Below are 115343 nucleotides of genomic sequence, written 5' to 3'. Positions count from 1 at the left end.
ATTGCGTGAAGTCGGTATCGATGCACAGATTACCGGCCGAAACGATTTGACTGTCGACGGTAAAAAAGTCAGCGGTAACGCCCAACGTTATGCCGGCGGTTATTTAATGCATCATGGAACTTTGCTTTGGAATTCAAATGTCGAAACAATGGTTCGTTCATTAAATGTTGCCGACGAAAAATTTATTTCCAAGGCAGCGACTTCGGTTCGTTCACGAGTCGGTAATATCAAGGATTATGCTCCGGCCGGATTAAGTCTAGAGAAATTCTGGGAAGCCCTGCAGTACTATTTATCCGACGAAGGCAAGGATCGAGAATACGTTCTCAGCAGCGCGCAAAAACAGTCAATTATTGATTTACGAAATAAGCAGTTTGCTAGCTGGGATTGGAATTATGGCCGAAGCCCGGAGTTTGATTTCAATAATCATCGAAAATTTGATGCCGGCGCGATCGATGTACACGCAAATGTTGATAAAGGTTTGATCAAAGACATTGTTTTTACCGGCGATTTCCTGGGTGTGCGCGATTGGCGGGAGATCAAAGATCGATTTATTAATCAGCCGTTCAATGCAAATGTAATTTACGATATCTTACAAAAAAATGTCGATGGCCAATATTTTGGCGCAATTGATAATCGTGAATTGGCAGATATGTTCAATGCTAAAACTGAACAAAAATTATAGGAGGAACAAGATGTCAAATATCTCAAAAACAAATGATCAGATTTTGGATTTTGATTACCAGCTAAAAGCTCAAGATGATGCTTTTCCAACGTTAAAGGTTTTGGACAACGATGGTAAAATCGTTGACGAAAAAGCTTTGGAACGTGCTGATTTAAGCGATGATGATCTGATTAACATTTTTCATAATATGCTGCTTAACCGGCAACTGGATATTCGTTCAACTAAATTAGCAAGGCAGGGCAGGTTTGGTTTCTTTGCTCCGACCGCTGGACAGGAAGCGTCGCAAATGGCTTCGGCCTATGCTTTTCACGATGAAGACTGGCTCTTTCCGGGATACCGTGATATTCCCGAAATAGTTGCTAAAGGATGGCCGATCTGGAAGGCGATTCTATGGAGCCGCGGTCACGTCGTTGGGAATGAATATACGACCGATGATGGTAAAGAAGTTAATTCTTGGTTTCCACAAATTATTATTGGCGCGCAGTATGTGGAGGCAGCCGGTGTCGCTTTGGGATTAAAGAAGCGAAACAAAAAAGCTGTTTCTTATGCTTATACCGGCGATGGTGGCACTTCGCAAGGCGACTTTTACGAAGGAATGAATTTTGCGGCGGCTTATCATGCAAATGAAGTCTTCTTTGTTCAAAATAACGGTTTTGCTATTTCGACTCCACGCAAACTTCAAACTGCTGCTCCACATTTGGCGGCCAAAGGCTGGGCAGTCGGCGTTCCAAGTCTGGTAGTCGACGGACAGGACGCAATTGCTGTTTATCTTGCAGCCAAAGAAGCACGGGCTTGGGCAGTTTCTGGCAAAGGGCCGGTTTTGATTGAGACTCTGACAGACCGTTTCGAAGCTCATTCTACTGCCGGAGACGACCCCCTTCGTTACCGTACCAAAGAGGATATTGCTGATTGGTGGAAAAAGGATCCTTTGATTCGCATGCGCAAATATATTACGGACAAAGGACTTTGGGATGAAGACAAAGAGAATGATTATATTGCCCAGATTGATGCCCGAATCGATGAAGATATTAAAAAAGCCGATAACATCGACAAGCAAAAAATCAGTGACTACTTGAAGAATACTTTGGAAGTTCCTGGTTATGCAATGAAAGAGCAAATTGAAAAATTCGAAAGTGAGGGCAAGTAAAAATGGCTGTTAAAAGTTACATTGATGCCGTTAAAGAAGCTCAGGATCTCGCCTTGGAACATGATAAAAATGTTTTGATTCTTGGCGAAGATGTCGGCAAAAACGGTGGTGTTTTCCGAGCTACCGACGGCTTGCAAGACAAGTACGGCGAGGACCGTGTTTTTAACACTCCATTGGCTGAATCCGGGATCGGTGGTCTGGCGATTGGTTTGACCACTCAGGGCTATCGTCCAATCATGGAAATTCAATTTTATGGCTTTATATACGAAGTACTTGATTCTTTGGCCGGCCAAATGGCCCGCAATCGTTTCCGCTTTAACGGAACCCGCCAAATGCCGATTGTTGTTCGTGCACCTTATGGTGGCGGAACAAAGACACCGGAAATGCATTCCGATAATTTAGAGGGCCTGGTTGCCCAGACTCCAGGATTGAGAGTTGTAATGCCTTCTAATCCATCAGATGCCAAAGGTTTGCTTTTAAGTGCGATCGAATCAAATGATCCAGTTATTTTCCTTGAAAACCTGCACCTGTATCGTTCGATCAAAGGCGAAGTTGCCGAAGGATATTACACGACCCCATTGGATAAAGCAGCTGTCGTTCGGAAAGGAAAGGATATTTCCATTATTACTTATGGTGGAATGACACCGGTTGCTTTGAATGCCGCCGAAGAGTTGTCCAAACAAGGGATTGATGCCGAGATTATTGATTTGCGAACTGTTTCACCCCTTGATATTGAGACGATCGGCGAATCGGTCAAGAAAACCGGACGCGTGGTTGTTGCCCAAGAAGCACAACGAATGGCCGGAATTGGAGCCAGTGTGATGGCGGAAATTTCCGAAAGATTCATTTTAAGTTTGAAAGCACCGGTTGGTCGGGTTGCCGCTCCTGATTCCATTTATCCTTTTGCCCAGGCAGAAAACGATTGGATGGTTAATGCTGACGATATCATCGACAAAGTTAAGGAGATTGTAAATTATGACTGAAATCTTTAAAATGCCTGATATTGGCGAAGGAATGGCTGAGGGAGAAATTTCCGATTGGCTGGTTAAAGTCGGCGATCAGGTCAAAACCGACGATTCGGTTGCTGAAGTTCAAAACGACAAGCTTCTGCAGGAGATCCTTTCACCCTATTCTGGAAAAGTCACGAAGTTATTTGTTGAACCGGGAACAACAGTGAAAGTTGGCGAACCTCTGATTGAGTTTGATGGCGACGGTAGTGGTTCGGCCGCTGACGATGGCCAAAGGGGAAAAACAGAGGCCAAGGAAATAGAAGAACCCGCGGAAAGCGAAAAAAAGACAGCGGTTTCCAGCCAAGCATCTCCAGCAGCTCCAACTTCTGATTCTTCAAATAGCAGCGGAGCGGCAACAGCTTCCAACGGCAATATTTTGGCAATGCCGTCGGTTCGCCACTATGCTCACGAACATGGAATCGATTTATCCCAGGTTACGGCCAGTGGGCATCACGGCCATATTACGATGTCCGATGTTGAGAACTTTTCTACTTCTTCTGCTGCCCCTGAGAAGGAACCAGAAAATCAGCCAAGCGAGGCAGAAACAACGACAAAACAAACGGCTTCGGAATCTGCCCCGACTAAAAAAGCCGCAGCTCCCGACCCACTTAAAGAAGGCCGGGTTTCGATGACACCGGTTCGTAAGGCGATTGCCAAAGCCATGTCGCTGCAAAATTCTACTATTCCTACAGTTACTAATTTTGATCAGACTGAAGTTTCAAAACTGGTTGCCCATCGCAAGCAATTCAAGCCGATAGCCGCTGATCAAAATATTCATTTGACTTATTTGGCATATGCGGCCAAAGCTTTGGCAGCTACGGCTAAGAAGTTTCCGGAAATCAATGCATCGCTTGATATGGACAAACAAGAAATTGTATACCATGATGATATTAATTTGGGAATTGCCGTGAATGCACCAAGCGGATTGTATGTACCGGTGATTGCCCATGCTGATCAAAAACCGATTATGGCAATTGCTCAAGAAATTGAGGATTTGGCAGCTGCTGTTCGTGATGGTTCTATTAAGCCCGATCAAATGCGTGGCGGAACAATCACGATTTCCAACATCGGTTCTGCACGTGGAACTTGGTTTACACCGATTATCAATGCTAAAGAAGTTGCGATTCTTGGTTTAGGATCGATTGTTAAAGAACCGATTATTTCAGACGACGGTACAATCGTTGCCGGTCAAATGATGAAACTCAGTTTGAGTTATGACCATCGTTTGATCGACGGCATGCTTGGTCAAACTTCAATGAACTATTTGAAGAGCCTGTTAGCTGATCCGGCTTACATGCTGATGGAGGTGTAATTATGGCAACTGGTGGTGTTGTTGGAGCTCAAGCGACTGATATTGATACTGTAGTAATCGGATCAGGCCCCGGTGGCTATGTCGCCGCTATCAGAGCGGCAGAGCTGGGTCAAAAGGTTACGATTATCGAAAGTACTTTTATCGGCGGTGTCTGTTTGAATGTTGGATGTATTCCCTCTAAAGCTTTGATTAATGTCGGCCATCATTATCATGATGCCGTCTCTGAACAACCTTTTGGTTTAAAAAGCAGCGGAACCGAACTTGATTGGAAAACTACTCAGGAATGGAAACAGAAGAAAGTTGTCAACCAATTAACCGGCGGTGTTGAAATGCTCTTAAAGAAGCATCGTGTCGATATTATTCATGGAGTTGCTTCTTTTGTCGATAATAAACAAATTAATGTCGTAAAGGGCGATGATCATGAGCTTTTTCAGTTTAATAATTGTATTCTAGCAACTGGATCGCGACCGATTGAAATTCCCAGTTTTGCTTTTGGCAAACGAATTGTTGATTCGACTGCTGCTTTGTCTCTACCGGAAATTCCTAAACACCTGATCGTGATCGGCGGCGGTGTGATCGGCTTTGAGCTTGGCAGTGTTTACCAAAATCTTGGCAGTAAGGTCACTGTTATCGAAGGACTCGATCATGTTCTGTCGGGTTTTGATAAAGAAATGATTCAACCGGTCTTGGATGATTTCAAGGCCCAGGGAGGCGAAATTTTCACCAGTGCCAAGGCAAAGTCCGCGTCTCAAACTGAAAAAGACGTTACGGTTACATTCGAAGCTGATGGCAAAGAGCAAACGGTAGACGGCGATTATCTTTTGGTTTCCGTAGGCCGTAGGCCGAATACCGATAATATCGGTTTGAACAATACAAATGTTAAATTGACCGATCGTGGATTGGTTGAAATTGACGACACAATGAAAACGAACGTTTCCCATATTTACGCAATTGGCGATATTACTGTTGGGCCGGCTTTGGCTCACAAAGCCAGTTTTCAAGGTAAAATTGCTGCAGCAGCGATTTCCGGCGATCAAAATGCCCATGACCTTCATTACTCGTTGCCGGCCGTTGCTTATACAAATTACGAATTGGCAACAACTGGCGAAACTCCGGAGAGCGTTAAAGAAAAGAAACTCGATGCAAAAGCTTATAAGTTTCCTTTTGCAGCCAATGGCCGAGCTTTATCAATCAACGAGGGGAAAGGCTTCATTCGCTTGATTTCCGACAATCAGACCAAAGCTCTGATCGGATCGCAGATCGTCGGTCCTGGGGCCTCTGATTTGATTTCCGAATTATCTTTGGCAATCGAAAATGGTTTAACAACCGAAGATATTAGTTTGACGATTCATCCTCATCCGACACTCGGCGAAGCGATCATGGATGCATCGGAATTAGCTGATGGTTTGCCGATCCATATTTAAAATGATTTGATAACCAGGTTTTTAACCTGGTTTTTCTTTAGTGAAATTAGTTAAGATTAATTTATGGATAAAAGACGCGTTTTACCAGTTATCGGTGGTTATAATTTCAGAGATATCGGCGGCTATACTTCGGCCGATGGACGAAAAATAAAATGGGGAAAACTTTTTCGAACGGCCAACATGGCTTATCTTTCACAAGCAGACCTGCTTTATTTGCAAGAACGAAATGTTGATACAATTGTCGATTTTCGGACACCTATCGAAGTTGAAAAGGAACCTGATCGGGTTCCAAAAAATGTTGTCGATCTGAATATTCCGGCAATGGATCTGGATAGAACCGATTCGACCGCTGATTATGCTCAATTAAGCAGGGAGTATAAAGAAAAAAATTCCGGTTATTTGAAAATGATTAATAATTATGAGCATTTAGTCGCGGATGAATTTTCCAATGTTGCCTATCGCAAGTTTTTCGATTTATTGTTGAGAAAAAAACAGACACTGGCTTTTCACTGCACGGCTGGCAAGGATCGAACAGGAGTTGCTTCAATGCTTTTCATGGAGGCGCTTGGAATCAGCGAAAACCAAATTAAACATGATTATTTAATTACTGATCGTTTGTCGACTAAAATTGTCGACGGCAAAGTGGACTATATGAAAAAGAAAGGTGCTAGTGCCGAAGAGATTGCCAATATTCGTTCGCTATGGACAGTTAATATCGACTATTTGCAAAGAGCAATCGATACCGTTAAATCCTTATCCGGCGATCCAATTACTTATTTGCATGACTATATACACTTAGAAGATAAAGATATTGACGCTCTTCGTGACAAATACCTTTTTGAAGAGAAAAAATAAGGAAATTATTATTCGAAGATTGTGAAACTAAAAACTTTTTTGAAAAAGATCTGAAAATATATTGACAAACGATTGTTTTTCCGTTAATCTTAGCCTTAATTTCGATGACAGGAATACAGACACAAAGCAATAAAAACTATTACTGGTTTACGCGTATACCCGCGTAACCAGTTTTGGTCGCGGGTTTATCCCGAGACCGCTAGATAGTTTTAAAGGCACTCTTGGGATAAAAGCAAGAGTGCTTTTTTGTTTGGAAAATCTAAGGAGAAGAGGAAAGAAGATGCCAGAAGTTAAAAAGAATTTAGACAAGAAAACCAATTCATTTGTTCAGGGAGCAAAACCGAGTCAAATCCTTTCTTTGAATAAAGAATTCAAAAAAATCGACAATATCGTCCTGCTCACAGTTGGCGAACCGGATTTTAATACGCCCGAACATATTAAAAAAGCGGCCATTGCCGATATTCAAGCAAACGACTCACACTATGGTCCGTCAAGTGGAACACCTGAACTGTTGCAAAGTGTTGCTGATTTTTTAAAGAATCATTATCACTTGAATTATGATCCGGCAACGGAAATTGTGAACACACTTGGAGTTACCGAGGGAATTTGCGATACGATGAAAACAATTCTTAATCCGGGTGACGAATTAATTGTTCCTGAGCCGACTTTTCCGGTCTATGCAGCAGCAGCCTCGGCTTTTGGCGGAAAAATAGTTCCGGTTTCAACCGAAGAGAGTGGTTTTATTTTAACAGCCGAAAAATTAAAACAGGTATTGTTGGCGCATCCCCAAGCTAAAGCAATTGTTTTGACGACTCCAGGCAATCCGACCGGAGTTGCTTATAACGAAAAACAGATTCAGGCACTTGTCAACGTTTTAAAGAATCATGATATTTTTGTTATTTCCGACGAGATATATTCTGAATTGACTTATGATCGTCCTCACAGTTCTTTTGCAGCAGCTTTGCCGGGGCAAACGATTCTCTTTAATGGTGTTTCCAAATCGCATGCAATGACCGGTTATCGTCTTGGAATTATTGCCGGACCGCAAGCGATAATTTCTCAAATTGCTGTTATTCACCAGTTGATAACAACTGCACTCCCTGATGTTGTTATGGCTGCAGCAACAGAAGCTTTTTCTGCCGGTGAAAATGATGCCGCTACCATGCGAGTTGAATATAAGAAACGTCGGGATTATTTAATCGATGCTTTCACAAAACTAGACATTTCTTTTGCCTATCCGGACGGCGCCTTTTATTTCTTTTTTAAGATTCCCGATTATCTTGAACAGGATGGTTTTAAACTGGCAAGACAAATCGCTGAAGAAGCGAAAGTCGGTTTGACACCGGGAGTTGCTTTTGGCCAAGCCGGTTATCTTCGACTTTCCTATGCTGCTTCGCTTGATCAAATTAAAATTGCCGTGAATCGTTTATCAGAATTCTTTTCCAAACAAAAACAGGCACAGGCAAAGATATATGAGAAGTCGACTACAAAATAGTTACATTAAAATTTATGGGGTTCAATGAGGTTTTTAAATGGAAAAAAGGGAAACAAACTTTGTTTTGAAAATATTAAATAGCTTAAGCATCGGTGTAATTATTGCTTTGGTTCCCGGAGCCGTTTTGGGTTCTCTAATGAAGGCTTTTGGAAATAATCCGCTTGCAATGGCCGTTGGCCAGATGACAAGCCCGTCGCAGTGCCTACTTGCTGTGATTGCTGCGATGGCTGCCGGCCGCGCTTTTAAATTTACGATGATTAATAGTGGCTCGATGGCTTTAGCCGCTTTTATGGGTTCCGGAAGCGCGGCGGTCGATTCAAAAGGAGGATTTTTAGTTAACGGGCCAGGCGATATCATCAATATTGGTATCACGCTTGTAATTTCTGTTTTGTTGATCAAAATAATTCAAAATCGGCTTGGGACATTAAAAGTCGTTTTATCGCCAATTCTTGTCCTTGGAATTGCTGGTGGCTTGGGACGCCTGCTTTTCCCTTATGTTCATTCGATTACGACGGCGATTGGCAGTGCGATTAACGATTTAACAGATTTACAGCCTTTAATCATGGGCCCGTTGATGGGGATCATCTTTGCGGTTTTGATTTTATCTCCAATTTCTTCGGTTGGAATTGCCCTTGCAATTGGTTTGAGCGGAATTGGGTCCGGTTCTGCTAATTTAGGAATTACAACTGCCAGCTTCACCCTGGCAGTTATGGGTGCTTCGGTTAATAGTCTCGGTGGAACCTTGAGTCATTTTATCGGGACGCCGAAAATTCAAATGGCCAATATGTTAAAAACTCCCAAGCTGTTTGTTCCAATTGGAATCGTTTCTGCTCTTGCCGGTCTCGAGGGTGCAATTTTGAATGTCGGTGGGACGCCTGCTTCGGCCGGTTTTGGTATTTCCGGTCTGATTGGTCCATTGGCAGCTTTTTCAACCGGCACAAACAATATTTTGTTATTGTTGCTGGAGTTCATTGTTATCCCACTTGCTTTGGCCTATTTAGCTTATTTGCTTTTTGTGAAAAAGCTTCATTTTATTCAACCGCTCGATTTAAAACTCCCCGAGGCTGAATAGAAATTAAAATTTCCTTTTTCATTTGAGTTAAAATTGCACATATGACGTTTTTTCGTTTGTGGAAAAAATTCAAATGGCTGTTCCTTGCTGCAATTATAATTGTTTTAACAGTGGCAGCGCATTTTGATTATTTCATATATAAAACGCCAATTGCCGAGATAACTAATGTAAAACAGGTATCTTCGGAAGCAACGAAAGACTATTACGGGAATGTCGATCACGATATAACGCAAAAACTGACCTTAAAATTTTTAAATACGGAGCGTCGTGGTCAAGAAATAAAAATCAGCAATGAATATTTTAAGTCTCAGGTAATTACGCAAAAATACCGTGTTGGTCAGCAAATTTTGCTGAGTCACAAAAAATGGTGGAGTATTATTGGCCAAAAACGCGATGCAATTTTGGTTTTCACCTTGGCTCTAATGCTTTCGCTCATCATCTTTTTTGCGAATAAATTGAGTTTCCAAATTATTCTTAGCCTGGGACTTAATTTTATTTTCTTCTTATTGGCAATCTTGTTTGATATCAATTTTGTATCAGTCCAGCCGGTAGTGGTTTTTGGTGTATTGACGATTATTTTCGCTTTTATTACTTCCTTTATGGTTCTTGGGAAAACAAAACAGTTCTTGATTGTTCTTTTATCAACGCTTTTGTCAACGGCCGCCGGAGTTGCAATTGGTGCATTGACGATAAATCTAAATGGTTCCAGTGGAATTCATTTTGAATATATGGACTACATTACTCAATTTCCGATTCCGGTTTTTTATTCCGAAGTCCTGATTGGTGTGCTCGGTGCCTCGATGGACGAAGCTTCAGACATCAGTGCGATGCTGCTGGGGATGCAACGCGAACGATCTGAACGAGCTTTTAAAGAATATTTTGTATCCGGTATGAATGTTGGCCGTGATATTGTTGGTTCATTAACCAATGTGCTGTTTATGGTATTTATCGCCAATACTTTGCCGATGGTTTTCCTGTATTTAAGAAACGGAAATACCTGGTCTTATACAATCGATATCGCAATGCTGCTCGGTTTGCTTTCGACGATTATTTCGGCAATTGCAATTGTTTTGACTGTTCCGATCACATCCTGGTTGGCAGCGACAATATTGACGAGAGGAAAGAAGGTTAAGGCATGAGCACTTTTCTTTGGCTGATTTTTATTTTATTTTCTCTACTGATTTTGGTTGCCCGCAAGCAGGGTTTGAAAGCTTTCTTTGGGCTTTTCATCAATTTATGCGCGATTTTTCTGTTGATAGTCCTTATTAATTGGCAATTCAATGTTTACTTGGTCACGATTTTAATCAGTTTCGGAATTTTAGCTGTTTCGATTTATCTTTCAGCTGATAACCAAAAGGTCACGAATTATGCTTTTACTTCGAGCTTAATTGTTTTGGCGATCGTTATCATTTTGATTATCCCGATTAATTACATTGCTAATGTTCAAGGGTTTGCAACCGAGTCTTCGGAAGAATTGGAAGGACTTTTGCTCTCGGTTGGACTTAATTTCAGCAATATTGCCTTTATTGTTACGGTAATTGCAAGTCTCGGCGCCATAGCCGAAGCTAGCATGGCTATTTCAGCTGATTTAAACGAACTGATCGAAAGTACTCCAGAAATTACAACTGCCAGTCTTTACAAGCAGGGAATAATTATTGGCTCGCAGATTATTGGAACTGCTTTAAATACACTCTTCTTTGGTGTTCTTGGTGACAATTTGACGTTGGCTATGTTTTATATGCGCTTGAATTATACTTTTGCCCAATTAATCAACGACAAACTGGTGGTTGCGGCAATTCTCGACCTTTTGATCGCGATGATTGGAGTTTTATTGACGATCCCGGTCACGATTCTGATTGTTTCTCGAGGACACATTAAAAACGGAAGCTTAAATAAAAAAAACTCGAATTAGTTTTCGGGTTTTTATTTATTTAAAAGAAATTTCTCAACTGCATATGCGACGCCGTCTTCATCGTTGCTCTTGGTGACGAACTGGGCGATTGATTTAAGATCATCGATTCCATTTCCCATTGCCACTCCGACACCGACTGCTTCGATCATTGACAAATCATTGCCCTGATCGCCGATTGCCATCACTTGGGAAATATCAATTCCTAATTTTTCTGCCAAGGTCCTGACGGCATTTCCTTTTGAAACTTTTTTATCAATGAATTCGATATAAACCGGTGAGCTGGGCACGACATTAAAGCGATCGTAAACCCATGCGGGAAGTTCTTTTTTTACTCTGCTGATAATCTCCGGCTCATCGATAAACATGATTTTTGCGATTACGTCGGATTTTTTTAAGTCTTGCATTCTGACGTGACGAATTTTCGCGTTGGTCAATTTTTGTTCGTATTTTGTATATTTCGGGGCTGATAAATATGGTGTATAAATGCAGTCGGCCGTCTCGGCTTGAATTTTTACGCCAATTTTATTGGCGAGACTATAAATATCTTTATAATCTTTGATCGTCAGTGTTGCTTCGGAAATCATTCTTCCTGAAGTTGTTCGAATTGTGGCGCCATTGTAATTGATCGCATATTGATCATCTTTTTTGTCTATGCCTAGTTTGGCGTAGTATGGTTCGGTTCCCGGTAAAGGACGTCCGGAGGTAATCACGATCTTTGTGCCCATGGCAATCGCTTCTTTTAATGTGTCGATTGTGTGTTTGGTTAATTCGTTTCTGCTGTTCAATAAAGTTGCGTCAACATCAATTGCTACTAATTTTATACTCATACAACCATTTTAACCAAGAAAAATTTACAATGATGATATGGTGAAAGAAAAAACAATCCAAGAAAAAATAAAAGACTGGGAAGTCGCGGATCTTCCGGAGGATTTGCGACTGGAATTTGCTAATTCCAGTCAATCTCAACTAGAAGATGCTTTTTATCAGGATCTTAATTTTGGTACGGCCGGAATGCGTGGCTTGTTGGGCGTCGGTACCAATCGGATGAATATTTATACAGTTGCCCAAACAACCGAAGCTTTGGCCCGGCATATGGAAAAACAGGGAGAAAGCGCAAAACAGCGTGGCGTGGTGATTTCCGGTGATTCGAGAATCAATTCGGAATTATTTAAAAAAATATCTGCCGAAGTGCTAAGAGCGCACGGGATTACGGTTTATCTATTCAATGGCCCGCATCCGACTCCGGAATTGAGTTTTGCTGTAATGCATCTGCATACCTATGCCGGAATTATGATTACAGCCAGTCACAATAGCAAAGAATATAACGGTTACAAGTTATATGGAGAAGATGGTGGCCAGCTGCCGCCAAAACCTGCCGATGAAATCGTTAGAGAACGTCAGGAAGTTACGGATATTTTTCATATCAAAAAAGTTGCCGGCGGTATTAAAAAGATTGGTTCTGAAATCGATAAAGAATACCTGAATCAGGTTAAAACAATTCCGATTAATCGTGATTTGATTAAAAAATGGGGAGACAAATTAACGATTAGCTTCACGCCGCTGCACGGTGCTGGCGGTGATCTTGGCTCAAAAGCGCTTAAAGAGGCCGGTTTTAACAAAATATTGACTGTTAAAGAACAATTCAAACCGGACGGCACTTTTCCGACGGTTAAGTATCCAAATCCGGAATTCCATGAAGTCTTCAAAATTTCTGAAAGTTATGGAGCAGATGTTGAATTAGCAGTCGATCCCGATTCTGATCGAATGGGAGTCGGTTATCGAACAAAGGACGGTTCCTATAATTACCTGACTGGAAATCAAATTGCTGCTCTGATGGTTAATTATATTTTAACGGCCCAGCAGAAGGCCGGAACTTTGCCAAAAAATGGTGCGATTGTCACTTCGATTGTCTCTTCGAATTTGCCGGAACTAATTGCCAAATCGTTTAAAGTTAAACAATTCACTGTTTTAACCGGTTTTAAATACATTGCCGATAAAATTGTTGAATTTGACAAGAAACAGAATTACAGCTTTGAATTCGGTTTTGAAGAATCCTACGGTTTTTTGATTAAACCCTTTGTTCACGATAAAGATGCCATTCAGGCAATCACGCTGATGTCCGAATTGGCTGCTTATTATAAAGACCGCGGCATGACGATCGGTGATGGTTTGGACGAAATTCATGCTAAGTTTGGTGCCTTTGCCGAGGAAACCAAAGCGACTGAATTTCCTGGCGAGAAGGGCCAAGAAGAAATGACTGCCGTCATGACCAAGTTTAGAAATCGTGGACCAAAAGAAATCGGTAATTTAAAGATTAATCTCGTTGAAGATAACGATCTGCGGATTGCAAAAGATTTGAATACCGGAGCAACCAAAAAAATCTCGCTTCCAAGGGCCAATGTTATCAAATATTGGCTTGAAGACGGTTCATGGGTTGCTCTTCGACCATCCGGTACCGAACCAAAATTAAAAGTGTATATTGGAGCGAAAGGCGAAAATATGAGTTCGGCTAATAAACGTTTGGATTATCTTCAGACCGAACTTGAGAAACTTTTGAAAAAATAAAAATAGATATTAACAGTAAAAAAAGTCTCATATAAACGAGACTTTTTATTTGGAATAAATTATAGGATATTTGCTTTTGAAGTTGTTTTTGCTTGAAGAAATAAATAATAAAGCAGGTCTAAAAATGATTTAATCAAATTTTTAAAGTAAAAAAAGCATTTGCCACAGATTTTATAATGACTATAATCAATGAAAATATTCGGATAGATAGAGGAGAATTAATGGCGAAAAACGAAGCATTATTAATTATTGATTACACAAATGACTTTGTTTCTGATAAAGGAGCACTGACTTGTGGTAGGGCCGGACAGTTCTTAGCCGATCCAATCGTGACTTTGGCTGATAAAATCCATAAAAGCAATGGCTGGGTCATTTTACCAACGGATCTTCACAAAAAGGATGATCCGTATCACCCGGAAACAAAACTATTTCCGGCGCATAATTTAAAAAACAGTTGGGGAAGGCAGCTTTACGGTAAAGTAGCGTCTTGGTATCAAGAAAATAAAGATGATCAGAAAGTTTATATGTACGACAAAACACGCTACAGTGCTTTTGCCGGTACTGATCTCGACATACGTTTACGCGAACGCAATATCGATACTTTGCATTTGGCCGGTGTTTGCACAGATATTTGCGTTTTACATACTGCTGTCGATGCCTATGATTTGAATTATAGGATTGTTATCCACGAACAAACCGTTGCGACTCTCACTCAATCCGGACAAAATTGGGCTTTAAATCATTTTGAAAATGTTCTCGGCGCCAAGGTAATCGACTGATTAATAAAATCAAACTTTTTGCAAAAAATAACTCGAAATTGTTTTTATTTTATTTAAAGTTTGAAAAACAGAATATGTTTGACATACATTCGAAAGAATTCTCTATTTTTGAAAAAGCAAACGAGGCGATTGGGTCAAGACAATAAAATATATTTTTTATTCAAACGATAAAAAGCTTTTTTATTGCCTTTAATGTTATAAAATAAGTAGTCGTGAAAACGTTTGCAAGAAATTGCGACGAAAGGTGAATCGTGAAAGGAGTTTTATGGCAATTGTAGTTTCCGCTCTAAAAGAAGCTGCTGGTGAGAATCGTGTCGCATTGACCCCCGATGTTGTCGCCAAGCTGGTTAAGAGCAATTTTGATGTTGTTATCGAAAAAGGAGCCGGAGAAAAAGCATTTTATTCCGATGATGTTTATAAGAGTGCCGGCGCCAAGTTGTCAACCAGAACAGATGCTTTAAAAGCAGATATCGTGACGGTCGTCAACGAACCGTCGACGGCAACTTTAAACAAATTGACGAAAGGTCAAACAATTATTGGGATGTTGAATCCTTTGGGGGACAAAAAAGCAGTTGAAAGTTTAGCGAAGGCCGGAGTTACTTCTTTAGCTTTCGAACTGCTTCCACGAACGGTTTCCCGCGCCCAAAATTTGGATGCAAATTCATCGCAAAAATCGATTGCAGGATACAAAGCAGCTTTGTTGGCTGCTGATACTTATCCGCAATATTTTCCGATGATGATGACGGCGGCCGGAACGGCTCGTCCGGCTAAAGTACTTGTTATTGGCGCAGCTGTCGCTGGTTTGCAGGCAATCGGAACTGCTCATCGTTTGGGGGCGGTAGTTTCCGGCTACGATATCCGTGAGGATGCTCGCGGCCAGGTTGAATCCTTAGGAGCAACGGCTTTGATTTCCGGCGTTCAGGTGAAAGATGAAAATGGCTATGCTCGTGCTTTGACAACAGATGAGAAGAAAGCGCAGCAGACTGAACTGGAAGGCTTTATTGCTGAAAATAATGTCATTATCACTACAGCTCAAGTACCTGGTGGAAAGCCTCCGGTCGTGGTTTCCAAAAAAGCTGTAGATAATGCTAAAGCCGGAACAGTCTTCATCGATCTTGGTTCGTCAGCTCTCGGCGGTAATGTTGAAGGTTCCAAGCCTGGAGAGACAGTAGTAACTAAAAGCGGTGCTTTGATTGTGGGCGCCGGTGATTTGGCAAGTCGTTTGCCAAAATCTTCCTCTGACATGTATGCGAAAAACGTTCAAAATACAATTAATTACATTATCAAGGATGGAAAAATTTTGCTCGATTTGGACGATGATGTTCTAACTGATCTCGTTGCTACTTACAAAGGAGAGATTTCTTCCAACTTCTTACGGAGTCGATTTGGTTTGGAAAAACGTGTTGCTCAGAAAAAGACGGAAGATAAAAAGGAGGCTGAATAATGAGTGAAGAATTATATGCCAATTTAGCGATCTTTGTTTTGAGTTTGCTGGTTGGTTTTGAAGTTATGTCGAAGATCCCTTCTACCTTGCAAACGCCGATGATGTCGGGAGCAAATGCGATTCATGGAGTTGTTGTTGTGGGTGCTTTTGCGATTGCCGCCGAAGCTAATAATTGGCTTCTCTATATTCTGGTCTTCTTTGCTGCCTTATTTGCCGCAATCAATGTTTCCGGAGGCTATACAGTCACGGATCGTATGTTGGGCATGTTTGATCGCAAACCATCCGACAAAAAGGAGGCAGATAAATGAGTACTTTAGAAACGATCGCCTCTTTGGTTTATCTTGTTTCGGCATTTTGTTATGTGATCGGTGTTCACTTAATGCGTAGTCCAAAGACTGCTAAAAATGGTAACCGTCTATCATTCGTCGGAATGATTTTAGCCGTTATTATGATTCTGTTTCAATTAATCAGTTCCGGAAGGGTTCAAGCGACTGCATGGATTGTGTTGCTGGCTGGCCTGCTGCTTGGAATAATTTATGGTGTTATGCGGGCCAGAAAAGTTCCAATGACTGATGTCCCGCAACTTGTTTCTTTGTTTAATGCCGTTGGTGGCGGTGCTGCTGCTGTTATTGGTGTTTTTGATTATGTAACTGCATCCGGTCATTTAAGCCTTATTTTATCAATTCCGGTTGTTTTGGATGTAATCATTGGTGGAATTACTTTCTCCGGTTCTTTGATTGCAACTGGTAAACTTTCCGGAAAAGTTTCCGGGAAACCAATTAATTTCCCTGGTGCAAAAGTGATCAATATTTTGGTTGTAATTGCAATTGTAATTGCTGCCTTTCTGATGATTTCTGGTACGGAAAATCCTTGGTATCTTTTGTTGGCTTTGTTTGCCAGCTTGATTTTCGGTCTGTTGATGACTCTGCCGATTGGTGGTGCTGACATGCCGGTGGTTGTTTCTTTACTGAATGCTTTTACTGGTTTAGCAGTGGCTTTTGCCGGCTTTGTAATTGATAATCAGGTTTTGATTATTGCTGGTGCTTTAGTTGGTGCCGCCGGTACAATCTTGACCCTCCAAATGGCCGATGCAATGAACCGTTCGGTGGCGAATATTTTGGCTGGTGGTTTTGGAACCGGCGATTCGGAGTCTTCTTCGGCCTCCGATGGAGCCCCGGTTAAAGTTACAGAAACTTCGGCTGATGATATTGGCCTTCAGCTGGCTTATGCTCACAATGTGATGATTGTTCCCGGTTATGGGCTTGCTGCCGCCCAGGCACAACATGAAGTGGCCGAATTGGCAAAACTGTTGACTGATAATGGCATTAATGTTGACTATGCGATTCACCCGGTTGCTGGTCGTATGCCGGGACACATGAATGTTTTACTGGCTGATGTCAATGTTCCTTATGACCAGCTGAAACAGCTTGATGATGCAAATTCAATGTTTACCAATACGGACGTTTCTTTGGTAATTGGTGCAAACGATGTTACCAATCCGTTGGCTCGCGAGTCCGGTAATCCAATTTCTGGAATGCCAATCCTCGATGTTGACAAGTCAAAATCGGTTGTTGTTATTAAGCGTTCAATGAGCACTGGTTACGCCGGCGTTCAAAATCCGTTATTCTCCTTGGATAACACAAAAATGTTCTTCGCCGATGCCAAGAAAGGTCTTCAGGACATTATCGCTTCGACAAAAGAATATATTAATCAATAATTGATTAATATAAATATTATTAAAATCGTCTTTTAGTGAAGACGATTTTTTTATTGTTTCTGTGAGATTATTTTCCTTTAAGCCAAATAATGGAAAATGAGATAATAGGGGTATGAAATTAGAGACGCGTTTGCCTGGAAAATTTAAATTGCACAGTAATTATCAGCCGACTGGTGACCAGCCAACTGCTATTAATCAATTGATTGAAGGAGTTAACAAGGGTACCAAAGAACAAGTTTTGCTTGGAGCGACCGGAACCGGAAAAACTTTTACGATTTCGAATGTTATCGCGTCTGTTAACAAACCAACTTTGATTCTTTCTCATAATAAGACTTTGGCAGGCCAACTTTACGGCGAAATGAAAGAGTTTTTCCCGGAAAATGCTGTTGAGTATTTTGTTTCTTATTATGACTATTATCAACCGGAAGCCTATGTTCCATCATCCGATACTTACATTGAAAAAGATGCCAGTATTAACGATGAAATTGATAAGTTGCGTAATAGTGCCACCAGTAGTTTGCTCTCGCGAAACGACACAATTGTTGTTGCTTCGGTTTCCTCGATTTTTGGTTTGGGCGATCCGCATCAATATAAAGATCACGTGATCAGTTTACGGACCGGAGATGAATATGGCCGTAACAATTTAATGCGCCATTTGATAGATATCCAATATGTACGCAACGATATCGACTTTGCCCGAGGGACCTTTAGAGTTCGCGGGGATGTTGTTGAAATATTCCCTGCTTCCGAAGATGAGAAGGCAATCCGTGTAGAATTTTTCGGCGACGAAATTGATCGCATTCGGGAAATTAATCCTTTGACCGGCGAAATTTTATTGGAAGATGATTTTATTTCAATTTTCCCAGCCAAACATTTTATGACCAATGACAATATTCTTAAAAGCGCGACCGATGGTATTCGCCAGGAAATGGAAGAATGCGTTAAAAAATTCGAGCAGCAAGGAAAATTGTTGGAAGCACAGCGTCTAAAACAGCGAACCGAGTATGATATCGAAATGCTGTTGGAAATGGGTTATACCAATGGGATTGAGAATTATTCCCGCTGGATGGATGGTCGCAAACAAGGCGAACCCCCGTTTACTTTGCTTGATTTCTTTCCGAAGGATTTCCTGCTGGTTGTTGATGAAAGTCATGTGACAATGCCACAGGTCCGGGGGATGTATAACGGCGATCAAGCCCGTAAAAAAACCCTGGTCGACTATGGTTTTCGTTTGCCGTCCGCTTTGGATAACCGACCGTTAAAGTTATCCGAATTCGAACAACATGTAAATCAAGTCATTTATATGTCTGCAACACCGGGCGATTATGAATTATCTAGAGTAACTCCCGATAATATTGCCGAACAGATAATTAGGCCGACTGGACTGCTTGATCCGGAAATAGAAGTTCGTCCGATCCGAGGACAGATCGATGATTTGCTTGGCGAGATTAATGCCCGGGCTGCTAAAAACGAACGTGTTTTTATTACGACTTTGACGAAACGAATGTCTGAGGATTTGACAACTTATCTAAAGGAAAGCGGAGTTAAGGTTCAATATTTGCATAGTGATATTAAAACGCTTGAAAGGACTGAAGTTATTAGAAACTTGCGCCTGGGCAAGTTTGATGCTTTGGTTGGAATTAATCTGCTGCGTGAGGGATTGGATGTTCCTGAAGTCAGTTTGGTTGCCATTTTGGATGCCGATAAAGACGGTTTTCTTCGCAACGAACGATCATTAATCCAGACAATTGGTCGTGCCGCCCGTAATTCCAATGGACACGTTATTATGTATGCCGATGTTGTAACGGAAAATATGCAAAAAGCGATCGATGAAACGGCCCGTCGTCGTCGGATCCAAATTAAATATAATGAAGAGCACAATATAACACCGACGACAATCAAAAAAGAGATTCGCGGTTCGATTGCAATTTCCCACGAAGTTCAATCGGCCGATGAGTCTAAGCTTGATCTGACCAAAGTTGCTTTCGCTGACATGCCGATCAAAGATCAAAAAGAGATGGTTGGGAACCTGACCAAACAGATGAAAAGTGCTGCCAAGCGAATGGATTTCGAAGAAGCAGCTCAATTGCGTGATTCGATTCTGGAATTAAAAACTGAGATGAAGAAAAAATAGTTTTAATCTTAAACGATCGATAAGCTGATAAAATTATATTAGTTAGTTAACTTATTCACAACTAACAGAAAAAGAGGTAAGCCGATGTTTGATCGTTTAAAAGGCAAAGTTGCAATTGTTACAGGCGGAAATAGTGGTATTGGCAAAGCAATAGCGGCTGATTTTATCGCTGAAGGCGCAAAGGTTGTGATTACTGGTCGGAATCAGGAAAAAGGCCGGCAGACAGCCCTTGAAATCGCCGGCGACATCTTGTTTATTCAGCAGGATGTTAGTCAAGAGGCGGATTGGCAAAAGGTGATTAGCAAAACAATTGAAAAATTTGGTAAATTTGATATTTTAGTCAACAATGCCGGAGTTGGTGGGGTTGGAAAGCCCCTGGCAGAGATGTCTTTATCCGAATTTAATTGGACGCAATCGATTAATTTGTCGGGGAACTTTCTTGGAATTCATTTCGCTTTGAATAAAATGACCGAGCCCGGATCGATTATCGATGTATCTTCGGCGGCTGGCTTACGCGGTTTTCCCGGAGCTGCCGACTATTCGGCTTCCAAGGGCGGTACGCGTTTATTAACGAGAGCAGCCGCTCTGGAAGCACTTCAAATGGGCAAAAAGATTCGCGTAAATTCAATTCATCCTGGCTGGATCGATAGGGATATTGTTCCCAAGGACATGCGCGAGCAGGTGATTGCTATGACACCGATGCACCATTTAGGACAACCAAAAGATATTGCTAAATTGGCCACTTATCTTGCTTCTGATGAAAGCGAGTATACTACCGGATCCGAATTAGCTGCCGATGGTGGTTTAATGGCTTGATTTTTTTAATTCTCATAGCGCATATAAAACAAGGTTTTTAAAAAGGGAACTAATGTTCGCCTTTTTTGTATGCAAATGCCTTAAAATGTAATTTATGGCGAATAAATATATTTCCATTCGTGGGGCCCGCTCTCACAATTTAAAAAATATCGATGTTGATATTCCACGAGACAGTTTGACTGTCTTGACAGGCTTATCAGGATCAGGCAAATCGAGTTTGGCTTTCGATACTTTATATGCTGAAGGTCAACGCCGCTACGTCCAGAGCCTTTCGGCATATGCCAGGCAGTTTTTGGGACAGATGGAAAAACCGGATGTCGACTCGATCGAAGGCCTTTCGCCGGCGATTTCAATCGACCAAAAAACGACTAACAATAATCCACGTTCGACAGTTGGTACTGTCACCGAAATTAATGATTATCTGCGTTTACTATTTGCCCGAATCGGTAGACCGGACGCACCAAAAGACGGCACGATTGTTCTTTACACAGTCGATCAAATGGTTGAACGAACTTTGAAACTTGGCCAAGGATCAAGACTGCAAATATTTGCTCCAATTATTGAAAAACTGGCAGGAACTCATGAACAGTCTTTGAAAAATGCAAAAAAACTCGGTTACATTCGAGCAAGAATCGATGGCAAAATTGTTGAACTGGATAATCTTGATGATTTAAAACTCGATCGTGAAACAAAACATACGATCGAAATTATGATCGATCGAATTATTTTAAAAGACGGTATTCGTTCCCGCTTGTTTGATGCAATGGAAGCAGCAACCAGAATTGCCGATGGTCAGGTTGTTGTCGAACAGGTCGATGGTCCGAAAATGAAGTTTTCCGATCATTACTCCGGCGCTTTGAAAGATTTCCGGGTTGGACGATTGGAACCAAGACTTTTTTCTTTCAATGCGCCGACTGGAGCTTGCGAAACTTGTCAAGGTCTTGGTGTTTTACGTGAAGTCGACACCGATCTGGTTATTCCAGATGACAGCCTTACAATTCGTCAAGGAGCAGTTGCTCCTTGGAATCCGATTTCTTCTAATTACTATCCGGAAATGCTTTCTCAATTTGCCGAACAGAACGGGATTGATCAGGATACTCCTTGGCATAAGCTTCCAAAAAGACAGCGTAATTTGATTCTTAATGGTGCCGGAAAAAAGGTCTTTCACTTCCATTATGAAAATGACTTTGGTGGTGTTCGCGATACTGATACTGAATTTGAAGGTGTTTTGAATAATATCAAACGTCGTTTTACCGATTCCAATTCTGAATTTACGCGTGGAGTTATGAGCCAATACATGGATGAGATGAAATGCCCAGATTGTGGCGGTTATCGTCTTAATCCGGCAGCTTTATCAGTTAAAATCGATCACAAAAATATTGGTCAGGTAGCTGAAATGGCTGTGACCGACGAGTTGGCTTTTTTTAAAGCTTTGAAACTTGGTCCAAATGATCAAGAAATTGCGGCTCCGATTGTTAAAGAAATTTCTGATCGTCTAGGTTTTTTGGTATCTGTTGGTCTTGGATATCTTACTTTGAGCCGTTCGGCTGGAACTCTTTCTGGTGGAGAAAGTCAACGAATTCGTTTGGCAACTCAAATTGGATCGAATTTATCCGGAGTTCTCTATGTTCTTGATGAACCGTCGATTGGTCTTCACCAGCGTGATAACGATCGTTTATTGAATTCTTTAAAACAGATGCGCGATTTAGGTAACACTTTAGTTGTTGTCGAACACGATGAGGACACAATGCGGGCAGCTGATTATCTAATCGATATTGGGCCTGGTGCCGGCGATCAAGGCGGAAAAGTAATGGCAGCTGGGACGCCGAAACAGGTCGAACGAACAAAAAAATCAATTACCGGCCAATATTTGTCTGGGAAAAAGTTTATTCCGGTTCCAAAAGAACGGCGCCAAGGCAATGGCAAATTTGTTGAAATTTTTGGAGCTGCCGAAAATAATTTGAAAAAAATCAACGTTAAGTTTCCGCTCGGCAAATTTATTGCTGTAACTGGGGTTTCTGGTTCGGGAAAATCTACCTTGGTTAATTCAATATTAAAACGCGCCCTAAAACAGAAATTAAATGGTAACTCTGAGAAAGCCGGTGCTTATAAATCGATTAGTGGCTACGAAGAAATTGAAAAAGTTATCGATATCGACCAATCGCCGATTGGCCGTACCCCACGGTCGAATCCGGCTACTTATACCGGAGTTTTCGATGATATCCGAGGATTGTTCGCTCAAACAAATGAAGCGAAGATGCGCGGCTATGCGAAGGGTCGTTTTTCATTCAATGTTAAAGGCGGTCGTTGTGAAAATTGTCAGGGTGATGGAATTATCAAGATTGAAATGAATTTTCTTCCGGATGTCTATGTTACCTGTGAAGTTTGTGGTGGCACCCGCTATAATTCCGAAACGCTCGAAGTTACCTATAAAGGGAAAAATATTGCTCAGGTTCTTGATATGACAGTTGATGAGGCTTTGCCTTTCTTTTCAGCAATTCCTAAAATAGCCCGTAAATTAAAAACCATCCAAGATGTTGGTCTTGGCTATATTCAATTGGGCCAATCGGCAACAACTCTTTCCGGCGGAGAAGCCCAAAGAATGAAATTAGCCAGTGAATTGCATCGGATTCAGTCCGGAAAAAATTTTTATATTTTAGATGAACCGACAACCGGACTTCATACCGATGATATCAAGCGTCTTTTGAGTGTACTTCATCGATTGGTTGATGCCGGCAATACTGTGCTTGTAATTGAACATAACCTGGATGTTATCAAAACATCCGATTGGGTTATTGATCTTGGTCCCGAAGGGGGCGAGGCCGGCGGCATGGTTATCGCCACCGGTACGCCGGAACATATTGTCAATGTAAAGAAATCATATACAGGACAGTATCTGGCTCCGATTATGAAACGGGACGAAGCGCGAGAAGCGGCTTTGACAAGCCCTTAACTTTTGAAGCGTAGAATAGTATTTAGAATAGTTTTATTTTATTGCTGTAAATTTTTGGGTGGCGATTAAACTATTCGTTTGGTTTTAATTAATTTGATTTTACATTTTTAATTAACAGGAAAACGAAGGTTTATAAAATGAAGATTGCTATCATTGGTACAACGGGAATGGCCGGTCGTGCAGTTTATAAAGAAGCGCTTATACGCGGACATCAGGTGACGGGGTTCGTTCGTAATCCTGAAAGGGCCGTCAAGCTTTTAGGAAAGGGCAATTTTATCAAGAAGAGTATCTACCAAATTGCATCGGTTAACCTTGCTGATTTTGATGTTGTGATCAATGCTTTTGCTAATCATGAAAACCCAATTGAAAATTTTGATGCTTTGGCCCATTTATTAAGAGTTGCCCGTGGTTTGAAAACCCGTTTTATTTTCTTGCTGGGTGCTGCTTCCTTGGAAAGACAGGATGGCAAGATGCTTCTGGACTCTCTTTCTGAGCTTCCTAACAATGAGGCATGGATTCGTGAGCCGAGATATGGCGTCGATGAACTATATGTTTTGTAACATGATAATGAAGGTGTCAATTGGACAGCGATTTCTCCGCAACAGGATTTTTTAAATGGTCCAAAGTCGGAATATATTACCGGACGTAATAATTTGATTTATGCTGCTGACGGAAAGTCTCATATAAGCACTGGAAATATGGCTACGGCAATTCTTAACGAGATCGAGGAGCCCCGTTTTATTAATCAACGATTTACAGTTGGTGATAAATAACGCTTGACAAGTCATGATTGTCCTGCTTTAATTAATCCCAGTGCGAAATTTTAGAAAACAATCATTCGGATTTTTTTGAACGCAATCATTGCCCATTCGTTGGGTAATGGTTGCGTTTTTTCTTAATTAGCACAATTTTTTGGGAGGAATAATAAATCATGGAAGAGAAACGATCAAATGGAGCGATTTATGATGTTTATGAACGCCCGCCGTTTCCGATGTTATTCGGTTTAAGTTTGCAGCATCTATTCAGTATGTTTGGTGCTACGGTTTTAGTGCCCCTTGTTGTTGGATTAAATCCTGGTGTTGCGATTTTCTCTTCCGGGGTCGGCACGCTTTTACATATGTTGATTACCCGAGGCAAAATACCAGCTTATATGGGTTCTAGTTTTGCTTTTGTTATTCCAATGACAAGCCTAATGAAGTCCTTTGGTTATCCAGCGGTTGCCCAGGGTGTCTTCTCAGTTGGAATTATTTATCTGATTGTTGCTTTGATTGTTGCTAAGGCAGGGTCAGCCTGGATTGATAAGATCTTTCCACCGGCTGTCGTTGGCCCAATCGTTATGGTGATTGGTCTTTCGTTAGCTGGTTCGGCAGCGACTAATGCAACGATTAATTCTGCCACGAATAAATATGAAATTAAAATTTTTATTGTCGCTTTATTAACTTTGGCGGCAACAATTTTCTATAACATGTACTTCAAGGGTTTTCTTGGCATGATCCCGGTTTTGCTTGGCATTATTACCGGATATATTTTTGCGATTATTTTCGGCCTGGTTGATTTTCAATCGGTTGCCCAGGCTCACTGGTTCGCTTTGCCGAACTTTAATTCTTTATTTGCAAGCAAAAAACTTTATCCTTCGGTAATCCTTGATATGGCCCCCTTGGCTTTGGTCACAATTTCCGAACACTTGGGGCATATTATGGTTTTGAATAAAATTACTGGTCGTAATTTTTTCAGGGATCCTGGTCTTAATAAAACTTTAGCCGGAGATGGAACTGCTTCGATTGCCGCATCTTTGGTTGGCGGGCCTTCGGTTACTTCTTATGGCGAAAATATTGGTGTTATGCAGATGAGTAAGGTCTACTCGGTTTGGGTAATTGGTGGTGCGGCCGTACTCGCTGTCCTCTTAAGTTTTGTCGGCAAACTGTCTGCTTTGATTCAAACAATTCCCGGTGCTGTAATCGGTGGAGTTGGCTTCATGCTCTATGGTGTAATCGCAGCAGCTGGTCTACAGATTATTGTTGATAACAAAGTCGATTATTCAAAGAAACGCAACTTGATGATTGCAGCCCCAATTTTGGTTATTGGGATTGGAAATTTTGATCTTCAGTTGGGCAATCTGGAATTCACCGGAGTTGCGATGGCGACAGTGATCGGTATTGTATTGAACCTGGTTCTGCCGAAAGTTGCTGCATCTGAGAAATAAAGACTTGAAAAAAAGAATCCATTTACTTGGGTTCTTTTTTTGATGATGATAAAAACTGTAATTTGGTCTTTTTAGGCAACTGATTATAGACACACTTATATGATCCTTTCAATAATCCCTGTAATTCGATTAAAGAAATTTTTCCTTGAGCTTTGTCCAAGACAATTGAATTCCAATGTTTTTTATTAACATGGAAACCAGGAATTATAAAGGGATAAATTTCACGCAACTCAAGGTTGGTCGAAGGAAGATTTTTAAAAGTCAAATATTTTTGGTTCATTAAAGCGAAAAAGTGGCCAGCCAGGTCAAAATATAAAAGCTGCCAATCGTTACGCCAATAAATCTTTGCATTCGGCAGGCTTTTTCCAAAATCGATTATTTCTTTTTTAAATTCAAAGTCCAAATTTGGTTTTTAAAAAATAGGTTGAAAAGATAAAAAGCTTCAACTTATTTACACTTTCTTTTTTATATTTGATTTGATGATTTTACGCTTGTATATAATTGTTTTAATTGAAGTAACTAGTTAAACTTTTTGTGACATCATTTGCAACTTTTTGTTGATAGGATGATTTTTGAATATAACTAAAGTCATAATCGCTGTCCATAAAGCCCATTTCTACAAGAATAGCCGGTCTTTTGTTATCTCTGAGGACTTCAAAATTTCCAAAGGAAACACCGCGGTTATACAAAGGCAAATTATTGAATTGTTTATCTATCGTTGAAGCAAAACTGTTGGCGTTGTGATGATATTTAAACACTTCATAACCTTCGGCTGCATTTTGTTCGCCGGCTGAATTAAAATGAAAGCTAATATAGATATTGGCTTTAACCCGATTCGATAAAGCTGGTCGAGAAGCTAGAGCAACGGTTTTATTCGTATGCCTTGTCATTATTACGTGAACGTTTTTTGCCTTCAGTAATTTGTAAACCTTTAAAGCAGTTCTTAAAGTATATGTTTTTTCCATCGCTCCATTGCTTGCCTGAGTTCCGGAATCAACTCCTCCATGCCCTGGATCGAGAACAATCGTTGCCTCGGCTAAACGTCCAGCATTTTTGGCGTTATAATTTTTCTTTTGAATCAGCCAGGAGGCAACCCAACCTTTTTGCGAACCGATCTCAACTTGCCACCAATCGGTATTGTTGTTTTTCTTCAATACTTTTATTTTTTGATCTTTTTTTAAACGTTCGATTATTTTTGATTTTGGCGAGGGCGAAGCATCTAGATTTATTGATTTAGCCTTAATTACAGGTTCGGAAAAATATTCATTCAGTTTATAGGCGAAAATGCCAATGATTCCCAACAATAGCAGGCCGATGATTCCAAAAAAAATTTGCTTTTGATTAAATTTAACGGATATTTTTTTCATCTTTTCTTTCCATGATATGAATGAAACAAATCATTGTTTCCAAGTAATTTTTATATCCCCAGAATTAACTCAATTCATTTTGACATCCCAAAACGATACATAAACATATTATTCCAATTGAAACTATTTTTCAGTTTTTTGAAAAAAGTTGTTTCTTTTTGGAAAATATATAGTTCAGTAAAATCTTTTTCCTGTACTTATGAAAATAAAAATGGACTTATTCATAGTGTCTTATTAATCGGAAAAGATTCGATGGTCTCCGCTGCGGAAGTATTTTTTATATTTTTTCCGAAATTTTTCATTATTTACGAGTACTTTCATTAAGTTTATTAAGTTGTCAATCTTTTCCTAGACCAATGTCAGCTTAATTGACATAAAAACTGAAACTCTTAAAAAAGAAGGACTAAAATTCATGCATGTATTAAGGAGAGAATCGGTTGAGTAATTTTATTCAATTGATAAGAAAGGGAGAAGAATGTCAATTGCAGCAGTTAGAATCGATGGCCGTTTATTGCATGGGCAAGTAGCTAATATGTGGACCGGAGTTATCAAACCTAGCAGAATTATGGTTGTCGACAACTCTACGGCGAATTCAGATATTGAAAAGGCCGCTATTAAATTGGCCCGGCCTGCCGGAGTTAATTTAAGTATTTTAAATGAGGATCGGGCAATCGATCATATTATAAATGGACGTTACGATAGTCAAAGAGTATTTGTTTTAGTTCGTAGACCCAAGGTTTTATTGGATATGATTGATGGCGGCGTCCAGATTAAGGAAGTTAATGTCGGTAATATGTCTCAAGCTGATGGGACCAAGCCTTTGACAAAATCAATTAATATTCTTCAGTCTGATGTCGACGCGTTTAATCTTTTACATAAAAAAGGAATCAAAATGACAGTTCAGATGGTACCAAGCGATCCGGCTGTTGATTTGATGCAGTTATTAAAGAAATTTGCTTCGGTTTGATTAAAAAGAGGGGATTAAATTATGAGCGGAAACATCTTGCTTTGGCAGGTTATTGTATTAACTTTTTATTCTATGTATCAGATTATTGATGATCTGACTTTTATTTCTTCATTGGCGCAGCCGGTTTGGGCCGGTTTAATCACGGGTGCCGTAATGGGCGATGTAACCAAGGGACTAATTATCGGAGGAAGTCTTCAACTAACGGTCCTCGGAGTTGGGACCTTTGGTGGAGCTTCTAAAATAGACGCGAATTCAGGGACGATTTTAGCAACGGCTTTTTCGATCAGTTCGGGCATGAATGCTCAAACTGCTGTTGCCGCAATTGGTGTTCCGGTTGCTTCTTTGATGATTGAAACGGATGTCTTGGGCAGATTTACGAACACTTACTTTCAGCATCGTATAGATCGGACAATTGAGGAAGAAAATTATCACGCTTTTGAACGGAACTATTTATATGGTGCAATTCCGTGGGCTCTATCACGTGGTATTCCTGTTTTTATTGCTTTGCAGTTTGGTGGCGGTCTTGTTACGGAAATTGTTAAGGTTCTCGATACGAAAATGGTTTGGTTGAGCAATGGTCTTGCCACAGCCGGAGCTTTGCTTCCGGCGGTCGGATTTGCAATTTTACTGCGCTATTTGCCGGTTAAAAAACATTTTGCATATTTGATTTTAGGCTTTACCTTAACTGCTCTCTTAACTACGGTCTTTACGAATGTTCAGACCTTGGGAACTTCAATGGCAAAAGTTTCGAGCAGTTTTTCGAATAATTTTACTGCACTTCCAATGGTTGCCATTTCTCTGATTGGTTTTTCATTTGCCTTGAATGCTTATAAACGCGATGTCGGTAACTTACCGTCTTCCACAGATTCACAGCAGAATGGACCTTCACAACCAGAGCAGAGTGAGCAAAAAAATACTAAAGATGAGGATGGAGAAATCGATGGCGACGAAGACTAAATACGAATTAACGAAAAAAGATTTTCGACAAATGAATCGCCGCAATATTTTTTTGAATCAGTTGGGCTGGAATTATGAAAAAATGCAGGGTTCTGGATATCTGTTTATTGTCCTTCCCCAGCTCAGAAAAATTTATGGGGATCATACGCCTGAACTCAAACAGGCAATGAGAATGCAAAACCAGTTTTTTAATACGAATCCCTATTTGAACACTACTATTCAAGGTCTCGATGTCGCACTTGAAGAAAAACAGGGCATTTCTTCATTGGAAACAGTCTCGGGTTTGAAAAATGGTTTAATGGGTCCGGTTGCGGCAATTGGAGATACGATTTTTGCTTCTCTGATTCCTGCTATTATTGGTGCAATTGCCGCTAATATGGCTGTCCAGGGAAACCCTGCAGGAGCATTTTTGTGGTTGGCGGTGAATATCGCAATTATGTATTTTCGTTGGATTCAGTTGGAATTCGCTTATAAAGGTGGCGTAACTCTTGTTACCAAGCTTCAGGGCGAGATGAACGCTTTGACTAACGCGGCGACTTTGCTTGGCGTTTATGTTGTAGGTGCTTTGATTGCAAGTCTTGTAAATATTGATGTCCCATTTGTTGCCCATATTGGCAAAATGACGGTTAATCTTCAGAATGAATTCGACACGATTATGCCGAAAATGATTCCTGGATTGGCTGTTGGTCTTATTTATTGGATACTGGGACGCAAACGAATGACTTCAACGAAAGCGATTTTTATCGTGATTATTGTCGCAGTTGTTTTTTCCGCTCTAGGAGTTTTAGGCAAAGGTGCTTGATTTAATAGAATGAATATGGAGCGAAAATGAAGTTAATATTAGTAAGTCATGGACCTTTATCATCGGCAATTTTGGAAAGTGCCGAAATGATTGTCGGCAAGATTAAAGGAGCTGTTGCTTTGAGTTTGACGCCGAATATGAGCCCAAGTGAGCTGCAACAAAAAATCGAAGCGGAAATTAAGAAAATACCGGATAACGAACAGATTGTCGTTGCTCTTGATTTATTGGGAGGAACACCGGCGAACGTTACGACTAGGATATTGGCTGCCTATCCACGAATAAATGTTCTGACGGGGATGAATCTCCCAATGGCAATCGAATTTGCCAATCAACAGCTTTTGGGAGGCAAATTGAATTTCTCCCAATTGCTTTCGATGGGGCAAGGCGGTATTGTCGATATCAAACAGCAACTGCAGAGCTCCGATGAGGATGAGGATGAAGTTTAACAAAAAAAGCCGTTCGTTAAGACCAGCTTTTTTGTTATGTGATTTTATATTGATTCGGGGTGTCCATAGAACAAAGCAATTGCCATCAGTCTGTAACTGAGCCAGCGCCGGTTTTCCCGAGTCGGGTAAACACGATTTGTTAAGCAGACAAAAGCACTTTGATTAACCAAGTTCAAAGCAATCGAGGTTCCGGTAAAGCCCGTATGCCATAAGCTTTGACCGGCTGGAGTCATCCAACAACGCCAGCCAAGTGTTCGACCGCTTGTAACGGAATTTTCTAATATTGGAAAGACGGCTTCTGGGAGAATTTGTTGGTCGTTATAATAACCTTTATGTAAATACATTTGTGCAAAGCGGGTTAGATCGGTTAGAGTCGAAAACAACCCGGCATGTCCGCTGACGCCATCCAATAAGTGGGATTTTTCATCGTGGACCTCGCCCCGAATGATTCCACCTCTTTTGATCTGCTTTTCGGTTGGAACAAAGATTTTACGATCGGCTCTTGGATTATAGGAAGTATTTGTCATTCCGATAGGCTGGAAAATGTGTTCCTCCAAGCTTTTTGATAAATCTCCATCGATTTTCTGAATAACCCAACCCAATAAAATGAAATTCAGGTCTGAATAAATCGTTTTTGTATCGGCCGGGCAAAGTTGAGGCATTTCTTTGACTGCTTTGATTAAGGCCTCTCGACTAAAATCCCAGACATTCTTGATGTCGGCACGCAAACCGCTTCTATGCAACAAAAGCTGTTTGATCGTAATTTTGGGTTTGTCTACGCCATTTATGAATTTTCCGACCGGATCTTCTAAATCCAGTTTTCCTTCTGAAAGTAGTTGCAGAATTCTGGTTGTGGTTCCGACGACTTTTGTCAGCGATGCCAGGTCATACTGCATGTTAGCTTCTAAGGCGATTGCATCCTGATTTTTTCCTTGAAAACCAAGGTAATGATATTCGCTTTGATCAGCTGCTATCAATGAGTATGAGATACCGTAAACGGCTTTATTGTTAATTGCACCGCGCATTAATTCTGATATTGCCTGACTGTTTTCAATCATAATTTTTGCTTCCTTTGTTGATTACAACTGCTGTCCTGTCGAAGTTATTCAAGAGGGGCATTTCTTAAATTCGACTGGTTTCCATTGTTACAATCGATTGCTGCTATTAAGCCAATACAAATCATCATAGGATTTTTTGGTTTGGTTATCAATTCACTTACCCGATTAATCTCTTTTTCGCCTTTTTCGTTTCATAAATAATGGAGATGTTTTGCTGCTAATAAACAGCTTTGATTCAGCAACTTCTTTTTTTGCTATGATTAAAAAATGAGAAACAGCTTGAAACAGCAAATTTTTGATGTTGTTACCGGCAGTCTCATTAGTACTTTGGGTTCTGCTTTATTCGAGTTTGGCGTTGGGCTCTATTTATTAAAAAAGACTGGTTCCTCGGCTCAGTATGCCCTGGTTTTAATGATTGGTCCGATCGTGATGCTTGCATTACTGCCAATTTCCGGTAGTATTATCGATCGTTTCGATCACGCAAAAATAATTCGCTTTAGCCAAATAATCAACGTAATTTCTTTGCTCCTTTTTTCTATTTTCTATTTTCTTGCTGTCAAATTTTTCTTATTGGAAATTTTAATTTTGGTGATCATCTTGCGGGCAACCGGATTATTTATCAGTAATACTCTGAATTCTTCTTTGCGAGATTTAATTCCACTTGAAAGTCTGCATCGAGTTAATTCTTTAAATCAGACCGGAGCATCGATTGCCAACATTCTTAGTCCGGCATTAGGAGCAGTACTATTCAGCTTGCTGCCCTTTGAAATGTTTGCCTTAGTTCAGTTTGTGACCGAATTTTTGGCGATGCTCTTATTTCTTCGTTTAAATTTCAGTTTTGTAGAAAACAAAACAATTATCAAAGTGAAACATGATCAACATATCTGGAAAGATTTCACTGCCGGATTAAAATATGTTCGTCTTGAACACTTACCGCGTTTAGCAACTTTATCAAACGCGGTGACAAACTTTTTCATTGCCAGTATCAATGTCGGTATGGCTTTTACAGAAGTTACTTTTCTCCATATGACCAACGCACAATTTGGTTTCACTGAAATGTCTTTTGGTGTCGGTATGTTGTTGGCTGGACTTTTTTTATCTGCACGCTCGCAGTTCCGTTTTCCGGCTCGCGCTTCGATGTTAGCTGCGGTTATTTTAGGTTTAACTTTAATTCCTTTTGGTATTCCGGAATGGTTTCATACCAGTCGTCTAATTAATGTTGGTTTATTTGCTTTTTATAATTTTATTGCTGGCGTTCTGGTTGTTATCAAACAGACTCCGATTCTGTCATTGCTGCAAACTGAGGTTCCTACTACCATGCAAGGACGTGTATTTACTTTGCAAACAACTTTGGGAGCTCTTTTAAGTCCATTGGGAGCAGCTGCCTATGGAATTTTATTTGGAGTATTTACACCTGCACCAATCTATACAGTTACCGGTTTGTTAATGGCGGGATTATTGGTGTGGTTGATGTTCCGTTATCAGGATGTTATGAATATAACGACAAAATAAAAGCATCCGCATTGTTTTTGGACTATATTTAAAAAAGCAATTTGAGATTGAGGAATATATTTATACATGCAAAAAGTTTTGGAAAAATTATTGCAACAGAAAAAATCAGTTTCAACACTCAACAGATAGATTTTATGCTTCAAAATATTGGTAACACTAATAGCCATTTAAGAGATGATTTAATTTACAATCTATTCGCTCGTGGTTTCGATGAAGATACTTTTACCTTTGTACAAAAACAATTAACAACAAATGAATTAATAGAATCCGGGAACTTATTTAAAGCAATCAAGCTTGGTCAAAACGATTCCGTATTTTTAAGAAGTTTTACAGCGCTTGCTCTAGCTGAAATTATTAGCGCTGATGGCAAAAAAATTTCCTATCTGATAAAGATAGGAACAAGTTGTTTTCCATGTCGATTGTTTATTTATCTTCCGAGAAAGATTTTAGAGGATTTGTTTCAGGAAAAGGTTGGGCACATACCGTTGCTCACGGGAGCGATTTTTTGGCAGCTTCAATAAGAAATCCTCTTTTTCCTCTGGATATGGTTGATAAATCGTTTAAAGTATTTTTTTATATCTTAAATCAATTGGAAACTGCTTTTGTCGATAATGAGGAACAAAGAATTTCTTTTGCTTTGATATCTGCTCTGGAAAGTAATAAAATCATTGAAACAGAATTTGTCGATTATTTATTGAAACTGAATGAAAGCCGCTGGACATCTTTCTCATTCAGTAACCAAAGAAGTTGTTACCAAATGAATGTCTGGATTTGTATTTTACAGAACGTTTATTTCATGCTTAACCAAAAATTCTTTCTTACGAGAAAAACTATTAACAAACTTATTCAAAATTATTATAAGAAGGAAGGTTATGCTTTCTCGGACTAATTTGGATAATCAGGTGTTTCATAAAAGCAGAAAGCATTAAAAAAATGATCGAATAAATAGTGAAATTAAATTAGATCCCTTTGCAATTTCCTATTAGATTTTTGATTTACCAACCAATTTTTCCCGTGTCTTTTGGTACTTCGACTTTATTTTGTTCAACAGCTGTAAATGCATCATCAAGCACCTGCAGCGCCTTATCCAACTGTTTGTGGGATATGACCAAGGGCGGTTGAAACCTTAAAATATTTCCTGCAAGGGTAATAATGACGACACCATGTGCAAAGGCATAGTAGATAACTTTTGTTGCTGCGTCATTCTCTGCTTCTTTAGTTTTAGGATCTTTAACTAATTCAATTCCACCGTTTAGTCCCCACATGCGAACGTCGCCGATTATCGGGTGATGTCTTTGCATCTCAAGAAAACGTTGTTTTGCATATTCTCCGTCTTTAGCTGACTTTTCAACTAGATGATCGTCTCGAATAACATTCAAGGTGGCTAGTGATGCAGCAGCGCATACCGGATTGCCAGAAGTAGTAAAGATATGGGCCGGTGCGTCAAGGCTCTGCATGATATCTTTTTTACCGACAACAGCGCTAAGCGGCATTCCCGAAGCCAGTGATTTTCCGACCGACATTAAGTCCGGTTCAATATCTTTATATTGTTGAATTCCCCACATTTTGCCCGTTCGGCCAAGCCCTTGGTTAACCTCGTCAACAGCAAATAAAATGCCATTATCATGACAGAATTTATAAACCAGTTGCATATATTCTTCCGGAGCCTTAACAATTCCACCATCGCCTTGGATTGGTTCAACTAAGACACAGGCGGTTTCATCGGCAGGCAAAAATGATTCGAATGGTGCCTTGAAAGCATTGAAGTAACGTATAGCAACGTCGTGCTCAGTCTCACCTGCGTAACGACGATAAAGATCCGGATAGGGAACGTGGACAACGCCTGGAAGCATTGGACCGATTTTTCGAGTCATGTTCAAACTGGTTCCTGACAGGCTTTGCGAACCATAGGTTGAACCATGGTAGGATCCCATATAAGAAACAATATATTGGCGGCTGGTGTACGCACGAGAAAATTTTATAATTGCATCGTTGGCATCAGAACCGGAATTACCAAAACTGACCATTTTGGGTGAATTGCCAGGAGCGAGTTCGGCTAAACGTTTTGATAATTCAATTCCTGGTACGTGGTGAAAATAAGCCGGCGTATAATGAATCAACTTTTGTGCCTGCCTGCTTATTGCCTTGACAACCCGTTCGTTTGTATGCCCGACATTAATTGCTGAAGCGCTTGCCAAAAGATCGATATATTCGTTGCCATCGACATCGATCAGCGTTGCCCCATGAGCATGGTCGATCACCAGGTCATAGTAATTGATCCGTGCCGAACGTGCATAATAATTGTTTTCTTCGTCGATTAATCGAGATGCCTTCTCTAAATTATTCATGAAAATTCATTACCTCCTTGTTATATGTATGAAAAAACATTGGTGTTTCAAGCCTTTCTAATGTGATCTGTGAAAAGCTGCGAGGATACCAATGTTTTGCGAATTTATATTCTAAATGAGCGATAAAAAACTGTTTTTAACTTCAGATCATACCTCGTTAAAATTAATTTGATTTTTCTGTTTTTTTGCTACTGCCTGCGGTGGAATGTTTTATCCCGTAGCCGAAATAGACAATCATGCCAAAGATAAACCAACCAAGGGCATAAATCTTCGCTTGGATATCAAGACCCCAAAAAATAGCCAGAGCACCTAAAAATCCAAGTGCGGGTAATACTGGATAAAAAGGCATTTTGAAACTTGGTTCCGGAATATCTTTTCCTTCGCGGGGACGAAGCACATAAATTCCAATTGAAACGAACATAAAAGCGATTAATGTTCCAGCAGAAATTAATTGAGCCAAAAAAGTGAAAGGAAAGAATGCACCCAAGGCAATACCAATAACTGTCAGTATGATTAAAGCGTGGCTGGGCAGATTATTGCTCAATTTGCCCAATGTTTTCGGAAGCAAACCGTCACGACCAAATGAATAAAGAAGTCGAGAACCGGCAAGCATCATTCCGATAAGGGCTGTAAACATACCAATAACTGCGACGGCTTGAACAATGGTTGCGATGATTTCGTGGCCGCTTTGACGAAGAGCCCAGCCTACCGGTTCAGCATTGTTTGCATAATCCGGATAACGGAACATACCGACCAAAACCAGAGCAACGGAAATGAAAAGAAAAACAGCTATAAATAAAGATCCTAGAATTCCACGGGGCATCGTTTTTTGTGGATTCTTAGCTTCTGCGGAATTCGCGGCAATTGAGTCGAAACCAATGTATGCCAGGAAAATTTCTGAGACGCCGGCATAAATTCCTTGCCAACCACCGAATGCCGAGCCGTCTGTATTGGCATGATATTTTGGAATAAACGGTACATAATTCTGACCTTTAATTGCTGTCACACCGACAAAAATAAATACTAAAATAGCAATAACCTTCAAAATAACGAGCGTGTTTTCGACACGGGCGGTTTGCGATGCGCCGCGAGAAAGCAAAGTAGCTACCAATAGAATGATAATAATCGCAAATAAATCCATTAAGCCGCCGTTGGATCCTGTTGAAGCGATTGATAAAGTTGTAGGCAGTTTGAAGCCTAATGGCGAAATCAAGCCCTGAAAGTTTGCAGATAGTCCGGATGCAACGAATGCTACGGCAATGAAGTATTCGGCCAGCAATGCCCAACCGGCAATCCAGCCCCAGAACTCGCCAAAAACTACGTTAATCCATGAATAAGCCGAACCCGCAAAGGGCATTGCGGCGGCCATTTCAGCGTAGGCAAAAGCAACTATGCCGGCGACAATTGCTGCACATAAAAAGGAAAGGGAAACTGCCGGGCCGGCGTGTTGGGCTGCGACGACCCCCGGTAAAGTAAAAATTGATGTGGAGACAATTGTTCCAACGCCCAACGCTAGGAAGTCCTTCGTAGTAAGACTTCTAATTAGATGCGAATCTTTATCCTGATAGACAAGCGGATCCTCTTTACGGAACATTTTCTGAAAAATACTGCTCATTGGTAATCAACTCCTATAATTAGGCTAAACGTTTTTTTCAACGATTAACAATTTTGATTGCCTAAGGATAACAAATTATTTATTGAAAATAAAGGTCAAATTGAATTATTTCTAAAATGTATTATATGGAGCTACATCAGCTTCGTGTAAATCAAATTGAATGGCGCTACTCTTTAAGCAACTGATTAAATTTATAAATTGTAAAAACGAAAAATTTAATGTTTATCAGAGGAATGCAAATGATATTAACTTTCGATTGTTATGGCACATTGCTGGACACATCCAGCATTAATGAATGTATAAGTAATATTTGTTATGAAAATAATGTAAATTCTCAACTTGCTATAAATGCATTTTTTAGTTATGAAGACCGCTTAATGTATTCTGATGAAATTATTCCTTATGAAAAACTAATCAGGAAGAATTTACAATTTATGGATATGGATTTGGATACCGATGATTTATTTTTGAGTAATTATAAGGCAATTCTTCAAGCTTACTATGACTTAAAAACCTTTTCCGGAAGTTACTTCCGTTCTAGAAGACTTGAAAAAAGCTGGGCATTCTTTATATTTAATGTCAAATTCGTCTAGTCAAATTATGCAATACAATCTTCAAACAATGAACAAGGATTTTGATGATGTTTTTACGGCTGATGATACTGGTTGCTATAAACCACAACTTGAATTTTTCAGTTTTGTTCAACGAAAGCTTAATTTGAATAATAACAATCATCTTCACATTGCAAAAGGCTTCTGGTGGGATATTGTTCCCTGCGCAAAAATTGGTTGGAAAAAGATTTGGATAAATAGAAATCGTATTAATGGCTTAAAGGAATATCAACCGTATAAAGAATTTAATGATTTAAGAGCTCTTCCCACATATCTAAAGACAATCCAGTCGATTGAGGACAAAAATATCCAAGATCATCATCAAAAACCGGAGTGAGATGTCTTGTGAATAATTATCGAATTTTTCTGTTCCTTGTCCATTATTAAGTTCCTTAAATTAAATAGAGTTTATATTTCTAATTTTTGTATCGGAACTAATCTAATAGACTACAATTAAAAATCAATAAATAAAATGTCAAAATTAAGTCTATTACAATATCTATTAGCTAACTTGTACGGAATAGTGATTATTGTTTTTTGGTGTTTTATTTACTACTTTTGCTCTTCGATTAAATGACGAGCGACAGCAAAAACACAGATATCTGAAAGTCGCTCTCTGCATGTTTGTTGGCCTATTGTTTACGGTTGTGGGGCTTATATTACTAGTCTCCTTGTTCTTTTTATATTTTCTTCATACCTCTATCGATCCGGTAGATTAAGTAATATGCCAAACCGATTAACAAATAGATCAAAGAATATACAAAGGTGCTCATCCAGTTATCCGAACTGCCACCACTAGTATCGATAAGGATAAAGGGAACTAAATCCAAAGTGGCATGAAGAACTATTGGAAAGTAGATTGAATGAGTGACTAAGTATAAAGTGCCCAGCGTAAAACCGATAAAACTAACTTGAATGACCTGATTAATTGTGTTGAATAAGCTTTGTTCAAATAAATGGACTAAATGCATCGTCCCAAACAGCAGCGACGTAACAATCAAAGGAACAATCGTTGTTTTGCTAATGGATAACAAACGGGCCAAAAATCAAACCACGAAACAAATATTCTGCGGAAATACCGGTTGTTATCGCTGTTAAAAAATAAATAATCAGATTGCTGGGCAGGACATAGTTTTCAAACACAGAGAAAACTCCATATAGAAGATATAAATAAGCTGGCAGTAATAAGAGAAGATTTCGATAAAGATTTTTAGTTGAATGAAAGATTGGCTGTTTAAAAACGAATCTATTGATTGCAATAAAAACAAATAAACAAAAGAGTTCTAATGCGATAGTTGAAAACGAATCGTATTGGTAGGGAACAATTCCTTTGTCCATTACAAAAATATAAACCAACAGAATTGCAAGTTCGATTAGTATTAAAGATAAAATTTGCCAAAAGTTTTGCTTAACCCTAGCCATATTACTCTCCACCAAATCATGATAAGACCATATTCCTAATGAATATTTCAGCTAAATATCTCAACAAAAATATATCTGAAACTTACCACTTATGCCTAGTCCTTATTCAAATTAACAATATATTCTCAAAACTACCTATAAAATTCCTAAAATGAGAAGATATTGTGAATTTATTATTTTTTAAAATGTCTTGTATAGAATTAAAGTATTTTAGATGGAAGGTAAGGAAAAGAACAAATTAATTTAATAGAAGACTTTAAAATATCGTCGAAGAAAACAATAAAGAAGTATCTTTTGAGATATCTGATTCACCTAATCAAGTTGATTGCGAAATTGGTTGGTATTTTATCCAACACCATTATCAAGTCCTGTTTCTTCTACCAGATTTTTTGGGGAACTTTTTAAGAGAATATTGTAAAGAGTATTTCAAGTTCCTTTTTGCGGCTTAGTTTAAGTCGACTAAATTTGTCGTTTATAAAACTTTCAAGATTACATACTATCTTCTAATGTTAATTCCAAAGATAATATTATTTAGAAATTTCAATAAACTTTCCGATTCTTTGAATGCAATAGATAAGTCAAAATCATTTTTGTTAAGTACTATTAAGGAGAAATATATGACGCTTAAGTATGTTGAATCTTGGAAGATATTTTTTTTACATAATGATAATCTTCATAACACTATCGCGGCATTGGAAAACGATATAGAAATTACAAGCGACCGTAGAGAATATGAACTTGCAAGAGAGCTGCTGGACCTTCTATCGGACTTTAATATTCCAAGCGATGAACTACTTTTGAGATTTAAGTTTTCTTTCTTTAAAAATCTCTTTTTTAAAAAACAAGCCGAAGCCGTTAAACTGAATAATCAATTGATTGAGACTTTAAGGTTAATGAATTCTAATCAATTGGCTTCGGCCTATGATGAATACATGTCGACTTTTTATCAGAATAAACTTTCTTAAATTATTTCATTTTAGCGAATTTTTGTTTGTGAATTTGTCATTTCTTACATGCCTTTTAAATCCACAATATCTTTGTGAAAAATGTAGAAAGATTGGAATAGCAACCTTTATCTGTTTAACAAATATACATAAAATGTTACGTTGAAGTTGGATCTTATAGAGGAAAAGAGGTTGTTTTCAATGGATGGAAAAGTTGCTGTATTAACTGGAACTAAGAAAATCGAAGTTAAAAAACTCCCTGTTCCAGAGATAAATGATGATGAAATGCTGGTCAAAGTAGAAGGTTGTGGCGTCTGTGGTACGGATGTTTTTGAGTACAAGAGCGATCCATTTAACTATATTCCGGTTAACCTTGGTCACGAAGGTACCGGCGAAATCGTCAAAATGGGAAAGAACGTCAAAAATGATTGGACTGGTAAGACCCTGAAAATCGGGGACAAGATTGTTTGTGGTCCTGCTGCTAATGGAGATATTTATGGTTTGATGGGTGGCGAAAAACATTATTTCAATGGTTGGCTTGCCAATTACATGGTTATTAATCCAAATAGCGTTGTCTTCAATGTCAGCGATATGCCGTTGGATTTACGGATTTTAATTGAACCGGCGGCCGTTTCTTGTCACGCTGTTGCAAAATCCAAGGAAATCTACACCTTTAAGCACAGTTCCTCGGTAGTTGTTCAAGGTGTTGGCCCAATTGGTTTGATGGTTATCGCACAAATGAAGACTTTGGGTGTTCGCCACATTATTGCTGTTGATGGTAATGCTAGTCGACTAGAATTGGCTAAAAAGATTGGTGCAACTGCGACGGTTAACATCGATGATGGAGATTCAGTTGCTGCTGTTAAGGAGCTAACCGATGGCAAAGGTGCCAATTTTGTTTTCCAATGTACTGGCTCTACGAAAGGTGCCAGCACGGCTTGGAAATTCTTGACCGATCACGGTGGTATTTGTGAAGTTGGCTTCTTTGTCGATAATGGCGAAGCTACTTATAACCCACACTTTGATGTTTGCATGCCAGAAACCAAGATCACTGGTTCATGGGCTTATGTTCCAGAAGACTGGGTGGAAGCAACAGAGTTCTTGCGCGAGACCAAGGATGAAGGTCTTGATATGACTCAATTGATCACGAATGTTTATCCGCTTGACCAAATGAATGAAGCCATGGCTAAGAATATGAGTGGCACCGGCGTTAAGATCGTTTACAAGAATAACCAATAAACAATATATTTAAATTATTTGATATTAATAAAACCGGTTTAGAAGTCATTTATTGACTGACTAAACTGGTTTTTCCATACTTAATAATGATTTCTGCTGGATATTTAAAAAAATAAAACGTCGGTTGCTCTCTTTATCGTCTTTTTATTAATTCTTATTTAGCTAGTGGCCAAAGAGATTAAAAAGCTGTAAGATTAATAGTTTTTGGTCTACTGTTTTAAAAAATGAATACTTATACAATTTTATTCATATATTTTAGTGATAAAAGTTGAGATTAAAAGTTGGGGATCGTCTAATCCTTTTTCCGGTTCAACATGTCCAGAATTAGTCAATTCAATCAGCCCGTGAATAAATGCAAGTACAGTAGCGGAATCAATCGTGTTTGGAATGAACTTGCGGAGTATTTCTAACGGCTGCGTCGCTATAGCATGTAAGTTCTGATATTCGGAAGTTGTCCATTTCTTTTGAAACATCAAATCGTATAAAGAAGGGTGCTTGGTGCCGAAATTATAATAGTAATTCAGTAAATTGATTAATTGTTCTTTTGAATTATCCCGGACTGTCTTAGACATATGCTCGGAGAGTTTAACAAATGATTGAATAGCAATGGTAACCAGTAAGTCGTCTTTGTTTTTGAAATGTCGGTATACTGCTCCTCGGGATAATCCAATTTGTGCCCCAAGGTCGCGCATGTTAACAAAATTGATACCTTTGTTTTCAATAATGCTTATTGTCGTTTCTATGATTTTATCACGGGTATTTTTTGCCATAATCTTCAACTCCAATCAGACCATATGAAAATGTTATCTAAAAAGGTTGACATTGTCAACTTAATAAGATAAGCTTCTCTTTGTTGACGGTGTCAACATTAATAAACTTGAGGAGCAAAAAAATGACGAAAATTGTGTTAATTACTGGAGCAAACAAAGGTATCGGCTTTGAAACCGCAAAACAAATTGGTAAGAACGGTTGGACGCTTTTGATTAGCACTCGAAACGAAGAGCGTGGTAAAAATGCTGTTCATCAATTGCAACAAGACGGAATCACTGCAGAGTGGCTACAAATTGATCTCAATGACATTGCTAGCATCCATAAAGCTGCAAGATATGTAGAGGAACGTTATCCAAAACTTGATGGGCTTATCAATAACGCCGGTATTTCCGGCGATATGCAAAAAAATCCTTTAGAACTTAAATCTTCTGAATTAGAGCAATTAGCGAAGGTTAATTTTCTTGGCAATTTCGAAATGATTAAGTCATTTACACCAATTTTATCCAGAAATCATGGCAGAATATTGAATGTAACAATTCCTGCCACGCCGATTGGCTCTTTTAATCCCTTAGGGTATTTGGCTAGTAAAGCTTCTCTAAACTCGATGATTAAATCATTTGCTATGTATTATAAAAAGCACGAAATTCCTGTTGAAATTTTTGGTGTTTTGCCCGGTGGAATATCTACTGACCTTAACCAACATCAGAGTGGTTTACTAATACGGACAGTTCAAGAGGGCGGAGAGTCAATTGCTAAGGTAATGATGGACAGGCATAATCATCAAGGAAAGCTCCTCATGCGTATGGGGCTTACCCAGTTGGCGCGTAATTTTGTTTTTAGAAGACACGATTAATTGAAAGCAATAAAAAAGACCATTATATAGGTCTCATTTATTTGGTAAATATTATAAATTGGATTTTCTTAATGCTTTAGAGAGTCTTTATCGACTAGTGCTGCTATGTTTTTTCTGTGCAAAATGGCGAATGTCTTTCCGTTTTTAATGATCAAAACCAGGTTGTTGATGAAGTCGCAAGATCTTTAGAAAAGTTTGGACGTTCCATCTCGGTAAACAAATCCAGAGTTTCTTTAGATAATTTTTTCTCCAAAGCCAGCTTTCTTAATTGTTGTTTTAAATCCTTAATAACCACTTGGTCGCGCTCTCCTAACAGCCAAATTCAAAATTTGTTTTTCATCTGCTTTATTTGGACGGATACTTTCTAATTTTCTTTGGAGATTTTGCTTTTTATCTGATGATTTCATTTACAGTAATCTTCTTTCGACTATTTATTTTATTGCTTTAACTATATCCGTTGTTGCATATAATATATCTCACAAAATAGCAATCGACAAATTAACTGTTGAGAATTTTAAATAAATCTTTTTTATAAAAGCAATCTGGTTAAGTTTTGTAAACGATATATTTTATCGTCCATGAAAAAAAGACAGCATTGGGTCATTCTGTTCTTTTAATCTAAAATGTATGCAGGTAATCGTTTTAACAAATGCAAAGATCATAATAAAAACCAGACCAAATGAAGACTTAAAACATAATGTTAAGGGCTGACAAATCAGAGTAAATATTTTTGCGAAGGATCTTATGAATCAAGAAACTGAATTTTTTTACGTAATGTTAATCATCATGAAATTATATGGCAGAAAATTAAACAGGAGCCAAATAGTATACACGTGTACCGCGCTCAAAATGGAAAATTGGAGGCGATTATGGCATATAGCAATAATCCTGTTCATCCACATGCTCAAGGCTTTTCGGCCTATGTTCCAAACTACAGTGTCCACATTTATCAATCTATTTTGAAAGACGTGGTCACAATTGCTCAAAGAAATAATTGCGATCGAATTGCTACCTTGCAGTATCTCCCCTTGACGGCTTTTGAGAGGTGGTTATTAAATAATCAATTTTCTTGTTGGCGAGAGACCGTAATGCCGTCTGTTTTATTAGATAAGATACAACTAGCAGAATTATCAATTAAACAAGGGCAGCATTTACTTACTCTTCGTCAAATAAAACAATCTGATTATTGGTGGAAAACCTTAATTAAAAAAAGTCATGAAGATTATGTTGCTAGTCATTTAGTGAACCCTATGATAAAAATGGCTGATTCTAATTGGGCAGCTAATACTAATGATGCGCTGATGGACATACCTGTTGCTTTAGTTACTGGAGATCAAATTCTTTCTTACACATATTCATTTGAGGATCTTCCCAATGTTTTGACATTTTCTTGGTTTGGTGGAACCTCTACAGCAAATTTATGGATTCTTCAGGCCGAACAAATCCAATGGGCAATAGAACATCATTTTAAAAAACTAAGCGGTGAGTTCGATAATAGCGATCCTTTGGCTTGGTCGACATATCGCCATTGGCCATTTGAACCAGCTCCTGTTTTGACTACACTTGGTCGTAAGTTCACAATTGAAAAGAATTAATTATCTAGTGCTGGAAGCTGATTCCTAAAGTCCGATGACTCGATATATATTTTTTTGTATTTAATTTAATCGATTCACTTTAAAGGCGAGTGACAAGCTCAAAATTTGATCGCCGAGATCTCACGAGTGATCTATCTGAGAGCGGATTTTTTTATTTGATCGATATTTGAACTCGGGCCATTAATGAGGTTATCCAATTCATACTCTAACAATATTTTTTGTGCTTTCTCTGTTTTTTCGATATTTAGGGCCTTGTGATTAATTAATCGTTTGTTTTTGACAACATAAATACGTTTGGAAACTTTATTTGTGAAAACCTGGTCGTGGGATATCAATAAAACCCTATTCGGATAATTAATTAAAAAGTCAGTTAATGCATGTATGGCTTGTAAGTCAAGATAATTAGTAGGCTCGTCCAGCATTAAGAAGTTATAATCGCCAAATAAAATTATTGGCTGGCAGAAATTAATCATGACTGACTATCAATATTGAAGCGCGGCTGTGTGTAATCTGATTTATTAACCAATTTTGATTTTCTTGATCCAAATTAGCCGTTGGTTCATCCAGCAAAAGAATATCAGGATGCTGGTCGAAGGCCTCGTTCAGTTCGCACTTAACTTTCTCGCCACCGCTTTCGCTTGTAAAACCTTCGCCTTGAGCAACATAAGCAATCGTTCTATGGATTTTTATTTGCGATGATTCAGTTTTAGAAATTAAAGCCTTCAAAAATGACGTTTTTCCAGTTTCATTAGGACCGATAATTGCCAGCTTTTCACCTGGTTTTACAACCAGATGGGAAATAACGAAAAGAGGGTCAGCTGCGTTTGGAAGCTTAAACTTTAAATTGTCGACTTGTATCCTAAACATTGCAATAAGCTTAGCAATTAATAATAAACCAACTTTTATGTGGCGAAGGATTGATAATTAAAAAATCGAGAGTTGCTTTATATCGGAAAAAAACGCCAGTGGCAAACATAGTAACCATTAGATCCAAAATTAGAAAAACGATCTGTATTAACGATAAAGACCAGCCGATTATTTTTGAAAGCCCATCTTTATTTTTCATAATTTTCTATATAATATCCTCAGATTTATAAATGTTAATCGTTTGTCATGATTTTATAATCATGCTATCATATTTACATTAAAAAAAGAAAGGGGAAAATTATGATTGATACGTTCGTATCAATTTTGATTGTTTTGAAGTAAATAGTCTTATTAATTCTAATATTGTTCTATAAAAAAATTAGGTAAAAACGTATAAAAGGATGTTGATAATGAAAAAATATTCTAATCGTCTTTTCTTAACTGGGCTGCTTTTGCTGGTGATAGGTGTGATTTTAGATCTAATAATGATTTTCGGAGGTAAAATGATACCTCATTCTCTTACCACCACGCTTGCAATTGGAGCTCAATTAATTAGTTTAATCTCTGTTTATATACTATTTAAGTTTTCATAGATAGTCATTTCTTTGTGATACTTTTTAGACCGACTAAAAAATGAACGGATAGGCCCTGGTATTTGTTGCGGAGGTCTTTTGCGATTACCTTGTTAATAAGGCAGCGCTCACAGAAACATGATTTTAAGTAATTTTAGTGTGCCTGTATTGATAGCGAAATACTGACAATATGACTGACTTATCTTGTGCATCCAACAAATAATGTTAAGTTTATTGCTATGCCAAGGATCAATGACTAGTTCAAGATGTGAAACTTTAGCCAGCAATTCATAGATTTGCTACAATCTGGACAAGAAAATAACTGCTTTAGCTTTGCCGAACTAGTGGTTATTTTTTTGATTATTTTTAACGATCGCAACAATCAACGCAATTAAGTTAATGACCAAAAGATTAACTCCGATCGTTAGTGGTAAAGCGTCTGAAACCGACAGTTAGGCTTCTTTTATAATATTTAAAGAACTTTCGCATCGGCGTTTCGAGAAAATCTATTTTACGGAATTTAAACCCAAGGTTATCGAGATAATCAAAAATTAATTCAGTCAAAAGATGGATCAATCAGCTATGAAGAAGAGGATAGTTAGTTTGTTTAAAAAGGATCATCCAGAATTGTATTGAACGTAATAAAAAAGCGTAAGATAAATCAAAAATAATAGTTCTGCACGTTTTTATTTTGAATTATTACTTTGTCACAAATTTGCCACACATATTAGATTAAAGCTTGATATGAAAGCATTAAAAATGCGCAAGGAGGGAATCGAACCCTCATCTCAGGAACCGGAATCCTACGTGATGATCCATTACACTACTCGCGCGAACATTACTATTATACTAGACTATTTGCTTGTTTGTAATTCTTATTTGTTTGGCTGTAATTAATTTGTTAAATTTTTGTCAAGCTGGAAAAAGCGCGTGAAACTATTCATTGGTCAAGCTTTGTCAGTAGCCCGTGGTATACTGATCTAGGACAATATCCAAATATTCATAAGAGGAGAAAATTTTCCATGACTGTAAAGATTGGTATTAATGGATTCGGACGAATCGGCCGTTTGGCTTTCCGCCGGATCATGGAATTGCAAGATAAAGCTTCAGATATTGAAGTCGTTGCTATCAATGATTTAACTACACCTTCAATGCTTGCTTACTTGCTTAAGTACGATACCACTCATGGCACTTTGAACGCCGATGTTTCAGCAAATGATGATACTTCTACTTTGACGGTTAACGGCAAAGACTATCATATCTATTCTGAAAAAGACGCTCGTAACCTTCCTTGGGTTAAGAACGATGGTGTTGAATATGTACTTGAGTGTACTGGATTCTATACTTCAAAAGAAAAGGCACAGGCTCATATCGATGCTGGTGCAAAGCGGGTATTAATTTCTGCACCTGCCGGCAAGATTCCTACAATTGTTTATGGTGTTAACCAAGATACTTTGACATCATCCGACACAATTGTTTCTGCTGGTTCTTGCACTACTCAATCATTGGCTCCAATGGCTCGTTTGTTACAAGACAAGTTTGGTATTGAAGTTGGAACAATGACTACTATCCACGCTTACACATCGACTCAAATGATTCTTGATGGACCTCGTAGCTCAAAGAAGCGGACTAACCGTACCGCTGCTTCAAACACAATCCCTCACAGCACTGGTGCTGCCAAGGCGATCGGCTTGGTTGTTCCAGAAGTTGATGGCAAGTTGAATGGTCATGCTCAGCGTGTTGCTGTTGTTGATGGTTCCGTAACTGAATTGACAACTATTTTGTCAAAGAAGGTTACTCCTGAAGAGGTTAATGATGCCTTTAAGGAATACACCAAGGGTAATGAAAGCTTTGGTTGGAACGAAGATGAAATTGTTTCATCTGATATTATTAACGATACTCATGGAGCTGTTTACGACCCAACTCAATTGGAAGTTATTACTGCTGGCGACAAACAATTAGTCAAGACTGTTTCTTGGTACGATAACGAATACGGATTCACTTCAAACATGGTTCGTACTTTGCTTCACTTTGCTAAGTTGGAGTAACTGCTTATTATATAAAATAAAGTCCTCTTGCGAGGGCTTTTTTATTTTGTTGGAATACCAGGATTTTTTATAGGCGGGCAATCTGATATACTGACATATGTAATGGAACATATTATTTTAACTGCATTAATCGTTTTGGGGATCATTATTGTAATAAGTATTATGATGCAGCCAAGTAAGCAACAGGATGCCTTAAGTGCTCTTTCGGGAGGCGCTAGCGATCTTTTCCAGGCGCAGAAATCTCGTGGTTTTGAGTCGGTGATGAAGAGAGCGACAGCAGTAATGGGCGTAATTTGGTTGCTATTAGGCCTCTTGCTTATGATTCTTCAAAATAGATGAAAATTAAAAAAGCAAGAAACAAAACCTATAGGACTGAGATGAAAGATTCGCTTCTATAGGTTTTTATTTACAAATTTATCGATCGGATTTTTTAATCTCGGAGGAGCTATGCTTCTCTTTTTTTCTAAAGACGATAAATTTGCTGATTAGGTAATTTAGGGTAATGACAACAATTTGTGCGATCAGCTTTACCGTTAGAGAGTACATCCCCAATAATTGGATTCCGATCCATAAAATCAATTGTTCGGCAATCAAAGTAAAACCACGACCAACGAAAAAACGCGCCATTTCGATTGCTTCGGATAGAAATTTCTCATGATGGCTGTTAAAAACATATGATCGATTTGTGTAATAGCTAAATATTGTCGCCGCTATCCAGGCAACAATATTAGCTGTAGCCCAATCCATTGGCGTTAATTGTTCTAAAAGAGCGAAAACCAAGAAGCTGATGAAGAAAGCCGAAACGCCAAAAATTATATAGTTGACAACGCTTCTTTTTCGTTGATAATATCGTTTTGCCTTTTCGAGCATAAATATAATTATAGCTATCCTTAAGACTTAGCTATAATAAGAAACGTGCAAAAGAAGCGGGGTAGAACAAAAAAGAATTTTCTGGATTATATTTTCTTTATTTTGCTTGCTTTTGGTCTTGTCTGGACTTTTACGCTTTGGACGACTGCTAAAGCTCCAGCCAGAAAATCGGCAGCGGCCTCTTCTGCTAAAAATATTAGTCAAAAAATAACTGATAAGCAGGATAAAGCCAAAAAGAAAAGTTCTGACAAAAAGGCTCATTCAAGTAGCTCTGCTAATTCTGTCAGTTCGATTAGCTCTAGTAATTCTCAAGCGAGCAAGGCCAATTTAAAGAAATACGCTTTAGGGACAACACTCAGTTCCGACCAGCCCTATACGGATTATTCTTATTTAAAGTCTCAAAACATCAGATTTGTTTATTTTCGTTCAACAACCGGTAACAGCAGTTTTGACAATCTTTTTCTGACATCGATCAAGTCGGCAAAGGATGCCGGTCTTTCGGTTGGCTCAATGACTATCTATGATCCCTCGATTACTGCTTACTCGGCTTATCTGTATTTTGTTAGAAAAGTCGGCAAAAAGGTCGGCAACCTTCCAATTGCTGTCTATGTCACCGACGACTCGATTACCGATGATAATTCAATTACGAATCTGCTTGGGTTGCTGCAGGATCTAAAGGAATACTATCCGAATAATTCTGTCATCGTTCGTTGCGATAAGACGGTTTACGATGAAGTTCATGCTAAATTAGCCAGTTTGAATTTAAAATATTGGTTGATTGAAAACAATCTGGATGGGTTGGGTTCAGAGAATCAATTTGTCCAGTATAATGCTAATGGGAAGGTTGGATCAGGAATGCGTTCCTTCCGCCTGCCTTTATCTGTTTTTGATGGTAGCAAAGCTGATTTAAAAAAATTATCTGAAGGAATTGAGAAATGATAAAACTTGGATTGGTTGGTACTCATTGGATTACGGCGCAGTTTGCTCAAGCTGTGCTCGAAACCGGAAAATACGAAATATCAGCTATTTATTCTCGTAACAAGGAAAATGCTAAAAAATTTTCCGTAAAAATTCAACAGAACAAAGCTTCACTCTACGATAATTTCGACGATTTCATTGATTCTGGAATTCAGGTTGTTTACCTGGCTTCTCCTAATTCTTTTCATTTTGAACATGCACAAATTGCAATCAAACACGATGTTGATGTAATTGTTGAAAAACCTTCTTTTTCGAATCCTGATCAATTCAGGACGATTATTGATTTATTGAAACTTCATCCAAAAATCCGCTTGTTTGAAGCAGCCAGAAATTATCATGATCCGAATTTTAAAGTTGTACAATCGACGGTCAAAAATCTTGATTTGTTGCAAGGAGCAAATCTGGTTTACGCTCACTATTCGAGTAGGTATGATGAATATTTAGCGAAACCCGATAATCCACCAAATGTTTTTACAAGGGATTTCTCTGGTGGAGCACTTTATGATTTAGGTGTTTATCCGCTTTATGATGCACTTGGTTGGTTTGGCTATCCTGAAAAAATTGACTACAAAGCACAATTATTAAAGAATGGGATTGATGCTTTTGGTTGGATTAATCTGAAATATAGTGGATTTTCTGTTGGCATTTTTATTTCCAAAGTATTTACTTCAACTGCTCCAACTGAAATATTTGGTCTCAAACATACGATTGAAATTGACAGTCCTTCGGAACTAAATCAAATCGCTGTAATTAATGGTCATGATAAACAGTTTGTTGCTGATGGCAGTGGCCGAAACCCACTTTTTAATGAGGCTGATGATTTTGCTAGAGTTTTAAATGATCGTTTTAGTGAGAAAAATCAGTCCGAATACGAGAAGTGGCTTAAGACTGCTACTCAAATTAATCAATTGCTTTTTGATTTAAGAAAAAGTGCTGGAATTGATTTTCCTGCTGATAATCAATAATTTTTTTGGCCTAATAGTTTAACAGGATAAAACACGGACCTCCTAAGTCTAAGCTCCCGGTTCGAGTCCGGGTTGGGCCATTGTATTAAAACTGTCATTTTTTGAGATGACAGTTTTTTATTTTATTTCGTCTTGTGGCATATTGATTTGGTTGGAAGCTAAAAAAATCAGAAATTTTAATAGAAAACAGACGAAAACCTAGTAGCAAAAATCGGTAATTTTCGTGTGCGAAATTGTGTATAACGTTTAAAATTAAATTAGTTCATGAATATATGGGCTAACTTTTAGAGAGAAAGTTAAATATATAGAGAAGGTAATAAATGAAGAGAAGAATTGTTCATAATTTTGTGATTACATTCGTCACTGTATTTTTATTGTTGGGTTTTGGAGCTTTAAACAATTGTCAGCCCACTAGCGGGACGGTGTTCGCTAAAGAACAAGCAGTCAAAGTGATTAAACTGCATATCACCGGGAAGCATACTAGAAAATTCACTGTGGTTACTAACTCTGCTGGTAAAGCCACTGTTTCTGGTCGAATTCAGGGTGATAAAAGAGTATTTTTCAAACAGTACAAAGGCGGCTATAAAAAGTTTAGCGTTAGGGCCAATAAAAAAGGCCATTTCAAAAAAGTTATCAAGCTACAAAAAGCTGTCAATAAAGTTGCCTACGCTATTGACTCTAATAAAGTTAATAAATTAATTAAAAAGCATCCTAGGAAATATGTAAGTAAAACAATCGTTCACCTTACAATCAAACGTAGTTCGGCTTCTCAAGCATCACAAAAGGCTGCTTCTCAAGCATCTTCATCGGCTAAAGCCGCGTCGATTGCTTCGTCTAAGGCTTCATCAGAGGCGGCTGAGTCTTCTTCTAGAGCGGCGGTTATTTCGTCTTCACAGGCAGCTGCTCGTGCTGCAGCTTCATCCAGTGCTGCCGCTGCGCAAGCAGCAGCTCAGAGGTCCGCTTCTCAGGCCGCTTCTCAGCGTAATGCTCAGGCTAATCAGGCTGCTGCGAATAATACCGGCGAACAAGAATACGTTGATGCCAATGGGAATGGTCTGATTAAAGGATCTGTCGATCATATTTATCATGTTCCAGGCAGCACTTATTATAATCGCACCAAGAATGTTGTCCAATGGTTTAAGACTGTTTCCGATGCTGTGAAAGCCGGTTATAGAGCGCCCCTGAGATAAGGGCCAAGGATCATCCGATTGTTAATTAAAAAATTGAGCAATAGCAATATACAGACAAGATAATTCCGCTTGATCTGATTGCTTTATGTCAAGTTCTATAGTCAGGATCGCTCGATTAAGTAGGCACGGTATAAAAGTTAAAGTAAATTATTTGTTTTCAATTAAAAGTATCATAATTTTTTACAAGGTACTTTTAATAAGTACCGACCGCCAAAATCTTTTAGTTCATATTTAAATAATCATTCACATAGTAGCTTTCAAACTATATAAATAAAAGTCGGCCTTTAATCGGACCGGCTTTTTTTAATTTTTTAAAAGTTTTCTGTTCACTTGGTTAACCAACCTGAATGATTTTGTTTTTGATTTGTTCATCCCAGGCTGCACTCAATGCTTGCCCCAACTTCTTGATACCGACTTCGATATTTGCCAGCGATTCACCTGTGAAATTGATTCTGGCACCATTTTTAATATTTCCGGAAGGATAAAGATTAGTTGACGATGTAATTAGAACGCCAGATTTTGATAGCTGCTGCTGATTGACAAATTTATCCATATTGAAGTTTTTTGGCATTGTCAGCCAGATAAAGAATCCACCTTGAGGATTAGTAAATTGAGCGATACTTGGCATATTTTTCCGCATAGCCGACAGCATGGCATCTTTCTTTTGGCGATAACAGTTGCAGATCAAAGCGATATGATTCTCCAAGCTGTTGTCGTCCAGGTAAGTATTGACAATCGACATTGTTAAATTACTCGATTCAATATCGGCTCCGCTTTTTAGGCCAATCAGGGCTTTAAAGAGTTTATCTTCGGCCGTCAACCATCCTAGACGCAATCCAGGAGCGAGGATCTTTGAAAAACTGCTAACGTAGATGACTCTTCCTTCGCTGTCCAAAGACTTAATCGTTGGCAAATTTTGACCACTATAACGTAAATCACGGTAAGTACCGTCTTCGAGGATTACAACATTATATTTGTTTGCCAGTTCGATTATTTGCCGGCGTTTTTCCAACGACATTACCGCGCCGGTCGGATTTTGAAAATCCGGAACTGTATAAATCATCTTTACGGCATGCGTTTTTAAAGTATCTTCCAGGAAATTAACGTCCATACCGTCTTCTTTGATCGGTATTTCGTAAAAAGTCGGTTCATAGGCTTGAAAGGCCGCCAAGGCACCAATATAGGTCGGTCCCTCAACTACTAAACCATCGTCTTTGTTTAACATCAAGCGAGCCGTCAAATCGATTCCCTGTTGAGCCCCTTGAGTCAACATTACATGGTCATTGTCGGTTTTGATTTTGTCGTGCCAGGCCATTTTTTTTACTAATTTTTGTCGCAATTCCGGTAATCCGACACTGGTATTATATTGGAGCAGTTTCAATTGGTTTTTTTCAAAAACCTCTTTTGCAGCCTGCCCCAATTCCTGTTCCGGAAAAAGTTTGTGGTCGGGATAACCGGCCGAAAAAACAATCTGATTTTCCTTTTTTGCGGCAAAAAGTTTGTCTAATCCGCTATTTGACGTTCTTTCTATTCTGCTTGCCAAACGATTCATATTTTTTCACCTCGATAAGAATAAAAGTATTTGAATTTTACTTCTTTATACTTTTCTCTTTTAATGTTATGCTCGGATCATAGATAAGTAAAATTCAACTTTTTCATATATTGATGAATTTTATTCACCTAAAATTTTAAAAGGGATGATTATGGTTAATTTTTCTTACCGGGTTTTTGCGGCAGTTGTCGAAAAAAAGACTTTTTTTCATGCAGCCGAATCATTAAACGTAACTCCCAGTGCTGTCAGTCATTCAATTAGCCAATTGGAAAACGAATTGGGTTTCCCTTTGTTTTTAAGAAACCATAGCGGAGTTGAATTAACCAACGACGGGAAAACGGTTCTGCCGGTGATTCAAGCTATTTTAAATACTGAGGAAGAACTTTATCAGGTTTCTGCCAGTATAAAGGGATTGAATAGCGGAAGAATTCGGATTGGAGCCTTTAGCAGTGTTTGCATCAATTGGCTGCCGACAATTATCAGGCGCTTTAAAAATCAATATCCACAAGTCGAGGTGACTGTTTTCCAGGGGAATTTCAATCAGATTGCCGATGGTGTTTCAAACGGATCGATTGATATTGGTTTTAGTTCTTTGCCGGTCGACGATAAACTTTTAGTCGAACCCTTGATTAAAGATCGAATATACTGTGTTGCGCCATCTGATTTTGTTCCAAAAGACAAGATGAATGTAACAAACCAGGACATCGGCCGTCGTCGTTTTATTCTCCAACAAATAGATTATGATCGCGATACTAAAAAAGCTCTCGATCAGTATAACGTCACGCCGAATTCGTTAACTTATTCAATTGACGATCAGTCAATTCTATCGATGGTCGAAAGTGGTTTGGGTTTGGGAATACTACCGGAATTAGCCTTAAAAAAGTTATCCGGTAATGTTCATATTTATCCTTTCGATAAAAATTTCGCCCGGACAATTTGCTTAGTAACCAATAAAAACCTCGCTCAGGCACCGTCGACAAAAAGAATGCTTAAAGAGATAAATTCTTTTCTCCGGAGTAACTACAAGAACCAATTTTTAGGTTGATTTTTGTTTTTTCTTGAGGATACATATAATTAATTTAATTTGATGAAATCTACGATAAGAGCTTTGTGAATTTTTGTATATAATTAAGAACGGAGTCTAAATGGAGGAAAAGAATGAAAATTTATGCTTATGGAATTCGAGATGATGAAAAGCCATCGTTAAAGGAATGGGAGACAGCACATCCTGAGGTTGAGGTTGCTTTCACTCAAGAACTATTAACACCTGAAACTGCTAAAAATGCAGCCGGAGCAGATGGTGTTGTTGTCTATCAACAACTCCCGTATACTCGCGAAACTTTACAGGCCCTGGCTGATCAGGGAATTCACCAAATGAGCCTGCGTAATGTTGGAATCGATAACATTGATCTTAAAGCTGCCAAGGAACTTGGTTTTAAGATTTCCAACGTTGCTGCATATTCTCCAAATGCCATTGCTGAACATGCTGCTATTCAATTAGCGCGGATTTTGCGCCGCAGTAAAGAACTTGATGCAAAAGTTGCAAAACGCGATTTGCGCTGGGCACCGACAATTGGACGTGAAGTCCGCATGCAAACAGTTGGTGTTGTCGGCACTGGACGGATTGGCCGTGTCCTGATCCAAATTTTGCAGGGCTTCGGGGCAAAAATTGTTGCCTACGATATTTTTAAAAACCCAGATATTGATAAACAGGGTCTTTACGTTGATAGTTTAAACGAACTTTATGCCAAGTCGGACGTTATTTCTTTGCACGTTCCATCTGTTAAAGAAAATATTCATATGATTAATAAAGATTCAATTGCCAAGATGAAGGACGGTGTTGTTTTGGTCAACGTTGCTCGTGGAGATTTGGTTGATACCGATGCTGTCGTTGCCGCTCTTGATTCAGGCAAAGTTTCCGGTATGGTAATGGACGTTTATGAAAATGAGATTGGTATCTTTAACGAAGACTGGGAAGGCAAAAAGTTCCCTGATGCTCGTTTGGATGATTTGATCGATCGGCCGAATGTTCTTGTTACCCCCCATACAGCTTTCTATACTACCAAGGCTGTTTTGGAAATGGTTCATCAAAGTTTTGATGCTGCTGTTGCAATCGCCAATGGCCAAGAGACAAGAAATCTCGTTAAATTCTAAAATATCAAAAGTTTAAAATGTTTTTTAGGGTCTGCAGAATACACGCAGGCCTTTTTTGTTATCGAAATCGAGCTGTCTTCTATAATAGAGCTTAGCAGGTTGCCCAATTATCGACTTGTGTCCTTATTCGTTCCTTGCTTGGAGTTTTTATTTTAGTTTTCTTGAAGCTGGTAAATTTATGATAGATAAACAAATTTTCAAAATTGAAGGCGTTAAAAATATTTTATCCTGGCTTGTGTTATTGACGTTCCTTCAAGCTGTGAGTATTCTCTTTCAGGCTTTTTTTCTGTCCAAGTCGATAGTTATACTTTGGCATCAATCGGCTTTTTCTTCGGCTGTTCCATATATCTTCGGTTTTGCAATTTCTTTACTATGCCGACATTTTTTCTCGCTTATTAAAGAAGGATCGGCAAATTCCTTTTCAGTCACAGCCAGTGAGGGCTTAAGAGACCAATTACTTGGCAAGTATTTATCCTTTGGTGATCAAACGATTTTTAAAACTGGTACGGGGCATGCGGTCAGTTTGTTACATGCCGGAATTGATAATGTTCAAAATTATTTTCAATTGATATTTATTAAAATAATCGATTTAAGCATTATTCCCTGGTTACTATTAATTTATATGTTTTTCCTCCGCTGGCAGGAAGCTTTATTTTTGCTGCTTATTTTCCCAGTCATAATTTTTTTCTTTGTGATTCTAGGCCTGGCAGCACAAAAAAGGGCTGATAACGAGTATCGAAATTTCACAGTCTTAAATAATCGTTTTGCCGATACGCTTCGTGGAATGCAAACTTTGAAACAACTTGGTCTTAGTAGAATTTTCACGAAAAGAATTTACGAAACTTCGGAAAGATATCGTAAATCGACAATGCGAAGTTTGACGATTGCAATGACTTCAACCTTTTCTTTGGATTTTTTCACAACTCTTTCGATCGCTGTGATCGCTGTTTTTCTTGGTTTTTCATTGATGGAAGGGAAGATGTCTCTTTTCCCGGCTTTGACTTTGTTGGTACTTGCTCCGGAGTATTTCTTACCCTTGCGGACTTTTTCCGAAGATTATCATGCGACTTTGGATGGGAAAAATGCTTTTACCGAGGTTCTATCAGTTATTAATCAGAAAAAGACAAGCGAAATTTCCGCTTTAAAAGTTCCGGCAATTGATTCCGAAACAGTTCTTTCTGTCCATAATTTTTCCTTTCAATATCCAGACGGTCAGCAGCCGGCGGCTCTAAAAGATATCAACTTTTTGGTTCGCGGTTTTGCCAAAGTCGCTGTGGTTGGTTTATCGGGTTCCGGTAAAACTACTCTCCTAAGTTCGTTGGCAGGTATTAATAGTGGACGGGGCGACATTTCGATTAACCGGAATAAATTTCTTAACTTTCAAAATACTTCTTGGCAAAAACAAATTATCTATATTCCCCAAAAACCTTATATTTTTCACACAAGTCTCAGAGAAAACATTGCTTTTTATCAACCGGATGCTCCTAAGGAACAAGTTGTTAAGGCAGCTAAAGCAGCCGGTATTTACGAATTAGCTAGCGGCCTTTTTAACGGTTTCGACACTATGATTGGTGAAAGTGAACAATCTCTTTCTGGAGGCCAAGCACAAAGAATTGCTCTTGCCCGGGCCTTTTTGGCAAGCGACCGTCACATTCTTTTGTTCGACGAACCAACCGCCCATCTGGATATTCAGACTGAATACGATCTGAAACAAACGATGCTGCCGCTTTTGGAAAATCACTTGGTATTTTTCGCAACTCATCGTTTGCATTGGCTGAAACAAATGGATTATGTACTTGTTATGGACAATGGACACATAATCGAGCAGGGCAGGCCAAGGGAGTTATTAGAAGATTTTGATGGAAAACTGAACGAATTACGGAAGGAACTGACTGATGAGAAATAAATCCGATCAATGGGTAAGGCCGTTTTTAAAAGAAAACCGAATTGGTATTTTTTGGACGGTTCTCTTTAGTTTTTTGATGATTTTTTCTTCGATGGCACTGATGTTTACTTCGGGCTACTTAATTACCCGTGCGGCCCAACATCCTTCGAATATCATGCTGATATATGTGCCGATTGTTTTGACGAGAGCTTTTGGAATCGGCCGGCCGACTTTTAAATATGCACAAAGATTAACGAGCCATAATTGGGTTTTAAAAATCGTATCCCTGACTCGCAAAAAATTGTTCAAAACAGTTGATGCTAATTCGACTATCGTCGCCGGCAGTCATTCAACCGGCGAAGTCATCTCTCTGCTTTCAAATGATATCGATCAGTTGCAGAATCTTTATTTACGAACGATTTTTCCAATCGCCAGTGGAATTCTTTTATATGTTTTTGTGACTTTATTTACGGCAGCTTTTAGTTTGGCTTTTTGCCTATTTTGGTTTATCGCTTTAATGATTATTGCGATCTGTTTTCCGTATTTTTCTTGGAAAATGAACCGGGATAGGATCATCCAACAAAAGAAGTTAGCCGATAAAAGTATTGATTTGGCAACCGATGCCGTTTTGGGAGCCTTCGACTGGCAACTCTCCGGACAACAGCGAAAATTCACTGATCGAAAAAGTAAATTGTCCAAGCAGTTGGCAAAAGTAAAGTCGGGCGGTCGGCGTTTTGGTTGGGTCCGTGATTTTTTGATTGAATGCCTTTTAATGGCGACGGTAGTAGTTACTTTGCTTTGGAGCTACCAGCAGTTTTTCGGACATACAGTTGGAATCGATCTGATTGCGGCTTTTGTTTTGGCAATTTTTCCTATGTCGGAGGCTTTAACTGATCTTAATCGAGGTGCCAGCGAAGCTACTTACTACAAGGATAGTATCGAGCGTTTAAACAGCCTTGGCCCAATTAAAAAGCAGACGATCAGTCAATTGCAGGAGAATCTACATCCGGATATTAAAATCGATAATTTATCTTTTGCTTATGATTCCAAAAAAGAGGTTTTAAAAGGAATTAATATGAATATCCCTTTTGGAAGTAAGGTTGCCATTCTTGGTCGTTCCGGAGTCGGCAAATCAACGCTCTTAAAATTAATTACCGGTGATTTAAAAAGTGATCGTGGAAGTTTGGAAATTTCCGGCGTTGAAAAATCGCAAATTAAGAATTCCCAAAATCAAATTTTTTCTATTCTTGATCAAAATCCCTATCTTTTTGATATGACTATTGCTAATAATTTGCGTTTGGTCGATCCAAAAGCAGACAACGATCGTTTGATGGAAGTCTTAAAAGAAGTTGGTTTGGGAAAATTATTGGCAAACCTGCCGGATGGTTTGGATACTCCGATGAGAGAAGCGGGCAGCCGTTTCTCCGGTGGCGAGCAACAACGCCTTTCATTAGCAAGAATTTTATTAAGGGATACGCCGATTGTAATTTTAGATGAACCAACCGTGAGCCTCGATCCTTTAACCGAACGACAAGTTATGCAGACTATTTTTCGCGTTTTGAAAAATAAAAGCCTGATTTGGGTGACCCATCATTTAATTGGTTTGGAAAATGTTGACAGATTATATTTTATTGAAAATGGAAAGACAAAATTCTCGGGAACTCCGGTACAATCAAAACAGGATCCGTTTTTAAAAAAACTTTGGCAACTTGACGAAATTTAATTTAAATAAAATAAAAAATAAAATAAAGACTCTCGATTTTACCGGTTCTGCTAATCTTTTGAATCTAATGACGGTATCATTGGTCTTTTTACTGACTTTTTCTCTCACTTATTATTTCATCAGCGAAAGTTCGATAAACGATCAAATTGATATGACTAATCACGAAAATACATTGATTGCCGAACAAAAATTCATTGATAAGGTCGCTCCCTATATCCAAAAACGGCAAAAGAAGGATGGCATTCTTGCTTCGATTACGATTGCACAAATGATTCTTGAATCGGATTGGGGCAAAAGCAGTTTAGCTTCTAAATACCATAATTATTTTGGTGTGAAAAGCACTTCTGATGACGCAAAGAAAACTGTCAAAATCGATACGCAAGAATATGTTAACGGCCAGTGGGTAACTGTTAAAGGCACTTTTGCTGTTTACAAAAATTGGCAGGAATCTGTTTATCAGCATAACCGTCTCTTTTTAAAGGGAACAACTTGGAATAAAAAGCAATATAAAGATGTTATCAATGCAAAAAATTATACCGATGGGACCAAAGCTTTAGTGAAAAACGCTTATGCGACCGATCCGGATTATGCAAAGAAAATTATTCGACTTGTCGAACGCTATCACTTGGATATTTACGATTAATCAGTCCCGCCCTGCTTCCATTAAAATTCTTTGAGCGATCGATTCATCAATAATGATATCGGTTAGCAAACGACCTCTTAAAGCGCCCAGCATGGCTCGCGCTTTAAACTTGCTGTTTGTAAACGCTATTCGGCGGGGAACTGAAAGAATTGATTTTATATTCGAGCCGAAGACCTTGTCATCGGACAAATTTAAGAATTGCCCATCGATATTATAGGGTCTCCCATAGAGCATGCCAGCCACATTTTTGAAATTGACACCTGGAAAAATGATCGATTTATTTTCGTTCCAAGCGGGAATTGATTCAATCGAACTGAGTGTTCCGATTCCACAAAAAATCAAATCCAGTTTTTTAATTAGATTTCCTGCCCGATTAAAAGACGGTTCTTTTTTCAGCAGTTCACGTGCTTGATTGTTAACAATATAAAGCGGACCAGCGATTGTCACGAATTGCGCGCTATATTTCGCAGCAGCCTTTTCAACCATCCTTCCCGATCCGGCAGCCGATTTATACTTCATATTTTCACCAATAAACTGAGTAAAAACCAAGTCCTCTTTGACTTTGGCTGAAAAGGCGTCGATTACTCGATAAACCGTATCACCCCACGCCATACCGACTACTTGACTGTTTTCAATTAAAGATTGAATATGTTTTGCGGCAAAAGCAATTACATTTTCATTTTTTAAAGAAGGGTTCTCGCTGTCTTTAATTATGAAAATATTTTTTATGGTAAACAACTGTCGAAATTTTTTCTCTAATTCGAAATTTCTCTCTTGCGGAGCATTGATGGTTATTTTAACCAAGCCCTGCTCTAAAGCGTCGTCAAGATATCGACTGATTAGGTAGCGACTCAATTTATATTTTTCCGATATCTCGCCGATACTTAATTTTGTCAAATAATAGTCATGAGAAATATTTGCAATCTTTTCGAGGTAGGTTATGTCGTCATTTGTTTTCATACATATATTTTATGCTTTTTAAAAATTAAAAATATTTTGTATATTTAAAAATAATCATCTAATTGATTTAAAATATTTAAAAATAATAGCTTTTTATTTACAAAATTTAAAAAATGCTTTAAAATTATTCTTTGAATAAAAGAGGTTTTATGGCGCTTAACAATACAGAGTTAGATGAAATTTTAGCAATTCACTCAAAAAATGTTGGCGTACTTGATGTCAAAGCCGACATGGATGTTGAATCGCGGCAGGATTTAGGCAAAGCTTATACTCCCGGAGTAGCAGCGCTCTCAAAAATTATTGAGAAAAATCCTGGTTTGAAGGATAAATATACTATTTCCGGAAAATTGGTGGCGGTCGTAACTGATGGGTCGGCTGTCCTTGGTTTGGGAAACATCGGTACGGCTGCCGGTTTACCGATTGTTGAAGGAAAATCTTTGCTTTATAAAGACTTGGCTAATGTAAACGCGATTCCTGTAGCAATCGACCAGGTCCCAGTCGACGAATTCGTGCAAACAGTCAAAAATTTTTCAAATACCTTCGCTGGAATCCATTTGGAAGATATTGCCGCTCCCCGCTGTTTTGAAATTGAAGAGAAACTTAAGCAAACTTTGGATATACCGGTCTATCATGATGATCAGGAAGGCACGGCGATTGTTGTTCTTGCTGGTTTGATTAACGCTGCCAAAGTTGTTGGCAAAAATCTTAAGGATTTGAGAATCGTTATCAATGGAATCGGAGCGGCAGGAGTTGCAACGGCTCGTTTGTTATTTTCTATTGGTATAAAAAAACTGACTTTGGTCGATATTCATGGAGTTGTTAAAGCTGATGATTCAGATTACAACAAATATCAAAGAAAATTAGCCAAGGATATTAATTTAAATATTTCCGGTCAAACACTTGATAACGTGATTGATCAACAGGATGTTTTTATAGGTTTATCCGATGCCGATGTATTATCAGCTGATCAGGTCAAAAGAATGTCCTCCAAACCGATTGTATTTGCTTTGGCAAATCCGTTACCGGAAATCAATCCCGAAATTGCACAGACCGCCGGGGCTCAAGTTATCGCAACTGGTTCGGCCCAGTATCTCAATCAAGTTAATAATGTTTTGGTTTTTCCAGGCCTTTATAAGGGCTTGCTAACGTATGGAATCAAACAAGTTGATTACAAAATTGAAGAGGTTGTTGCCAAGGCTTTGGCATCGATGGTTGAAAATCCTACCAGTGATAAGATTGTGCCCGGTGTCTTCGAAGCTGGGGTTGTAGTGACTGTTGCCAATGCTTTAAAAACATTTGCCGGTTAATTTGGCCATTGCTCCATTGCTATTAGGGTGAGAGGACCTTTTAGCAATTAATTCAAGTCATCTCAGGATTGCTATAATTGGCAGGAGGAAGAAATATGGGTGTTTTTTGGACATCGATTCAGAGTGTTCTCTCAATCGTTATCATCATTGCAATTGGCTACGCCTGCCGGGGGGCAGGCTGGTTTGGCGAAGGCTTTCAAAGTGCTTTATCAAAACTGATTATGAATGTTGCTTTGCCGGCTTCAATTTTCATGGCGATGCTTTCGCGTTTTAAACCAAAGCAACTTGCTACTTTATCGACCGGGTTAATTTATGTAATTCTTTCGGTTGCAATTGGTTATTTGATCTCTTGGGGCTTAACTCGTTTATTTAAAGTTCCCAAAGGTCGTCGTGGTTTGATGATGGTTGCTATCAACGGCGCAAATACTGTATTTATCGGATTACCTTTGAATACCGCCTTATTTGGAGATACGTCAATTCCGTATTTGCTTGTTTACTACATTGTCAACACAATTGTTGTTTGGACTTTTGGTGTTTGGGTTATAGCTGGTGACGATCCGACTGTCAGCGGAAAAACCAAGGCCAAGTTCGATTTGCGTCATTTGCTGCCTGTTCCGCTGTGGGGCTTTATTGTTGCTTTACCTTTTATCTTTTTCTTTACAAAAGCCGCTAATTATATTGCGAACGGAACTGGCTTTATCACAACTACACTTTCCGGACTGGGCGGTTTGGTTACGCCTTTGTCATTGATTTATATCGGAATTATGTTAAAGAAGTTTGGCTTGTCTTCAATGAGGATTGATGCTCACTCTTTGCTGGCTTTATTGGGACGTTTTGTTCTGTCGCCAATCGTTATGGGAATTATCATTTTTGCCGGATTGCATTCTGGTATTCAAATGGTACCGATTTTTCAGAAGACTTTGATTATTCAATCAGCAACACCGGCTTTGGCTGTTTTGCCGATTTTGGCTGATACTTATCATTCCGATGTTAAATATGCCACGAATATTGTCGTTATGACATCGACTTTATTTATCATTGTTGTACCGATCATAATGAGTATCATCAACTTTATTTGATGCTGCATGGGAGGCAATATGCAAATCAAAAATTTATCATTAAAAAACAAAAAGGATTTGCAAATTTGGAAGGAATTTTTAACCGAACATGGTATCAGCAATTTTAGTTCGGCGGAAGTTTTCAAGATAGACGAAACAATTGCTTTGTTTGAAGACCAGCGAATAGTGGCTACCGGTTCTTTAGCCGGAAATGTTTTAAAATACATTGCCGTTGAAAGCGAAGGCTCCGGTTCGGAATTTAATAGTGTTATTTCTCAATTAACCAATTTGGCTGCCGGAAAAGGTATATTCCACCTCTTTGTTTTCACGAAAGCGAAATATTCCAAATCGTTTCAGTTTATCGGTTTCAAAGAGCTGGCTAAATCAGATAACGCCGCCTTACTGGAAAGCGGAGATTATTTGATTGGTGACTATCTAGCCGAACTTCCGCGGGTCGCCAACCAAGAAGAAAAGAAAATTGCCGGAATTGTTATGAATGCCAATCCCTTTACCAAAGGTCATCGCTATTTAGTTGAAAAAGCTGCTTCGGAAAATGATTACGTGTATGTTTTTGTTGTCAGCACCGATGCTTCTTTGTTTAACAGCAAAGAACGTTTGCAACTGGTTAAAGAGGGAACCGCTGATTTAAAAAATGTTTTCGTTGTTTCCGGCGGTGATTATATGGTTAGCTATGCTACTTTTCCTGCATATTTTCTGACCTCTGATCAAACGGTGATTGAATATCAAACAACCCTCGATGCTTTGATATTCAAAAATCAAATTGCGCCTGTTTTAAATATTCAGACCCGTTTTCTTGGGGAAGAACCTTTTTCGAAAACAACCGGAATTTATAATCGGATTCTTGAAAAAGTTTTACCGCCGAGTGTGTCGGTTAAAATTATTCCGCGGGCAAAAACCCAATCCGAAACGATTATCACTGCGACCGAGGTCCGACAGCTAATTGCTAAAAATAATTTAGTCCCGTTAAAACAGTTCCTACCTTTTACAACGATTAAATACGTGGAAGAACATAAAACCGAACTGCAATCGAGAATTAAGAAAGGAATCAATATCAATGGAAATTAAAAAAACTGCATTAGCAGGAACAACTGAATCGTCTGATATTCAAATTACTTTGAGCAAAGGTAATGATGGCATTGATGTCGATTTAACTTCTGATGTAAAAAAACAATTTGGCGATCAGATTGTCAAGGTTATTACCGATACTTTAAACAAGTTTCAAATCACCAATGCGAAAGTCAGAGCTGTCGACAAAGGCGCACTCGATTGTGTTATAAAGGCAAGAACTATTACAGCGGCTTCCCGAGCCTTGAATCAGGAAGATCAAATTAATTGGGAGGTGCTTTGATGGCTGCAGCTGATGAACGTTTACGCCGCACGATGATGTTTGTTCCGGGCAATAATCCGGCAATGTTAAAGGACGCCGGAATTTACGGAGCTGACTCGATTATGTTCGACCTGGAAGATGCCGTTTCTTTGAGCGAAAAAGATGCAGCAAGAATTCTTGTCTTCAATGCTTTGACAACTCAGGACTATGGTGATGCTGAATTGGTCGTTCGTGTTAACGGACTTGATACGCCTTTTTTCAAAAATGATGTTTATGCGATGGTTAAAGCCGGCGTCGATGTTATTCGTTTGCCTAAGACAGAATCAGCTGAGATGATGCGGCAACTGGAATCGGTAATTGAAGAGGCGGAAAAAAAGTTTTCGATTGAAGTCGGTACAACGCATATGATGGCAGCAATCGAATCTGCCAAAGGAGTTTTAAATGCTCCGGAAATTGCAGCCGCTTCTGATCGAATGATTGGAATTGCTCTTTCTGCCGAAGACTATACGACAGATATGAAAACTCATCGTTATCCGGATGGAGCTGAATTGGAGTTTGCTCGCAACATGGTTTTGCACGCGGCGCGTGCAGCTGGAATTGCAGCTTTTGATACGGTCTTTACAAACATGAATGATACTGAAGGCTTTATTAGCGAGACCCAGTATATTCATCAACTTGGATTTGATGGAAAATCCTTGGTTAATCCACGACAAATTCCACTTGTCAATCAAGTTTACGCACCAAGTGAATCCGAAATAGAAAAAGCCGAAGACGTTATCAATGCGATTGAAGAAGCCAAGGCAAAAGGTTCAGGAGTTATTTCTTTGAATGGACAAATGGTCGATCGCCCGGTAGTCTTACGGGCCCAGCGAGTTATGAAATTAGCTAAGGCCAGTCACTTAATTGATCAGGAGGGTAATTACATTGAAAAATAGAGTTGGTCGTGAAATACCTGATGATATTTTAAAAGACAAAAATTATAAAGCATTCGAGACGACTGAGATTGGTCATCCTGATAAACAACGGGTTGCGCCGATTGTAACGGTTACAAATGGTGACAACAAAGTTGTTAATTCAATTAAAGAAATTGTCGAGAAACTCGTTAAAGATGGCATGACGATTTCTTTTCATCACCATTTGCGTGAGGGCGATCAGATTTTTAACGATGTGATGCAGGCAATTATCGATCTTGGAATTAAAGACCTGACCCTTGCTCCTTCTTCATTGACTAATGTCATGAATGACATGGTTGTTAAGGCGATTAAAAGCGGAACAATTACCAATATAACTTCTTCGGGAATGCGTGGTTCTTTAGGGGACGCTGTTTCTCACGGACTTTTGAAAAATCCAGTTGTTTTTCGTTCACACGGTAATCGCGCGCGGGCAATTGAAGAAGGAAAAATTAAGATAGATGTGGCTTTTCTCGGAGTACCAAATTCCGATGAAGTTGGAAATGCCAATGGAATGGAAGGGGATGCTGCTTTTGGTTCTCTCGGATATGCTTTGATGGATGCCCAATACGCTAGAAGAGTCGTTCTTTTAACTGATAATCTTGTTCCTTATCCAAATACACCGGCTTCGATAAAACAGACTCAGGTTGATTATGTTGTTAAAGTTGCTAAAGTTGGCGATCCAGACAGAATCGGTTCCGGTGCTACCCGTTTTACCAAGGATCCAAAAGAACTTAAAATTGCTCAAATGGTCAACGAGGTTATTACTCATTCTCCTTATTTCAAAGATGGATTCTCCTTTCAAACTGGATCCGGCGGAGCTGCTTTAGCTGTCACTCGTTATCTTCGCCAAGCAATGCTGGATAATAAAATTAAGGCCAGTTTCGCTTTAGGCGGAATCACTAAACCAACAGTTGATTTGTTGGAAGAAGGTCTTGTCAACAAAATTATGGATGTTCAGGATTTCGATAAAGGGGCTGCCGATTCGATGAAAAACAACCGCAAGCAGCAGGAAATCGACGCATCTTGGTACGCTGATCCGGATAATAAGGCTGCAATGGTTGACCAATTGGATGTTGTAATTTTGTCGGCTTTGGAAATCGATACTAAATTCAACGTTAATGTTATGACCGGTTCCGATGGCGTTATTCGTGGCGCGATTGGTGGCCACCAGGATGCAGCAACTGCTAAATTGACAATTATTTCGGCGCCACTGGTTCGTGGAAGAATTGCGACAGTTGTTCCGGATGTGACAACAATAGTAACTCCGGGGGACTCGATTGATGTTCTGGTCACTGAAGTTGGAATTGCGATTAATCCAAAACGCCATGATTTGCTGGAAACTTTGTCAAACATTCCTGGTGTTCCGGTTTATACGATTGAAGAGTTGCAACAAAAAGCCCAACAAATCGTCGGCAAACCGAAAGCCTTGGAATTTACCGATAAAACAGTTGCTTTGATCGAGTATCGTGACGGCAGCTTGATTGATGTCGTTAAGCAGGTCAAAGATTGATTTGTTAAAACACGAGTTGCAAAACCCGTGTTTTTAATTGGAATAAAATATGATTATGGAAAATATCTTTTCAAGTGGAGAAAAGCAGCAAATAGCCGATGTCTTAGCTAATAAAGACGATCGGGCTGCTCTGCAAAAACAAATTTTAGAAAAACATCCCGAAGACTGTTTATTGGCCGTTAAATTGAATATTCCGGGACCGATTAAGAATAATAGCCGGTTAAAAAGTTTATTTGAAAAAGGAATCGACCAATTGGAAAAAGAATTAAAATTGTCCAATTTTGAAATTATTGCTGTAAAAAGCTGGGACAAAGGGACTGGATGCGAGAATTTTTATTTAATTAAAAACACAGCCGCCAATGTAAAGAAAACAGCTGTCTCATTCGAGGATAAAAACGATCTTGGCCGTTTATTCGATGCTGATGTTTTGACGAATAAGAAAGGAATAATTTCCTCGCTTTCTCGCAAACAGCTAAAACAAAACGGCAGAAAATGCTTGATTTGTCAACGCTCGGCTAAAGAATGCGCTCGTTCCCGCCGTCACACCATCAAAGAACTCCAAGACAGAATTTCGGAAATTTACGAAGAAAGCTTTCAATGATTGAAAATTATCTACAAGCCGCATTAAAGGCCCTTATATATGAGGTCTCGGTTTTTCCGAAACCGGGCTTGGTTGATCCTTTGGACAATTCAACTCATCCCGACATGACGGTTTTTACTTTTATTGATTCTTCCTTTAGCCTGGAAAAATATTTTTTAGAAGTCTCTAAAACAGCAGCTCAATTCCGTGGAAAAGATTTGAGAGATTTATTTTATCAAATTCGTCCCTTGGGTATTCAAGCCGAAAAAGATATGTATACCGCTACCAAAGGGGTCAATACCCATAAAGGGGCCATTTTTTCGCTTGGAATCGTGCTTGCCGCCAGTGTTTATTCCAAGTCTCTAAAAACGGAAAATATTTTGACTGTTGTTAAGAAAATGATGAAGGGAATTGTCACTCGCGATCTGGAAAATAAAAAGAATTTTCAAACAGCTGGAGAAATTCAATTTGAAAAATATCGGCTAACTGGTATCCGTGGACAGGCCGAAGCTGGTTTTCCGATTGTTAGTTGTTTTGCGCTGCCTTTTTTTAACAAAAGAAAAGGATCTCTAAACGACAGACTACTTGACACGCTTTTATTGATTGCCCGGCATAATCCAGACAGCAACTTGATCAAACGAGCCGGAAATCCTGATGTGATCGAAAAAGTCAACTCGCAGATTGATGAATATTTTGATCTGGGAGGCAGCCAAAGCCAGGCAGGGAGGAAGCAACTTGAGAAAATCAATAATTACTTTAATCGATTCAATCTCAGTTTGGGTGGAGCGGCCGACATGCTTATTTTGACAATTTATTTTGCATTAATTGAGAAAAATATCTAAAAATTCAATGTTAGAATAGCTTGAGTGAATGATTTATTAACAGGTTTAAATGATAAACAAAAAGAAGCAGTTCTGACTACTGAAGGACCGCTATTAATTATGGCCGGGGCCGGCTCTGGCAAGACGCGTGTTCTGACTCATCGGGTGGCTTATTTAGTCAAAGAAAAGCACGTTGATCCCTGGTCGATTCTAGCGATTACTTTTACAAATAAAGCAGCCCGCGAAATGAAAGAGAGAATCGCCGGCTTGGTTGACGAAGAAGATGCGCGGTCTATTTGGGTGTCGACTTTTCATGCTTTGTCGGCTCGTATTTTGCGGCGCGATGTTGATAAAATCGGTTTTACGACCAGCTTTTCGATTCTTGATTCAAGTGGTCAGAGAACTTTAATGAAGCACGTACTAAACGATTTGAATTACGATTCAAATCAATACGATCCAAAATCGATTCTAGCCTCTATTTCTAATTTTAAAAATGCGCTTCAAACACCTAACGACGCAAAAACGGCCGCTAAGACGCCTTTTGACGAGGCAGTTTCCGAATCATATGATCTTTATGAACGCCGTTTGACCCAATCGCAATCAATGGATTTTGATGATTTGATTATGCGGACAATTCAGCTTTTCAAACAAGCTCCGGATGTTCTTCATTATTATCAGCATAAGTTTAAATATATTCACGTCGACGAGTATCAGGATACGAATGGCGCTCAATACAAACTGGTTGAAATGTTAGCGGCTGGCGACTTTGGATCTCGTAATTTAGCCGTTGTCGGTGATTCTGATCAGAGTATTTATGGTTGGCGTGGTGCCGATATGAATAATATCCTTAATTTCGAAAAGGATTTTCCTGGTGCAAAAACGGTTTTGTTGGAACAGAATTATCGTTCTACGAAACACATTTTAATGGCTGCCAATCAGGTTATCCAAAATAATATCGAACGCAAACCAAAGAACCTTTGGACTAATAATCAGGATGGAAATTTAATTCATTATTACCGTGCCCAATCCGAATCCGACGAGGCTCATTATGTATTAACTAAAATTCAGGCAGGCGTTAAAAAAGGACGCAGCCTAAATGATTTTGCGATTTTATTCCGGACAAACGCCCAGTCGCGTATTTTCGAACAGGTTTTTAATTCGAATAAGATTCAATACACAATGGTTGGCGGAACGCGTTTCTTTGAGAGAAAGGAAATTCAGGATATCGTTGCTTATTTGCAGCTAACCGCAAACCTTGATAACGACACTGCCTTTGAACGAATTGTTAATGAACCAAAACGTTCGATTGGAAGCAGTTCGATTGAAAAATTGCGCTCTTTTGCTGCTAAGAAGGGCCTTTCTTTGATGAAATCGATCGTTGTTTTGGATGACGAGAGCCGACTTTCAAAAAAAGCCCAGAGCAATTTTCGCAAATTTGCCCAAATGATTCAGGTTTTTTCCGACCAATCGCATTTTCTTTCTCTAACTGAGCTGGCAAATGAGATCTTTGACCAAACCGGTATTCGCGAGCAATACGTAAAAAAAGATGATTTGGAGTCTCAATCAAGAGTCGAAAACCTTGATGAGTTCTTATCACAAACCAAACAATTCGATCAGGATTATGACGAAGAAGCATCTGAAACAAATAATCCCTTAGTTGATTTCCTCGGTCAAACTGCTTTGGTCAGCGATCTGGACTCCTATGATGAAAGCGCCGGACAGGTTACTTTAATGACGGTTCACGCTGCCAAAGGTCTCGAGTTCCCGGTTGTCTTTATTGTTGGGCTCGAAGAAGGAATTTTCCCATCGGCCCGAGCAATGATGGAACGCGACGGCTTAGAAGAGGAACGCCGATTGGCATACGTAGCTATTACGCGTGCGCAGGAAGAATTGTATTTAACGAACGCTTTTGGTCGTCTATTATATGGGAGGGCTCAATCGAATAAACCATCAATGTTTCTTGATGAAATCGATGATTCCTTACTTGACAAAGAAAATCCTTCTTCGAGCCGAACGCAGACTTTATCCGATTACGATCGGCCGATGCCTTTTGATCGCAAATCCGAAACATCAAACCGCAAATATGATCAGGCTTTTGCTAAAACCTATCATGGCAACGGGGCTGAGAAAAAGGATTGGCAACTTGGTGATCAGGTTAAACACAAGACTTTTGGTATTGGAAGAATTGTTGCGATTGATAATGAAGGCAGTGATAAACTTTTAAAAATTGCCTTTGCTTCAAAAGGAATTAAGCAATTAATGGCTTCTTTTGCCCCGATTGAGAAAATATAATTATGAATCCAGCAGACCAGTTCACACCAATTGAAGATTTAACGTTCACACAAGCTCAGGCGGAAATCAGAGATCTTTCGGATGAATTAACCAAATGGGGACGCGAGTATTACGAAGAGGATAATCCAAGTGTCGAGGATTACGTTTATGACGCCCATTACGCCCGTCTGGTTGCTTTGGAAAAGGCTTATCCGAGTTTGGCCATGCCTGATTCGCCTACTCAACATGTTGCAGCTGGAAATCAGACGAAGAATGATTCCCGTGGTTTACAAAAGGTCGTTCACCCGGTTCCGATGCTGTCTTTGGGGGATGTTTTTTCGATTCAGGAATTGCTTGACTGGGACCTTGTGACAACGAAAAATGCCGGATCTCAACAGAAGTATAATCTTGAACTGAAAATTGATGGTTTGGCAATTTCTTTGAGATATGAAAACGGAAGACTTATTCAAGCTTCGACGCGTGGGGATGGTTCTATCGGCGAAAATGTGACCGATAACGTTAAAACGATTACCGAGATCCCAAAAGTATTAAATGAGCCGCTAACGATTGAGGTTCGCGGAGAAATTTACATGCGTAAAGAAGCTTTTGCTGATTTGAATCGGCAGCGCGACGAAGAAGGAAAAACAATTTTTGCCAATCCAAGAAATGCAGCCGCCGGCAGCCTGCGTCAATTAGACCCAAAAATTACTGCCAAAAGGCATCTTTCCTCCTTTATTTATTACACGGCACAAAATGATGTTTTGGGCGTCAACACCCAGTCGGATGTTTTGGAACGTTTCCGACAGTTGGGTTTTCCAGTTAATTCCAGTAATAAAGTAATCGATAGGATGACCGAAGTTAAAGATTATATCGATGAATACACGATTAAAAGAGACAACTTGCCTTATGGAATCGACGGAGTCGTTGTTAAAGTAAATGATCTTGATGTGGAAAACGAGTTGGGCAATACAGTCAAAATACCACGTTGGTCGATTGCTTATAAATTTCCTCCGGAAGAAGCTTTGACAGTTGTTCGCGACATCACTTGGACGGTCGGTCGAACCGGAGTTGTCACGCCAACAGCTATTATGGACCCTGTCTTTCTTGCTGGTACGAAAGTTAAAAGGGCAAGTTTGCATAATCCTGATTATTTGCAGGAAAAGGATGTTCGAATCGGCGACACGGTAACTTTACATAAAGCCGGTGATATTATCCCGGAAGTTGGGCAGGTCATCTTAAAAAAGCGGCCTGCTGATGCTCAAGCTTATCCAATTCCGGTTTACTGCCCTTCTTGTAAATCCAAACTTGTCCATGTCCAGGGCGAAGTGGCTCTTCGCTGCATTAATCCTGAATGTCCAGCCCAAATTAAAGAAGGATTGATTCACTTTGCTTCAAGAAATGCGATGAATATTGATGGATTAGGTCCTCGGGTTGTCGAACAGCTTTTATCCAAAAATCTGATTAGGAAAATTTCTGATTTATATGCCTTAACAGAAAGTCAATTAACGACTTTGGATAAATTTGCCGATTTATCATCAAAAAATTTGATTCAGGCAATTGATCGTTCACGCCAAAATTCAGTTGAACGTTTAATAACGGCCTTGGGCATTCGCGGGGTTGGTGCTAAGGCTGCCAAAGTGCTCGCGGCGCATTTTAAGAATCTTCGTAATCTACAAAATGCCGGAGCAGAGGAGATTGCCGAAATTGACGGTGTTGGTCAGGTAATGGCCGATGCAATTAGACAGTATTTCAATAGCGAATCGGTTGCCAGCTTAATTAACGAATTGGAAAATTTTCAAGTAAATTTTGATTATTTGACGACAAGTACGGTTGACGAAAAAAATTACTTTTTCAATAAAAGAATCGTTTTAACCGGCAAACTTATTCATTGGACACGACCACAAATGCAGGCTTGGCTTGAAGAACATGGCGCCAATGTTTCTTCATCCGTTTCTTCAAAAACAGATCTTTTAATTGCAGGAAGCGATGTAGGTAGTAAACTAGAAAGAGCGAATAAATTAGGAATAAAAGTGATTAACGAACAGGATTTCATTAATTTAAGCAATGCTAAAAAATAGGCGTAGATTAACAATTACACAGTTTTTAATTCTTCTCTTCGTACTTCTTGTAGTAGTCGTCGGAGTATTGTATTTCTTTAATAACAATCAGAACTCGACGAGCAGCAGCAGCTCCAGCAGCAGCGCTATTCAAGTCATTAATGCCAATAATAATCAGGGGGAGTATAAAACCGTCGTCAAAAACGGCAGTTACGTAACTTCGGCTGCCAGAGGAATCGCTGTTACGACCGAAGATGGGCTTAACGCTCAGTCGTTCGAACAGGCAATCAATGAACTTTCAAAAAAGTTTTTCTCGACAAAGAAATACATTTTCCAAGAGGGCCAGTATCTTTCCGCTACAACTCTTAATGATTGGCTGGATCGCTATTCGAGCAGCAATAAGCTCGGTTTGAATCCGGTTAATAATGGCAAGACCGACAATAGTCGAAATCCGGAATATCTTCAATCAATCGAAGAAAACGACTTTATGACCGAAGGCAGCGGTTCCAATCTTAATCTTGCCGGTATGACAATCGGAATCGCTATGAATCGGACTGATAGTTATACAAAAACTACAGGCGGAACAACATATACTCAAAGCATTTCCAAAGCAGAGATGGTCGCTCAAGGAAAAACGATAGCTAGCAAAGTACTGGCGCGTTTGCGGGCCAATAAAAAAATTGGCAATAATGTTCCTATTTTGATCGTGATGTATCAAAATGCTTCCAGCTCTTCTTTGGTTGGTGGCGTTCCCTACGCTTACTATATGTCAAAGTCCGGCAGCAAAATCAGCGCATGGCATAATCTTGATTACCAGAATCTTATCTTCCCTGAGCAAAGTACAACGACCGGCAGCGTCGGCAGTCAAGACAATACTAATTTTGTTAATTTTGAAGACGATATCGAAGGATTTTTCCCAACTATTTCTTCGGCCACTGCTCAAGCCCGTTACGAGGATAAAACTTTAACAGGAATGAAAATTACCGTTAATACCAGTTTTTACTCGGTTTCTGAAATTAAAGCATTTTCAACTTATATTTCTGAGGTTGGGCCGAAATACTTTACTAAAGATATTCCGATCACGATTTCTGTTTATGCTTCGAACCAATTATTAGCTGTCTTGAGTCGCAGCAGCGGAAGTAACTTTAAGGTTACTTACTTGTACAGTTATTGATATACAGTCTTTTTCGGGTTATAATTAAATTAACTTGATTTACTGAAGTAAATGAGTTGGTGTTTGCCAGCTCATTTTTTATGGGTCAAGTAAAAAAAGATAATGAATTTAAAACAAATTGATACAATCAAAGAAAAAATTCAGCCGATCCTTTCGGAAAAGCATCTTTTGCTTTGGGATCTTTCTTTCTTTGGCGGTAGTCCGGCTGTCTTGACTATTTTAATTGACGGGCAGGATCACCAGGCAATTCGAATGAACCAAATTTCCGAGGTAACTTCTTTGATCAGTGACGCACTTGATAAGGTCGAACCGGATCCGTTTCCAGATCGATACAATCTTGATATTTCATCACCGGGAATCGATCGTTCGATTAAAACTGATGAGCATCTTGATTGGGCACTTGGCCAGCCGATCAAGTTGAATTTGTTTGAAAAAATCGATGGCAGCAAATCAGCCGAAGGTATTTTAAAATCCTTTTCTGATTTGGAGATTAGCTTGGAAGTTTCACCAGCGGAAGTTAAGAATTTTCCAAGAGAAAAAATCTCAAAAATTTCGTTAAATCAGGAGGCATAGATATGGCATCAGATTACAGAAGAGAGTTGTTTTCTGCGTTACAGGCATTACAAGCTGAGAAAGGCATCAGCCAGGAAGATGCAATTACGTCTTTAAAAGATACTTTAGTGACTGCTTATAAGAAGAATTTTGAAGGGGAAACCAATGTCGAAGTTGATGTCGATCCTGAAAAACAGGAGTTTAATCTTTTACAAATTAAAGAGGTCATTCCTGATGGAGATATGATTGACCCCTATTCGGAAATTTATTTGAAAGATGCACGAGAGATTAATTCTGCATACGAAGCCGGTGATCAGATCAAATTCGAAATTAATCCGCGTGATTTTGGCCGTTTGGCTGCTCAATCAGGGAAAAATAAATCTACTCAAACAATTCGTGAAAAAGAAAAGGAGGCAATTCACGCTCGTTACGAAGGTTTCGAGCATGAAATTGTGTCTGCGAGGGTTGCTCGTGAAGACCAACGCTTTTTGTGGGTTACCATGCCTGATGGTCAAGAGGCGGCCATGGGAGACAAGGATCGTATACCTGGCGAAACCTACAAGACCGGTGATCCAATCAAAGTTTTGATTAATCGGGTCGAGGATTCTGCTACTCGCGGTCCACAGATCTACGTTTCTCGAACGAGTCCGGAATTAGTTAAACGTTTATTCGAACAGGAAGTTCCGGAAGTTTACGATGGCACTGTCGTGATTGAATCAATTGCCCGGGAAGCCGGTGATCGTTCGAAAGTGGCAGTTCGGACAACCGATTCCAACCTTGACCCCATTGGTACTCTGGTTGGGACTCGTGGTTCGCGTGTTCAGGCTGTTGTTAATGAATTGCATGGCGAGAACATGGATATTGTTGAATGGGTCGAAGACGAAGCACAGTATATCGCCAATGCTTTGAATCCGGCCGAGGTCGTCGACGTAATTTTCAGTCCGGATAACGATAATGAAGTTACTGTTATTGTGCCTGATTATCAGTTGAGTTTGGCTATTGGAAAACGTGGTCAGAATGCACGTTTGGCTGCCAAGCTAACTAAGTTTAAAATTGATATTAAATCAGAAACACAGGCGGAAAACGACCCACAGCTTCAGGCTATTCTCGAAGAATCCGCTAAATATGCAGAGGAAGAAGATCAATCGGACGAAACCGACGAAACGGATGAGGCTTTGGAAGACGAGACCGAATACGCCGACGCCAATGAATATTTTTCTGAAGGCGCTGATCAATCCGATGCATCAGAAGAGGAGAAAACTTCCGAGTCCGCTGAAGAAAGTAGTTCAGCCGAAGAAGATTCTTCAAAAGCAAAGGCTAAAATGACTGAAGCCGAAGTTAAAGAGGCTCAGGACGAATTTGCCGCTGCCCTAAAGAATGTTGATTTCGATGCTATTTTGGAAGAAAAAGAGGGCGACGACAACAAAAAGAGCGACGATAAATAATTATTTATGGCAAAAAAGAAGCGACAATTTAAAGCACGTAAAATACCGATGCGTAAAGATATAGTCAGTGGCCAAATGTTCCCAAAAAAGGATTTGATTCGAATTGTAAAGACCCCGTCTGGAGAATTAGAGTTGGATCCAACCGGTCGAGCAAATGGCCGCGGCGCCTATGTCAGCGTTGATGTTACACTAGCTAAGAAGGCAAAAATAGAGAAGTCTCTCGATTCTACCTTTGAAATGACTGTTGCCGATGTTTTTTATGATAAATTAATTGATTTTGTCAAGCACCAACAAGACAGGAAGGAACTTTTCAGCCACGAACAAATTATCAAAGCAGAAAATTCTTAATTATTTTGGCTTGGCAAAACGCGCTGGTTTCCTTGTCAGTGGACAGACAGTAGTCGAAAGGGCCATCAGAAAGCAAAAAATTTCGATGGTAATTATTGCTAATGATGCTAGCGAAAATACAAAAAAGGATTTTGAAGACTTAATCCGGGAAAGAATTACCATAGTTAATCAATTTTCAAGTACAGAGATCAGCCAAGCAATTGGGCAGACAAGAAAAATTCTTGGAATTAGTGATCCGGGAATTACAAAACAAATCAAAGAGTTATTAAAGGAGGTGACTTTATGACTGAAGAAGAAAAGAAACGGCGTCCGTTGGTACATCACATTAGAAAGCAATCGGCTTCTAAATCGGAATTGCCAGCCTCTCAAAGAAGGCATGCAGCTGGTCTTTCGAGCCGTGCTCAAGGAGAAAGGCATGGTGAAAAGACGCCAACTAATAACCAGGATTCTCGTCAACGCAGGCGAGTAAGTTTTGATTCCAATACAGGTCGTCCTGCACCCAAAGACCACAAACCGATTCATGCAGGAAGCGCAAGCGCGCCTGCTGGGTCCTCTTTGAATCAACCCCGGAAAACAACAAGCCAACGTCAACGGACGAATTCGAGAACCAGTAAAACAACTGTTGAACCGCTTCGCCGTGCTCACCCACATAATCCGTTACCAAATCAGCATCCGGTAACCAATCAAAGGAATAACCGTCGAAACAATAATCGTACGGCTGGCGGGCAGTCCTCGAATAATAGGAACAATAACAATCACAAAACAAATGCATCGAAAAATGGTACAGGACGTTTTGGTGGCGCATTAGCATCCGGGAATAATTCTGCTCGTAATAATACTCGTCGTCGCAATCAAACAACGACAGCTCCAGGTACTCATTTTGTTAGTGGCCCGGCTCGTGGTATCCGTCGCAAGTCGGGACCCAAAGGGTCCAAGAAAGCTCAGCGTATTGCAGCAGCAGCAGTTTCCAAGAATCGTCAAAACGAACGTAAGGAACAGCCGTTACCAAAGGTTCTGGAATATCGTTTGGGCATGAATGTTCAGGATATTGCCAAAATTATTCACCGTGATGTTACTGAAATTCTTAAGAAACTCTTCTTACTTGGCGTAGTTGTAAACCAAAATCAGAGTTTGGATGCCGACACGATTGAGTTACTAGCTGCTGATTATAATATTGAAGCAAAGCAAAAAGAAGAAGTCGATGTTTCTGATATTGATCGTTTCTTTGATAAGACCGACAATGATATCGATCAGAGCAAATTAGTATCGCGTGCCCCGATTGTTACCATTATGGGTCACGTTGATCATGGTAAGACAACTCTTTTGGATTATTTGCGTCACACTCATGTAACGGAAGGCGAAGCAGGTGGAATCACTCAACGTATTGGGGCTTATCAGGCTCGTTTGCATGATCGTCTGATTACTTTCCTTGATACACCTGGCCATGAAGCCTTTACAGAAATGCGTGCTCGTGGTGCGAACGTTACCGACATTACTATATTGGTTGTTGCAGCTGATGATGGAATTATGCCGCAAACAATCGAAGCTATTCATCATGCTCAGGCAGCGAAAACACCGATTATTGTCGCAATTAACAAGATTGATATTCCAGGTGTCGATCCGAATAACGTTATCAACGAACTCATGAAATATGATCTTGTTCCAGAAGAGTATGGCGGCAGTACGATTGAAGTACCGATTTCTGCTAAAACAGGTCAAAATGTTGATAAACTTTTGGAGATGATTTTACTTCAAGCTGATATGATGGACCTAAAATCAGACCCAACGGCCAAGTCTCGCGGATCTGTTATCGAAGCCCGTTTGGACAAGGGCCGTGGAGCTGTTGCGACATTGCTGATTCAGCAAGGAACACTGAAGACTGGCGATCCGATTGTCGTTGGAAATACTTTTGGTCGTGTTCGGACAATGAATGATGCATCTCACAAAAAACTTGATTCCGCTTTGCCAGCGACTCCGGTTGAAATTACCGGTTTGAATGAAGTTCCGCAGGCCGGTGATCATTTCGTTGTCATGGATTCTGAAAAAGATGCTCGCGAGGCTGGAGAGTCTAGAGCTAAGAAGGCAATGGAAGAAGAACGTAATAATGGGGCTGTTGTGACATTGGACACACTTTTCTCAACAATGGCCAAGCGGGATATGAAGACAGTTTCCTTAATCGTTAAAGCTGATGTTCAAGGATCGGTTGAAGCTCTCTCTGCATCTCTAAAGAAAATCAAGGTTGAAGGCGTTCGAGTTGACATACTCCATGCAGCCGTTGGTGCGATTAATGAGTCTGATATTAACCTTGCCGAAGCTTCTGGCGCGATTATTATCGGCTTTAATGTTCGTCCGGTTGGCCAAGCTAAGACTGATGCCGAGCAAAAACATGTCGATGTCCGACTTTATAACGTTATTTACGATGCCATTAATGAAGTCGAAGCAGCCATGAAGGGCCAACTGGAACCTGTTTATAAGGAGAAGACTCTGGGAACTGTTTCAGTACGTGAATTATTCCATTTCTCCAAAATTGGAACAATTGCCGGTGGCTTGGTTACCGATGGTATTATTACCAGTGATTCGAAAGTTCGTCTTGTTCGCGACGGCGTTGTTGTTTATGATGGACAACTGGGTTCTTTGAAACACGGAAAAGATGATGTCAAAGAGGTCAAGAAGGGCTTTGAACTTGGTTTGACAATCGCCAATTATAACGATGAAAAAGTCGGCGATGTCATTGAAGCTTATACGATGGAAGAGGTTAAGGCAAATGCCTAAACATGCTAAATCTGCACGTTTGCTACGCGTCGAAGGTACAATTCAACGTGAAATCAGTGAAATCCTCGTTAAAGAAGTTTCTGATCCCAGATTGAAGGATGTCACCATCACCGGTATTGACATGACACCTGATTTTTCAATTGCTTATGTTTACTGGACAATTTATTCCGATTTGGCAAGTTCCGGTGAAAAGGCCGACGCTGGTCTCCAAGCTGCTAAAGGTTTAATTAAACGCCAGCTGGCTAGGAAAATGACTACTTTTAAGATTCCTGACTTGATTTTCAAACGCGATACAGCGATCGAATATGGTGATCATATTGAACAACTTATTGCTAAATTAAATCATGAAAGCAAATAAAAACCTGTGTTTCTCACTGAAACGCAGGTTTTTTGTTTACCCAAATTTATTGTTAAATTATTGTCCGCCGGTATTATTGTTTGTTGTAGTCGTGTCTGTGGTGGGAGCTGTAGGTTGAACCGAAGATGACGAATAAGTTGTGGCGGGCGTTGTATAAGTTTGCTGTGTCGACGAACTATAAGTCGCTGTTGAATCATCGGTTTCTGTGGAACTATCATCGCCTATGACGACCCCGTTAGTAACTTTACTAGCATATAGTGGACCCGATTTAGCTTTTTTCAGGCCAAGGAATTTTCTAATTTTATTAGTGACACGTTGTTTTTCTTTACTGGCAACCACTTGGTAGGAAATTCCAGAATATTCATAATCAGTGCCTTGTACTGAATCGGATTTAATATTTTTCAGGGCCTTTCTGTAATTAGAAGCCAAAGTAACCATATCGTTGAAAGTCAAATCTGTTTTTCCCTGTTTGGAAATTGAATTCAAGAATTTTTTGTTAACAATTTGTGGAATTAAGGCGGTTGCTTTCTTTGCAATGGCTTCAAAGACCAAGCGTTGACGTAAAGTACGGCCGTAGTCTCCTAGCGGATCGTTATAACGCATTCTTGTGAAAGCCAGGGCAGCAGCCCCGTTCATGATGTTGGAAGTTTTTGTCAAAGTACTTCCATTTTTATAATACTTGTACTTCGTTGACCCTTTTGTGAAGGTGTATAAATTATTTCCATAATCATGAGCAGTATCTTCCGAAAAAGTGAAAGTTAAAGGAGATTTCACAGAAATCCCTCCAGCTTTATTGGTAATTTGTTCAAGCGCCTCCATGTTGACGATTCCATAAAAATCAATCGGAACGTTCAACCATTTTTCAACCGTTTTAATGGATGTTTCTGGATGGCCTTTTCCGTTTGCCGGATATTCATAGGCTGCGTTTATTTTTTGAGGGAAAGTATACTCATAGCCGGGAATCGAGACCATTGAATCACGTGGAATCGACATGAGCAGAGTTTTCTTGGTTTTTGGATTGATTATGACAAGGATCATCGAATCGGTTCTTCCGACCCAATTTCGACCTAATTCACCGGTATCGGTTCCCATGAGAAGTATTGAAACCGGTTTTCCTTTGCTTAAGACTGAATCGACATTACGTTCTTTCTTTATATTAGTTGAAACGAAAGTATTGGAATCGATCGCTCCTTTAATATTGTAATAGGCCACAAAAAAAATTACCCCGACTCCAACGAATAACAAACCGAAGACGGTAAGCACTATATTTCTGATTAAATGTTTGCTTTTACGGCCGGGACGACGTTCTTTTCCTGCTTTTGGTGATCTAAATTTTCGCATATAGTACATTCTATCCAAAGTACTAATTTAATACATTAAAAAATATAGCTTTGTTACAATAGATTTTGAATTATGATAGTTGATCGGGATAAGGCGCGAAAACCGCTTATTTATATTTTTGCAGGGCTTTTTTTATTTGTAATCATTTTATCTTGGCTGTATTCGCCTTTACTTAATTTATTGGATGAATTTTTTACCGAGTTTCTTTCGGGCCGTAATAACGGCTTTCTTAAGGTTTTTTTCTGGATTGGAGCCAATTTGAGCCGACCTATTTTCAGTTTTTTGGTGACCCTTTTTTGTGCTTTCCTTCTATGGGGAAACAATTTTAAAATTCCGGCAGCTTGGTTTCTTTTTACGATGCTCGGTTCAATGCTGGCTGATTCGCTTTTGACTTTGTTGCTGCAGTTTCCGGCTCCCAGCGATAAGCCGGCATCGATCGGCCGGAGTTTTCCAAGTCTGGCTGTTTTGATGACTTTTTTGTTGATTCAATTTTTCTTTGTTATCGTTGTACCAGAGTTTAATAAACGGGCTAAAAAAGTTAAAAACAAAACGATCATTTTCATGATTCTTTGGCTGATATTGGTTTGTTTTGCTGTAATTGCTTGTCAATATAATACGATTATTGATGTTTTTTCTGCGCTTATATTTGGTTATGCCTGGTTCATGTTTTCCGAAGAGTTTTATTTTAGCTATGCACGAATATTTGTGAAATTAAATATTTTCAGGGGCAGTTGGATTTAAAAGGATGGAGTTGTCAAGTCGGATCAATTAGTTTTTTAAATATACTGAAAAATGTTTGACATTAGATTGGTATATTGTCAAATTAGATAAAGTAAAAAAGACAAGGGGATAATATAATTAATGATCGTTTTATCAGGAACAATTGGAGCTGGGAAAACCAGTTTAACGAATTTGCTTTCAAAACATTTAGGTAGCAAAGCGATTTATGAAAGTGTGAGTGACAACCCGATTCTGCCGCTTTTCTATGACGATCCTAAAAAGTACGCTTTTCTTTTGCAAATATATTTTCTGAATAAACGCCTGCAAAATATTAAAAATGCCCAAGAGAATAAATTGGACGTGATCGATCGTTCAATTTTCGAAGATGCTCTATTATTCCAATTGAACGCTGATCTTGGTCGTTCGACTCAGACTGAAGTCGATATTTATAAATCACTTTTAAGCAATATGATGGAAAAACTTGATGAGTTGCCATCAAAGGATCCTGATCTTTTGATTCATGTGCGGGTTTCTTTTGACAACATGCTGAGCAGGATTGAAAAACGCGGTCGTGATTTTGAACAGATTTCCGTTCATCCGGATCTGTACAAATACTATCAGGAACTTAATCGCCGTTATGCTGTTTGGTATGCCGCTTATGATCGCGGACCAAAAATGGAAATCGACGGTGATAAATATGATTTTGTTGAATCTAAAGACGCCGCTCAAGAGGTTCTGAACCAAATTGATGAAAGACTTTTTGATTTGGGAATCCTTGTCGGCTAATTTATCTTCAGGTTAATTTTCATTTAATATTTGTTTAAGCACACTTTAATTTTCAGAGAATAATCTGCAATGTAAAGGAGATTTCATGGATTATATCAAGCGTGCTTTTTTGTATCTTCGCCGAAAAATTGGGCGGAGTTTATTATTGACTCTGGTTATTACAGCGATTATGACTTTTGTTTTAGCTGGACTGATTATTCAAAATGCTGCTTTGACAGCTGTCAATAATAGCAAAGATTCAGTCGGTACAACAGTGGCCTTGTCCGCTAATCGACAAAAACTATTCAAGCAAAACCAAGGCTCAACTGGAACTTCGGGATTTAAGAGCACCAATCAGGCAATTATTACTCAAAAAACGGCTAATAAATTAGGTTCTTTGAGTAATGTTGCTGCTTATCAGATTACTGCCACAGCGAGCGTTAACGCTTCTTCTTTCACAGCAGTGAAAACCAGCAGTTCATCCAGCAGTAAGGGTGGTTTTTCTGGTATGCAAAGCACCGAAAGTGGTGATATTAGTATTTCCGGTGTTTCAACAACTGCGGCCGATTCAAACTTTAAGAACAAAAATTATGTAATTATCAAAGGCCGCGGAATCAAAGTATCTGATAAAAACACAAATAACGTTGTAATTGAAAAAACTCTTGCTTCGAATAACAAAATCAAGGTTGGCAAAACGATTAAGATTAAAAATTCGGATGGGGATGTCAAGACATTGAAAGTCGTTGGAATTTATCAGGCAAAAACCTCCAGTTCGGCCAGCTTGGCAACTACTGATCCGTCGAATACGATTTATTCCAGTTACACACTTGCTTCGAGTCTAGCTGGCGATGGCGGTAAAGTTTCTGCTGTTACTTATACTTTGACTGATTCCAGTAAGGAGAAAGCTTTTGTTAAAAAAGCCAAGAAATTAATTTCCAGCAAACTGCAATTAACAACTTCCGACGAAATTTATGAGCTTTTATCCAGTTCGGTCAAGTCGATTGAGAGTATTGCCTCAAAGATTGTTTGGATTGTTGCGATTGCTGGGATTGCTATTCTGAGTCTGATTTTGATTTTAATGATTCGTGAGCGTAAACATGAAATTGGTGTTCTGATGTCTCTTGGCGAGGCAAAGGGAAAAATAATCGGACAGATTTTCATCGAAACAATTTCAATTTTGATTATTTCTCTGTTTTTCGCCGGCATTTTCGGTAATTTATTCGGTAATGTAATCGGAAAACAATTGGTTAATCAGCAAACAACATCGACACAAAGTCTGAGCAGCGGAGCCGGTGCCCCGGGTGGTGGTGGCGCACCAGGCCAGGGAAATACAACCGGCAAAGGAACGACGCAGAAAACCGGTCGGCCTACTGCCGGCGGTACCAGCCAATTGAGTTCAACTCTGACGGGAAGTTCTCAACTTAATAAACTTTCAACTCATTTAACGATTGGTACTTTACTAAAGTTGGGAGCATTTGGATTAGTAATCGTCGGCATTGCGACTTTACTCGGTTCTATACCGATTTTGAGCTTAAAACCAAAAAGAATTCTAATTTCGGAATAAGGGAGCAATTATGACACTAGCAGTTCAAAAATTAACTCATTATTTTAATCATCCGGATGACTACTTATATAAGGATGTTAGTTTGAAGTTTGAATCATCGAAGTTTTATGCAATTGTCGGTGAATCGGGTTCCGGGAAAACAACTTTTGTGAGTTTTCTAGCCGGGCTTGATTCGCCGGTTGCCGGAACGATTAATTTCAACGGCAAGGACATCAGAAAAATCGGTTTGACCAAATATCGTAACCAAGATGTGACAATTATTTTTCAAGCCTATAATTTAATGACCTATATGTCAGCCTTGGAGAATGTTATGTCGGCTTTATCAATTACAAATTCCAAGCATGCCGGCGATAAACAATATGCGACTGATTTGCTGGCTTCAGTCGGTATCGATGGTGATTTGATAAATAAAAACGTTCAAAAATTATCCGGTGGCCAGCAACAGCGTGTTGCCATCATTCGTGCTTTGGCTGTTGATGCGCCGGTTGTTGTTGCCGATGAGCCAACCGGTAATTTAGATTCGCAAAATACGAAAGAAATTACGCAAATTTTTAAAAAAGTTGCTCATGATTCCAAGAAAACCGTAATCGTAATTACTCATGACCAAAAAGTAGCTAGCATGGCCGATGTTAAAATAGTTTTGGATGATCGCAAATTTACAGTTAAAAAACCTAGAAAGAGAGTTTCTAAATTAAGAAAAATAAGCTGATTTACCGGCTTTTTCTTCTTTGCCGAATGTATAATCGAATGTATGCTAGATATTAAATATTTACGGAATAATCGAGATGAAGCCAACCAACGTTTGATTGATCGCAATGTTGAAGATGGCGTGTTAGATAAATTATTAGCCGACGACGAGAAGCGTCGTTCTCTGATTCGCAAAGCCGAACAGTTGAAGGCGAAACGGAATCAGGTTTCCGATCAAATTGGGGCTGCCAAACGGGCTAAAGACAATTCAGCTGCTCAAAAAGCAATTAGTGATATGCAGACCGTTGCAGGTCAAATTAAAGATTTGGATAAGCAATTATCGGCAATTGAAGAGTCTGTTCATACCCAAGCTGCTCATCTGCCTAATTTGGCTGATCCGCGGGTGCCGGTTGGTCCGGACGATTCATATAATGTTGAACAAAGAAAGTGGCAACCAACCGATCTTCAGGGCCGTCCGGCCGCTTTTTCGAAAACACCAACATGGTTGAAAGCCCATTTTGAAATTGGCGAAGATCTTGGTATTTTGGATTTTCAACGAGGCGTAAAAGTATCCGGAGCGCGTTTTTTGTATTATGTCGGCGCCGGCGCCCGCTTGGAACGAGCTGTTTATAATTTCATGCTTGATGAACATCGCCGCGAAGGTTACACAGAATTGTTGACTCCGTACATGGTTACCAACGAATCGATGTATGCAACCGGCCAGTTTCCGAAATTTGTTGACGATGCCTACGAGGTTGGCAAAAATCAGTCGATGACAATGATTCCGACCGCTGAAGTCGCCTTGGTTAATTGGCGTCGCGATGAAGTTTTGGATGAATCGGAATTGCCCTTATATATCACTGCCTTGTCGCCGGCATTTCGTCAGGAAGCCGGGGCTGCCGGGAAAGATACGCGTGGTTTGATTCGCCTGCATCAGTTTAATAAAGTCGAAATGGTTAAATTTACCAAGCCAGAGGATTCATATAACGAATTGGAAAAAATGACTGTCGATGCAGAAAATATTTTGCAAAAACTGGAATTACCTTACCATGTAATTCGCCTTTCGACTGGGGACATGGGTTTTGGTTCTGCAATGACTTACGATTTGGAAGTTTGGTTTCCGACCCAGGATAAATATCGTGAAATTTCTTCTGTTTCTAATGATGAAGATTTTCAAGCGCGCCGTGGACACATTCAATATCGTGATTCAAAGACAGGCAAACTTCGTTTTGTTCATACTCTAAACGGTTCTGGTCTGGCTGTTGGCAGAACAGTTGCGGCTATTTTGGAGAATTATCAAAATGAAGATGGGACAATTACAATTCCCGAAGTTCTTCGTCCTTATTTCGGCGAAGACAAGATTAGCAAAGAAAATGCCAGGTAATTTCCAGTATTTTCAAACGTTTTTACTAAAATTATTTCCCTGAATTCTTTTATCTTCGTTTTATCTCTCTTTTATTTTCTTTTAATCTGTCAATTGAATAATTAAAACTGTTCCAAAGGACAAGTTGTTAAAAACAAATCCCGACGAACAACTCTCCAATAATAAAATATCCCTTCCAAATAAATTAAAAACTCTCTTCATAATAATTAATCCCAAAAAACGCCACCCCAAAGGCGTTTTTATTTTTGCCTAAAATCCTATTAAATCATCACTTTTATAGTATTTAAAATATGTTTAATTATTAAGTGATAAAAGTAGAGCATGAATGCTTATGAATTTTTGAATTTAGGCCAGTCGAAAAAGCCGAGAAGATCCGGCCTAACTATGATGCTTGATAAAGGTTTAGGAAGCAGATCGCTCGATGATCTTCTAAATACATCTGCTGATTATATTGATTTTGCCAAATTTGGTTGGGGCACTTCGGCCGTAATTAATCGGGACTTGATAATTAATAAAACGAGTCGATATCAAGCTGCTGGAATTATGCCTTATCCTGGCGGAACTTTGCTTGAAGTTTCTGTGTTGAAGGGCAAAGTGGATCGATTTTTAAAGGAAAGCCGTGAATTGGGATTTACGGCAATTGAAGTTAGTGATGGATCAACTGAAATTACCAAAGAAGAAAGAGCGAAAATAATTAAAAAATCAAGGGAAGCCGGTTTTTATGTTATCTCCGAAGTTGGCAAGAAAAATCCGATTTTGGATCACGATTTATCTATTTCGGAAAGATTGGAACTAATTAAATCTGATTTGGCATACGGTTCAAACTATGTTCTCATTGAAGCCAGGGAGGCTGGAAAAGATATCGGAATCTATGATGCCGATGGAAATATTATTGAAGATGAATTGGAACAACTTTCCAGTCTTGGAATATCCAAATTGATCTTTGAAGCGCCACTTAAAAAACAACAAGCCGAATTGATTTTAAAATTCGGCAGTCAGATAAATCTAGGCAATATTGCTTCAGATGAAGTTGTTTCTCTGGAAACTCTGCGGCAGGGATTACGGGGAGATACAATCATCCTGCTTCATTAGAAAATTGACTATTTTGAAAGAAAGATTCCCGTTTCATTTTAACTGGCAAATCATATTTCACGAATGCAAAAAAGTGTGCTCATTCAACTGATATTCATAAATTTATTTATAAAAAAAGCCCGGAAACGAGCTTTTTAATTTATATAATGCCGACTAGAGGATTCGAACCTCCGACCCCTTCATTACTAGTGAAGTGCTCTAGCCAACTGAGCTAAGTCGGCAATTAACCAACCAAAATAGTGTAACAAATTTATTAGTAACTAGCAATTATGCTTGGTTAATTTTATTAATATTAAAAGCCTTGGGGGATGTCCTAATCGTTGACTCGTTGAACAGAATCGTCCACCAAAGCACTTTCTTGGCGATTGTTTTTAAGACTGTAAAGCAAAAGGCCAACACAGGCGCCGACTATCGAGGGAAGGAGCCAGCCGAGTCCCAAAGAAGCCAAGGGAATAAATTGATGGTAGCAACTGACCAAATTACTGATTACCGGTAGATTAGTTACTGGTAAATTAGCAAAACTATCCAATAAGGCAGCTGGAGCGACAAAAAGAAGTACGAACCTGTAAACGATTTTCGAGCGATGAAAAAAATTTGAAAAAAGCGAGAGGAAGATAAGAGCCAGCGCCAAAGGATACATCAACATCAAAACCGGTGTTGCCCAGGCGATGATATTCGTTAATCCAACATTGGCTGTTAAAAATGATCCAAAAGCAATTATACGCAGCCAGTTTAGATAACTGACTTTTGGAAAAGTTCGATGCATGTCTTGTGAAAAAGAAGCAAAGAGCCCCATCGCTGTTGTAAAAACTGCCAAAGTAACAACTAAGCCGGTAAACAGCGTTCCGAAGTTTCCGGCGTAGTGTCCAACGATTTGTGAAAAGGCAGTTGCGCCGTTTGGAGCCATTTTTAAAAGACCAAGGCTGCTAGTGCACAAAAATATAAGCGACAAATATAGTAAAACTTCAGCTAATATGCTTAATAGACCTGATTTAGCAATCATTTTAGGAACACGTTCTTTTGAATACCCGAGGCCTTCTACTGCATAGACAACCGTTACTGCCAAAGCTAAAAGGGCGATTCCATCCATCGTATTGTATCCATCCAAAAAACCTTGAAAAAAGGCGTTGTTTTGATAAGCCGGCTGAACAGCCTGCTTTAGACTTCCCATTGGCAAAACAAACGAAAGAATCACAATCGAAACGATCAAAACAAGGAACAAGGGATTCAAGTATTTAGCAATCCAAGCGACGACATTGGATTCTTTGATACTTAGATAGTATGCAAGGGCAAAGAAAATTGCCGAGAAAACCAACATACCGATTGTTTGATATTTTGCAGGCAAAAATGGCGATACTCCCATCGAGAAAGCAGTTGCTGCTGTTCTTGGGGTTCCGAAAAAAGGCCCAATCGTCAAGTGAAGCATTACAAGAAAAAGTGTTCTAAACCAAGGAGCGGCCGGTTTGGCGATATCATAAACTCCACGGCTGTGGGTCACGGCGATGGCTAATATTGCTAGGAAAGGCACCAGAGTTCCGGTTAAAAGAAATCCTAACGCGGCTGTTAGCCAGTGGCTTCCGGCCATTTGGCCGAGTTGTACCGGAAAAATCAAGTTTCCGGCTCCAAAGAACATCCCAAATATTAGAGATGCAACTAAAACGGTATTATTCCGTTTTCCTTTTTTTAACATTTTTATTTTCCCTTCTTTTTCAGCTATAAAAAAATCGACCGTTGCGATTTCCGCAGCAGGTCGATTTCTCAAGGAATATAACCACTCAGCTGCTCATCATTTTAAGATTAATGATGAGCAATACAAATCTAGCTCATCATTATTAAATAATAATGACCAAGCTAATGACGATTTGTGAAACTAGAGTTTTGTTCTGATACATTAAATACCAATTCCTTTCAATGCTTTAGAGCTATTAAAACAAGCTTTTTCCTTTTTGTCAAGAAAAATAAAAAAACATTCTCTTTTTGGAATGTTTTTACTTTGAAGATGAAATTTTAGTGCGGATGACAGGGATCGAACCTGCATGAGTTTCCTCACAGGAACCTAAATCCTGCGCGTCTGCCAGTTCCGCCACATCCGCAGAACTAATCCATTTTATCATGCAGCTGAGTAATATAGCAATAAAAAACACCGAATAAAATTCGGTGTCAGGGATTTCTTTTATAGAGAAAGTTTTTATCCATTTGGAAGGGATAGTTAATTTTTATGAAGATTGTTCTCAAGGATTCTGCTTAATCCCTTAGAACAAGACTTATTATCAAAATTGAATATTAAAGGAAATTAAAAAGGAAATTAAATGAAAATTAAAATTAAGTTTTCAAGATAACGAATTAATATTTGCATTTATCAGACAAATCGGATAGAATTTAACAGTTACATGTAAGGAGGACGCTATGGCAAAAGATGCTATTACTGGCGCGCGTACTCGTTTTGGTAATCAACGTTCACACGCTTTGAATGCCAATCGTCGTTCGTGGAAGCCGAATTTGCAAAAAGTGACCGTTAAAATCAATGGCGACGCTGCCAAAACCGTTTATCTGACTGCTCGTACTTTACGTGCAGGCTTGAAGAACGGTTCGATCGAACGAGTATAAGTTAGCCGCCCTGAGCGGCTTTTTTATATTTGTGATTCCAAGGTTCAAGACATAAATACTGTTAGAATTTAGTCAGAGGTAAAATCATGAGTTTGAAGATGAAGACTAAGATTGGTCAAGTAAACATTGGTGATGATGTTATTTCAACAATCGTTGGAACAGCAGCTTCTGAGTCTTTTGGTGTTGTTGGTATGGCATCCAAATCTTTTAAAGATGGTGTTAATCATGTACTCCAGCGCCCTAATTATGGTCGTGGAATTCTTGTGTCGGAAGAAAACGATCAACTGACGATTGATGTACATATTATTGTTGAATATGGAGCAAAATTATCGGAAGTTTCCAAGGCGGTTCAAAAGCAGGTCCGTTATTCTTTGGAGAAAAATTTGGGTGTTTTAATCAATCAAGTGAATGTAACTATCGAAGGCATCCGCGCTTAAGGAGATCAAATGGAATTAATTACGAGTGTCGAATTTGGTAGGATGATCAATGCTGCTGCCCAAATTTTGACGAAAAATGCACAACATATCAATAAGTTAAACGTTTTCCCGGTTCCTGATGGAGATACAGGCACTAATATGAGTTTGACGATGCAGTCGGGGGCTCAGTATGAACGAGATTCAACCGAAACCTCGATCGCTGCTTTGTCAGCAGCAATGTCTAAAGGCCTTTTAATGGGGGCCCGCGGGAATTCCGGTGTCATTTTGTCGCAAATTATGCGTGGGTTTACGAAATTTGTTGCTAATTTTGATACTTTGGATGCCAAACAGTTTGCCAATGCTTTAAAAGCCGGAGCCGAATCGGCCTATAAGTCTGTTATGAAACCAACCGAGGGAACCATTTTGACAGTTATTCGCGAATCTGCGGCTGCTGCCGGCGATGCGGCCGATCAATCAGATGATTTAGTCGATGTTGCGAAAGCTACATGGGATGCTTCAAAGGAGGCTTTGGCAAAGACTCCTGATTTATTACCGGTTCTTAAAGAAGTCGGCGTAGTCGATTCTGGCGGCCAGGGGCTTGTCTTTGTTTTCCAATCCTGGTACGAGGTTCTTTCTGGAAAAACTACTCAAGAAGATTTGAGTACCCCTCCCGATATGGCTCAATTTGATGAAAAAACAGATGAATTCGATGCACAGGTCTCTTTGGACCCCAAAGACATTAAATATGGCTATTGCACAACGATTCTTTTTGAGACCGGTAAAGGATCAACCTATGATCGCGAATGGAATTATGATAAATTCTATAGTTATTTATCGAAGAAAGGTGATTCTCTTCTGGTTATCGCCGATGACGGTTTGGTCAAGACTCATGTTCACACGGAAGATCCCGGTGCAATTTTAACCGAAGCAACTCATTATGGCTCGATCAAGTGGGTCAAGATAGACAACATGCGCGATCAGCAACAGGCAGTAATTGATCGAGTTGCCAAAGAACAGGCCAGTCAGCCTAAAAAACCAATAGAAACGGCTGTTATCACGGTTGCTTCCGGTCATGGAGTTTCGGAACTTTTCAAATCGATGGGTGTCACCGACGTAATAACCGGCGGCCAGACAATGAATCCTTCAACAAAAGATTTGTTAAACGCAATTACATCTAGCAAAGCGAAAAATGCGATTATTATTCCTAATAATGCCAATATATTTATGGCTGCCAGTCAAGCTGCCGATATGTCGAAAATTCCGGTTGAAATTGTTAAATCAAAAACAATTCAGCAAGGTTTAACTGCAATGTTGGGCTTTAATCCAGATGCAGATGTAAAAGAAAACGCAAGCGAAATGACGGCTCAGCTCTCAACTGTTAAATCAGCCGAAGTCACCAAAGCAGTTCGTGATACTAGTATTGACGGCAAAAGTATCAAACGTGGCGAATATATCGGAATCGTTGACGGCAAAATTCAGGCCAATGGCCGCCGTTTGAGAGACGTAGCGATTAATTCCGTGAAGGCGATGCTTGATGACGATTCAGAAATCGTAACAATAATTTATGGTAGCCAATCAAATCAAAAAGAGTCCGAGCAACTGACCAAGGCAATTTCCAAACTTGATAACAATTTGGAAACGGAAATTCACGAAGGCGACCAGCCCTTATATCCTTTCTTGATTTCGGTCGAATAACTTTTAAAAATAGGATGGATTTTTCATCCTATTTTATTTTGTGCTAAAAGTATTTCCGATTGTTTTTAGTTAAATAACCAATCATAAATTTAAGTAATATAATCTTTCTGTGAGTCTTTTTGATTCAATTACAGAACTTTCCGGCGTTGGACAAAAACGGGCTGAAATTCTAAAACAGCTGGGAATTTTAAATATCGAAGATCTTTTGACTTATTATCCTTTTCGTTATGATGATTTGGAGTCCCGTCTTCCGAGCCAAACTGATGATGGCCAAAAGGTAACTTTTAAGGGAATGGTTAGTTCCCAGCCGACCATTTCTAGATTTGGTTACAAAAAATCAAGAATTGCTTTTCGACTTTTGATCGGGCATGATAATATTTCAGTCTCTTTTTTTAATCAGCCTTGGTTAAAAGAACAGATTGAAATTGGAAAGGAAATGGCGATCTTCGGGACTTATGATGCTGTTCATGAAGCTTTAAAGGGCCAGAGAATCATTCACGCCGAGAATGATTCATTAGCGGCAATTTACCCATCAAATCAGGCGATTCATCAAAAAACGATTCAACAATTGATTGAAAATGCCTATGCTAAATATGCCGATCAAATTAATGATATTATTCCAAGAAGATTGATGTTGGCTTATCGCTTGCTATCACGAAAAAAACAGATTCACGATATGCATTTTCCCGATTCGGCTGAGAATGCCAAGCTGGCACGTCGTTCGGCTGCTTTCGAAGAGTTTTTTATTTTCCAGATGCGTTTACAGTTAATGAGAATTTCTGCTGGAAAAAACCGTGGCAGGGAAATTGAATACAATTCAGAAATTCTCAATGACTTTATTGCAAAACTTCCTTATTCCCTAACTGATGCGCAAAAAAAAGTTATTCAGGAAATTTTATTGGATTTAAAACGGCCGATTCATATGAATCGTTTGTTGCAGGGGGATGTTGGTTCCGGCAAGACGGTCGTAGCCGCTATTGCGATGTTGGCTTGTTATAGTGCCGGTCTTCAGGCAGCGATTATGGTACCAACGGAAATTCTTGCTCAACAACACGCTATTAATCTCAGCAATTTATATCAATCGGCCGGACTCAATCTTAGGATTGAATTGTTGACCTCGGGTCTCAAGGCGGCAGCTCGGCGGCAGATTTTAGCAGATCTGGAAAGTGGCGAGATCGATATTGCCGTTGGCACTCATGCTCTGATTCAAGCGGATGTTCATTTTTATAATTTGGGTTTGGCCGTCATTGACGAGCAGCATCGGTTTGGCGTCAAGCAGCGAGCAAGATTACGGGAACAAGGACAAAATCCAGATATCTTGGCCATGACGGCAACTCCGATTCCACGTACATTAGCGATTACCGCTTATGGTGAAATGGATGTTTCAACAATTGATCAATTGCCTAACGGGCGCCGTCCAATTATCACTAAATGGGTTAAAAGCAATCAATTTGATAATGTTTTTGATTGGGTGAAAACACAATTAGCCGCTGGGGCTCAAGTTTATGTTGTTACCCCATTGATTGAAGAATCGGAGACTTTGGATGTTCAGAATGCCGTTTTAATTTATGACCGTTTAAAAGAAGAATTAAAACCTTATCGGATCGGTCTACTTCATGGGCGGTTGACGAATGATGAAAAGCAGCAGGTGATTAACGATTTTTCAACCAACCGAGTGCAGGTACTGGTTACGACGACCGTGATTGAAGTTGGTGTCGATATCAAGAATGCCACGATTATGGTAATCCTGGATGCCGACCGTTTCGGCATTGCTCAGTTGCACCAGTTGCGGGGACGGGTTGGTCGCGGCAAGAAACAGTCTTATGCTATTCTTGTTTCCGATCCCAAAACCCAATATGGAATCGACCGAATGGAGGCAATTGTTTCTACGAACGATGGTTTTGCTTTGGCGGAAAAGGATTTGAAGCTGCGGGGGCCGGGCGATGTAATTGGAATAAAACAAGCTGGGATGCCGGAATTTAATGTTGGCGATCCAATCCATGATTTAAAAATGATGGAAACAGCTCAACAATCGGCGATCGAAATTACGAGCCAGTCTAACTGGGATGCTGACAAAGAAAACGCTGAACTGGTAAAATATTTGTCGTTAACGATGTATCGATATAAGGACTTTGATTAATGGATAAAACATATACAATTGCTATTGATGCAATGGGCGGCGATAATGCGCCGGAAGAGATCGTGAAAGGGGCCTTGCTGGCCCGGGACAAATACAAGAATTTGCATTTGAATCTATACGGTGACAAAGGAAAGATTCTTGAACTGATTGGCGAGACCAAACAGGACAGAATTAAGATCATTAACACAACCGAGATGATTGAAATGGGTGAAGAACCCGTTAAGGCTGTACGCAAGAAAAAGGATTCTTCAATGGTTGTTGCCACTAATGCTGTCAAAGGTGGAAGCGCCGATGCCTTATTTTCGGCCGGAAATACCGGAGCACTTTTAGCCAGTGGCATTTTTATTGTCGGCCGAATATCAGGAATTGAACGTCCCGGACTGTTAACGGTGTTGCCGTCGGTCGATGACCCCAAACGCCAATGGGTTTTTATGGACGTGGGCGCTAATGCCGAGGTCAAACCAAGTTACCTTTATCAATTTGCGGTGCTTGGTAATTTCTATGCAACGCACGTTTTAAAAAAGCCGAATCCGGAAGTTAAATTATTGAATAACGGAACTGAAGAGGATAAAGGCGATAAAATTCATATTCAAGCCTATCAACTTTTAAAGAACGGCAAGCAACTTAATTTCACTGGAAATATTGAAAGCCGGGAATTATTAAATGGCCATGCCGATGTGGTTGTTGCCGATGGTTTTTCCGGAAATGCTGCTTTAAAAGCGATTGAAGGAACAGCTTTAACAATGTTTGCCGGTTTAAGAAAGATTCTTGTGAATGGTAGTTTGAAGACGAAAATCGGCGCCGCTTTGGTTAAACCGGCCCTAAAAGAATTTTCTTCGGTGCTGGACTATAATAACGCAGGTGGAGCCGTAATCGCCGGTGTCAAGGCACCAGTTGTCAAGACGCACGGATCAGCAAAAGCAAAGACTGTTTCCAATACAATTGGTCAAATCAAGATAATGCTGGAGTCGAATTTGGTTCCCGATATTACTAAATATGTTGATGAAAACAAAGATCAATTCAAGATTATTTTGGAGGAGAAATGAATAAAGATGAAATTGCTGCTCAACTAGCAGATGAAGTTTCTAAACGCTTTGGTTTATCAAAATCAAAAATTACCCCGGATTTGGATTTTACAAAGGATGTCAACGCCGATTCAATCGATTTTGTTGAATTGGTGATGGAATTAGAAGATAAATATGATATTGAAATTTCCGATGACGATGCTGCCAAGCTGATTACTTTCCAATCGACTGTCGACTATCTCTATGATCATGCGAGTAAAAAAGCTTCATGAGAAACACTCGAGAACCTTTTCAATCTTTAAAAATCATCACGGTCGTTTTGGATTTTCTTGGAATTCTTAGCGGATTATTTTATGGGTTAATTACCCTAGGTAGTAATTATCTGACTTCAGCCGAGATAGCGGATTTTGGAAAAAATAATTTGCAAGCCGCACTTTTGATCTGGGGTGTTTTATTAATGACGGTCCCTGGCTCGATAATGCTGATTCTGCATATTATCGGTTTGATAAATTTTCGCCGGGTCGATTATCCTCTAACAGGTCACATTCTTGGAATAATTGCTGCGGTTTTTTCGATTGTTGCCATCCTCTTTTGGTTAACGCCTTTTCTTTATTTGCTGGCCGGAATCTTTCTTCTGGTAGCCCGCAAAAAGGGTCCTTTAATTAAGAATGAAGGTGATTCTAAGGATAATTATGTCGGCGCCGGGAAAATAACAGCAGCTGATTTGTATCCCGATCGAACCGAAGAATTACCAAATATGGATAATACAGTTGTCGAAATCAGAGCCTATCTTGATTCAAAAGGAATCAAGTATAAAAAGTCTTCTAGAAAAAGCGATCTATTAAAATTAATAAAATGAAAATGCCCGTCTGTCTTTGTCTGATGGGCATTTTGATATAATTGAAGGGTTAATGAATAATATTCAAAAAGGTATAAAAGAAGATTTTGGAATTGAATTTGCTAATCAGGATTTATTGCTTGAGGCTTTTACTCAGGGCAATTATTTAAATGAACATCCTGAAGAAAAGGGTCGCGACTATCAGCGACTGGAGTTTTTAGGCGATTCTGTTATGCAATTGATTGTGGCCGACTATTTATTTACTCGCTATCCTGCTTGGGAAGAAGGCCAGTTGACAGAAATGCGAATTGCGATGGTACAAAGCAAGTCTTTCTCTCATTTTGCCAGATTGGCCGGTTTTAACCGTTATATTCGTTTGGGAAAAGGTGAGGAACTTTCCGGAGCTCGTAATCGCGATAGTCTCTTGGAAGATATTTGGGAAGCATTTATCGGTGCTTTATATAAGGATCAAGGCGCTAAAGCGGTTTTTACTTTTTTAAATAAGGCCTTTTTTCCAGCGATCGATGAAGGTTTTTTTGAAGAATTTATTGATTACAAATCCAAATTACAGGAATTGCTTCAAAAGGCCGGCTCGGTTGATATTGAATATAAAGTTGAAAATGAAGATCTTTCCGACCCCCAAAAACCGCATTTTGAAGTAACTGTCTTCGTAAACGATAAAGCAATTGGTTCCGGTTCCGGACGCTCAATAAAAATCGCCGAAAAGCGGGCTGCTAAAAAAGCCTATCAGGATGTGACGCCCAGATGAAATTAAAGTCATTGGAAATTAATGGTTTTAAGTCCTTTGCTGATAAGACAGTCATTGATTTTATGCCTGGCATGACTGGAATCGTTGGACCAAACGGTTCTGGAAAATCAAATATTATTGAGGCGATTCGTTGGGTAATGGGTGAACAATCGGCTAAGGGTTTGCGTGGCAATACAATGGCTGATGTTATTTTTGGCGGCTCAAAAAAACGACCAGCCTTAGGCCGGGCTTCGGTTTCGATGACAATTGATAATTCTGACCACTACCTGCATTCAGCTTTTGACGAAGTACAAATTTCCCGCCGTTTGTATCGCAATGGGGATGCTGAATATCTAATCAATGGAGTTAAGTCCCGTTTAAAAGATATTACCGATCTTTTTGTCGATACTGGATTGGGTCGTGAATCTTTTTCGATTATTAATCAGGGCAAAGTTGAAGCTATTTTTAACGCTAAAGCCGAAGATCGCCGAGCAATTATCGAGGATGTTGCCGGTGTTTTTAAATACAAACAAAATAAAAACAAAAGTCAAAATCAATTACTTCAGACTCAGGAAAATTTGGATCGTTTACTTGATATTATCAAAGAAATTTCCGATCGTTTGCAACCCCTTGAAAAGCAGGCCGACGAAGCTGAAGAATTTTTATCTTTGCGTAAACAATTCGATCGGTTGAAACTTGTTAAAATCGCCCGCGTTAAAAAAGATTTGTCTGCAAAAGAGTTGACTACGCAAAGCGAAATAACTGCTTTGACCAAAAAAATCGAGCAGGTTGAAAAAAAATTAGGTGATAAAACTTCCAAAGAAGACCTAATCGACAGCCAGTCAAACGAACTTGAAAGCAAGTTAAACAACTTAAACCATTTGGTTGAGGAGTTAACGCAAAAATATGAGCATGCTTTGGGAGAAAATAATTTACAGAAACAAAAGCGCGATTCGCTAGAACATAATCGCGATCTTTTAAATAGTGAACAGACGAAATTAAAACAGCAATTACAGGAACTAGCTGATAAGACCAATCGTTTAAAGCAACAAATCGAAGAGGAGAAAAAATCCCAAGAAAAAGCCGAGCAACAGGTTAAAGAAATCACTGACAAATTAGCAAAAAGCGGTCAACTCAGTGAACAGGATAAGTTGGCAAATTTACGAAATAATTATGTTCAATCAATGCAGGATGCTGCTTCTCTTTCCAATCAATTAATTAATCTGGACAAAGAAAAATTGCGTTACGATGCCCGAAAAAAAAGTTTGTCGACTCTTTCCCAGCAGTTGAAGGAAAAACTTTCTGAAAAGCGAGCCGCTTTGAATAAAATCGAAAATTCCGAATCTGCTTCAAAGGACAGCAAAGATCTTGAGGAACAATCAGCACATTTTTCCAAGCAGTTAAATCAAAAAAAAGCCGAACTCTCCGCTTTGGAGAAGCAACACAGCGATTTGCTTGCTAGTTACAATCAGATTCGAATCAGGTCCGAATCATTACAAAATGCAAATGCTAATTTGGATTTATTTGTTGGGGTCAGAAATTTATTGGCCAATCGTCAGAGCTTTCCCGGCCTTTTTGGAACAGTTGCCGAATTGATTAAAGTCGACGCCCAATACGCTCTTGCAATCGAAACGGCTCTGGGAGCCGGACTGCAGAATATTGTTGTCGATAGTCAGTCAACGGCCAAAAAGGCGATTGAATTTTTGACCTCCCGGCGGCTTGGTCGAGTAACTTTTTTGCCGATCGAAGTGATTAAGGCGCGCTATCTACCGGCTAATATTAGGTCTCAACTTGATCAGGAAAAAGATTTTATTGGAATTGGCGCCGCCTTAATTAGAAGCGAAAAAAAATATTCCAATATTATTGAAAATCTGCTTGGTACAACTTTGATAGCTGCTAATTTGAATGCTGCCTTTAGAATTTCAAAGTTATTAAATCAGCGTTATCGGGTAGTGACTATTGATGGCCATATCGTGAATGCTGGTGGTTCGATTACCGGAGGAGCCAATCGCCATCAAAGTGGCCTGCTTTCGAAAAGGGCCGAATTGGATCAGTTAAACAAACAACTTGACGATTTAAAAAAAGAGGGACAGAAGGTTAATCAACTTATCGATGATTCTCAAAAAGAGATTGCTGTTGATGAAAACAAGTTTATTGAATTAAGAAACTCGATTGTTGCTAAAAAGGAATCGTTGCAGCTTCAAGTCGGCGGCAAAAAAATTGCCGAAGATGCTTTAAACCAGGCAGAAAAACAATTTCAATCCAATCAACTTGAAATTAACCAACTGGAAGATGAATTTTCTTCTATTCCAAAAACAAGAGAAAAGTTAGCTGCCCAAGTTGAATCACTGCAGGAAAAGAATGATCAGCTTTCCAGCGAAATTAATACTTTGGAAGTTAGTCTGCTTGATGCACGTTCTTCGGCGAAGCAACAAAACAGCCGTTTGTTAACTTCACGGGAAAATTTGGCGGCAATAAAAGTTCAAATCCAAGCTGATTCCAAGCAAGCCGGAGAATTATCTGATCAAAAAAATCGTCTCGGTAATGAGCTATCCGATAATCAAAAACAAATCGATTTGTTAAACAATCAACTGGAAGTTCTTGATAATACTTTAAAGAACACAGGAAATGCCGAACAAATCTCTGATAATTTAAAGTCGGTTAATCTAAATCGCGACCAATTTGTTGAAAAAAAACAGAAATTGAATCAAGAAGAAAACAGCTTAAAAGTAGAGATTAACCAACTCCAATTGGAGCTGCGCCAATTGTTGGATCGCAAAAATCGTTTTGATACAAAATTAGCAACTGTTAAAAGCCGTCTGGATGAAAATTTACAGGATTTAAAGGATATTGGAGAACCGGATATTTCCAAACTTGATTTATTGGAAAAAGAAGATTTCCAAAGTATTTTCAGTCGCTTAAATGCTTTAAAGAGCGAGTTGGCAAAACATAACGCTGTTAACTTGGCAGCAATCGACGAATTAAAAAGAGTCAAAGAGCGTTATGATTTTCTAACCGGTCAGCGTGATGACTTAATCACTGCTTCAGAAAATCTAAAAGTTGCCATGCAGGAAATGGATCATGAAGTCGTTACGCGTTTTAAGAAGACTTTTGATGCGGTTGCCGAACAATTTAAAAGAACTTTTTCCGAACTTTTTGCCGGTGGCCAGGCTAGCCTTGAGCTAACAGATCCAAAAGATTTATTAACAAGCGGAATTGAAATTCGTGTTCAGCCGCCTGGAAAAAAACTTCAACGTTTGTCACTGTTGTCAGGCGGAGAAAAAGCTTTAACAGCGATTGCTTTATTATTGGCGATTTTATTGGTTCATCCGGTTCCCTTTGCGATTCTGGATGAAACCGAAGCTGCTCTTGATGAATCGAATGTTGATAATTTTGGCCGTTTCCTTCGCGATTTTGGCGAGAATACACAATTTATCGTAATTACTCATCGCAAAGGAACGATGCGCTATGCTAATGTTCTATATGGAGTCACGATGCAGGAGCCTGGTGTTTCAACAATGGTTTCGGTTGATTTGGAGAAAGCCGGTACCGCCTTGGAGGATGTGAAATGAGTTTATTTGATCGTTTGCGCGGACGAAAAAAGGATGAAGAAAATGAAAAGAAATCCTTTTTCAATCGAGTTAAGGATACTTTTGCGCCTTTACCTTTAGACAGCGAAGAGGACCAGCCTGAAAATAAATTGTCGCTGGAAGAAACAAAGAAACCTTCTGCCAACAAGAAAAAGGTTTCGGAATCCGAAGAGCAGGTCCAATATAAAGAAGATCTTGAAGCGAATTCTTATGAAGAGGGATTGACGAAGACCCGTTCCAGTTTCTCTGAAAAATTTAAAATGCTGATGGCCAATTTTCGGGCTGTCGATGAGGATTTTTTTGAAGAACTCGAAGAAACTTTGATTGCCGCCGATGTCGGTTTCGAAATGGCTTTAAAGATTTCAAACGAATTGCAGGATGAGGTTCGGCTTAAAAATGCAAGCAGCAAAAAAGATGTTCAAAATACGATCATTGAAAAATTAGTCAACGTTTATGATCAGGCCGGCAATGGTGAAAACAATGAAATGCTGTTCGCCGAAGCAGGCCAACCATCCGTTTTTCTTTTTGTTGGTGTTAATGGGGTTGGTAAAACAACCACAATCGGCAAAATGGCCAGTTTTTATAAAAAACAGGGCAAAAAGGTTTTGTTGGCGGCCGCCGATACTTTTCGGGCCGGAGCAACCGAACAATTAGTCGAATGGGCCCACCGCGATCAGGTTGATGTCGTGACTGGAAAAGAGAAATCCGATCCTGCCTCGGTTGTTTTCGACGGGGTAAAAAAATCGATTGATGGTCACTATGATATTTTGTTTGTCGATACTGCCGGACGCTTGCAAAACAATGATAACTTGATGCGCGAGTTGGAAAAAATGAAGAAAATCATCACTCGTCAATTACCGAATGCTCCACAAGAAGTCCTTCTGGTTTTGGATGCGACAACCGGTCAGAATGCCTTGCAGCAGGCCCGCCTATTTAAAGATTCGACCGACGTTACCGGATTGGTTTTAACCAAATTGGACGGTACCGCAAAAGGTGGAATTGTTTTAGCAATAAGACAAGAACTTCATTTACCGGTTAAATGGGTTGGCTTGGGCGAAAAAGTCGACGACTTGGAGCCTTTTAATGCTGACGAATTTGTCTATGGATTATTCAAGGATTTGATTTAATTGGAATTAGCTGAAAAACAATTATCAACGGAACTATTCGCTTTTTACGGCCCACTTATATCAAAAAAACAACAAAATGATTTGCAAGCTCTTCTTGTTGACGACCTTGGGGTGTCTGAAATTGCCGAAAACGAAGGTATTAGCCGTCAGGCGGTTTCTGATCGGATCAGACATGCTTTAGACAGTCTTAATGAGTTTGAATCTAAACTGCATTTAAGAGAAAATTATCTTGAACGAAGAAAAATTGAAGATCAGTTAGAAATTAAATTTGATCGAAAATTGTTACATAAATTAATTGATTTGGAAGAAAAATAATGGCATTTGAAAATCTTACATCCAGAATCCAAACAGCAATGAAGACTTTGTCCGGAAAGGGCAAAGTTTCCGAAACCGATCTCGATGAGACCTTGCGAGAAATTCGCTTGGCTTTGCTTGAGGCCGATGTTAATTTAAAAACGGCCAGAAATTTCATCAAGCAGGTCAGAGATAAAGCTCTTGGAGCTAAAGTTCTTGAAGGTTTGAACCCTTCCGAACAAGTTGTTAAAATCGTTAACGACCAGTTAACCGCGATGATGGGCGAAAAGGCCGTTCCGTTGAATAAATCATCGAAAATTCCAACGGTTATCATGATGGCTGGTCTGCAAGGTGCTGGTAAAACCACGACTGTTGCTAAACTAGCTAATCGTTTAAAAGACGAAAATCATGCTCGTCCGCTTTTGATTGCTGCCGATGTTTACCGTCCGGCCGCGATTGAACAATTAAAAAGTCTTGGCGATCAGCTTTCGATTCCTGTTTTTGATGAAGGCGTCGGCGAGAATCCTCGTAAAATTGTTGAAGACGGTTTGAAGCAGGCTCGTGAAAATAAAAATGACTACGTTTTTATTGATACCGCCGGTCGTTTACAAATCGATCAGGTTTTGATGCAGGAACTAAAAGACATTGAAAAGATGGCCGAGCCTGATGAGATTCTTTTAACTGTTGATGCAATGACCGGTCAAAACGCTACTGAGACGGCTCGTGGATTCAATGATGCTTTGGGAATTACCGGAGTTGTTTTGACAAAACTTGATGGTGATACACGTGGCGGTGCAGCTCTATCGATTCGTGAGGTTACCGGCAAGCCAATTAAATTTGTTGGTGAAGGCGAGAAAGTAACCGACCTTGATGTCTTTTATCCGGATCGTATGGCAAGCCGGATTCTTGGAATGGGTGATGTTCTTTCACTGATTGAAAAAACACAAAAGGATTTTGACGAAAAACAAGCTTCGGAGCAGTTGCAGAAACTCCAGGAAAATACTTTTGATTTCAACGATTTTCTTGAACAGCTTAAGCAGATCCAAAATATGGGTCCGATGGAAGATATGCTGAAGATGATTCCCGGCATGGCGAATAATCCTGCTATGGCACAAGCTCAAATCGGTCCGAAAGATTTCAGCCATATGGAAGCAATTGTCTATTCAATGACTCCAGGTGAGCGTGTTGATCCGGAGTTGTTGACTCCTGCTCGTCGTCGTCGAATTGCGGCTGGCTCTGGTCGCCCGGTTGTCGATGTGAACAGGTTGATTAAACAATTTAAGCAAATGCGTCAGATGATGTATAAATTTACCAACGGCAAGGGTGGCTTGCCGGCTGGCATGGAAGATATGCTCGGCGGAATGGATCCCAGTGCGATGGGGGTCGATCCATCGCAGCTTGGCGATCTCAATGCTGGTGGCTTTCCTGGACTTGGCGGATCCGGAAAAGGCGGCCTGGGTGGCAAAGTTGCAGATTTTGCCATGAAAAGAGCCTTTAAGAAGATTAAAAAAGCTAAAAAAAAGCGAAATAAAAGGCATAAATGAATACAAAAATTCTAGAAACTTTAGAGTTCGACGAAATTAAGAATCGACTTGATTCTTTTTTAGTGACTGCTAAAGGGAAAGAAAAATTAAATAGTTTAATACCAGCTGATAATAAAGAAGATGTCGCTATTTTATTGGATCAAACAAGCGATGCCTTGTTAATCGACCGTCGGCGTGGTGGCCTGCCGATCAGGAAAACCAACGACCTTACGGAAATTTTCAAGAGATTAAAATTGAAAGCCGTTTTAGGCACGAGCGAGCTGGCTGATCTTAAATCTTCCCTTCAATCAGGCCAGGAGATTAGCGATTTTATTGCGACGATCAAGGATGAAATTTGGTCTGAAAATCTCCGACAAATTCTTTTTATTATTAATAGATTAACCGATTTCTCGGTCCTGGCAAAACGTCTTGCCCTTACGGTTGATGATCAGGGAACGGTTCTTGATACAGCTTCGGAAGAATTGGCTCATATTAGAAAAAATATTTCGACGACACAAAATAACGTTCGTACTTTACTTGTCAAGATGACAAAGGGTCATGATGCAAAATATTTGTCCGAACCGATTATTTCAACCCGTGATGGAATTTTGGTTCTACCGGTAAAATCGGAAAATCGTAAACATTTTGGTGGGGTTGTTCATGACCAAAGCCAATCCGGACTTACTTTATACATTGAACCGCAAGCGACAGTTGATCTAAATAATCACCTTCACGAGCTGGAAATGGCACAGATTCGAGAAATCAATTCGATTTTGATTGATATTTCTCAACAATTGTTTCCATTTTATGAACAATTAAAGTTGAACGATGATCTGATCGGTGAATTGGATCTGATTCAGGCCAAGGCAAAACTTGCAAATTCGATGAATGCGATTAAACCACATTTAAATGACGAGAAAGTGATTGATTTAAAAAATGCCCGTCATCCCCTGTTGGCCAGCGATTCTGTCGCCAACGATATTCAATTGGGCAGAGATCATATCTCTTTAATTATTACCGGTCCTAATACGGGCGGTAAAACAGTTCTTATTAAAACTCTTGGATTAGAGCTCTTAATGGCTCAGACCGGGATTTTTATCACTGCCGGCAGTGATTCTTCGATTTATGTTTTTAACAATATTTTTGCAGACATTGGCGATGAACAGAGTCTTGAACAGTCGCTTTCAACTTTTTCATCGCATATGGAAAATATTAAAAATATTTTGCAACAAGCTGACCGAAATTCACTGGTTCTTCTAGATGAATTGGGAGCTGGAACTGATCCCGGCGAGGGAGCGGCTTTAGCGATGGCAATTGTCGAGAGCCTCTCTAAACGAACAATTCTTAATTTAATAACGACTCACTATCCGGAATTGAAAGTTTTTGCCGATCAGAAGGATTTTGCAATCAACGCCAGCATGGAATTCGATCCGCGAACTTTTAGTCCAACCTATCGTCTTTTGCTTGGTGTCCCAGGGCAATCGAATGCGATTGCTATTTCGCGGCGATTGGGCTTCAATGAAGATATTTTACGTTTGGCCGAATCCTATGTCGATCCTCAAAATCAAGAACTGAATAATTTGATTAAGGGTCTTGTTGCTCAAAGACGAGATTTGTCCAAGGAAGAAAGTGAACTCAGGAATCAGCTTTCAAGAGCAGAGCAAGAAAGAAAGCAGCTTAATCAGCAGCTAAACGAATTCGAGCAAAATAAAGCCAAGGAGATAATGGATGCCAAGAACAAGGCCAACCATATCGTTTCTTCTGTTCGTCAGGAATCGAAGCAGCTTTTGGATCAAATTCGTCGCGAACGATTAAAGGCAGGTTCTTCCACTGGCAAAAACGAGCAACAACTGAAAAAAATTGCCGACCAAATCGACGATCTCCATCAGGATACTTCTCTTGAAAAGAATCGCGTTCTAAAAAGAGCCAAATCAGCCAAGCAATTTAGAGTTGGTGAAGAGGTGATGGTTAGTTCCTATCATCAAAGCGGAACTATTATAGATAAAATTTCCAATCATGAGTGGCAGGTCCAACTTGGTATTTTGAAGATGAACGTTGATGAAAACGATCTGGAAAAGTTATCGACCGATCAGGAAAAGAAAATTAACGAACCGGTTCATCGCGTTAAAAATACCAGGGTCTTTAAAACAGCTTCAAAGAATATTTCTGGTCATATAGATTTGCGCGGAGAACGTTACGAACAAGCGATGATCGATTTGGATCGTTATATCGATCAAGCTATGCTGAATAATATCGATACAATCGAAATCATTCATGGAAAAGGCACGGGAGCTCTTCGCAAAGGCGTTACACAGATGCTTCGTTCCGATCGACGCATCAAACATTATCAATTCGCCAATCCCAATGGAGCCGGGGATGGAGCAACAATCGTCGAACTCAGTTAGTTGCTGGCGGCAAGTAGCTCGCTAACACATTTTTTGATTGCCGGGGCATCCGATTCATCGGGCGCGAGTTGAATTTTAACTGGGCTGGTTGCTAAATTAGCACCGGTTTTTTTAATTTGTTCGGCAAAGGTATCAACGGCTTTGCAGTAATCCTTGCCGTAAAATTTATCTCCGGAACCAAGAATTGCACAAATTTTGTCTGTCCAATCGATTTCCTGCATATCATCAAAGAAATCCAAAGATTCGTCAGGAATGGATCCGTTGTCATAGGTATAGCAGACCAGCACAATAATATCCGAATCCTCCAAATCGAAAATATCAGTGTCGTCGAATTCGTGAATTTCCGGTGTTTGACCTCTTTTTTTGAATTCATTTGCGACTGCATTGGCAAGCAGTTCGTTGTTTCCTGTAATTGTGGCGTAAATTATATCGACTTTCACAGACTCTATTTTAGTCGAAAATTTTTTTGCAAGCGCTTTCAAATTATGCTATATTATCAATAGGCAATGAGTTACCAGCTTCAGTAATGAGGAAGTGATGTAGCAATTTGTGACCATGAAATTATATAGATTCTTTTCGAAATATGTTTTTCGACCAAATAATACATTGCTGGTCATAAGAGTTGCGAAATTCAAATAATAGCTCACTGCTAGTAGACAATCTTTGTATATATCTGACCTGCCAAATTCGGTAGGTTTTTTATTTTCCTTGAAATCGATCTTGGTGCTTTCCGACTGTTTTTTTGGCTTTGCAAAGACTTGGATTCGAGTTATACTTATAAACATCGAGACCAGAAGCCGTAGTAGTTTGTCAAAGAGAATCGGGTTGGTGAGAACCGATACAAATGAGTGCGAAACTGACTAGCTCTAATAAATCATAAACAGAATACCAAAGAGGCCATTACTTTTAATGGTGAAGTTGGGTGGTACCACGTTGTAAAAACGTCCCTCGTTAGTTTTAGCGAAGGGCGTTTTTGTTTTCGAGGAATTATGGCAGATTTAATAAAGATCACAATGCCGGACGACACGGAAAAAGAAGTTGAACAAAATACGAAACCAATAGAAATCGCTGAATCGATTAGTCCTTCTTTGGCTAAGAAATCGGTTGTCGCTAAAATTGATGATCATTTTGTCGGCATGAATGAAGGAATTCGTTTTAGCGGCAAATTTAGGCTCGTTACCAAAGGAGAAGATGAGGCACTGAAAGTTCTGCGCCATTCGACAACTCATCTTTTAGCACAGGCTTTGCGCCGTTTACATCCTAAGATTCATTTTGGCGTAGGCGTGGCGATTGCAAACGGTTTTTACTATGATACAGATGATTCTGATGAATCGGAAAAGCAGGTCGCAGCCGATGAATTTCCGAAAATTGAAGCGGAAATGAAGAAATTGGTTCAGGCAAATATCCCAATTCAGCATCAGATTGTCAGCCGTAAGGAAGCTCTGAAAATTTTTGCCGAAGATCCCTATAAAATTGCTCTAATTAATGATTTTCCAGCAGACCAGGAAATAACAATTGTAAAACAAGGCGATTATACGGATCTTGATCGTGGTGGCTTAGTACCTTCGACCGGTTGGATCAAGCATTTTGCTCTGACTTCTGTTGCCGGTGCTTACTGGCGTGGTATGTCCGATAACCAAATGATGCAAAGAATTTACGGCCTGTCAGAATGGAATCCTGAGAATCTTGAAGCACAAAAGAAAGCTCTTGAAGAAAGAAAAGAACGCGATCATCGAACGATTGGCAAACAAATGGAGCTTTTCTTTACGAACCCGGAAATTGGTGCCGGATTACCGGTTTGGTTGCCGAATGGCGCAGCAATCCGGCGGACAATTGAAGATTATCTGGTTGAAAAGGAACGCCAAAACAGTTATATGAATGTTTATACCCCGGTTGTTTCCAATCTTGATTTGTATAAACGCTCGGGTCACTGGGATCATTATCGCGACGATATGTTTCCAGCTATGACGGCCGATGATGGCGAACAGTTGGAACTTCGGCCGATGAACTGTCCTTCGCATATTGAAATTTTCGAACATGAGCCGCGTTCTTACCGTGATTTGCCTTATCGAATAGCTGAATTCGGTCAAATGCATCGTTGGGAGAAATCTGGAGCTTTGACAGGCCTCTCCAGGGTCCGCGAAATGACCTTAAACGATGGTCATACTGTTGTAGCCCCTGAACAGGTCGAACCGGAATTCAAAGGAATTCTCCAGTTGATTCGTGATGTTTATCATGATTTTGGTTTTACGGATCAGGATTACCGTTTTCGTCTTTCTTATCGCGATCCGAAAAATACAAAGAAATATTATGATGACGATGCAATGTGGGAACACGCTCAAGCTGCTTTGAAACGTGCCATGGATGATATGGGGCTCGATTATTTCGAAGCCGAAGGAGAGGCGGCTTTCTATGGACCAAAGCTCGATATTCAGTTCAAAACAGCTCTTGGAAACGAAGAGACGATGTCGACGATCCAGTTGGATTTCTTATTGCCGGAACGCTTTGATATGAAATACACCGGCGAGGATGGCAAAGATCATCGTCCGGTTTTGATTCACCGCGGCGTGGTCGGCACAATGGAACGCTTCGTGGCTTTCTTGATTGAAAAATACAAGGGTCAGTTCCCGACTTGGTTGGCTCCGGTACAGGCTGTTGTTATCCCGGTTAATTATGGTGCCCATGGCGATTATGCACGGAATATATATAGTAAATTGATGAAAGACGGTCGCCGAATTAAGTTGGATAATCGTGATGAAAAGCTCGGATATTTAATTCGCGATGCTCAGGTAAATTTGAAGACACCGTATATTTTGGTTGTTGGCGATCAGGAATTGCGTGATAATAGTGTTACTGTTCGTTTCCGTGGAAGCGATCAAACCAAAGAAATGAAAATCGATGAATTCGAAGAAATGATTAATGATGATGTTGCCAATTATTCCAAAGGCAGCGAAAAAGTTCGGGAGATGTTAAATAAATGACAGAAATTTCATTAGAACAAATTAAAGATTTTAATCAAGGCCTTAAAAGTTTTCCGGCCGCTGACACGATTCGTCGTGCAGTCACCAGCAACGGAATAGATAAGGCGACTCTTGATTCAAAGGCAGCTGTTGATTCGCAAGCAGTTTTCTCAGTCGAGGTCAAAACCGGTAAGGTTGCTAATCAAATGTCATCTGGACGTTGCTGGATGTTTGCTGCTTTAAATACAATGCGTCATCGGACTGCTGATTTGTTTAACATTTCCGGCAAATTCGAATTGTCGCAAAGTTATACCTTCTTCTGGGATAAATTTGAGAAGGCAAATTATTTCTACAATAATGTCGTTAAAACCGCTGATTTACCTCTCGATAATCGCAAAGTCGCTTATCTATTGGAAACTCCTCAACAGGATGGTGGCCAATGGGATATGATTTGCGCAATTATTGAAAAGTATGGTCTTGTTCCACAGGCCGTTTTCCCGGAAAGTTTCGATTCGAGTCATTCGGCAGCTTTGAATCGGATGCTGAATCGTAAACTCCGCAAAGACGCTGTTGAGTTGCGTGCTTTAGCAGCCCAGAAATCCAATCAGGCTGAAATAGATGAAAAAATTAAAGAATTTAATGCTGATAATTATCGAATGCTGAGTTTGGTATTCGGCAATCCAGCCGATGTAGCACATTTTGATTTCGAGTATCGCGACGAAGATAAAAAGTATCATTTGGAAAAAAATTTGACACCAAAATCATTTTTCAAAAAGTTTGTTGATGAAGATCTTGAAGATTACGTTTCGATTATTAATGCACCAACAAGTGACAAACCATATCACAAGACTTACACAATCGAAAATTTGGGAAACGTTGTTGGTGGAAGAGAAGTTAAACATTTGAATGTGGAACTCGACGAATTCAAGCAATTAGCAATTTCGCAGTTGAAGGATGGCCAATCTGTTTGGTTTGGCGTCGACATGGGCCCACAAGTCGATCGTGAATCGGGAATTATGGATCTTAACAATTTTGCTCAAGAAGATGCTTTTGGGATCGATCTAAGTTTGACAAAAGCCGAGCAACTCGATTATGCAGACTCGTTAATGACTCACGCGATGGTTTTGACCGGTGTTGATCTTGATGAAGATGGAAATCCTTTGCGCTGGAAGGTTGAAAATTCCTGGGGTGAAAAAGCCGGCAAGAATGGCTACTTTGTTATGTCCGATGATTGGATGAGCCTTTATGCCTATCAAGTAGTTGTCAACAAAAAATATTTGTCTGCAGAGTTGCAAAAAGCTCAAGCAGAAACGGCAAAGGTTCTTGATCCTTGGGATCCAATGGGAGCTCTTGCTTAATTAAATTTTCATATGATCCGATATTAAAAACCGCTCTACTGAGCGGTTTTTAAATTGATAAAAATTATAATCAAACAAGCTAATTAGAACTTTTCTTTTGCTTGATCTCGATTGTTTTTAACTCTTCTATGACACTATCAAGTTTCTTATTCAAATCTTCATTCGATATCTTCTCTTTGGTCAACCAGCTGGCTAAAGCCCCGGTAAAGTATCCAACTAAGCCGATTCCTGTAAACATCAGAATGATGTTAAGTATTTTTGAAATTTCAGTATGAGCTTGATATGGCGATCCACTGGTCGTGGCAACGCCTAAAGCCCATAATAAACCGTCTAAAAAGCTGTCTCGTTCATCAAGGGAAAATATGATTCCAGAGAATATCAAGATTATGCCGGTAATAATAAAAGCGATGTACACTTTTGTTTCAATCAAAAATTCTTTTGTTTTAATCAGAAAGCGGCTGGAGAAAGCGAAGATTCTTACTAACCTTAAAATACGAATTGCCGGAAAAGCCTCAAAAGGAAGAATCGAGATTAATTCAATGATGTGGTGGCGAAAAAAACTTTTTTTATTTACAGCAAGATTGAATTCGTAAAAATAATCAAAAACAAAAATTAGCCAGATTGACCAATCAATATAAAGTAATGGTGGTTTAGAAGTATTAAGGAAGGCTAAGGGCACCGACAATGCTGCCATTATGTAGATAAAAATCTTGAAAATCTGTCTAACCACTATCTCCTCTATCCCCTTGATTATCGATCATATAGGAAAACATTCGCTAAATAAAGTTTTTTTGGAATTTTTTTAAATGTTTTTGAAAATATTTGTTGTTGTTGAGAAAGAAAAGCTATTTCTAATCTTAAAAAACAGTTTTAAAACTAATAATCTGAGTTTATTAAAAGTAAGCGTTTACAAAAAAGTTAAAAGAGACTAGAATAGATTCTGTAGCAAAAAACCTTTGAAAAAAAGGAAATTAAGGAGGAAGAACATTTATTATCGAATCTTTTTGAGCGGGCAATAATATTTTCTTCTTTCACGGAAAAATTATTGTCTGTAAATTGTTTATCATCTTAGCCTGATATGCTCGTGTGAAAAAATGTAAGCCTTTGCATTATAATGTAAACATACTGTTAATTGGCAGTATTGATTAATCGTGGTGCCTAAAAACTTTTGTGCTTCTTCTGATGCAATTATTAATTAACTATTTGAAGTTTTTCTGGGTAAAAGGCATTGATCTTTAAAAGAGGTGATAAACTAGATAATTTATTTTTGTTATATTTGATCCGTTTGAGACGATTTTTCGTTTTCAATTTATTATCAAGATAGGAGATAAAACAAATGGTAGGCATTGTTCTAGCAAGTCACGGCAACTTTGCAGAAGGCATTTACCAATCAGCTGAAATGATTTTTGGCAAACAGCAAAATGTTCAAACAGTTACTTTGTCGCCGAATGAAGGTCCCGAGGACTTTTTAAACAAGTTGAAACAAGCCATTGATTCCTTTGATGATCAAAAGCAAGTTTTGCTGTTGATTGATTTATGGGGTGGGACACCTTTCAATCAGTCCAGTGGGCTTCTTTATGGGCATGAAGATAGTTGGGCTGTTGTCACGGGCATGAATTTGCCAATGGTCATTGAAGCTTATGGTTCGCGATCTTCAATGGATTCGGCGCAGGAAATTGCCACTCATATAATCGAAACAGGTAAAGATGGTATTAGAATCAAGCCTGAATCGTTGGAACCAAAAAAGGCAACGGCAACTGTTAAATCCAGTGGTCAACCACATGGCACAATTGCACCCGGAACAGTTCTTGGAGATGGCAAAATTAAATATGTTTTGGCTCGAGTGGATTCACGACTCCTACATGGACAGGTAGCAATGTCTTGGACAAAAGCTACAAATCCTAATCGGATTCTTGTCGTTTCTGATTCAGTTGCAAAAGATCGTTTACGCAAGAGTATGATCGTTGAGGCCGCTCCTCCAGGAGTTAACACAAATGTTATTCCGATCAAAAAAATGATCGAAGTGGCTAAAGACCCACGCTTTGGCAATACAAAAGCATTGGTTCTCTTTGAAAATCCAGAGGACGCTTTAAAGACAATCGAAGGTGGCGTTGATATTAAAGAATTGAATATCGGTTCTATGTCCCACGCTGTTGGCAAAGTTGCTGTAAATAAAGTTCTTTCTTTGGGTAAAGAAGATGTTGAAGCTTTCGACGGACTTAAAAAACTAGGTGTTAAATTCGATGTTCGTAAAGTCCCGGGAGATTCTAGTGAAAACATGGACAATATTGTAAATAAAGCTCGAAAAGATTTATCAAGTGTTAAATCTTAAAAAGATAAGGAGAGTATAAAATGTCCGCTATATCAATGATTTTAGTGGTGGTGGTTGCCTTTTTTGCAGGTATGGAAGGCATCTTGGATGAATTTGAATTTCATCAGCCACTTGTTGCTTGTACACTTATTGGCCTGGTAACAGGTCACTTGGTTCTCGGTGTAATGTTAGGTGGATCTTTACAGATGATCGCCTTAGGTTGGGCGAATATCGGTGCCGCTGTTGCTCCTGATGCTGCTTTGGCATCGGTTGGCTCAGCAATTATTTTAATAGAAGGTGGTCAAGGAACCAAAGGAATTGGTTCGGCGATTGCCGTGGCTGTAACTTTGGCTGTTGCTGGATTGTTCTTAACAATGATCGTTCGAACAATTACTACGTTCATTGTTCATATTATGGATCATGCAGCAGAAGAGGGTAAATCCCGCATTATAGATATGTGGCAAGTGATTTCTATTTGTTTGCAGGGATTAAGAATTGCTATTCCGGCTGCACTTTTGCTGGTTATTCCATCTTCGGAAGTTCGTGCTGTATTAAATGCCATGCCGTCATGGTTGTCGGATGGTATGACTATCGGTGGTGGCATGGTTGTTGCCGTTGGTTATGCAATGGTTATCAACATGATGGCCAGCCGTGAAGTTTGGCCGTTTTTCGTCATTGGTTTTGTAATTGCTTCGATTACTGATTTAACATTAATTGCTATTGGAGCCCTAGGCGTATCCCTTGCACTTATGTACCTTGCATTGGATAAAGGCGGCTCAAACGGAAATAGCAGTGGAAACAGCGGTGGCGGAAATAACACCGGTGATCCTTTGGGTGATATTCTCGATGCTTATTAAAATTAATGGAGAAAAATAGTATGGCAAAAGATAAAATTACCTTAACTAAAGGGGATCGTCTCCACGTTGCATGGCGTTCAACGTTCATTCAAGGTTCATGGAACTATGAACGAATGCAAAATGGTGGTTGGGTTTATGCCTTGATCCCCGCATTAAATAAACTTTATAAAACAAAAGAAGATCGGGCGGCAGCATATAAACGTCACCTGGTATTCTTCAATACTCACCCATATTTGGCTTCTCCGATTATTGGAGTTACGCTTGCTTTGGAAGAGGACCGTGCCAATGGCGCCCCGGTTGACGATGTGGCCATTCAAGGTGTCAAGGTTGGTATGATGGGGCCTTTGGCAGGTGTTGGTGACCCTGTCTTCTGGTACACGGTTCGTCCTTTATTGGGGGCTTTAGGTGCAACCCTGGCTCTTAGTGGAAATGTTTTAGGACCAATATTGTTCTGGGTACTCTGGAACATTATTCGTTGGGCATTTATGTGGTACACCCAGGAATTCGGATATCGTGCCGGTTCGAGAATCACTGATGATCTTTCCGGAGGATTGCTCAAGACAGTTACTCGTGGTGCTTCGATGATGGGTATGTTTGTTCTGGCGGCTTTGATTGAGCGTTGGGTAAGTATTAAGTTTACCCCGGTTGTTTCCAAAGTTACCTTAAGTAAAGGTGCCTACATTGATTGGGGAAAACTTCCGTCGGGTACCAAGGGAATCAGAGAAGCCCTGACAGAACAGGCAAATGGTTTGTCTCTTACTAAAATTCAGACAACCACTTTGCAACAGAATTTGGACTCTTTGATTCCTGGACTAATGGCTTTGCTTTTGACTTTCGCCTGCATGTGGCTATTAAAGAAAAAAGTATCACCAATTATTATTATCTTAGGAATCTTCGTAATCGGTGTTGGTGGTCATCTACTTGGATTGCTTTAATCGAACTTCGATTACAAAAAGGTAAACCTTATTCATTTGAATAAGGTTTTTATTATATTATTAATTCGTTGATAAGCTTGAATCTAAGGCATCGACCGATTACTTAAAAAGGGAAAAATGGTTGAATCAATTAACAGAAAAATAGATTTGGTAGTTCAGGCAACTTCTTATATGGGTCTTGGAGAATATGGAGAAATCATGATCGGTGATGAAGGATTTGAGTTTTTTAGTGACCGCGATCCTCGTAAATTTATTCAGATTCCGTGGAAAGAAGTCAATCTGGTTGTTGCGTCTCTAATTTTTAAGGGGAAATGGATACCCCGTTATGCTATCCAAACGAAACATAATGGAATGTTTAAATTTTCATCCAAACATCCAAAAGAAGTTCTTCGTATGGTGCGGAAGTATATCGATCCCGATCATATTGTTCGTTCACTGACTTTTTTTCAAGTTATGCGGCGTAATTTTAAATGGCTATTTGGCAGAATCGGAAAAATTTTAAAAATAAAAAGATAAATTTTCGAATTTTTTATTCAAACAAAAATTTATTTTTGAGAAAAATATAAAGCAGGAGGATTACAATGCTGAAAACTTATTCTTTAACAAAAGATACATTATTAGTTTCGTCAGAATCAAATATCAAAAATTCTTCTGTTGTTTATGTTTATGGTGACGAACGAGAATATATCGAATCTTTTGAACATAAATATGACTTTAAAATAGGCAATATACTAACGTTTGATGATCAAGTTGCATATGACACGATGATAGATCGGAACGATGAAAAAAGTTTGCTCGTAAGTTTTCTGTTTCCCGAGATACATGAAGGTGGGCATCTAGATAATCTGACGGCATCTGTTGTTTTCTTGGTATTTAAAAATAAGTTGATAATTTTTACAAAACAAAAATTAAAATTCATTCCCGAACTCTTATCCAATATGGTTTTACGTGATGTCAATAATTTCACGGAGGAAGTACTTTTAAAGATCATGCAAAAAAAATTCTATGTGATGCTTAACGAACTTCGTGGAATCAAGGAAAAAATTGATGATTTAGACTCAAAAATATCAACGTCCGGTCCACGCAGACCAATGTTTGGTGATTTATTGACTCTTCAAAAATACATGATAGCTTTGTCAACAACTTATGGCGCTAATCACAAAGCGCTGGATTTCATTAAAAAAAATTTCACAACTATTAATGATATTGATTTTACCACCAAAAAAATAATTGATGAGATATACGATACAAGTGACACAATGGATAGAATTATTTTAGGTTACAGCCAATATTTGGATGATTTGGAAAATATGATAAACAATATGATTTCGTATCAGCTAAACATGATTATGAAAACTCTAACAGAGCTATCAATCGTTTTGACTATTCCAGCGATTATTTTTGGTTTTTGGGGAATCAATGTCGATGTCCCGTTTGAAAAATCTTCTTATGGTGTTTTTGCTGTGCTGATTATCTCTGTTATACTAAGCCTAATTTGCTGGTTTTGGATGCGACGCAAAACATATTTGTAAAGTATTTGTGATACCCTAATATGATTTAAAGCAGAATTGCTTTGTTGACTTTTTAAAAGGCTGATTCCTTTCAATAATTTAATAGCTCTTGTCAGGAATTGTAATATAAATAGACAGTGGTATTTGTTATTTATCTAAATAGCTTTTTAATGTATTGCACTGTGCGCGGAGAAATATTAAAGGAAGTTTGTCAAATGGTGTTGAAGGATAGTTTCTATCCTTTGGAGATCTCCTCGTGTGGGAGATCTTTTTTGTTGTTTTATTAGTTGCGGCGTTTAATCTGGTGTGTTGTCTGAATATCGTACTTGAAGGCATAACAAATAAGCCTACCATCGTGACGTTATTGTGGTAGATAATCTAGGCAATCAGCTGGTAGACGCGTGTGAACATATTGGCCTGATTGGAGAAGCCATAACAAGCACGTTTGAGCTCCTTGATCTT

General features: G+C 39.3%; 103 protein-coding genes, 4 tRNA genes and 1 pseudogene (1 of these 108 running past the window's edge). 86 read left to right on the top strand and 22 right to left on the bottom strand.

Going from position 1 to position 115343, the window contains the following annotated elements; all coding sequences use genetic code 11:
• The 10 genes from A3G9_RS0104820 to A3G9_RS0104775 form a co-directional block, all read left to right on the top strand.
• Positions 1 to 682, top strand: partial view of a lipoate--protein ligase gene (locus tag A3G9_RS0104820; protein ID WP_002821581.1) — the 3' portion only. 323 nt of this gene lie to the left of the window's left edge; only the last 682 of its 1005 coding nucleotides appear in the window; the start codon falls outside the window, past its left edge; the stop codon is at positions 680 to 682.
• A gap of 10 nt (positions 683 to 692) precedes the next feature.
• Complete coding sequence (locus A3G9_RS0104815; protein ID WP_002818153.1) at positions 693 to 1829, top strand: thiamine pyrophosphate-dependent dehydrogenase E1 component subunit alpha; 1137 nt, start codon at positions 693 to 695, stop codon at positions 1827 to 1829.
• A gap of 2 nt (positions 1830 to 1831) precedes the next feature.
• A complete protein-coding gene (locus A3G9_RS0104810; protein ID WP_002818154.1) occupies positions 1832 to 2812 on the top strand; it encodes an alpha-ketoacid dehydrogenase subunit beta in 981 nt (326 codons plus the stop codon).
• Positions 2805 to 4151 (top strand): 2-oxo acid dehydrogenase subunit E2, encoded by a 1347-nt coding sequence (locus A3G9_RS0104805; RefSeq protein WP_002821580.1) that lies wholly within the window; start codon positions 2805 to 2807, stop codon positions 4149 to 4151. Before A3G9_RS0104810 ends, A3G9_RS0104805 begins: the two co-directional genes overlap by 8 nt.
• Before the next feature lie 2 nt (positions 4152 to 4153).
• Positions 4154 to 5575 (top strand): dihydrolipoyl dehydrogenase, encoded by a 1422-nt coding sequence (gene lpdA / locus A3G9_RS0104800; protein ID WP_002821579.1) that lies wholly within the window; start codon positions 4154 to 4156, stop codon positions 5573 to 5575.
• 63 nt (positions 5576 to 5638) lie between these two features.
• Positions 5639 to 6430 carry a tyrosine-protein phosphatase gene (locus tag A3G9_RS0104795; RefSeq protein WP_002821578.1) on the top strand — a complete coding sequence of 264 codons (792 nt, stop codon included), beginning with the start codon at positions 5639 to 5641 and terminating at the stop codon, positions 6428 to 6430.
• Between the two features lie 280 nt (positions 6431 to 6710).
• Complete coding sequence (locus A3G9_RS0104790) at positions 6711 to 7925, top strand: aminotransferase class I/II-fold pyridoxal phosphate-dependent enzyme (RefSeq protein WP_002821577.1); 1215 nt, start codon at positions 6711 to 6713, stop codon at positions 7923 to 7925.
• Between the two features lie 37 nt (positions 7926 to 7962).
• Positions 7963 to 8997: a PTS sugar transporter subunit IIC gene (locus tag A3G9_RS0104785; RefSeq protein WP_002818161.1), complete on the top strand. Its 1035-nt coding sequence runs from the start codon at positions 7963 to 7965 to the stop codon at positions 8995 to 8997.
• Positions 8998 to 9038: 41 nt separating this feature from the next.
• Positions 9039 to 10136: a YibE/F family protein gene (locus tag A3G9_RS0104780; RefSeq protein WP_002821576.1), complete on the top strand. Its 1098-nt coding sequence runs from the start codon at positions 9039 to 9041 to the stop codon at positions 10134 to 10136.
• Complete coding sequence (locus A3G9_RS0104775; RefSeq protein WP_002821575.1) at positions 10133 to 10909, top strand: YibE/F family protein; 777 nt, start codon at positions 10133 to 10135, stop codon at positions 10907 to 10909. The genes A3G9_RS0104780 and A3G9_RS0104775 overlap by 4 nt, the downstream gene beginning before the upstream one ends.
• An 11-nt stretch (positions 10910 to 10920) precedes the next feature.
• Here A3G9_RS0104775 and A3G9_RS0104770 read toward each other — a convergent pair whose 3' ends face one another.
• The gene (locus A3G9_RS0104770; RefSeq protein WP_002821574.1) at positions 10921 to 11736 is read right to left on the bottom strand and encodes a Cof-type HAD-IIB family hydrolase; all 816 of its coding nucleotides are present in this window, start codon (positions 11734 to 11736) and stop codon (positions 10921 to 10923) included.
• Between the two features lie 37 nt (positions 11737 to 11773).
• Between A3G9_RS0104770 and A3G9_RS0104765 the strand changes: the two genes are divergently transcribed.
• From A3G9_RS0104765 to A3G9_RS0104720, 10 genes are all read left to right on the top strand, one after another.
• Positions 11774 to 13474 carry a phospho-sugar mutase gene (locus A3G9_RS0104765; RefSeq protein WP_002817878.1) on the top strand — a complete coding sequence of 567 codons (1701 nt, stop codon included), beginning with the start codon at positions 11774 to 11776 and terminating at the stop codon, positions 13472 to 13474.
• A gap of 221 nt (positions 13475 to 13695) precedes the next feature.
• Positions 13696 to 14253, top strand: coding sequence for a cysteine hydrolase family protein (locus A3G9_RS0104760; RefSeq protein WP_002821573.1), 558 nt, complete (start codon positions 13696 to 13698; stop codon positions 14251 to 14253).
• Positions 14254 to 14518: 265 nt separating this feature from the next.
• The gene (locus A3G9_RS0104755) at positions 14519 to 15697 is read left to right on the top strand and encodes an NAD(P) transhydrogenase subunit alpha (RefSeq protein ID WP_002818168.1); all 1179 of its coding nucleotides are present in this window, start codon (positions 14519 to 14521) and stop codon (positions 15695 to 15697) included.
• On the top strand, positions 15697 to 16005 hold the full coding sequence (locus A3G9_RS0104750; RefSeq protein WP_002817876.1) for an NAD(P) transhydrogenase subunit alpha part 2: 309 nt from the start codon (positions 15697 to 15699) through the stop codon (positions 16003 to 16005). Before A3G9_RS0104755 ends, A3G9_RS0104750 begins: the two co-directional genes overlap by 1 nt.
• The gene (locus A3G9_RS0104745; protein WP_002821077.1) at positions 16002 to 17414 is read left to right on the top strand and encodes an NAD(P)(+) transhydrogenase (Re/Si-specific) subunit beta; all 1413 of its coding nucleotides are present in this window, start codon (positions 16002 to 16004) and stop codon (positions 17412 to 17414) included. The genes A3G9_RS0104750 and A3G9_RS0104745 overlap by 4 nt, the downstream gene beginning before the upstream one ends.
• A 112-nt stretch (positions 17415 to 17526) precedes the next feature.
• Positions 17527 to 19548, top strand: a complete 2022-nt coding sequence (gene uvrB / locus A3G9_RS0104740) for an excinuclease ABC subunit UvrB (RefSeq protein WP_002818172.1) — start codon at positions 17527 to 17529, stop codon at positions 19546 to 19548.
• 84 nt (positions 19549 to 19632) lie between these two features.
• A complete protein-coding gene (locus A3G9_RS0104735) occupies positions 19633 to 20364 on the top strand; it encodes an SDR family NAD(P)-dependent oxidoreductase (protein WP_002818173.1) in 732 nt (243 codons plus the stop codon).
• A gap of 94 nt (positions 20365 to 20458) precedes the next feature.
• Positions 20459 to 23317 (top strand): excinuclease ABC subunit UvrA, encoded by a 2859-nt coding sequence (gene uvrA / locus A3G9_RS0104730; protein WP_002821572.1) that lies wholly within the window; start codon positions 20459 to 20461, stop codon positions 23315 to 23317.
• Between the two features lie 137 nt (positions 23318 to 23454).
• Positions 23455 to 23877 (top strand): NAD(P)H-binding protein, encoded by a 423-nt coding sequence (locus A3G9_RS01000000109500; RefSeq protein ID WP_002818175.1) that lies wholly within the window; start codon positions 23455 to 23457, stop codon positions 23875 to 23877.
• Positions 23878 to 24248: 371 nt separating this feature from the next.
• Complete coding sequence (locus A3G9_RS0104720) at positions 24249 to 25520, top strand: solute carrier family 23 protein (protein ID WP_002821571.1); 1272 nt, start codon at positions 24249 to 24251, stop codon at positions 25518 to 25520.
• A 22-nt stretch (positions 25521 to 25542) separates the two neighbouring features.
• Here the strand turns inward: A3G9_RS0104720 and A3G9_RS0104715 are convergent, their stop codons facing one another.
• Positions 25543 to 25923 (bottom strand): MmcQ/YjbR family DNA-binding protein, encoded by a 381-nt coding sequence (locus tag A3G9_RS0104715; protein WP_002817868.1) that lies wholly within the window; start codon positions 25921 to 25923, stop codon positions 25543 to 25545.
• Between the two features lie 103 nt (positions 25924 to 26026).
• Positions 26027 to 26887 carry an N-acetylmuramoyl-L-alanine amidase family protein gene (locus A3G9_RS0104710; protein ID WP_002818179.1) on the bottom strand — a complete coding sequence of 287 codons (861 nt, stop codon included), beginning with the start codon at positions 26885 to 26887 and terminating at the stop codon, positions 26027 to 26029.
• 475 nt (positions 26888 to 27362) lie between these two features.
• Here A3G9_RS0104710 and A3G9_RS0104705 point away from each other — a divergent pair, with 475 nt between their 5' ends.
• The 4 genes from A3G9_RS0104705 to A3G9_RS0104690 are packed head-to-tail and all read left to right on the top strand — an operon-like array spanning position 27363 to position 30059.
• Positions 27363 to 27854, top strand: a complete 492-nt coding sequence (locus A3G9_RS0104705; RefSeq protein ID WP_002818181.1) for a PTS sugar transporter subunit IIB — start codon at positions 27363 to 27365, stop codon at positions 27852 to 27854.
• A 21-nt stretch (positions 27855 to 27875) separates the two neighbouring features.
• Positions 27876 to 28811 (top strand): PTS mannose/fructose/sorbose/N-acetylgalactosamine transporter subunit IIC, encoded by a 936-nt coding sequence (locus tag A3G9_RS0104700; RefSeq protein WP_002821570.1) that lies wholly within the window; start codon positions 27876 to 27878, stop codon positions 28809 to 28811.
• On the top strand, positions 28795 to 29613 hold the full coding sequence (locus tag A3G9_RS0104695; RefSeq protein ID WP_002818184.1) for a PTS system mannose/fructose/sorbose family transporter subunit IID: 819 nt from the start codon (positions 28795 to 28797) through the stop codon (positions 29611 to 29613). Before A3G9_RS0104700 ends, A3G9_RS0104695 begins: the two co-directional genes overlap by 17 nt.
• A 26-nt stretch (positions 29614 to 29639) precedes the next feature.
• On the top strand, positions 29640 to 30059 hold the full coding sequence (locus tag A3G9_RS0104690) for a PTS sugar transporter subunit IIA (RefSeq protein WP_002818185.1): 420 nt from the start codon (positions 29640 to 29642) through the stop codon (positions 30057 to 30059).
• 44 nt (positions 30060 to 30103) lie between these two features.
• Here A3G9_RS0104690 and A3G9_RS0104685 read toward each other — a convergent pair whose 3' ends face one another.
• Positions 30104 to 31117 carry a serine hydrolase domain-containing protein gene (locus A3G9_RS0104685; protein WP_002817863.1) on the bottom strand — a complete coding sequence of 338 codons (1014 nt, stop codon included), beginning with the start codon at positions 31115 to 31117 and terminating at the stop codon, positions 30104 to 30106.
• A 279-nt stretch (positions 31118 to 31396) separates the two neighbouring features.
• Here A3G9_RS0104685 and A3G9_RS0104680 point away from each other — a divergent pair, with 279 nt between their 5' ends.
• On the top strand, positions 31397 to 32629 hold the full coding sequence (locus tag A3G9_RS0104680) for an MFS transporter (protein ID WP_002818186.1): 1233 nt from the start codon (positions 31397 to 31399) through the stop codon (positions 32627 to 32629).
• 134 nt (positions 32630 to 32763) lie between these two features.
• Positions 32764 to 33518 (top strand): annotated as a pseudogene (locus A3G9_RS1000000110750) (DUF2785 domain-containing protein).
• A gap of 106 nt (positions 33519 to 33624) precedes the next feature.
• On the opposite strand, the gene A3G9_RS0104665 reads toward A3G9_RS1000000110750, so the two are convergent.
• Entirely contained in the window at positions 33625 to 34977 is a 1353-nt protein-coding gene (locus A3G9_RS0104665) for an aspartate aminotransferase family protein (RefSeq protein WP_002817861.1), read from the bottom strand.
• A 163-nt stretch (positions 34978 to 35140) separates the two neighbouring features.
• Positions 35141 to 36592, bottom strand: coding sequence for an APC family permease (locus tag A3G9_RS0104660; protein WP_002821569.1), 1452 nt, complete (start codon positions 36590 to 36592; stop codon positions 35141 to 35143).
• A 239-nt stretch (positions 36593 to 36831) separates the two neighbouring features.
• Between A3G9_RS0104660 and A3G9_RS1000000110410 the strand changes: the two genes are divergently transcribed.
• Both A3G9_RS1000000110410 and A3G9_RS0104650 read left to right on the top strand, forming a co-directional pair.
• A complete protein-coding gene (locus tag A3G9_RS1000000110410; RefSeq protein WP_235043685.1) occupies positions 36832 to 37185 on the top strand; it encodes an HAD family hydrolase in 354 nt (117 codons plus the stop codon).
• On the top strand, positions 37139 to 37540 hold the full coding sequence (locus A3G9_RS0104650) for an HAD family hydrolase (protein ID WP_080485119.1): 402 nt from the start codon (positions 37139 to 37141) through the stop codon (positions 37538 to 37540). The genes A3G9_RS1000000110410 and A3G9_RS0104650 overlap by 47 nt, the downstream gene beginning before the upstream one ends.
• Before the next feature lie 343 nt (positions 37541 to 37883).
• On the opposite strand, the gene A3G9_RS0104645 is transcribed toward A3G9_RS0104650, so the two are convergent.
• Both A3G9_RS0104645 and A3G9_RS0104640 read right to left on the bottom strand, forming a co-directional pair.
• Positions 37884 to 38246 carry a CPBP family intramembrane glutamic endopeptidase gene (locus A3G9_RS0104645; protein ID WP_002818193.1) on the bottom strand — a complete coding sequence of 121 codons (363 nt, stop codon included), beginning with the start codon at positions 38244 to 38246 and terminating at the stop codon, positions 37884 to 37886.
• Positions 38224 to 38625: a hypothetical protein gene (locus A3G9_RS0104640; protein ID WP_002818194.1), complete on the bottom strand. Its 402-nt coding sequence runs from the start codon at positions 38623 to 38625 to the stop codon at positions 38224 to 38226. Before A3G9_RS0104640 ends, A3G9_RS0104645 begins: the two co-directional genes overlap by 23 nt.
• A gap of 617 nt (positions 38626 to 39242) precedes the next feature.
• Between A3G9_RS0104640 and A3G9_RS0104635 the strand changes: the two genes are divergently transcribed.
• Positions 39243 to 39590 (top strand): Rgg family transcriptional regulator, encoded by a 348-nt coding sequence (locus A3G9_RS0104635; protein WP_002818195.1) that lies wholly within the window; start codon positions 39243 to 39245, stop codon positions 39588 to 39590.
• Positions 39591 to 39770: 180 nt separating this feature from the next.
• Positions 39771 to 40808, top strand: a complete 1038-nt coding sequence (locus tag A3G9_RS0104630; RefSeq protein ID WP_002818196.1) for a zinc-dependent alcohol dehydrogenase — start codon at positions 39771 to 39773, stop codon at positions 40806 to 40808.
• 242 nt (positions 40809 to 41050) lie between these two features.
• Here the strand turns inward: A3G9_RS0104630 and A3G9_RS0104625 are convergent, their stop codons facing one another.
• The gene (locus tag A3G9_RS0104625; protein ID WP_002818197.1) at positions 41051 to 41578 is read right to left on the bottom strand and encodes a TetR/AcrR family transcriptional regulator; all 528 of its coding nucleotides are present in this window, start codon (positions 41576 to 41578) and stop codon (positions 41051 to 41053) included.
• Between the two features lie 122 nt (positions 41579 to 41700).
• Here A3G9_RS0104625 and A3G9_RS0104620 point away from each other — a divergent pair, with 122 nt between their 5' ends.
• A complete protein-coding gene (locus tag A3G9_RS0104620) occupies positions 41701 to 42432 on the top strand; it encodes an SDR family NAD(P)-dependent oxidoreductase (RefSeq protein WP_002818198.1) in 732 nt (243 codons plus the stop codon).
• 151 nt (positions 42433 to 42583) lie between these two features.
• Here A3G9_RS0104620 and A3G9_RS1000000110225 read toward each other — a convergent pair whose 3' ends face one another.
• The gene (locus A3G9_RS1000000110225) at positions 42584 to 42727 is read right to left on the bottom strand and encodes a hypothetical protein (RefSeq protein WP_002818199.1); all 144 of its coding nucleotides are present in this window, start codon (positions 42725 to 42727) and stop codon (positions 42584 to 42586) included.
• Positions 42717 to 42839 (bottom strand): hypothetical protein, encoded by a 123-nt coding sequence (locus tag A3G9_RS1000000110635; RefSeq protein WP_002818200.1) that lies wholly within the window; start codon positions 42837 to 42839, stop codon positions 42717 to 42719. The genes A3G9_RS1000000110225 and A3G9_RS1000000110635 overlap by 11 nt, the downstream gene beginning before the upstream one ends.
• Before the next feature lie 462 nt (positions 42840 to 43301).
• On the opposite strand from A3G9_RS1000000110635, the gene A3G9_RS0104605 reads away from it, so the two are divergent.
• The gene (locus tag A3G9_RS0104605) at positions 43302 to 44027 is read left to right on the top strand and encodes a hypothetical protein (RefSeq protein ID WP_002817856.1); all 726 of its coding nucleotides are present in this window, start codon (positions 43302 to 43304) and stop codon (positions 44025 to 44027) included.
• A gap of 465 nt (positions 44028 to 44492) precedes the next feature.
• Here the strand turns inward: A3G9_RS0104605 and A3G9_RS0104595 are convergent, their stop codons facing one another.
• Positions 44493 to 44894, bottom strand: a complete 402-nt coding sequence (locus A3G9_RS0104595; protein ID WP_002818203.1) for an AAA family ATPase — start codon at positions 44892 to 44894, stop codon at positions 44493 to 44495.
• Between the two features lie 1332 nt (positions 44895 to 46226).
• Positions 46227 to 46299 (bottom strand) — tRNA-Arg (locus A3G9_RS0104580).
• Between the two features lie 189 nt (positions 46300 to 46488).
• Here A3G9_RS0104580 and gap point away from each other — a divergent pair.
• Both gap and secG read left to right on the top strand, forming a co-directional pair.
• Positions 46489 to 47514 carry a type I glyceraldehyde-3-phosphate dehydrogenase gene (gene gap / locus A3G9_RS0104575; RefSeq protein WP_002818206.1) on the top strand — a complete coding sequence of 342 codons (1026 nt, stop codon included), beginning with the start codon at positions 46489 to 46491 and terminating at the stop codon, positions 47512 to 47514.
• A gap of 102 nt (positions 47515 to 47616) precedes the next feature.
• Positions 47617 to 47853, top strand: a complete 237-nt coding sequence (secG, locus tag A3G9_RS0104570) for a preprotein translocase subunit SecG (protein ID WP_002817855.1) — start codon at positions 47617 to 47619, stop codon at positions 47851 to 47853.
• 75 nt (positions 47854 to 47928) lie between these two features.
• On the opposite strand, the gene A3G9_RS0104565 is transcribed toward secG, so the two are convergent.
• Positions 47929 to 48384 (bottom strand): GtrA family protein, encoded by a 456-nt coding sequence (locus A3G9_RS0104565; protein ID WP_002818207.1) that lies wholly within the window; start codon positions 48382 to 48384, stop codon positions 47929 to 47931.
• 45 nt (positions 48385 to 48429) lie between these two features.
• Here A3G9_RS0104565 and A3G9_RS0104560 point away from each other — a divergent pair, with 45 nt between their 5' ends.
• From A3G9_RS0104560 to A3G9_RS0104545, 4 genes are all read left to right on the top strand, one after another.
• The gene (locus A3G9_RS0104560) at positions 48430 to 49323 is read left to right on the top strand and encodes a GH25 family lysozyme (protein WP_002818208.1); all 894 of its coding nucleotides are present in this window, start codon (positions 48430 to 48432) and stop codon (positions 49321 to 49323) included.
• Complete coding sequence (locus tag A3G9_RS0104555; protein WP_002821071.1) at positions 49320 to 50327, top strand: Gfo/Idh/MocA family protein; 1008 nt, start codon at positions 49320 to 49322, stop codon at positions 50325 to 50327. The genes A3G9_RS0104560 and A3G9_RS0104555 overlap by 4 nt, the downstream gene beginning before the upstream one ends.
• Positions 50328 to 50334: 7 nt before the next feature.
• Positions 50335 to 50407: transfer RNA gene (locus A3G9_RS0104550), tRNA-Arg, on the top strand.
• Positions 50408 to 50647: 240 nt separating this feature from the next.
• Positions 50648 to 51517, top strand: coding sequence for a sunset domain-containing protein (locus A3G9_RS0104545; protein WP_002821568.1), 870 nt, complete (start codon positions 50648 to 50650; stop codon positions 51515 to 51517).
• 334 nt (positions 51518 to 51851) lie between these two features.
• On the opposite strand, the gene A3G9_RS0104540 is transcribed toward A3G9_RS0104545, so the two are convergent.
• Complete coding sequence (locus tag A3G9_RS0104540) at positions 51852 to 53069, bottom strand: aminotransferase-like domain-containing protein (RefSeq protein ID WP_002821567.1); 1218 nt, start codon at positions 53067 to 53069, stop codon at positions 51852 to 51854.
• A gap of 151 nt (positions 53070 to 53220) precedes the next feature.
• On the opposite strand from A3G9_RS0104540, the gene A3G9_RS0104535 reads away from it, so the two are divergent.
• The 5 genes from A3G9_RS0104535 to A3G9_RS0104515 all read left to right on the top strand — a co-directional run bounded on the left by A3G9_RS0104535 (position 53221) and on the right by A3G9_RS0104515 (position 59474).
• Positions 53221 to 54114, top strand: coding sequence for a LysR family transcriptional regulator (locus tag A3G9_RS0104535; RefSeq protein WP_002818213.1), 894 nt, complete (start codon positions 53221 to 53223; stop codon positions 54112 to 54114).
• A gap of 113 nt (positions 54115 to 54227) precedes the next feature.
• Entirely contained in the window at positions 54228 to 55223 is a 996-nt protein-coding gene (locus A3G9_RS0104530) for a D-2-hydroxyacid dehydrogenase (protein WP_002821070.1), read from the top strand.
• Positions 55224 to 55401: 178 nt separating this feature from the next.
• A complete protein-coding gene (gene cydD / locus A3G9_RS0104525; RefSeq protein WP_002818215.1) occupies positions 55402 to 57129 on the top strand; it encodes a thiol reductant ABC exporter subunit CydD in 1728 nt (575 codons plus the stop codon).
• Positions 57119 to 58831, top strand: a complete 1713-nt coding sequence (gene cydC / locus A3G9_RS0104520) for a thiol reductant ABC exporter subunit CydC (RefSeq protein WP_002817848.1) — start codon at positions 57119 to 57121, stop codon at positions 58829 to 58831. Before cydD ends, cydC begins: the two co-directional genes overlap by 11 nt.
• Positions 58818 to 59474 carry a glycoside hydrolase family 73 protein gene (locus tag A3G9_RS0104515; RefSeq protein WP_002821565.1) on the top strand — a complete coding sequence of 219 codons (657 nt, stop codon included), beginning with the start codon at positions 58818 to 58820 and terminating at the stop codon, positions 59472 to 59474. The genes cydC and A3G9_RS0104515 overlap by 14 nt, the downstream gene beginning before the upstream one ends.
• On the opposite strand, the gene A3G9_RS0104510 is transcribed toward A3G9_RS0104515, so the two are convergent.
• Complete coding sequence (locus tag A3G9_RS0104510) at positions 59475 to 60434, bottom strand: sugar-binding transcriptional regulator (protein WP_002818218.1); 960 nt, start codon at positions 60432 to 60434, stop codon at positions 59475 to 59477. It abuts the gene before it with no gap.
• A 149-nt stretch (positions 60435 to 60583) separates the two neighbouring features.
• Between A3G9_RS0104510 and A3G9_RS0104505 the strand changes: the two genes are divergently transcribed.
• The 17 genes from A3G9_RS0104505 to rbfA all read left to right on the top strand — a co-directional run bounded on the left by A3G9_RS0104505 (position 60584) and on the right by rbfA (position 78988).
• Entirely contained in the window at positions 60584 to 61741 is a 1158-nt protein-coding gene (locus tag A3G9_RS0104505; protein ID WP_002818219.1) for an NAD(P)-dependent malic enzyme, read from the top strand.
• A 95-nt stretch (positions 61742 to 61836) separates the two neighbouring features.
• Entirely contained in the window at positions 61837 to 62820 is a 984-nt protein-coding gene (locus A3G9_RS0104500) for an AEC family transporter (protein WP_002818220.1), read from the top strand.
• A gap of 18 nt (positions 62821 to 62838) precedes the next feature.
• The gene (citC, locus tag A3G9_RS0104495; RefSeq protein ID WP_002818221.1) at positions 62839 to 63885 is read left to right on the top strand and encodes a [citrate (pro-3S)-lyase] ligase; all 1047 of its coding nucleotides are present in this window, start codon (positions 62839 to 62841) and stop codon (positions 63883 to 63885) included.
• Positions 63875 to 64168 (top strand): citrate lyase acyl carrier protein, encoded by a 294-nt coding sequence (gene citD / locus A3G9_RS0104490; RefSeq protein ID WP_002817844.1) that lies wholly within the window; start codon positions 63875 to 63877, stop codon positions 64166 to 64168. The genes citC and citD overlap by 11 nt, the downstream gene beginning before the upstream one ends.
• Complete coding sequence (gene citE, locus A3G9_RS0104485) at positions 64168 to 65082, top strand: citrate (pro-3S)-lyase subunit beta (RefSeq protein WP_002818222.1); 915 nt, start codon at positions 64168 to 64170, stop codon at positions 65080 to 65082. Before citD ends, citE begins: the two co-directional genes overlap by 1 nt.
• Entirely contained in the window at positions 65072 to 66610 is a 1539-nt protein-coding gene (gene citF / locus A3G9_RS0104480) for a citrate lyase subunit alpha (RefSeq protein WP_002821069.1), read from the top strand. Before citE ends, citF begins: the two co-directional genes overlap by 11 nt.
• Positions 66611 to 66659: 49 nt before the next feature.
• Complete coding sequence (gene citX / locus A3G9_RS0104475; RefSeq protein ID WP_002821564.1) at positions 66660 to 67211, top strand: citrate lyase holo-[acyl-carrier protein] synthase; 552 nt, start codon at positions 66660 to 66662, stop codon at positions 67209 to 67211.
• Positions 67208 to 68032: a triphosphoribosyl-dephospho-CoA synthase gene (locus A3G9_RS0104470; RefSeq protein WP_002818225.1), complete on the top strand. Its 825-nt coding sequence runs from the start codon at positions 67208 to 67210 to the stop codon at positions 68030 to 68032. Before citX ends, A3G9_RS0104470 begins: the two co-directional genes overlap by 4 nt.
• A gap of 24 nt (positions 68033 to 68056) precedes the next feature.
• Positions 68057 to 70303 (top strand): DNA helicase PcrA, encoded by a 2247-nt coding sequence (pcrA, locus tag A3G9_RS0104465; protein ID WP_002818226.1) that lies wholly within the window; start codon positions 68057 to 68059, stop codon positions 70301 to 70303.
• 2 nt (positions 70304 to 70305) lie between these two features.
• Positions 70306 to 72360 (top strand): NAD-dependent DNA ligase LigA, encoded by a 2055-nt coding sequence (ligA, locus tag A3G9_RS0104460; RefSeq protein WP_002818227.1) that lies wholly within the window; start codon positions 70306 to 70308, stop codon positions 72358 to 72360.
• Positions 72347 to 73513, top strand: a complete 1167-nt coding sequence (locus A3G9_RS0104455) for a CamS family sex pheromone protein (protein ID WP_080034650.1) — start codon at positions 72347 to 72349, stop codon at positions 73511 to 73513. The genes ligA and A3G9_RS0104455 overlap by 14 nt, the downstream gene beginning before the upstream one ends.
• Before the next feature lie 102 nt (positions 73514 to 73615).
• Entirely contained in the window at positions 73616 to 74086 is a 471-nt protein-coding gene (locus A3G9_RS0104450; RefSeq protein WP_002817836.1) for a ribosome maturation factor RimP, read from the top strand.
• Positions 74087 to 74088: 2 nt separating this feature from the next.
• A complete protein-coding gene (nusA, locus tag A3G9_RS0104445; RefSeq protein ID WP_002818229.1) occupies positions 74089 to 75510 on the top strand; it encodes a transcription termination factor NusA in 1422 nt (473 codons plus the stop codon).
• Between the two features lie 6 nt (positions 75511 to 75516).
• Positions 75517 to 75858, top strand: a complete 342-nt coding sequence (gene rnpM / locus A3G9_RS0104440; protein WP_002817834.1) for an RNase P modulator RnpM — start codon at positions 75517 to 75519, stop codon at positions 75856 to 75858.
• A gap of 10 nt (positions 75859 to 75868) precedes the next feature.
• A complete protein-coding gene (locus tag A3G9_RS0104435; RefSeq protein WP_002818230.1) occupies positions 75869 to 76144 on the top strand; it encodes a L7Ae/L30e/S12e/Gadd45 family ribosomal protein in 276 nt (91 codons plus the stop codon).
• A complete protein-coding gene (gene infB / locus A3G9_RS0104430) occupies positions 76141 to 78630 on the top strand; it encodes a translation initiation factor IF-2 (RefSeq protein ID WP_002821562.1) in 2490 nt (829 codons plus the stop codon). Before A3G9_RS0104435 ends, infB begins: the two co-directional genes overlap by 4 nt.
• A complete protein-coding gene (gene rbfA / locus A3G9_RS0104425; RefSeq protein ID WP_002818232.1) occupies positions 78623 to 78988 on the top strand; it encodes a 30S ribosome-binding factor RbfA in 366 nt (121 codons plus the stop codon). The genes infB and rbfA overlap by 8 nt, the downstream gene beginning before the upstream one ends.
• A 57-nt stretch (positions 78989 to 79045) precedes the next feature.
• Here rbfA and A3G9_RS0104420 read toward each other — a convergent pair whose 3' ends face one another.
• A complete protein-coding gene (locus tag A3G9_RS0104420; protein WP_002821066.1) occupies positions 79046 to 80329 on the bottom strand; it encodes an LCP family protein in 1284 nt (427 codons plus the stop codon).
• 72 nt (positions 80330 to 80401) lie between these two features.
• Here A3G9_RS0104420 and A3G9_RS0104415 point away from each other — a divergent pair, with 72 nt between their 5' ends.
• The 6 genes from A3G9_RS0104415 (at position 80402) to comA (ending at position 86541) form a co-directional block, all read left to right on the top strand.
• A complete protein-coding gene (locus tag A3G9_RS0104415) occupies positions 80402 to 81070 on the top strand; it encodes a phosphatase PAP2 family protein (RefSeq protein ID WP_002818236.1) in 669 nt (222 codons plus the stop codon).
• A gap of 120 nt (positions 81071 to 81190) precedes the next feature.
• The gene (locus tag A3G9_RS0104410) at positions 81191 to 81835 is read left to right on the top strand and encodes a deoxynucleoside kinase (protein ID WP_002818238.1); all 645 of its coding nucleotides are present in this window, start codon (positions 81191 to 81193) and stop codon (positions 81833 to 81835) included.
• Positions 81836 to 81920: 85 nt separating this feature from the next.
• Entirely contained in the window at positions 81921 to 83378 is a 1458-nt protein-coding gene (locus A3G9_RS0104405; protein ID WP_002817826.1) for an ABC transporter permease, read from the top strand.
• A gap of 10 nt (positions 83379 to 83388) precedes the next feature.
• A complete protein-coding gene (locus tag A3G9_RS0104400; protein ID WP_002817825.1) occupies positions 83389 to 84087 on the top strand; it encodes an ABC transporter ATP-binding protein in 699 nt (232 codons plus the stop codon).
• 42 nt (positions 84088 to 84129) lie between these two features.
• On the top strand, positions 84130 to 85449 hold the full coding sequence (gene serS / locus A3G9_RS0104395) for a serine--tRNA ligase (RefSeq protein ID WP_002818240.1): 1320 nt from the start codon (positions 84130 to 84132) through the stop codon (positions 85447 to 85449).
• 321 nt (positions 85450 to 85770) lie between these two features.
• The gene (comA, locus tag A3G9_RS0104390) at positions 85771 to 86541 is read left to right on the top strand and encodes a phosphosulfolactate synthase (RefSeq protein ID WP_002818242.1); all 771 of its coding nucleotides are present in this window, start codon (positions 85771 to 85773) and stop codon (positions 86539 to 86541) included.
• A 147-nt stretch (positions 86542 to 86688) separates the two neighbouring features.
• Here the strand turns inward: comA and A3G9_RS0104385 are convergent.
• From A3G9_RS0104385 to A3G9_RS0104370, 3 genes are all read right to left on the bottom strand, one after another.
• A tRNA-Thr gene (locus A3G9_RS0104385) sits at positions 86689 to 86762 on the bottom strand.
• A gap of 92 nt (positions 86763 to 86854) precedes the next feature.
• Entirely contained in the window at positions 86855 to 88303 is a 1449-nt protein-coding gene (gene brnQ, locus A3G9_RS0104380; protein ID WP_002821561.1) for a branched-chain amino acid transport system II carrier protein, read from the bottom strand.
• A 249-nt stretch (positions 88304 to 88552) separates the two neighbouring features.
• Positions 88553 to 88634: transfer RNA gene (locus A3G9_RS0104370), tRNA-Leu, on the bottom strand.
• A 313-nt stretch (positions 88635 to 88947) separates the two neighbouring features.
• Here A3G9_RS0104370 and rpmB point away from each other — a divergent pair.
• The 13 genes from rpmB (at position 88948) to A3G9_RS0104305 (ending at position 104949) form a co-directional block, all read left to right on the top strand.
• On the top strand, positions 88948 to 89148 hold the full coding sequence (gene rpmB / locus A3G9_RS0104365) for a 50S ribosomal protein L28 (protein ID WP_002817821.1): 201 nt from the start codon (positions 88948 to 88950) through the stop codon (positions 89146 to 89148).
• 86 nt (positions 89149 to 89234) lie between these two features.
• On the top strand, positions 89235 to 89585 hold the full coding sequence (locus A3G9_RS0104360) for an Asp23/Gls24 family envelope stress response protein (RefSeq protein WP_002818245.1): 351 nt from the start codon (positions 89235 to 89237) through the stop codon (positions 89583 to 89585).
• Positions 89586 to 89594: 9 nt separating this feature from the next.
• Positions 89595 to 91259, top strand: a complete 1665-nt coding sequence (locus A3G9_RS0104355) for a DAK2 domain-containing protein (protein ID WP_002817819.1) — start codon at positions 89595 to 89597, stop codon at positions 91257 to 91259.
• A 109-nt stretch (positions 91260 to 91368) separates the two neighbouring features.
• Complete coding sequence (recG, locus tag A3G9_RS0104350) at positions 91369 to 93399, top strand: ATP-dependent DNA helicase RecG (RefSeq protein ID WP_002818246.1); 2031 nt, start codon at positions 91369 to 91371, stop codon at positions 93397 to 93399.
• Complete coding sequence (gene plsX, locus A3G9_RS0104345; RefSeq protein ID WP_002818247.1) at positions 93399 to 94445, top strand: phosphate acyltransferase PlsX; 1047 nt, start codon at positions 93399 to 93401, stop codon at positions 94443 to 94445. Before recG ends, plsX begins: the two co-directional genes overlap by 1 nt.
• Positions 94442 to 94696: an acyl carrier protein gene (gene acpP, locus A3G9_RS0104340; RefSeq protein ID WP_002817817.1), complete on the top strand. Its 255-nt coding sequence runs from the start codon at positions 94442 to 94444 to the stop codon at positions 94694 to 94696. Before plsX ends, acpP begins: the two co-directional genes overlap by 4 nt.
• Positions 94693 to 95283 (top strand): hypothetical protein, encoded by a 591-nt coding sequence (locus A3G9_RS0104335; protein WP_002818248.1) that lies wholly within the window; start codon positions 94693 to 94695, stop codon positions 95281 to 95283. Before acpP ends, A3G9_RS0104335 begins: the two co-directional genes overlap by 4 nt.
• 52 nt (positions 95284 to 95335) lie before the next feature.
• The gene (rnc, locus tag A3G9_RS0104330) at positions 95336 to 96031 is read left to right on the top strand and encodes a ribonuclease III (protein ID WP_002818249.1); all 696 of its coding nucleotides are present in this window, start codon (positions 95336 to 95338) and stop codon (positions 96029 to 96031) included.
• Positions 96028 to 99582, top strand: coding sequence for a chromosome segregation protein SMC (gene smc / locus A3G9_RS0104325; protein WP_002818251.1), 3555 nt, complete (start codon positions 96028 to 96030; stop codon positions 99580 to 99582). Before rnc ends, smc begins: the two co-directional genes overlap by 4 nt.
• Entirely contained in the window at positions 99579 to 100727 is a 1149-nt protein-coding gene (ftsY, locus tag A3G9_RS0104320; protein WP_002820259.1) for a signal recognition particle-docking protein FtsY, read from the top strand. Before smc ends, ftsY begins: the two co-directional genes overlap by 4 nt.
• Positions 100728 to 101042 (top strand): hypothetical protein, encoded by a 315-nt coding sequence (locus tag A3G9_RS0104315; RefSeq protein ID WP_002817812.1) that lies wholly within the window; start codon positions 100728 to 100730, stop codon positions 101040 to 101042.
• A complete protein-coding gene (ffh, locus tag A3G9_RS0104310; RefSeq protein ID WP_002818267.1) occupies positions 101042 to 102565 on the top strand; it encodes a signal recognition particle protein in 1524 nt (507 codons plus the stop codon). The genes A3G9_RS0104315 and ffh overlap by 1 nt, the downstream gene beginning before the upstream one ends.
• On the top strand, positions 102562 to 104949 hold the full coding sequence (locus tag A3G9_RS0104305; protein WP_002821560.1) for an endonuclease MutS2: 2388 nt from the start codon (positions 102562 to 102564) through the stop codon (positions 104947 to 104949). The genes ffh and A3G9_RS0104305 overlap by 4 nt, the downstream gene beginning before the upstream one ends.
• On the opposite strand, the gene A3G9_RS0104300 is transcribed toward A3G9_RS0104305, so the two are convergent.
• Positions 104946 to 105431 (bottom strand): flavodoxin domain-containing protein, encoded by a 486-nt coding sequence (locus A3G9_RS0104300; RefSeq protein WP_002818271.1) that lies wholly within the window; start codon positions 105429 to 105431, stop codon positions 104946 to 104948. The two genes, A3G9_RS0104305 and A3G9_RS0104300, sit on opposite strands and share 4 nt — an antisense overlap.
• Before the next feature lie 507 nt (positions 105432 to 105938).
• Here A3G9_RS0104300 and thrS point away from each other — a divergent pair.
• Together thrS and A3G9_RS0104290 are read left to right on the top strand one after the other, a co-directional pair.
• Positions 105939 to 107930, top strand: coding sequence for a threonine--tRNA ligase (gene thrS, locus A3G9_RS0104295; protein ID WP_002818272.1), 1992 nt, complete (start codon positions 105939 to 105941; stop codon positions 107928 to 107930).
• Entirely contained in the window at positions 107927 to 109267 is a 1341-nt protein-coding gene (locus tag A3G9_RS0104290; RefSeq protein ID WP_002816527.1) for a C1 family peptidase, read from the top strand. Before thrS ends, A3G9_RS0104290 begins: the two co-directional genes overlap by 4 nt.
• 79 nt (positions 109268 to 109346) lie before the next feature.
• Here the strand turns inward: A3G9_RS0104290 and A3G9_RS0104285 are convergent, their stop codons facing one another.
• Complete coding sequence (locus A3G9_RS0104285) at positions 109347 to 109961, bottom strand: ion channel (protein WP_002818273.1); 615 nt, start codon at positions 109959 to 109961, stop codon at positions 109347 to 109349.
• Positions 109962 to 110603: 642 nt separating this feature from the next.
• On the opposite strand from A3G9_RS0104285, the gene A3G9_RS0104270 reads away from it, so the two are divergent.
• The 5 genes from A3G9_RS0104270 to A3G9_RS0104250 all read left to right on the top strand — a co-directional run bounded on the left by A3G9_RS0104270 (position 110604) and on the right by A3G9_RS0104250 (position 114902).
• Entirely contained in the window at positions 110604 to 111599 is a 996-nt protein-coding gene (locus A3G9_RS0104270; protein WP_002818278.1) for a PTS sugar transporter subunit IIB, read from the top strand.
• A gap of 20 nt (positions 111600 to 111619) precedes the next feature.
• On the top strand, positions 111620 to 112435 hold the full coding sequence (locus tag A3G9_RS0104265; protein ID WP_002818280.1) for a PTS mannose/fructose/sorbose transporter subunit IIC: 816 nt from the start codon (positions 111620 to 111622) through the stop codon (positions 112433 to 112435).
• Positions 112436 to 112455: 20 nt separating this feature from the next.
• Positions 112456 to 113370 (top strand): PTS system mannose/fructose/sorbose family transporter subunit IID, encoded by a 915-nt coding sequence (locus A3G9_RS0104260; RefSeq protein WP_002821556.1) that lies wholly within the window; start codon positions 112456 to 112458, stop codon positions 113368 to 113370.
• 117 nt (positions 113371 to 113487) lie between these two features.
• Positions 113488 to 113886, top strand: a complete 399-nt coding sequence (locus A3G9_RS0104255) for a DUF956 family protein (protein ID WP_002816522.1) — start codon at positions 113488 to 113490, stop codon at positions 113884 to 113886.
• Between the two features lie 65 nt (positions 113887 to 113951).
• Positions 113952 to 114902: a magnesium transporter CorA family protein gene (locus A3G9_RS0104250; protein ID WP_002821555.1), complete on the top strand. Its 951-nt coding sequence runs from the start codon at positions 113952 to 113954 to the stop codon at positions 114900 to 114902.
• Positions 114903 to 115343: the final 441 nt, after the last annotated feature.

This window comes from Oenococcus oeni DSM 20252 = AWRIB129 (assembly GCF_000372485.1).
In the GTDB taxonomy this organism is placed as follows: Bacteria; Bacillota; Bacilli; order Lactobacillales; family Lactobacillaceae; genus Oenococcus; species Oenococcus oeni.
The sequence above is the reverse complement of the archived record's forward strand: the minus strand, read 5'-3'. Positions and strand labels throughout refer to the sequence as shown.

Excerpts from the sequence above, each read along its gene's own strand:
- A3G9_RS1000000110410 (WP_235043685.1), top strand. The coding sequence starts at position 36,832 with ATGATATTAACTTTCGATTGTTATGGCACATTGCTGGACACATCCAGC.
- ftsY (WP_002820259.1), top strand. The coding sequence starts at position 99,579 with ATGAGTTTATTTGATCGTTTGCGCGGACGAAAAAAGGATGAAGAAAAT.
- A3G9_RS0104705 (WP_002818181.1), top strand. The coding sequence starts at position 27,363 with ATGTCAATTGCAGCAGTTAGAATCGATGGCCGTTTATTGCATGGGCAA.
- A3G9_RS0104500 (WP_002818220.1), top strand. The coding sequence starts at position 61,837 with ATGGGTGTTTTTTGGACATCGATTCAGAGTGTTCTCTCAATCGTTATC.
- A3G9_RS0104405 (WP_002817826.1), top strand. The coding sequence starts at position 81,921 with ATGGATTATATCAAGCGTGCTTTTTTGTATCTTCGCCGAAAAATTGGG.
- A3G9_RS0104260 (WP_002821556.1), top strand. The coding sequence starts at position 112,456 with ATGGCAAAAGATAAAATTACCTTAACTAAAGGGGATCGTCTCCACGTT.
- A3G9_RS0104270 (WP_002818278.1), top strand. The coding sequence starts at position 110,604 with ATGGTAGGCATTGTTCTAGCAAGTCACGGCAACTTTGCAGAAGGCATT.
- A3G9_RS0104765 (WP_002817878.1), top strand. The coding sequence starts at position 11,774 with ATGGTGAAAGAAAAAACAATCCAAGAAAAAATAAAAGACTGGGAAGTC.
- A3G9_RS0104630 (WP_002818196.1), top strand. The coding sequence starts at position 39,771 with ATGGATGGAAAAGTTGCTGTATTAACTGGAACTAAGAAAATCGAAGTT.
- A3G9_RS0104750 (WP_002817876.1), top strand. The coding sequence starts at position 15,697 with ATGAGTGAAGAATTATATGCCAATTTAGCGATCTTTGTTTTGAGTTTG.
- comA (WP_002818242.1), top strand. The coding sequence starts at position 85,771 with ATGAATGCTTATGAATTTTTGAATTTAGGCCAGTCGAAAAAGCCGAGA.
- rnc (WP_002818249.1), top strand. The coding sequence starts at position 95,336 with ATGAATAATATTCAAAAAGGTATAAAAGAAGATTTTGGAATTGAATTT.
- A3G9_RS0104305 (WP_002821560.1), top strand. The coding sequence starts at position 102,562 with ATGAATACAAAAATTCTAGAAACTTTAGAGTTCGACGAAATTAAGAAT.
- A3G9_RS0104565 (WP_002818207.1), bottom strand. The coding sequence starts at position 48,384 with ATGCTCGAAAAGGCAAAACGATATTATCAACGAAAAAGAAGCGTTGTC.
- A3G9_RS0104540 (WP_002821567.1), bottom strand. The coding sequence starts at position 53,069 with ATGAATCGTTTGGCAAGCAGAATAGAAAGAACGTCAAATAGCGGATTA.
- A3G9_RS0104785 (WP_002818161.1), top strand. The coding sequence starts at position 7,963 with ATGGAAAAAAGGGAAACAAACTTTGTTTTGAAAATATTAAATAGCTTA.
- rpmB (WP_002817821.1), top strand. The coding sequence starts at position 88,948 with ATGGCAAAAGATGCTATTACTGGCGCGCGTACTCGTTTTGGTAATCAA.
- A3G9_RS1000000110635 (WP_002818200.1), bottom strand. The coding sequence starts at position 42,839 with ATGAAATCATCAGATAAAAAGCAAAATCTCCAAAGAAAATTAGAAAGT.
- A3G9_RS0104665 (WP_002817861.1), bottom strand. The coding sequence starts at position 34,977 with ATGAATAATTTAGAGAAGGCATCTCGATTAATCGACGAAGAAAACAAT.
- acpP (WP_002817817.1), top strand. The coding sequence starts at position 94,442 with ATGAATAAAGATGAAATTGCTGCTCAACTAGCAGATGAAGTTTCTAAA.
- A3G9_RS0104770 (WP_002821574.1), bottom strand. The coding sequence starts at position 11,736 with ATGAGTATAAAATTAGTAGCAATTGATGTTGACGCAACTTTATTGAAC.
- A3G9_RS0104710 (WP_002818179.1), bottom strand. The coding sequence starts at position 26,887 with ATGAAAAAAATATCCGTTAAATTTAATCAAAAGCAAATTTTTTTTGGA.
- A3G9_RS0104685 (WP_002817863.1), bottom strand. The coding sequence starts at position 31,117 with ATGATTGAAAACAGTCAGGCAATATCAGAATTAATGCGCGGTGCAATT.
- A3G9_RS0104510 (WP_002818218.1), bottom strand. The coding sequence starts at position 60,434 with ATGAAAACAAATGACGACATAACCTACCTCGAAAAGATTGCAAATATT.
- A3G9_RS0104810 (WP_002818154.1), top strand. The coding sequence starts at position 1,832 with ATGGCTGTTAAAAGTTACATTGATGCCGTTAAAGAAGCTCAGGATCTC.
- citE (WP_002818222.1), top strand. The coding sequence starts at position 64,168 with ATGGCTGCAGCTGATGAACGTTTACGCCGCACGATGATGTTTGTTCCG.
- gap (WP_002818206.1), top strand. The coding sequence starts at position 46,489 with ATGACTGTAAAGATTGGTATTAATGGATTCGGACGAATCGGCCGTTTG.
- A3G9_RS0104450 (WP_002817836.1), top strand. The coding sequence starts at position 73,616 with ATGAATTTAAAACAAATTGATACAATCAAAGAAAAAATTCAGCCGATC.
- lpdA (WP_002821579.1), top strand. The coding sequence starts at position 4,154 with ATGGCAACTGGTGGTGTTGTTGGAGCTCAAGCGACTGATATTGATACT.
- A3G9_RS0104530 (WP_002821070.1), top strand. The coding sequence starts at position 54,228 with ATGAAAATTTATGCTTATGGAATTCGAGATGATGAAAAGCCATCGTTA.
- A3G9_RS0104640 (WP_002818194.1), bottom strand. The coding sequence starts at position 38,625 with ATGGCTAGGGTTAAGCAAAACTTTTGGCAAATTTTATCTTTAATACTA.
- thrS (WP_002818272.1), top strand. The coding sequence starts at position 105,939 with ATGGCAGATTTAATAAAGATCACAATGCCGGACGACACGGAAAAAGAA.
- smc (WP_002818251.1), top strand. The coding sequence starts at position 96,028 with ATGAAATTAAAGTCATTGGAAATTAATGGTTTTAAGTCCTTTGCTGAT.
- uvrB (WP_002818172.1), top strand. The coding sequence starts at position 17,527 with ATGAAATTAGAGACGCGTTTGCCTGGAAAATTTAAATTGCACAGTAAT.
- A3G9_RS0104735 (WP_002818173.1), top strand. The coding sequence starts at position 19,633 with ATGTTTGATCGTTTAAAAGGCAAAGTTGCAATTGTTACAGGCGGAAAT.
- A3G9_RS0104415 (WP_002818236.1), top strand. The coding sequence starts at position 80,402 with ATGATAGTTGATCGGGATAAGGCGCGAAAACCGCTTATTTATATTTTT.
- rnpM (WP_002817834.1), top strand. The coding sequence starts at position 75,517 with ATGGCAAAAAAGAAGCGACAATTTAAAGCACGTAAAATACCGATGCGT.
- A3G9_RS0104470 (WP_002818225.1), top strand. The coding sequence starts at position 67,208 with ATGATTGAAAATTATCTACAAGCCGCATTAAAGGCCCTTATATATGAG.
- citC (WP_002818221.1), top strand. The coding sequence starts at position 62,839 with ATGCAAATCAAAAATTTATCATTAAAAAACAAAAAGGATTTGCAAATT.
- A3G9_RS0104815 (WP_002818153.1), top strand. The coding sequence starts at position 693 with ATGTCAAATATCTCAAAAACAAATGATCAGATTTTGGATTTTGATTAC.
- A3G9_RS0104755 (WP_002818168.1), top strand. The coding sequence starts at position 14,519 with ATGGCAATTGTAGTTTCCGCTCTAAAAGAAGCTGCTGGTGAGAATCGT.
- A3G9_RS0104335 (WP_002818248.1), top strand. The coding sequence starts at position 94,693 with ATGAGAAACACTCGAGAACCTTTTCAATCTTTAAAAATCATCACGGTC.
- A3G9_RS0104625 (WP_002818197.1), bottom strand. The coding sequence starts at position 41,578 with ATGGCAAAAAATACCCGTGATAAAATCATAGAAACGACAATAAGCATT.
- A3G9_RS0104505 (WP_002818219.1), top strand. The coding sequence starts at position 60,584 with ATGGCGCTTAACAATACAGAGTTAGATGAAATTTTAGCAATTCACTCA.
- A3G9_RS0104720 (WP_002821571.1), top strand. The coding sequence starts at position 24,249 with ATGGAAGAGAAACGATCAAATGGAGCGATTTATGATGTTTATGAACGC.
- A3G9_RS01000000109500 (WP_002818175.1), top strand. The coding sequence starts at position 23,455 with ATGAAGATTGCTATCATTGGTACAACGGGAATGGCCGGTCGTGCAGTT.
- A3G9_RS0104780 (WP_002821576.1), top strand. The coding sequence starts at position 9,039 with ATGACGTTTTTTCGTTTGTGGAAAAAATTCAAATGGCTGTTCCTTGCT.
- serS (WP_002818240.1), top strand. The coding sequence starts at position 84,130 with ATGCTAGATATTAAATATTTACGGAATAATCGAGATGAAGCCAACCAA.
- A3G9_RS0104605 (WP_002817856.1), top strand. The coding sequence starts at position 43,302 with ATGGCATATAGCAATAATCCTGTTCATCCACATGCTCAAGGCTTTTCG.
- cydC (WP_002817848.1), top strand. The coding sequence starts at position 57,119 with ATGAGAAATAAATCCGATCAATGGGTAAGGCCGTTTTTAAAAGAAAAC.
- A3G9_RS0104455 (WP_080034650.1), top strand. The coding sequence starts at position 72,347 with ATGCTAAAAAATAGGCGTAGATTAACAATTACACAGTTTTTAATTCTT.
- A3G9_RS0104805 (WP_002821580.1), top strand. The coding sequence starts at position 2,805 with ATGACTGAAATCTTTAAAATGCCTGATATTGGCGAAGGAATGGCTGAG.
- infB (WP_002821562.1), top strand. The coding sequence starts at position 76,141 with ATGACTGAAGAAGAAAAGAAACGGCGTCCGTTGGTACATCACATTAGA.
- citD (WP_002817844.1), top strand. The coding sequence starts at position 63,875 with ATGGAAATTAAAAAAACTGCATTAGCAGGAACAACTGAATCGTCTGAT.
- A3G9_RS0104760 (WP_002821573.1), top strand. The coding sequence starts at position 13,696 with ATGGCGAAAAACGAAGCATTATTAATTATTGATTACACAAATGACTTT.
- ffh (WP_002818267.1), top strand. The coding sequence starts at position 101,042 with ATGGCATTTGAAAATCTTACATCCAGAATCCAAACAGCAATGAAGACT.
- plsX (WP_002818247.1), top strand. The coding sequence starts at position 93,399 with ATGGATAAAACATATACAATTGCTATTGATGCAATGGGCGGCGATAAT.
- A3G9_RS0104265 (WP_002818280.1), top strand. The coding sequence starts at position 111,620 with ATGTCCGCTATATCAATGATTTTAGTGGTGGTGGTTGCCTTTTTTGCA.
- A3G9_RS0104620 (WP_002818198.1), top strand. The coding sequence starts at position 41,701 with ATGACGAAAATTGTGTTAATTACTGGAGCAAACAAAGGTATCGGCTTT.
- A3G9_RS0104595 (WP_002818203.1), bottom strand. The coding sequence starts at position 44,894 with ATGTTTAGGATACAAGTCGACAATTTAAAGTTTAAGCTTCCAAACGCA.
- A3G9_RS0104400 (WP_002817825.1), top strand. The coding sequence starts at position 83,389 with ATGACACTAGCAGTTCAAAAATTAACTCATTATTTTAATCATCCGGAT.
- A3G9_RS0104420 (WP_002821066.1), bottom strand. The coding sequence starts at position 80,329 with ATGCGAAAATTTAGATCACCAAAAGCAGGAAAAGAACGTCGTCCCGGC.
- A3G9_RS0104795 (WP_002821578.1), top strand. The coding sequence starts at position 5,639 with ATGGATAAAAGACGCGTTTTACCAGTTATCGGTGGTTATAATTTCAGA.
- A3G9_RS0104535 (WP_002818213.1), top strand. The coding sequence starts at position 53,221 with ATGGTTAATTTTTCTTACCGGGTTTTTGCGGCAGTTGTCGAAAAAAAG.
- citX (WP_002821564.1), top strand. The coding sequence starts at position 66,660 with ATGATTATGGAAAATATCTTTTCAAGTGGAGAAAAGCAGCAAATAGCC.
- A3G9_RS0104355 (WP_002817819.1), top strand. The coding sequence starts at position 89,595 with ATGGAATTAATTACGAGTGTCGAATTTGGTAGGATGATCAATGCTGCT.
- A3G9_RS0104790 (WP_002821577.1), top strand. The coding sequence starts at position 6,711 with ATGCCAGAAGTTAAAAAGAATTTAGACAAGAAAACCAATTCATTTGTT.
- A3G9_RS0104635 (WP_002818195.1), top strand. The coding sequence starts at position 39,243 with ATGACGCTTAAGTATGTTGAATCTTGGAAGATATTTTTTTTACATAAT.
- A3G9_RS0104660 (WP_002821569.1), bottom strand. The coding sequence starts at position 36,592 with ATGAGCAGTATTTTTCAGAAAATGTTCCGTAAAGAGGATCCGCTTGTC.
- A3G9_RS0104695 (WP_002818184.1), top strand. The coding sequence starts at position 28,795 with ATGGCGACGAAGACTAAATACGAATTAACGAAAAAAGATTTTCGACAA.
- ligA (WP_002818227.1), top strand. The coding sequence starts at position 70,306 with ATGAATCCAGCAGACCAGTTCACACCAATTGAAGATTTAACGTTCACA.
- A3G9_RS0104285 (WP_002818273.1), bottom strand. The coding sequence starts at position 109,961 with ATGGCAGCATTGTCGGTGCCCTTAGCCTTCCTTAATACTTCTAAACCA.
- rbfA (WP_002818232.1), top strand. The coding sequence starts at position 78,623 with ATGCCTAAACATGCTAAATCTGCACGTTTGCTACGCGTCGAAGGTACA.
- A3G9_RS0104250 (WP_002821555.1), top strand. The coding sequence starts at position 113,952 with ATGCTGAAAACTTATTCTTTAACAAAAGATACATTATTAGTTTCGTCA.
- cydD (WP_002818215.1), top strand. The coding sequence starts at position 55,402 with ATGATAGATAAACAAATTTTCAAAATTGAAGGCGTTAAAAATATTTTA.
- A3G9_RS0104690 (WP_002818185.1), top strand. The coding sequence starts at position 29,640 with ATGAAGTTAATATTAGTAAGTCATGGACCTTTATCATCGGCAATTTTG.
- secG (WP_002817855.1), top strand. The coding sequence starts at position 47,617 with ATGGAACATATTATTTTAACTGCATTAATCGTTTTGGGGATCATTATT.
- A3G9_RS0104360 (WP_002818245.1), top strand. The coding sequence starts at position 89,235 with ATGAGTTTGAAGATGAAGACTAAGATTGGTCAAGTAAACATTGGTGAT.
- uvrA (WP_002821572.1), top strand. The coding sequence starts at position 20,459 with ATGGCGAATAAATATATTTCCATTCGTGGGGCCCGCTCTCACAATTTA.
- A3G9_RS0104410 (WP_002818238.1), top strand. The coding sequence starts at position 81,191 with ATGATCGTTTTATCAGGAACAATTGGAGCTGGGAAAACCAGTTTAACG.
- A3G9_RS0104775 (WP_002821575.1), top strand. The coding sequence starts at position 10,133 with ATGAGCACTTTTCTTTGGCTGATTTTTATTTTATTTTCTCTACTGATT.
- A3G9_RS0104290 (WP_002816527.1), top strand. The coding sequence starts at position 107,927 with ATGACAGAAATTTCATTAGAACAAATTAAAGATTTTAATCAAGGCCTT.
- A3G9_RS0104255 (WP_002816522.1), top strand. The coding sequence starts at position 113,488 with ATGGTTGAATCAATTAACAGAAAAATAGATTTGGTAGTTCAGGCAACT.
- nusA (WP_002818229.1), top strand. The coding sequence starts at position 74,089 with ATGGCATCAGATTACAGAAGAGAGTTGTTTTCTGCGTTACAGGCATTA.
- A3G9_RS0104745 (WP_002821077.1), top strand. The coding sequence starts at position 16,002 with ATGAGTACTTTAGAAACGATCGCCTCTTTGGTTTATCTTGTTTCGGCA.
- A3G9_RS0104700 (WP_002821570.1), top strand. The coding sequence starts at position 27,876 with ATGAGCGGAAACATCTTGCTTTGGCAGGTTATTGTATTAACTTTTTAT.
- A3G9_RS0104555 (WP_002821071.1), top strand. The coding sequence starts at position 49,320 with ATGATAAAACTTGGATTGGTTGGTACTCATTGGATTACGGCGCAGTTT.
- A3G9_RS0104545 (WP_002821568.1), top strand. The coding sequence starts at position 50,648 with ATGAAGAGAAGAATTGTTCATAATTTTGTGATTACATTCGTCACTGTA.